The sequence below is a fragment of the Thiomonas sp. DCM-2 genome (genome assembly GCF_056820905.1).
In genome coordinates this window covers 166,695-277,704 of record NZ_CM165962.1, presented here as the reverse complement: position 1 = coordinate 277,704, position 111,010 = coordinate 166,695, and the positions used below count along the sequence as shown (strand labels likewise).

General features: G+C 64.5%; 107 protein-coding genes, 3 tRNA genes, 3 rRNA genes and 2 pseudogenes (2 of these 115 only partly in view). 54 read left to right on the top strand and 61 right to left on the bottom strand.

Annotation, left to right across the window (positions count from 1 at the left end; all coding sequences use genetic code 11):
* Window positions 1–475 carry the 3' portion of a hypothetical protein gene (locus AC1ZQA_RS01360; RefSeq protein WP_482678054.1) on the top strand. 434 nt of this gene lie to the left of the window's left edge, so 475 of the gene's 909 nt are visible here — the last part of the coding sequence; its start codon lies off the left edge, out of view; the stop codon is at window positions 473–475.
* Window positions 476–498: 23 nt separating this feature from the next.
* Here the strand turns inward: AC1ZQA_RS01360 and AC1ZQA_RS01355 are convergent, their stop codons facing one another.
* Window positions 499–1,692 carry a class I SAM-dependent methyltransferase gene (locus tag AC1ZQA_RS01355; RefSeq protein ID WP_482678053.1) on the bottom strand — a complete coding sequence of 398 codons (1,194 nt, stop codon included), beginning with the start codon at window positions 1,690–1,692 and terminating at the stop codon, window positions 499–501.
* A gap of 20 nt (window positions 1,693–1,712) precedes the next feature.
* On the opposite strand from AC1ZQA_RS01355, the gene AC1ZQA_RS01350 reads away from it, so the two are divergent.
* The 3 genes from AC1ZQA_RS01350 (at window position 1,713) to AC1ZQA_RS01340 (ending at window position 3,893) form a co-directional block, all read left to right on the top strand.
* Window positions 1,713–2,102, top strand: a complete 390-nt coding sequence (locus tag AC1ZQA_RS01350) for a hypothetical protein (protein ID WP_482678052.1) — start codon at window positions 1,713–1,715, stop codon at window positions 2,100–2,102.
* A gap of 274 nt (window positions 2,103–2,376) precedes the next feature.
* On the top strand, window positions 2,377–3,102 hold the full coding sequence (locus tag AC1ZQA_RS01345) for a hypothetical protein (protein ID WP_482678051.1): 726 nt from the start codon (window positions 2,377–2,379) through the stop codon (window positions 3,100–3,102).
* A gap of 65 nt (window positions 3,103–3,167) precedes the next feature.
* A complete protein-coding gene (locus AC1ZQA_RS01340; RefSeq protein ID WP_482678050.1) occupies window positions 3,168–3,893 on the top strand; it encodes a hypothetical protein in 726 nt (241 codons plus the stop codon).
* On the opposite strand, the gene AC1ZQA_RS01335 is transcribed toward AC1ZQA_RS01340, so the two are convergent.
* The 7 genes and pseudogenes from AC1ZQA_RS01335 to AC1ZQA_RS01305 form a co-directional block, all read right to left on the bottom strand.
* Complete coding sequence (locus AC1ZQA_RS01335; RefSeq protein ID WP_482678049.1) at window positions 3,825–4,139, bottom strand: GIY-YIG nuclease family protein; 315 nt, start codon at window positions 4,137–4,139, stop codon at window positions 3,825–3,827. The genes AC1ZQA_RS01340 and AC1ZQA_RS01335 overlap by 69 nt on opposite strands.
* A gap of 30 nt (window positions 4,140–4,169) precedes the next feature.
* On the bottom strand, window positions 4,170–5,417 hold the full coding sequence (locus tag AC1ZQA_RS01330) for a WD40 repeat domain-containing protein (protein WP_482678048.1): 1,248 nt from the start codon (window positions 5,415–5,417) through the stop codon (window positions 4,170–4,172).
* Between the two features lie 26 nt (window positions 5,418–5,443).
* Window positions 5,444–7,255, bottom strand: a complete 1,812-nt coding sequence (locus tag AC1ZQA_RS01325) for a hypothetical protein (RefSeq protein ID WP_482678047.1) — start codon at window positions 7,253–7,255, stop codon at window positions 5,444–5,446.
* Window positions 7,256–7,273: 18 nt separating this feature from the next.
* Window positions 7,274–7,660, bottom strand: coding sequence for a helix-turn-helix domain-containing protein (locus tag AC1ZQA_RS01320; protein ID WP_482678046.1), 387 nt, complete (start codon window positions 7,658–7,660; stop codon window positions 7,274–7,276).
* Complete coding sequence (locus tag AC1ZQA_RS01315) at window positions 7,657–8,784, bottom strand: tyrosine-type recombinase/integrase (RefSeq protein WP_482678045.1); 1,128 nt, start codon at window positions 8,782–8,784, stop codon at window positions 7,657–7,659. Before AC1ZQA_RS01315 ends, AC1ZQA_RS01320 begins: the two co-directional genes overlap by 4 nt.
* A 324-nt stretch (window positions 8,785–9,108) precedes the next feature.
* A pseudogene (locus tag AC1ZQA_RS01310) lies at window positions 9,109–10,053 on the bottom strand (YifB family Mg chelatase-like AAA ATPase); the annotation flags it as partial.
* A gap of 20 nt (window positions 10,054–10,073) precedes the next feature.
* Complete coding sequence (locus AC1ZQA_RS01305) at window positions 10,074–10,361, bottom strand: accessory factor UbiK family protein (protein ID WP_482678044.1); 288 nt, start codon at window positions 10,359–10,361, stop codon at window positions 10,074–10,076.
* 297 nt (window positions 10,362–10,658) lie between these two features.
* Here AC1ZQA_RS01305 and AC1ZQA_RS01300 point away from each other — a divergent pair, with 297 nt between their 5' ends.
* From AC1ZQA_RS01300 to clsB, 14 genes are all read left to right on the top strand, one after another.
* Window positions 10,659–11,804, top strand: a complete 1,146-nt coding sequence (locus AC1ZQA_RS01300) for an outer membrane beta-barrel protein (protein ID WP_482678043.1) — start codon at window positions 10,659–10,661, stop codon at window positions 11,802–11,804.
* Window positions 11,805–11,827: 23 nt separating this feature from the next.
* Entirely contained in the window at window positions 11,828–12,166 is a 339-nt protein-coding gene (locus AC1ZQA_RS01295) for a P-II family nitrogen regulator (RefSeq protein ID WP_482678042.1), read from the top strand.
* A gap of 28 nt (window positions 12,167–12,194) precedes the next feature.
* Window positions 12,195–13,595 (top strand): ammonium transporter, encoded by a 1,401-nt coding sequence (locus AC1ZQA_RS01290; protein WP_482678041.1) that lies wholly within the window; start codon window positions 12,195–12,197, stop codon window positions 13,593–13,595.
* A gap of 180 nt (window positions 13,596–13,775) precedes the next feature.
* Window positions 13,776–14,237 (top strand): nuclear transport factor 2 family protein, encoded by a 462-nt coding sequence (locus AC1ZQA_RS01285; protein WP_482678040.1) that lies wholly within the window; start codon window positions 13,776–13,778, stop codon window positions 14,235–14,237.
* Window positions 14,238–14,276: 39 nt separating this feature from the next.
* Window positions 14,277–14,816: a sigma-70 family RNA polymerase sigma factor gene (locus AC1ZQA_RS01280; RefSeq protein WP_482678039.1), complete on the top strand. Its 540-nt coding sequence runs from the start codon at window positions 14,277–14,279 to the stop codon at window positions 14,814–14,816.
* Window positions 14,813–15,667 (top strand): anti-sigma factor family protein, encoded by an 855-nt coding sequence (locus tag AC1ZQA_RS01275; RefSeq protein WP_482678038.1) that lies wholly within the window; start codon window positions 14,813–14,815, stop codon window positions 15,665–15,667. The genes AC1ZQA_RS01280 and AC1ZQA_RS01275 overlap by 4 nt, the downstream gene beginning before the upstream one ends.
* A gap of 169 nt (window positions 15,668–15,836) precedes the next feature.
* Window positions 15,837–16,607, top strand: a complete 771-nt coding sequence (locus AC1ZQA_RS01270) for a substrate-binding domain-containing protein (protein ID WP_482679261.1) — start codon at window positions 15,837–15,839, stop codon at window positions 16,605–16,607.
* Window positions 16,608–16,700: 93 nt separating this feature from the next.
* Window positions 16,701–17,993: a glutamate--cysteine ligase gene (gene gshA, locus AC1ZQA_RS01265; RefSeq protein ID WP_482678037.1), complete on the top strand. Its 1,293-nt coding sequence runs from the start codon at window positions 16,701–16,703 to the stop codon at window positions 17,991–17,993.
* Window positions 17,994–17,997: 4 nt separating this feature from the next.
* Window positions 17,998–18,993, top strand: a complete 996-nt coding sequence (gene gshB / locus AC1ZQA_RS01260) for a glutathione synthase (protein WP_482678036.1) — start codon at window positions 17,998–18,000, stop codon at window positions 18,991–18,993.
* A gap of 36 nt (window positions 18,994–19,029) precedes the next feature.
* A complete protein-coding gene (locus AC1ZQA_RS01255; protein WP_482678035.1) occupies window positions 19,030–21,309 on the top strand; it encodes a sensor histidine kinase in 2,280 nt (759 codons plus the stop codon).
* 182 nt (window positions 21,310–21,491) lie between these two features.
* Window positions 21,492–22,151 carry a peroxiredoxin gene (locus AC1ZQA_RS01250; protein WP_482678034.1) on the top strand — a complete coding sequence of 220 codons (660 nt, stop codon included), beginning with the start codon at window positions 21,492–21,494 and terminating at the stop codon, window positions 22,149–22,151.
* A 97-nt stretch (window positions 22,152–22,248) separates the two neighbouring features.
* The gene (gene nudB, locus AC1ZQA_RS01245; RefSeq protein ID WP_482678033.1) at window positions 22,249–22,749 is read left to right on the top strand and encodes a dihydroneopterin triphosphate diphosphatase; all 501 of its coding nucleotides are present in this window, start codon (window positions 22,249–22,251) and stop codon (window positions 22,747–22,749) included.
* An 11-nt stretch (window positions 22,750–22,760) separates the two neighbouring features.
* On the top strand, window positions 22,761–23,594 hold the full coding sequence (locus AC1ZQA_RS01240) for an endonuclease/exonuclease/phosphatase family protein (protein WP_482678032.1): 834 nt from the start codon (window positions 22,761–22,763) through the stop codon (window positions 23,592–23,594).
* A complete protein-coding gene (gene clsB / locus AC1ZQA_RS01235; RefSeq protein WP_482678031.1) occupies window positions 23,591–25,015 on the top strand; it encodes a cardiolipin synthase ClsB in 1,425 nt (474 codons plus the stop codon). The genes AC1ZQA_RS01240 and clsB overlap by 4 nt, the downstream gene beginning before the upstream one ends.
* A 282-nt stretch (window positions 25,016–25,297) precedes the next feature.
* Here the strand turns inward: clsB and AC1ZQA_RS01230 are convergent, their stop codons facing one another.
* Window positions 25,298–26,539, bottom strand: a complete 1,242-nt coding sequence (locus tag AC1ZQA_RS01230) for a sensor domain-containing diguanylate cyclase (RefSeq protein ID WP_482678030.1) — start codon at window positions 26,537–26,539, stop codon at window positions 25,298–25,300.
* 236 nt (window positions 26,540–26,775) lie between these two features.
* On the opposite strand from AC1ZQA_RS01230, the gene AC1ZQA_RS01225 reads away from it, so the two are divergent.
* From AC1ZQA_RS01225 to AC1ZQA_RS01215, 3 genes are all read left to right on the top strand, one after another.
* Window positions 26,776–27,804 (top strand): sulfurtransferase, encoded by a 1,029-nt coding sequence (locus AC1ZQA_RS01225; protein WP_482678029.1) that lies wholly within the window; start codon window positions 26,776–26,778, stop codon window positions 27,802–27,804.
* Between the two features lie 62 nt (window positions 27,805–27,866).
* A complete protein-coding gene (locus AC1ZQA_RS01220; RefSeq protein ID WP_482679260.1) occupies window positions 27,867–28,940 on the top strand; it encodes a YeeE/YedE thiosulfate transporter family protein in 1,074 nt (357 codons plus the stop codon).
* Window positions 28,941–28,951: 11 nt separating this feature from the next.
* A complete protein-coding gene (locus AC1ZQA_RS01215; RefSeq protein ID WP_482678028.1) occupies window positions 28,952–29,146 on the top strand; it encodes a hypothetical protein in 195 nt (64 codons plus the stop codon).
* Here the strand turns inward: AC1ZQA_RS01215 and rapZ are convergent.
* From rapZ to AC1ZQA_RS01200, 3 genes are read right to left on the bottom strand one after another with little or no spacing between them, the layout of a single operon-like run.
* Complete coding sequence (gene rapZ / locus AC1ZQA_RS01210) at window positions 29,101–30,066, bottom strand: RNase adapter RapZ (protein WP_482678027.1); 966 nt, start codon at window positions 30,064–30,066, stop codon at window positions 29,101–29,103. The two genes, AC1ZQA_RS01215 and rapZ, sit on opposite strands and share 46 nt — an antisense overlap.
* An 18-nt stretch (window positions 30,067–30,084) precedes the next feature.
* Complete coding sequence (gene recN, locus AC1ZQA_RS01205) at window positions 30,085–31,746, bottom strand: DNA repair protein RecN (protein WP_482678026.1); 1,662 nt, start codon at window positions 31,744–31,746, stop codon at window positions 30,085–30,087.
* 22 nt (window positions 31,747–31,768) lie between these two features.
* On the bottom strand, window positions 31,769–32,662 hold the full coding sequence (locus tag AC1ZQA_RS01200) for an NAD kinase (RefSeq protein ID WP_482678025.1): 894 nt from the start codon (window positions 32,660–32,662) through the stop codon (window positions 31,769–31,771).
* 116 nt (window positions 32,663–32,778) lie between these two features.
* Between AC1ZQA_RS01200 and hrcA the strand changes: the two genes are divergently transcribed.
* Window positions 32,779–33,798: a heat-inducible transcriptional repressor HrcA gene (gene hrcA / locus AC1ZQA_RS01195; protein ID WP_482678024.1), complete on the top strand. Its 1,020-nt coding sequence runs from the start codon at window positions 32,779–32,781 to the stop codon at window positions 33,796–33,798.
* A gap of 72 nt (window positions 33,799–33,870) precedes the next feature.
* Here hrcA and AC1ZQA_RS01190 read toward each other — a convergent pair whose 3' ends face one another.
* The 5 genes from AC1ZQA_RS01190 to AC1ZQA_RS01170 all read right to left on the bottom strand — a co-directional run bounded on the left by AC1ZQA_RS01190 (window position 33,871) and on the right by AC1ZQA_RS01170 (window position 38,605).
* Entirely contained in the window at window positions 33,871–34,296 is a 426-nt protein-coding gene (locus AC1ZQA_RS01190) for a universal stress protein (protein WP_482678023.1), read from the bottom strand.
* Window positions 34,297–34,424: 128 nt separating this feature from the next.
* The gene (locus tag AC1ZQA_RS01185; protein ID WP_482678022.1) at window positions 34,425–35,588 is read right to left on the bottom strand and encodes a porin; all 1,164 of its coding nucleotides are present in this window, start codon (window positions 35,586–35,588) and stop codon (window positions 34,425–34,427) included.
* 270 nt (window positions 35,589–35,858) lie between these two features.
* Complete coding sequence (locus AC1ZQA_RS01180) at window positions 35,859–37,040, bottom strand: porin (RefSeq protein WP_482678021.1); 1,182 nt, start codon at window positions 37,038–37,040, stop codon at window positions 35,859–35,861.
* Between the two features lie 151 nt (window positions 37,041–37,191).
* Window positions 37,192–37,644, bottom strand: coding sequence for an OsmC family protein (locus tag AC1ZQA_RS01175; protein ID WP_482678020.1), 453 nt, complete (start codon window positions 37,642–37,644; stop codon window positions 37,192–37,194).
* A gap of 490 nt (window positions 37,645–38,134) precedes the next feature.
* On the bottom strand, window positions 38,135–38,605 hold the full coding sequence (locus AC1ZQA_RS01170; RefSeq protein ID WP_482678019.1) for a YqaA family protein: 471 nt from the start codon (window positions 38,603–38,605) through the stop codon (window positions 38,135–38,137).
* Between the two features lie 70 nt (window positions 38,606–38,675).
* On the opposite strand from AC1ZQA_RS01170, the gene ilvA reads away from it, so the two are divergent.
* Window positions 38,676–40,226, top strand: a complete 1,551-nt coding sequence (ilvA, locus tag AC1ZQA_RS01165) for a threonine ammonia-lyase, biosynthetic (RefSeq protein WP_482678018.1) — start codon at window positions 38,676–38,678, stop codon at window positions 40,224–40,226.
* Window positions 40,227–40,382: 156 nt separating this feature from the next.
* On the opposite strand, the gene AC1ZQA_RS01160 is transcribed toward ilvA, so the two are convergent.
* Genes AC1ZQA_RS01160 through AC1ZQA_RS01145 form a run of 4 tightly spaced genes read right to left on the bottom strand, consistent with a single transcriptional unit; the run spans window position 40,383 to window position 43,155 of the window.
* On the bottom strand, window positions 40,383–41,009 hold the full coding sequence (locus AC1ZQA_RS01160; RefSeq protein WP_482678017.1) for a DUF4136 domain-containing protein: 627 nt from the start codon (window positions 41,007–41,009) through the stop codon (window positions 40,383–40,385).
* A 15-nt stretch (window positions 41,010–41,024) separates the two neighbouring features.
* Entirely contained in the window at window positions 41,025–41,939 is a 915-nt protein-coding gene (gene ttcA, locus AC1ZQA_RS01155) for a tRNA 2-thiocytidine(32) synthetase TtcA (protein ID WP_482678016.1), read from the bottom strand.
* On the bottom strand, window positions 41,936–42,337 hold the full coding sequence (locus AC1ZQA_RS01150; protein ID WP_482678015.1) for a dihydroneopterin aldolase: 402 nt from the start codon (window positions 42,335–42,337) through the stop codon (window positions 41,936–41,938). Before AC1ZQA_RS01150 ends, ttcA begins: the two co-directional genes overlap by 4 nt.
* A gap of 8 nt (window positions 42,338–42,345) precedes the next feature.
* Entirely contained in the window at window positions 42,346–43,155 is an 810-nt protein-coding gene (locus AC1ZQA_RS01145; RefSeq protein ID WP_482678014.1) for an SDR family oxidoreductase, read from the bottom strand.
* Between the two features lie 57 nt (window positions 43,156–43,212).
* On the opposite strand from AC1ZQA_RS01145, the gene AC1ZQA_RS01140 reads away from it, so the two are divergent.
* Complete coding sequence (locus AC1ZQA_RS01140; protein ID WP_482678013.1) at window positions 43,213–44,406, top strand: class I SAM-dependent methyltransferase; 1,194 nt, start codon at window positions 43,213–43,215, stop codon at window positions 44,404–44,406.
* A gap of 12 nt (window positions 44,407–44,418) precedes the next feature.
* On the top strand, window positions 44,419–44,610 hold the full coding sequence (locus tag AC1ZQA_RS01135) for a DUF2905 domain-containing protein (protein WP_482678012.1): 192 nt from the start codon (window positions 44,419–44,421) through the stop codon (window positions 44,608–44,610).
* On the opposite strand, the gene AC1ZQA_RS01130 is transcribed toward AC1ZQA_RS01135, so the two are convergent.
* Window positions 44,591–45,805 (bottom strand): MFS transporter, encoded by a 1,215-nt coding sequence (locus tag AC1ZQA_RS01130; protein WP_482678011.1) that lies wholly within the window; start codon window positions 45,803–45,805, stop codon window positions 44,591–44,593. The genes AC1ZQA_RS01135 and AC1ZQA_RS01130 overlap by 20 nt on opposite strands.
* A gap of 116 nt (window positions 45,806–45,921) precedes the next feature.
* On the opposite strand from AC1ZQA_RS01130, the gene AC1ZQA_RS01125 reads away from it, so the two are divergent.
* Window positions 45,922–46,842 (top strand): LysR substrate-binding domain-containing protein, encoded by a 921-nt coding sequence (locus AC1ZQA_RS01125; RefSeq protein ID WP_482678010.1) that lies wholly within the window; start codon window positions 45,922–45,924, stop codon window positions 46,840–46,842.
* Between the two features lie 151 nt (window positions 46,843–46,993).
* Here AC1ZQA_RS01125 and AC1ZQA_RS01120 read toward each other — a convergent pair whose 3' ends face one another.
* The 6 genes and pseudogenes from AC1ZQA_RS01120 to AC1ZQA_RS01095 all read right to left on the bottom strand — a co-directional run bounded on the left by AC1ZQA_RS01120 (window position 46,994) and on the right by AC1ZQA_RS01095 (window position 53,259).
* On the bottom strand, window positions 46,994–48,307 hold the full coding sequence (locus AC1ZQA_RS01120; RefSeq protein ID WP_482678009.1) for a glycerate kinase type-2 family protein: 1,314 nt from the start codon (window positions 48,305–48,307) through the stop codon (window positions 46,994–46,996).
* A gap of 22 nt (window positions 48,308–48,329) precedes the next feature.
* Window positions 48,330–49,229 (bottom strand): annotated as a pseudogene (locus tag AC1ZQA_RS01115) (2-hydroxy-3-oxopropionate reductase); the annotation flags it as partial.
* 21 nt (window positions 49,230–49,250) lie between these two features.
* Window positions 49,251–50,024, bottom strand: coding sequence for a hydroxypyruvate isomerase (gene hyi / locus AC1ZQA_RS01110; RefSeq protein ID WP_482678008.1), 774 nt, complete (start codon window positions 50,022–50,024; stop codon window positions 49,251–49,253).
* 3 nt (window positions 50,025–50,027) lie between these two features.
* The gene (gene gcl, locus AC1ZQA_RS01105) at window positions 50,028–51,782 is read right to left on the bottom strand and encodes a glyoxylate carboligase (protein WP_482678007.1); all 1,755 of its coding nucleotides are present in this window, start codon (window positions 51,780–51,782) and stop codon (window positions 50,028–50,030) included.
* A gap of 121 nt (window positions 51,783–51,903) precedes the next feature.
* Window positions 51,904–52,095, bottom strand: a complete 192-nt coding sequence (locus AC1ZQA_RS01100; RefSeq protein WP_482678006.1) for a 4-oxalocrotonate tautomerase — start codon at window positions 52,093–52,095, stop codon at window positions 51,904–51,906.
* A gap of 33 nt (window positions 52,096–52,128) precedes the next feature.
* The gene (locus AC1ZQA_RS01095; protein WP_482678005.1) at window positions 52,129–53,259 is read right to left on the bottom strand and encodes a 3-deoxy-7-phosphoheptulonate synthase; all 1,131 of its coding nucleotides are present in this window, start codon (window positions 53,257–53,259) and stop codon (window positions 52,129–52,131) included.
* Between the two features lie 474 nt (window positions 53,260–53,733).
* Here AC1ZQA_RS01095 and AC1ZQA_RS01090 point away from each other — a divergent pair, with 474 nt between their 5' ends.
* From AC1ZQA_RS01090 to rarD, 6 genes are all read left to right on the top strand, one after another.
* Window positions 53,734–54,972 carry an efflux RND transporter periplasmic adaptor subunit gene (locus AC1ZQA_RS01090; RefSeq protein ID WP_482678004.1) on the top strand — a complete coding sequence of 413 codons (1,239 nt, stop codon included), beginning with the start codon at window positions 53,734–53,736 and terminating at the stop codon, window positions 54,970–54,972.
* Window positions 54,973–54,992: 20 nt separating this feature from the next.
* Window positions 54,993–56,195 carry an ABC transporter permease gene (locus AC1ZQA_RS01085; protein WP_482678003.1) on the top strand — a complete coding sequence of 401 codons (1,203 nt, stop codon included), beginning with the start codon at window positions 54,993–54,995 and terminating at the stop codon, window positions 56,193–56,195.
* 9 nt (window positions 56,196–56,204) lie between these two features.
* On the top strand, window positions 56,205–56,933 hold the full coding sequence (locus tag AC1ZQA_RS01080; protein WP_482678002.1) for an ABC transporter ATP-binding protein: 729 nt from the start codon (window positions 56,205–56,207) through the stop codon (window positions 56,931–56,933).
* 91 nt (window positions 56,934–57,024) lie between these two features.
* Window positions 57,025–58,113 carry a carbohydrate porin gene (locus tag AC1ZQA_RS01075; protein WP_482678001.1) on the top strand — a complete coding sequence of 363 codons (1,089 nt, stop codon included), beginning with the start codon at window positions 57,025–57,027 and terminating at the stop codon, window positions 58,111–58,113.
* A 61-nt stretch (window positions 58,114–58,174) separates the two neighbouring features.
* Window positions 58,175–59,266, top strand: coding sequence for a redox-regulated ATPase YchF (ychF, locus tag AC1ZQA_RS01070; protein WP_482678000.1), 1,092 nt, complete (start codon window positions 58,175–58,177; stop codon window positions 59,264–59,266).
* Between the two features lie 99 nt (window positions 59,267–59,365).
* Window positions 59,366–60,292 carry an EamA family transporter RarD gene (gene rarD, locus AC1ZQA_RS01065; protein ID WP_482677999.1) on the top strand — a complete coding sequence of 309 codons (927 nt, stop codon included), beginning with the start codon at window positions 59,366–59,368 and terminating at the stop codon, window positions 60,290–60,292.
* 32 nt (window positions 60,293–60,324) lie between these two features.
* Here the strand turns inward: rarD and AC1ZQA_RS01060 are convergent, their stop codons facing one another.
* The 23 genes from AC1ZQA_RS01060 to AC1ZQA_RS00950 all read right to left on the bottom strand — a co-directional run bounded on the left by AC1ZQA_RS01060 (window position 60,325) and on the right by AC1ZQA_RS00950 (window position 78,725).
* Window positions 60,325–61,638 (bottom strand): Glu/Leu/Phe/Val family dehydrogenase, encoded by a 1,314-nt coding sequence (locus tag AC1ZQA_RS01060; RefSeq protein ID WP_482677998.1) that lies wholly within the window; start codon window positions 61,636–61,638, stop codon window positions 60,325–60,327.
* Window positions 61,639–61,945: 307 nt separating this feature from the next.
* A complete protein-coding gene (gene rpsQ / locus AC1ZQA_RS01055) occupies window positions 61,946–62,212 on the bottom strand; it encodes a 30S ribosomal protein S17 (RefSeq protein WP_482677997.1) in 267 nt (88 codons plus the stop codon).
* Window positions 62,213–62,215: 3 nt separating this feature from the next.
* A complete protein-coding gene (gene rpmC, locus AC1ZQA_RS01050; RefSeq protein ID WP_482677996.1) occupies window positions 62,216–62,422 on the bottom strand; it encodes a 50S ribosomal protein L29 in 207 nt (68 codons plus the stop codon).
* Window positions 62,423–62,432: 10 nt separating this feature from the next.
* A complete protein-coding gene (rplP, locus tag AC1ZQA_RS01045; protein WP_482677995.1) occupies window positions 62,433–62,849 on the bottom strand; it encodes a 50S ribosomal protein L16 in 417 nt (138 codons plus the stop codon).
* A gap of 11 nt (window positions 62,850–62,860) precedes the next feature.
* Window positions 62,861–63,706: a 30S ribosomal protein S3 gene (gene rpsC / locus AC1ZQA_RS01040; protein ID WP_482677994.1), complete on the bottom strand. Its 846-nt coding sequence runs from the start codon at window positions 63,704–63,706 to the stop codon at window positions 62,861–62,863.
* Window positions 63,707–63,713: 7 nt separating this feature from the next.
* Window positions 63,714–64,043 carry a 50S ribosomal protein L22 gene (gene rplV / locus AC1ZQA_RS01035; protein ID WP_482677993.1) on the bottom strand — a complete coding sequence of 110 codons (330 nt, stop codon included), beginning with the start codon at window positions 64,041–64,043 and terminating at the stop codon, window positions 63,714–63,716.
* Window positions 64,044–64,052: 9 nt separating this feature from the next.
* Entirely contained in the window at window positions 64,053–64,328 is a 276-nt protein-coding gene (gene rpsS, locus AC1ZQA_RS01030; RefSeq protein ID WP_055449837.1) for a 30S ribosomal protein S19, read from the bottom strand.
* Between the two features lie 10 nt (window positions 64,329–64,338).
* A complete protein-coding gene (gene rplB / locus AC1ZQA_RS01025; protein WP_482677992.1) occupies window positions 64,339–65,163 on the bottom strand; it encodes a 50S ribosomal protein L2 in 825 nt (274 codons plus the stop codon).
* Window positions 65,164–65,478 carry a 50S ribosomal protein L23 gene (gene rplW / locus AC1ZQA_RS01020; protein WP_482677991.1) on the bottom strand — a complete coding sequence of 105 codons (315 nt, stop codon included), beginning with the start codon at window positions 65,476–65,478 and terminating at the stop codon, window positions 65,164–65,166.
* The gene (rplD, locus tag AC1ZQA_RS01015) at window positions 65,475–66,095 is read right to left on the bottom strand and encodes a 50S ribosomal protein L4 (protein WP_482677990.1); all 621 of its coding nucleotides are present in this window, start codon (window positions 66,093–66,095) and stop codon (window positions 65,475–65,477) included. Before rplD ends, rplW begins: the two co-directional genes overlap by 4 nt.
* A complete protein-coding gene (gene rplC, locus AC1ZQA_RS01010; RefSeq protein WP_482677989.1) occupies window positions 66,095–66,757 on the bottom strand; it encodes a 50S ribosomal protein L3 in 663 nt (220 codons plus the stop codon). The genes rplD and rplC overlap by 1 nt, the downstream gene beginning before the upstream one ends.
* A gap of 180 nt (window positions 66,758–66,937) precedes the next feature.
* The gene (gene rpsJ, locus AC1ZQA_RS01005) at window positions 66,938–67,249 is read right to left on the bottom strand and encodes a 30S ribosomal protein S10 (RefSeq protein WP_055449832.1); all 312 of its coding nucleotides are present in this window, start codon (window positions 67,247–67,249) and stop codon (window positions 66,938–66,940) included.
* 62 nt (window positions 67,250–67,311) lie between these two features.
* Window positions 67,312–68,502: an elongation factor Tu gene (gene tuf, locus AC1ZQA_RS01000; RefSeq protein ID WP_482677737.1), complete on the bottom strand. Its 1,191-nt coding sequence runs from the start codon at window positions 68,500–68,502 to the stop codon at window positions 67,312–67,314.
* Between the two features lie 38 nt (window positions 68,503–68,540).
* Entirely contained in the window at window positions 68,541–70,646 is a 2,106-nt protein-coding gene (fusA, locus tag AC1ZQA_RS00995; protein ID WP_482677988.1) for an elongation factor G, read from the bottom strand.
* Between the two features lie 20 nt (window positions 70,647–70,666).
* Entirely contained in the window at window positions 70,667–71,137 is a 471-nt protein-coding gene (rpsG, locus tag AC1ZQA_RS00990; protein ID WP_013107283.1) for a 30S ribosomal protein S7, read from the bottom strand.
* A 96-nt stretch (window positions 71,138–71,233) separates the two neighbouring features.
* Window positions 71,234–71,608 carry a 30S ribosomal protein S12 gene (gene rpsL, locus AC1ZQA_RS00985; protein ID WP_482677987.1) on the bottom strand — a complete coding sequence of 125 codons (375 nt, stop codon included), beginning with the start codon at window positions 71,606–71,608 and terminating at the stop codon, window positions 71,234–71,236.
* A 93-nt stretch (window positions 71,609–71,701) separates the two neighbouring features.
* Window positions 71,702–71,814 (bottom strand): 5S ribosomal RNA (rrf, locus tag AC1ZQA_RS00980).
* Window positions 71,815–71,882: 68 nt separating this feature from the next.
* Window positions 71,883–74,756 (bottom strand): 23S ribosomal RNA (locus AC1ZQA_RS00975).
* 151 nt (window positions 74,757–74,907) lie between these two features.
* Window positions 74,908–74,983, bottom strand: a tRNA-Ala gene (locus AC1ZQA_RS00970).
* 17 nt (window positions 74,984–75,000) lie between these two features.
* Window positions 75,001–75,077 (bottom strand) — tRNA-Ile (locus tag AC1ZQA_RS00965).
* Between the two features lie 84 nt (window positions 75,078–75,161).
* Window positions 75,162–76,690: ribosomal RNA gene (locus AC1ZQA_RS00960) — 16S ribosomal RNA — on the bottom strand.
* The 16S, 23S and 5S rRNA genes sit together here with 2 tRNA genes alongside, the layout of an rRNA operon.
* Window positions 76,691–77,125: 435 nt before the next feature.
* Window positions 77,126–78,007: a D-amino acid aminotransferase gene (locus tag AC1ZQA_RS00955; RefSeq protein WP_482677986.1), complete on the bottom strand. Its 882-nt coding sequence runs from the start codon at window positions 78,005–78,007 to the stop codon at window positions 77,126–77,128.
* A gap of 49 nt (window positions 78,008–78,056) precedes the next feature.
* Window positions 78,057–78,725, bottom strand: a complete 669-nt coding sequence (locus tag AC1ZQA_RS00950; RefSeq protein ID WP_482677985.1) for a response regulator — start codon at window positions 78,723–78,725, stop codon at window positions 78,057–78,059.
* A gap of 123 nt (window positions 78,726–78,848) precedes the next feature.
* Between AC1ZQA_RS00950 and AC1ZQA_RS00945 the strand changes: the two genes are divergently transcribed.
* Genes AC1ZQA_RS00945 through lnt form a run of 3 tightly spaced genes read left to right on the top strand, consistent with a single transcriptional unit; the run spans window position 78,849 to window position 82,114 of the window.
* Window positions 78,849–79,898 (top strand): PhoH family protein, encoded by a 1,050-nt coding sequence (locus tag AC1ZQA_RS00945; RefSeq protein WP_482677984.1) that lies wholly within the window; start codon window positions 78,849–78,851, stop codon window positions 79,896–79,898.
* Window positions 79,895–80,425, top strand: coding sequence for an rRNA maturation RNase YbeY (ybeY, locus tag AC1ZQA_RS00940; protein WP_482677983.1), 531 nt, complete (start codon window positions 79,895–79,897; stop codon window positions 80,423–80,425). The genes AC1ZQA_RS00945 and ybeY overlap by 4 nt, the downstream gene beginning before the upstream one ends.
* 36 nt (window positions 80,426–80,461) lie before the next feature.
* Window positions 80,462–82,114, top strand: a complete 1,653-nt coding sequence (gene lnt, locus AC1ZQA_RS00935; RefSeq protein WP_482677982.1) for an apolipoprotein N-acyltransferase — start codon at window positions 80,462–80,464, stop codon at window positions 82,112–82,114.
* On the opposite strand, the gene AC1ZQA_RS00930 is transcribed toward lnt, so the two are convergent.
* Window positions 82,006–82,464, bottom strand: a complete 459-nt coding sequence (locus AC1ZQA_RS00930) for a DUF2784 domain-containing protein (protein ID WP_482677981.1) — start codon at window positions 82,462–82,464, stop codon at window positions 82,006–82,008. The two genes, lnt and AC1ZQA_RS00930, sit on opposite strands and share 109 nt — an antisense overlap.
* Before the next feature lie 159 nt (window positions 82,465–82,623).
* Between AC1ZQA_RS00930 and AC1ZQA_RS00925 the strand changes: the two genes are divergently transcribed.
* Window positions 82,624–83,253, top strand: a complete 630-nt coding sequence (locus tag AC1ZQA_RS00925; RefSeq protein WP_482677980.1) for a TlpA family protein disulfide reductase — start codon at window positions 82,624–82,626, stop codon at window positions 83,251–83,253.
* Between the two features lie 9 nt (window positions 83,254–83,262).
* A complete protein-coding gene (locus AC1ZQA_RS00920) occupies window positions 83,263–84,570 on the top strand; it encodes an MFS transporter (RefSeq protein WP_482677979.1) in 1,308 nt (435 codons plus the stop codon).
* A gap of 52 nt (window positions 84,571–84,622) precedes the next feature.
* Here AC1ZQA_RS00920 and AC1ZQA_RS00915 read toward each other — a convergent pair whose 3' ends face one another.
* The 3 genes from AC1ZQA_RS00915 to AC1ZQA_RS00905 form a co-directional block, all read right to left on the bottom strand.
* Window positions 84,623–85,507 (bottom strand): c-type cytochrome, encoded by an 885-nt coding sequence (locus AC1ZQA_RS00915; RefSeq protein WP_482679362.1) that lies wholly within the window; start codon window positions 85,505–85,507, stop codon window positions 84,623–84,625.
* 115 nt (window positions 85,508–85,622) lie between these two features.
* The gene (locus AC1ZQA_RS00910) at window positions 85,623–86,276 is read right to left on the bottom strand and encodes a c-type cytochrome (RefSeq protein ID WP_482677978.1); all 654 of its coding nucleotides are present in this window, start codon (window positions 86,274–86,276) and stop codon (window positions 85,623–85,625) included.
* Between the two features lie 177 nt (window positions 86,277–86,453).
* Window positions 86,454–86,873, bottom strand: coding sequence for a YidB family protein (locus tag AC1ZQA_RS00905; RefSeq protein ID WP_482677977.1), 420 nt, complete (start codon window positions 86,871–86,873; stop codon window positions 86,454–86,456).
* A gap of 324 nt (window positions 86,874–87,197) precedes the next feature.
* Here AC1ZQA_RS00905 and AC1ZQA_RS00900 point away from each other — a divergent pair, with 324 nt between their 5' ends.
* The 12 genes from AC1ZQA_RS00900 to AC1ZQA_RS00845 all read left to right on the top strand — a co-directional run bounded on the left by AC1ZQA_RS00900 (window position 87,198) and on the right by AC1ZQA_RS00845 (window position 98,635).
* A complete protein-coding gene (locus AC1ZQA_RS00900) occupies window positions 87,198–88,490 on the top strand; it encodes a glutamate-5-semialdehyde dehydrogenase (protein WP_482677976.1) in 1,293 nt (430 codons plus the stop codon).
* A 17-nt stretch (window positions 88,491–88,507) separates the two neighbouring features.
* Window positions 88,508–88,807, top strand: a complete 300-nt coding sequence (locus AC1ZQA_RS00895; protein ID WP_482677975.1) for a hypothetical protein — start codon at window positions 88,508–88,510, stop codon at window positions 88,805–88,807.
* A gap of 21 nt (window positions 88,808–88,828) precedes the next feature.
* Window positions 88,829–89,296 (top strand): DsrE family protein, encoded by a 468-nt coding sequence (locus AC1ZQA_RS00890; RefSeq protein WP_482677974.1) that lies wholly within the window; start codon window positions 88,829–88,831, stop codon window positions 89,294–89,296.
* A 245-nt stretch (window positions 89,297–89,541) separates the two neighbouring features.
* The gene (locus AC1ZQA_RS00885; protein WP_482677973.1) at window positions 89,542–89,844 is read left to right on the top strand and encodes a c-type cytochrome; all 303 of its coding nucleotides are present in this window, start codon (window positions 89,542–89,544) and stop codon (window positions 89,842–89,844) included.
* Window positions 89,845–89,857: 13 nt separating this feature from the next.
* Entirely contained in the window at window positions 89,858–91,150 is a 1,293-nt protein-coding gene (locus AC1ZQA_RS00880; RefSeq protein WP_482677972.1) for an FCSD flavin-binding domain-containing protein, read from the top strand.
* Window positions 91,151–91,303: 153 nt separating this feature from the next.
* Complete coding sequence (locus AC1ZQA_RS00875) at window positions 91,304–91,768, top strand: DsrE family protein (protein WP_013107303.1); 465 nt, start codon at window positions 91,304–91,306, stop codon at window positions 91,766–91,768.
* A 92-nt stretch (window positions 91,769–91,860) separates the two neighbouring features.
* Window positions 91,861–93,240 carry a 16S rRNA (cytosine(967)-C(5))-methyltransferase RsmB gene (gene rsmB / locus AC1ZQA_RS00870; RefSeq protein ID WP_482677971.1) on the top strand — a complete coding sequence of 460 codons (1,380 nt, stop codon included), beginning with the start codon at window positions 91,861–91,863 and terminating at the stop codon, window positions 93,238–93,240.
* Entirely contained in the window at window positions 93,237–93,827 is a 591-nt protein-coding gene (locus AC1ZQA_RS00865) for a DUF4390 domain-containing protein (protein WP_482677970.1), read from the top strand. The genes rsmB and AC1ZQA_RS00865 overlap by 4 nt, the downstream gene beginning before the upstream one ends.
* Window positions 93,824–96,127 carry a sensor histidine kinase gene (locus tag AC1ZQA_RS00860; RefSeq protein ID WP_482677969.1) on the top strand — a complete coding sequence of 768 codons (2,304 nt, stop codon included), beginning with the start codon at window positions 93,824–93,826 and terminating at the stop codon, window positions 96,125–96,127. The genes AC1ZQA_RS00865 and AC1ZQA_RS00860 overlap by 4 nt, the downstream gene beginning before the upstream one ends.
* 12 nt (window positions 96,128–96,139) lie before the next feature.
* The gene (locus AC1ZQA_RS00855; RefSeq protein ID WP_482677968.1) at window positions 96,140–96,859 is read left to right on the top strand and encodes a response regulator; all 720 of its coding nucleotides are present in this window, start codon (window positions 96,140–96,142) and stop codon (window positions 96,857–96,859) included.
* Between the two features lie 108 nt (window positions 96,860–96,967).
* Window positions 96,968–97,043: transfer RNA gene (locus AC1ZQA_RS00850), tRNA-Phe, on the top strand.
* Between the two features lie 71 nt (window positions 97,044–97,114).
* Window positions 97,115–98,635, top strand: coding sequence for an amidase (locus AC1ZQA_RS00845; protein WP_482677967.1), 1,521 nt, complete (start codon window positions 97,115–97,117; stop codon window positions 98,633–98,635).
* A 48-nt stretch (window positions 98,636–98,683) separates the two neighbouring features.
* Here the strand turns inward: AC1ZQA_RS00845 and AC1ZQA_RS00840 are convergent, their stop codons facing one another.
* From AC1ZQA_RS00840 to AC1ZQA_RS00825, 4 genes are all read right to left on the bottom strand, one after another.
* Complete coding sequence (locus AC1ZQA_RS00840; RefSeq protein WP_482677966.1) at window positions 98,684–99,886, bottom strand: TsoY family (seleno)protein; 1,203 nt, start codon at window positions 99,884–99,886, stop codon at window positions 98,684–98,686.
* Window positions 99,887–100,085: 199 nt separating this feature from the next.
* On the bottom strand, window positions 100,086–100,649 hold the full coding sequence (locus AC1ZQA_RS00835) for a chorismate--pyruvate lyase family protein (RefSeq protein ID WP_482677965.1): 564 nt from the start codon (window positions 100,647–100,649) through the stop codon (window positions 100,086–100,088).
* A 47-nt stretch (window positions 100,650–100,696) separates the two neighbouring features.
* Window positions 100,697–101,362, bottom strand: coding sequence for a dienelactone hydrolase family protein (locus AC1ZQA_RS00830; protein WP_482677964.1), 666 nt, complete (start codon window positions 101,360–101,362; stop codon window positions 100,697–100,699).
* A 100-nt stretch (window positions 101,363–101,462) separates the two neighbouring features.
* Window positions 101,463–102,374 carry a LysR family transcriptional regulator gene (locus tag AC1ZQA_RS00825; protein WP_482677963.1) on the bottom strand — a complete coding sequence of 304 codons (912 nt, stop codon included), beginning with the start codon at window positions 102,372–102,374 and terminating at the stop codon, window positions 101,463–101,465.
* A gap of 114 nt (window positions 102,375–102,488) precedes the next feature.
* Between AC1ZQA_RS00825 and metE the strand changes: the two genes are divergently transcribed.
* The 5 genes from metE to AC1ZQA_RS00800 all read left to right on the top strand — a co-directional run bounded on the left by metE (window position 102,489) and on the right by AC1ZQA_RS00800 (window position 110,395).
* Window positions 102,489–104,891, top strand: a complete 2,403-nt coding sequence (gene metE, locus AC1ZQA_RS00820; RefSeq protein WP_482677962.1) for a 5-methyltetrahydropteroyltriglutamate--homocysteine S-methyltransferase — start codon at window positions 102,489–102,491, stop codon at window positions 104,889–104,891.
* Between the two features lie 140 nt (window positions 104,892–105,031).
* Complete coding sequence (locus AC1ZQA_RS00815) at window positions 105,032–107,389, top strand: DUF1631 family protein (RefSeq protein WP_482677961.1); 2,358 nt, start codon at window positions 105,032–105,034, stop codon at window positions 107,387–107,389.
* A 170-nt stretch (window positions 107,390–107,559) separates the two neighbouring features.
* The gene (locus AC1ZQA_RS00810) at window positions 107,560–108,501 is read left to right on the top strand and encodes an extracellular solute-binding protein (protein ID WP_482677960.1); all 942 of its coding nucleotides are present in this window, start codon (window positions 107,560–107,562) and stop codon (window positions 108,499–108,501) included.
* Between the two features lie 19 nt (window positions 108,502–108,520).
* On the top strand, window positions 108,521–109,351 hold the full coding sequence (locus AC1ZQA_RS00805; RefSeq protein WP_482677959.1) for an ABC transporter permease subunit: 831 nt from the start codon (window positions 108,521–108,523) through the stop codon (window positions 109,349–109,351).
* 9 nt (window positions 109,352–109,360) lie between these two features.
* The gene (locus tag AC1ZQA_RS00800) at window positions 109,361–110,395 is read left to right on the top strand and encodes an ABC transporter ATP-binding protein (RefSeq protein WP_482677958.1); all 1,035 of its coding nucleotides are present in this window, start codon (window positions 109,361–109,363) and stop codon (window positions 110,393–110,395) included.
* 41 nt (window positions 110,396–110,436) lie between these two features.
* On the opposite strand, the gene AC1ZQA_RS00795 is transcribed toward AC1ZQA_RS00800, so the two are convergent.
* Together AC1ZQA_RS00795 and AC1ZQA_RS00790 are read right to left on the bottom strand one after the other, a co-directional pair.
* On the bottom strand, window positions 110,437–110,820 hold the full coding sequence (locus tag AC1ZQA_RS00795) for a winged helix-turn-helix domain-containing protein (RefSeq protein WP_482677957.1): 384 nt from the start codon (window positions 110,818–110,820) through the stop codon (window positions 110,437–110,439).
* A gap of 33 nt (window positions 110,821–110,853) precedes the next feature.
* Window positions 110,854–111,010: the 3' portion of a hypothetical protein gene (locus AC1ZQA_RS00790; RefSeq protein WP_482677956.1), read on the bottom strand. It continues 752 nt past the right edge of the window; only the last 157 of its 909 coding nucleotides appear in the window; its start codon lies beyond the right edge, outside the window — the gene reads right to left on this strand; its stop codon occupies window positions 110,854–110,856.

Genomic DNA, 111,010 nt, shown 5'->3' with positions numbered 1-111,010 from the left:
CGGATTCACCACGCCGCCTGAGCTATCTAAGCACGACGCGCGCCTGGTTGCATTTCTCGGCTACGAAGCCTCCCGGCTAGCCGGCGCTTGCGAGCAGAACGATGCAATCGTTGGTTGGAAGCGCTACGCAGTCTTCGGCGTACCAGGGTATGCGCCCGGCTGGGAGATGAACGCGATGGCCAACAACATCGACACGCTGGCGCAACGCGAATTCGAGTCGGTCCGCTACTGTGCTGCGTCAAGCGTCAGTGGCGCCTACGACCTGTTGGAGGCCATCCATCAGGAGGGCCGAGCCGATCAGCCGCACACTGTGGTGGCGCCCTTTGGCACCAAGCCGCACGGCATCGCCTGCGCGTTGTTCCTGGTCGGGCATTCGAGCTATCAGGCCTCTTCGTTGATCTACGACCACCCGGAGCGCAGCACAGGCCGCTCGTCCGAAGTCCGGCGATGGCACATGTATCGCGTCCAGTTCTGAGACGCGCGAACCACCTGGCGAATTCAGTTCGAGAAGATCGGCATCTGCAGGAGTTCTCGCTTGGTGATGACGGAAGCGCAGACACCCTTGGTCACGCTCTCCAGCCACATCGGAAACGCGGGGTGCTGGAAAGAGCGGGCGACTCGGTCACGCACGGGCTCGGGGGCACGGATGCGTAGAACGTGATCGGTAATGGGGGCAATGCCGCCGGCCACGATCACGGGCTCCCAGCGCACGCGCGAGCCCGTGCGGCTTAACAGGATGTCTCCGGCCTCCGCGAGGACGTCGTCATGGAAGCTCCGGCCGATCCGATCCGGCAAATGGATCGTCGAGCCCTGGTGCCGGGACAGGTCTGTCGTGTGGAGGACGCGATGCTGTCGGCGATCGGCGTCGGCCTTACAGTACCGGCCCCGCGTCACGTCCACGCCCATCTGTTCGAGCGTGGGCGCTCCAGTTCGATGCAAATCGATGGCGCACCAGAAGCCGGCATCGAGGCGCTGACCGGGTTCAACGGGGCCACGGTAGACGCGGGTTAGTCCATCGGTCGGGCTGAAGCGATCGATCGCGACGTGGCGACCTCCTGCGCGTGAAGCATCGATGGCCAGGAGAACCGTCGAGGCTTCGGTATCGCGGTAGCGCATGTCGTCGATGGTCACGACGCGCTGCACGCGGAAATTGCTCAGAAGACTGCGGCGGTATGGCTCGTAGAGGAGCCCTGCCGCGATCGGCGAGGGCATCAACATCACGACGAGACCTCCGCGCTGACGCGCCTCCACCAGCGCACGCGAGAGAAACGACATCTCCAATCGCCGCACGCCGTGGCGAGACCGCACATCGGAAAACGCGAGCTCCTGCCAGCGCGCATGCTCACCGTTGGGGTCGACTGGCAGGAAGGGCGGATTGCCCAGTATTACAAGCTGACTACGTTGCAGATGCTTCCAACGGGGTAGCGGAAATTCGAGGCCGTCGGCATGCCTCAGCTGGATCGGAACGTCGGCCGCACGGGCTTGTTCGAGGCGATATGAATCGCAGTCGATGCCCAGTAGGGTGACGGGGCTCTTTCGCGCCTGAAGCACGCGAAGCAGTGCGCCGTCACCGACGGCCAAGTCAATCGCCACACGCACGGTCGACGGGACAAATCGTGCCACGAGCTTGGCGATCGTCGCGGGCGTCATGTGCTGCCCAAGCGCATCGTTGAACTTGTCGTTACGGCTCATGTTTTGATAATATCAACAACATGAGCAGAACGCAAAGGCCCGTCGAAGCGGCCCAACAGATTTCGAGTCGACTATTGTCGTTGCTGACCGACGATCTCAACATGACACTGTCGGACGCATCGCGCGCGATGGGCTACGCGACGCCGGCGACGCTGCAGTCCGTTAAGAAAGGCAGGACGCTCCCTGATGCGGCGCGGCTAGGAGCGTTCGCGACAAAGTTCGCCCAGGAGACGGGCCGCGAGATCAACCTCCACTGGCTATTAACCGGAAGGGACGGACCCTTCTTGGGAGAACCGCGACCCAGGCGAACGGCATCCAAGTTAGATATCGATATTATAAATACTGCGATGAAACTTGATGTGGCGGCGAAGCGCGCGCTCTTGGTGCTTCTGACCGCGCGCGAGACGTAAACGCGAAGCCTGCTGGGGCTGCTGCAATCGGCAGCCCGGCATCATTGGGCGCGACCGAACAAGTGTCAACAAGACCATTCAGAGGGTTGGGGTCACGCTGCCCTTGTCGACCCTACCCAATGCCGCCTGCGCGCTTCGACCAGCGAGGCTATGCATTCAACAAGAGTGGTTACTACGAAATCAGCGCCGTCGATCACGATTTGCGCCCAGCCTACCCGCGGTCAAGTCTCCTCGGCGCTGATTCCACGCAGGATGTGCCGATTAGACTTCGCCCATGCCCGAACCGACCTACCGCATCCGTCGCATCTACTCGCGCAAGGTCAAGGGCATCACGCAGGCGGCGCAGGGCACTCTCGACGCCATCCTCAAATTCGATAGCGACGAGTCGCCGCACTGCGTCTACAACGAGATCGTGGCCCTGCGCTTGGCGCAGACGCTCCACATCCCCATCGCGGACGGCGCGCTGACCCTGACGCCGGACGGCCAGACCTACGCCAGCCTGGAATTGGAGGCATCGGGCCTGCAACTACCTGACGTGGCCACGTCCCGGCTTGACGATGCGGCCCGCCTCTACCCGGACGAGGTGGCCGCCCTCATAGCGTTCGACATCTTCATCGGCAACTTCGACCGCGGCCGTAATCTCAAGGCCGTGCTGCAGACCCCGCATGTGCGCCTGTTTCGCGGCTTCGACCACAGCCATGCGCTGCTGTCAGTCAAGGGCACGCCAGAGGATAGCCTGCGCGCCCTGGCGAGCGAGGCGCTGCTCCTGCACTTTCATCCCTTCTTCGGGCGGGTGACGCATGGGCTCCTCAATGCCTGGGCAGCGCGCATCGCCATGTCTCCCGACTTCCTCATCCGCGAATGCTGCGTCCAGGGCAAAGCCTTCCGCGCTGTCACGCCCGAATTGCAGCGGAGCCTGGCCGAATCGCTGATCTGGCGGGCCAAGGCGCTTCCTGCGATCATCACTGCGCACCGCACACCCATCGGAGCCAGGCCATGATGCTGCACTGTCGTACCGTTCAGTTCGTCGCAAATGCTGCCCGCATGGAAGGGCGCAATGTCGCCGTGTTCGCCGCCAGTGCGGACGGCCTGGTGCAGGTGCGCGCGCTTGGTGACGGAGAGCAGGGTTTCGACCCCATGATGCTGCGCAATTTGCCAGGCTTCTCGGACGATGCCGCCTGGGTGTTCCGGGAATGGCACGGCTGGTTCCACGACCTTGCACAGTCCGAATCCTGGCCGTCCCTCAACGCGGAACTGGACCGACTGGAGTTGCGGGGTGTGAGCGTGATCGTCACGCCGGAGCAGGTCTTCGACACGCGAGCCGATCAGGCGGAGCAGGCCGTGGACGAAGTCGCTGAACTCCTGCTCGGCAAGCCGCGCCGCCCCCGGGATCGCAGTTTTGATGAGCAGATCGACGCCGTGCTCCTGCAAAGCGAGATCCGCTTCCGCCCAGGCTTCCTCGAGGATGCGCGGATCGATCTGGAATCCAGCGCCGGGCAGACGCTCACCCTGCGCTTTCCCTACTTCGTCGACACGGCCAAACGCGTGGGCATCATGGTGGTGCGCCCTGACAAAAAGGGCATCGTCCCGCCGCGATCAGCGGGCCACGCCATCTACACCTTCGACAAGGCTGTCCAAGCGGGCGTCCTGACACGCGAGCACTGCGTGTGCCTGACGGGCGCGCTGCACGAAGGTCAGGCTGTCGCTGCCGATCTGGCGCGGTCATGCGTCCTGCTGGACGTGAGCGACCGGGGCACTCCTGACGCCCTCAGTCGTCTCGTCCCCACCTGACAGCGCCCAGGCGTACCGGCGCTTGTCCAGCGGGGAGAGCGCCTTGATCTGGCGTTCGGCCTGCGCCGCGCTGCGATGGTCGGGGTAAGTCTTGACCGCGAGGATGCGCAGCGGACGGTGCAACCGGGTGTAGAGCGCCCCACGACCGGCCAGGTGGTCGGCGTAGCGAGCGTCAACGTCCTTGGCAATGCCGACGTAGATGCCGCCGCCCGTGCAGTCGAGGAGGTAGAGGTGCCAAATTCCCATTCAGCAGCTATCTGTCCCCATTCGCCGCGCTCAGCGCAGACTCCAGATCATCAGATCGCCGTCGTAAGTTGCGACCGCAAACAGGGGAGCCGCCGGGTCGGCGATGATGGTCGTCACAGGGGATTCGACATGCAGCGTATCGACGATCTTGAATGTCGCGGGATCGATCAAGGTGATCCGACCGGTGATTCCCTCGTAACCTACGGCCAGATAGCGATCGTTGAATGTGTATGCCAAGCCGCTGACAAAGCCGGCCTTCTCATCCAACCCATCCAACGGCGAAGCCTCCATTGCTCCGGTTTGCGCGTTCCACAGTCGAACGGAAGCTCTTTGCGGCTGCGCACCGTAGTGATTGACGCTTCCGTTCAGTGTACTTGTTGCGAATTGGGCACCGTGATGACTCATTGCGAATTGCATAAGCATGGTCGATCGGTACGCGAGCCATGATTTCGCAGACACAAGTCGAAAGTTTGAGGGGGACTCGTTTCGCAAATCGATCATGAAAATCTTCCCTGGATCCTGGGCCGTTTGCGCAACGATCCAATCGCTGACCGGTGAATGACTACCGGGAACGAGTGCAAAACGAATGGGGCCGCTGATCTTCGGGAAAGCCTGGTGGATCTTGATGTGTTGAATCGGCTTCCAGGACCCGGCTTGGTAAAAGGCGACCCGGTTATCGACGATGGAACCATTCAGCCCGACCGCCAATACTTTGGAATCTGGAGTAAAAGACAAGTCAGAGCAGGAGAGTGGCGCTCCATCCCCCTTGCTCCAGGGAATCTCTCCAATCATTTTCCAGGTTCGGGTGTCCCAGATCATGGCATTCGCCGTCCATGCATCCGTACATGCGGCAAAAAATCGGCCATCAGGGCTCCAGGCCATGGCAGAGGACTCTTCGTAGGTTCCTTGCGGACTCAAAGTAACCACTTTGTCGCCAGTCGTCACATCCCAGATTTCGATCGGGCCAACCCACTCACTGTTCGTTTGACTGATTGGCTGTCCATTCACGGCCACCGGCCTTGCATTGGATGTGATGGCAATCCATCGTCCATTTGGACTCCACTGCGCGAAATTCCCTGGGATCACGCCGCGAATGGTTCGATAAGGCTTGGCGACATCTCCAGATGGTTGAATGCCGAGTTCGGCTGCGATCACGCTGGGTTCGTAAAAATCAGGCCGAATGCCAAGGATCCCTAGCCAGTCCAGCGGCGAGGCCAGGCAAGCCCGTGCGGCCCATAAAAAAGCAATGATGCCCAGTACGAAGGATTTCTTGTTCATGGATGACTCACCAAGATGTTGGGCGCTCACGCCGCCCGCGCCTCACTCTCCACCTCATCCACCAGCCGCGGGTCGATCAGGCTCAGGTACTTGATCGCCGTGTTCTTGGTGAGGCCGAAAGCGTTCATCAGCACCTTGGGTAGCCGGGCGCCGTTGCGGTAGGCGTTGTAGATGGCCGAAGAATACAGTTGCTCGGCGGTCACGCCGGCCTTGCGCAGCCAGTAGGTCACGGCGGACGTGGTGATGTGCTCCCCGTAGCGCCGCCCTGGAAACAGGAAGGGATTGGTCTGCGCATCGTCGAGCGGCATGATTGCCTTGCGCAGGTATAGCCAGCGGCGCAGCACCGCGCTCACATTCGGGTCCAGCGTGATTTCGGTTTTCGCCAGGGCGATGCGGTAGCGCCCGTCACGGCCTTCGGTCAGGTCGGAGAGGTGCAGCGCCACGGCCTTGTTCGCGGTCTGGGCGTAGAGCATCATCAGCAGGCCGATCAAGGCTTCCCTCAACGTGTCATCAGACGGATTCAACCAGGCTTTGAGCAGGGCAAGGTAGTGTTCCCGGCTCAGGAACACGCCTTCGGGAAGGTCCTGCCGCACGGTGACGACCTTGAGCCGGGTGAACAGCTTTTCCCGGCGATTGAGATGCCGCACGAAGGCCCGGATGTTGTCTTTCGATCCAGGGTGCAGCGCTTGGAACGTATCGAGGTGGTTGGGGGTGATCTGCTGCACCATGCGGACACCTTGCTCGTTGGTCATCTGGCAGAACGTGATAGCCGAACGCAGGTATTGCGTGACCGTGCGGAGTTTCAGGCGTGAATCCTTGCCTTTCCAGCCCCGGTCGCTGTAGCGGGCGTGCAGGGCCAGCAGGTTGTCGTGAAACCGCTGCAGGACCGGCGCATACCACTGGCCCGAGGCTTCGGTCAGCATTTCAGTCTGGCGCATCCGCTCGGCCGTGTCATCCAGCAGAACGCGCGTCATGTCGGGAACGGCATGGCATTTCACGAGGAAGCCGTAGGGCATGGCGAAGCGCCGCAGGCCATCACGCCCACCCACGGTTCTGAGCAGGGCTTCCGGGGTGATCTCCGCCGGGCGACCAAACTCCGCATCCAGCCGCGCGAAGAGCACGAAGTAGCGCTCAAGACGCAGAATCGCACGATCCGGCGGCATGTGCTCAAGCAAATCCTTGCCAAACGCCTGCCAGGCCTCCTTGACCCAGGCCTGCCGCAAGAGGATGGCGCTCAATGCGACCTTCTTGGTCAGACGCTCGCGGTTGTAGCAGTCGATGCACCGTGCGCTGCTGAAACGGTGGCCCTCATGCCCGCATTGCGGGCATACGAAGGGCTTGCCACCCGATTGAAAGCAGCCCTTGCACACCAGCCTGCCGTCGGCGAGTTGTCCCCCCGGGGGGCTGAACTTCCAGCAGACTGCGCAACAAGCATACCCGCGACTCTTCGACCAGCAGCCCGTGCAAACCCGCCTGCTGCCCTCTGGGGTGTCAATGCTGTTGAGGAACAGATCCATCTGACCGCACTGCTCGCACGCCTGAGGCTCCTTGTAGTCCCGATAGCAATGCCGGCAGACGGCTCCGTCACTGGTCATCAGGCTGGCGCGCGGCAGGGGATCGCCGCATTTGGCACACAGTCGACCCTTCGTGCGGCAGGACCGGCAGAAGGGTGCTCCATCGTCGTTGCGCTTGCGCGTGTTGCCGCCGCACTGAATGCAAGGCAGCAGGGGAACCCTGCCGGTGCATGACAGGCACAGGCTCTTGCCGTCCAGCACGAGGGATGCCCTCGGCATGCGACGGCCGCACTGGTCACAAAGTGTCTTGGCAACGCTGGGCATGCCGGTCTTAGCCCCTGGTCATTTCTTGGGAATGGGGAACGGCCGCACGATGGGTCCTCCCATGTCGTCGTCCGAGCCGGCCGCCTGTGCGGCTGGTTTCGCCCGGATGCGCTTTCTGGGCGCTTTGGGTGGGGGCTGCTCCGCCCTGTCCGCCTTGCTCTTCTCCGGGTCGAGCAGGGGCATCAGTTCATCGAGCGTGCAACCAAACACCTCCCCCAGGGCGTCGATCAGGGCGGTTTTGATCTGCACAGGCCGTTCATAGATGATGCGCGACAACTGCGAGCTGGTGATCTCGTAGCCTTGCTCGGCCAGCAGGCGATGCAGTTCCGTGCCTGTGCGGATTTTGTGCTCGCCCATCAGTGCGGCCAGGCGCCAGCCATAGCGCCGGGGTTTGGGGTCAGTCATGATTTCTTCTCCTCATCCTGGTTGAGTGCTTCGGCGATCTCGCGGGCGATGACATCGCTGATTTCCTGATCGACGAACGTGTCCGGGACGTGCATATAGCCCTGCGTGACCGCGGCGTTGCTGTGGCCATGCTTGCGACGCACCGCTTCGGTCGAGAAGCGGAGGGACTCGTGGGTGACGCTGGAGTGCCGCAGGCAGTGGGGCGTCAGGCCCAGCCCGTCCAGCCCGCTGATCTGCAGGCACTTCTGAAAGCGGGCTTCAGCGCTGGAGATGACCAGCCGCCGACCACGCTCGGAGAGAAACAGCGCGGCCTCGTTGGGATCGGCGTAGCGCAGGAACTCGGGCCTGACTTTCTGGATGTACCAGGCCAGCATGGCAGGCAAATCATGGTGCGTGACGGGCACAGCACGGAAGCGCGGCCCGCTCCCCCGGCTGCCCTTGCCCCACACATGGATGTAGCCGAAGTCACCCAACTCCGGGCGGACAGGATTCTTCTCGAAGGACGTGAGGTTCAGCTTCAGCGCCTCTGAGATGCGCAGCCCGCCCGTGTAGATCAGGTAAAAAAAGGCGTTGTCGCGGCGCAGGGGGTTGTAGTCCTTGCCGTGAAAGCGCCCCGCCTCGATCGAGGCCTTGCGGATACCCTCGAACAGACGCGCGATCTCGTCGTGCGTCAGCGCCCGGCGCTCATGCTTGCCGGATCGCTCGTTCTCGACGTTGTGCGGGATGCAGTTCTCGTCGGTGCAGATCTGCCGCAGCTCCAAGTTGTAGAGCCTACGGATGTCGTTGCGGAACTTGACGTTGCCAACCAAGTAGTCGAGAAAGACCCGGATCGCGCCCTGATAATGCCGCTGGCTGGACACCTGCAGCCCGCGGTCGTGGGCCAGATGTCGGCACCAGACATCGAACGCGTCCTCGGTCCACAGCCAGGGCGGCAGGCCGCTGCGCGCGGTGAAATCCCGCACGACACTTACGTCCCGCGTGACCGACCGGACATGGTGGCGCAAGGCGCCTGTGCGCCGCTGGGTCCATGCCGCCACCATGTCGTCGAACAGGCGCTGATCCTCCGGCGCCAGGACAACAGCCTGCGCGGCAGATGGGACGCTACGAATCGAAGGGCGGGCCATGGCAGCGAGAAAGACGGAATCTGGAACTTCCAATGTTGCGAGAGCATAATTTGCAACAAAGTCGCATCATGAGTTCCATTTTTGCAAGTGATTCAATTTTACCGCATCTCTCGCAAAAGACAAGCACCCGATTCATGGCGCCCCCAAGCTGTTGATTAAAAACGGCCAGGCGCCCGCAATGGAAACTTCCGATGATGCGGCGGCGGGCGCACTACACACACAGAACATGCAAGTGATGCAACTTCGCAGAATCCAGAAAGTCTTGTTAGAACAAGGATTTACTCCATGTGAAGCGCATCTTTGATGCCATTAGTGGCAAAAATGGAAGGTCGGGAGTTCGTCGAGGAACAGCACATTCTGGGTGGCCAGACTGATTTCGCCGGGCCGAATGGTGCCCGCGCCGCCGCCCACCAGCGCCACTGCGGATGCCGTGTGATGCGGGCTGCGCATGACGCGCTGTCCCCAACGCGCGGGATCGAAGCGGCCGACGAGGCTGAGCACCGTCGCACTCTCCAGCGCCTGCGCGCGGGTCAGCGGCGGCAGCAGGCTGACGAAGCGCTGCGCCAGCATGGACTTGCCACTGCCCGGCGGCCCGACCATCAGCGCGTGATGCCCGCCGGCTGCGGCGATTTCGAGTGCACGCTTGGCCGCGCCGTGGCCGCGCACCTCGGCCATGTCCGGCCCGGAGGCATGTGTTGGCTCGGCACCCGCTGCAGTCACCCGCTGCGCCGCGCCGTCCTGTTCCAGCAGATAGGCCACAACCTGCTGCAGATCGCGTGCGCCCAGCACGGTTGCCGCCTGCGCCAGCGCCGCCTCTTCCGCGCTGGCCAGCGGCAGCACCAGGCGAGACGCCGCCTGCGCGTCTGTCGGCTGCGGGGCCAGCGCGCAAGCCATTGCCAGCGCGCCGCGCGTGGGGCGCAGTTCGCCGGTCAGAGACAGCTCTCCGGCGAAGGTGTGGTCCTGCAGGCGCTGCGGCGGAATCAGCCCCTGCGCAGCCAGAAGGCCGATGGCAATCGGCAGATCGAAGCGCCCGGACTCCTTGGGCAGATCGGCCGGCGCCAGGTTGACCACGATGCGCTTGTTCGACGGAAAGCCCAGCCCGCTGTTGATCAGAGCGCTGCGCACGCGGTCGCGCGCCTCGCGCACCTCGGCCTCAGGCAGGCCGACGATGGTGAAGCCGGGCAGACCGGGCGAGAGATGCACTTCCACCATGACCGGCGGGGCCTCCATGCCCAGCAGCGCCCGGCTGGCGACTTGCGCCAGCGACATGGGCAACCGAGAGACGCGACTCAGCGCCAGGCGTCTTCGGGCGAAGCGCTGGCGTCCGGGGTGGCACCGTCCAGCCGCGCCTGCAGTTCGCGCACCTGGGCTTCGAGGGTATCGATCTGCTGACGCGCGGCCAGCAGCATGCGCTGGGTGGCGTCGAACTCGTCGCGCGTGACCAGATCGAGCCGTCCCGCAGCGGAATGCGCCAGCGCGCGCAGGTTGCGCTGCGCATCGTGCAGCGGCGAGTTCTCGATCAGGCGGCCGATCTGGTCGAAAAACGCGGTGTTGCGTTGGCGAAAGCTGTCGTTCATGGCAAATCTCCCGAAATTCATCTTGTTGCGCATTGTGACCGATTTCCACCGCCCGACAGGCAGCAGGACATTGCGTTCTTGCGTGCGGCCAAAGATTTGGCCCGCCCTGGTTTGCACCACCATGGTGCCGATGCATGCGGGCGCACAAAACAGGTGCATCAATTCGCCAGCAACAGATCGTCAATCGAGTGACAACGATGTGACAGCCCCCGCACCGCCCTGGCACGAAAGCTGCAGATGTCCCCCGGCATTTCACGGTGGGCATCTTGCCCGGCAGCACTCACAGGAGAAACTTGGATGAACAAAATCGCAATCGCCGCGGCCGTCGCCGCTGTCATGACCGGCACCGCCGGTGTCGCCTCGGCCCAGACCGCACCCGCCCCGGCTGCTCCCGCAGCGCCTGCCGCACCGAGCCTGGGTGCGGTGCTGGCTGCAACGCCGGGCTTGAGCTTGACCGGATACGTGGCGGCCGATTACTCGTATTTCGACACCCAGACGCCGGCGCTGCGTCTGTACTCGGGCAGCCGCAACAGCTTTCAGGTGCCGCAAGCAGCCGTGACCGCGTCGTATCTGCCCAGCAGCGGCTTTGGTGCGCAAGTCACCGCAATTGCTGGGTCTGATGCCAAGGTGTTGCGCCAAGGCGAAACCTGGCCGTTCAACACCACGTCGAGCCAATTCGACCTCAACAACGCGTTCGTGCAATACGCCAGCGGCCCGCTGACGCTGATGGCCGGCAAGTTTTCCACCCTCGCTGGCGCAGAGGTACTCAACCCTGCCAACAATGCCGAAATCTCGCGCTCGCTGCTGTTCTGGAACATGGAGCCGGGCACCCACACCGGCCTGCGCGCCAGCTACGCCGTCGCTCCTGCGCTGACTCTGACCGCCGGGATCAACAACGGCTGGAATTTCACCAGTGCCCCTTCGGGCACGGCCAAGACCATCGAACTCGGCGCATCCGGCTCGCCAGACAAGATGTTCTCTTATTCGGCGGCGTACTACCGTGGCCAGTCGCCGCTTTACGGTGGCAGTCCGACGGGAGTGCTGCAACTGCTCGACCTGGTCGGCACGCTCAACGTCACCGATTCCTTGAGCTTTGGCGCCAACGTGGACCTCCTGCAAAAGGCTGATTACGCCGGAGCTGGAACCGGGGATGGCAAAGCCAACGGCCTGGCGCTGTATGCCAACTACGCAGTGACGGATCAATGGACCGTATCGGCGCGCGGTGAGTACATCGACGACAAGCAGGGCATCGTCTCAGGCACCGCAGGCGCGAACAAACTCAAGGAAGGCACGCTTGCACTCACCTACGCCCCGACGAAAGCAATCAAGCTCATGGCCGAAGTGCGCCAGGACCGCTCGGACCAGAAGATTTTCACCAACACCAGCGGCAACGCGACGGGCAAGCAAACCTCGCTGCAACTGCAGGCGGTCTACACGTTCTGACCCTCACTCACGAAGGAGCCACCATGAAAATGATCACGGCCATCATCAAGCCGTTCAAGCTCGACGAGGTGCGTGAAGCCTTGTCGGGCATCGGGGTGACGGGCATCACCGTCACTGAAGTCAAGGGGTTTGGCCGGCAGAAGGGCCATACCGAGCTGTATCGCGGCGCGGAATATGTGGTCGATTTTCTGCCCAAGGTGAAGATCGAGGCAGCCGTGCCGGAAGCCCTGGTCGAACGCACCATCGAAGCGATTGAAACCGCGGCCCGCACGGGCAAGATTGGCGACGGCAAGATTTTTGTCTCCGCTCTCGAACAGGTCGTGCGCATCCGTACCGGCGAGACCGGCAGCGACGCGCTCTGAACACCGCCCTCCCAGAAAGGTCTTCGACATGAAAAAATTTCTTGCCTCTGTTGCGCTCAGCCTGGTCACACTGACCACGGCAGCGCCCGTCTGGGCACAGGTGGCCAGCGCACCGGCCTCGACTTCGGCCCCAGCCGCAGCGCCCGCCGCCGCTCCAGCGCCTGCGCCTGCAGCTGCTCCGGCCGCTGCGCCTGCTGCCCCCAATCCTGCCGCCTTCATCAACTCCGGCGACAACGCCTGGATGCTGACCTCCACCGCGCTGGTGCTGATGATGACCATCCCCGGTCTGGCGCTGTTCTACGGCGGCATGGTGCGCAAGAAGAACGTGCTCGCCACGCTGATGCAGAGCTTTGCCATCACCTGCCTGGTGACGGTGCTGTGGATGATCGTCGGCTACAGCCTGGCGTTCACTTCGGGCAATGGCTTCATCGGTGGACTCAGTCGGTTCTTCCTGAACGGCATGGGGCTGGACTCGGCCAACTCCCTGGCGCCGACCATTCCGGAAACGACCTACATGACCTTCCAGATGACCTTTGCCATCATCACTCCGGCGCTGATCGTGGGATCGTTTGCCGATCGCATGAAGTTCTCGGCGCTGCTGTGGTTCATGGGCATCTGGTTGCTGGCCGTGTACGCCCCGATCGCGCACATGGTGTGGGGTCCCGGTGGCTTCCTCGGTGGTGACGGCGTGCTCGACTACGCCGGTGGTACCGTGGTGCACATCAACGCCGGTGTCGCCGGTCTGGTGGCTGCGCTGGTGATGGGCAAGCGCGTGGGCTACGGCAAGGAAGCCATGCCGCCGCACAACCTGGTGCTGACCATGATCGGTGCCTCGCTGCTGTGGGTGGGCTGGTTCGGCTTCAACGCCGGTTCGGCCGTGGCTGCAAGCGACCGCGCCGGCATGGCGATGGCCGCAACCCAAATCGCCACTGCCGCCGCCGCGCTGGGCTGGATGTTCGCCGAGTGGATTGCGCGCGGCAAACCCACCATCCTGGGCATCACCTCCGGCGCGGTCGCGGGTCTGGTGGCCATTACCCCGGCGTCCGGCTTCGTCGGCCCTGGCGGCGCGCTGGCCATCGGCCTGATCGCCGGCGTGGTGTGCTTCTGGACGGCGGTCTACATGAAGGAAATGATCGGCTATGACGACTCGCTCGACGCCTTCGGCGTGCACGCCATCGGCGGCATCGTCGGGGCCATGCTGACCGGCGTGTTCGCGGTCAAGGCCATCGGCGGTACTGCAGGCGCCCTGGAAGGCAACATGGCCCAGATCCTGATTCAGGCCAAGGGCGTGGGCTTCACCATCGTCTACGACGCCATCGTGACCTTCGTCATCCTCAAGGTCGTCGACATGGTCATCGGCCTGCGCGTCACCGAAGAACAGGAACGCGAAGGTCTGGACATCAGTCTGCACGGCGAGCAAGTGCTGTAACTGGGTTTTTTCCTCCGGATGGTCTGGCAGCAGGTGTGCTGCCCGATCGGAAGGCGTCTCCACATCCCCTCCCCGGGATGTTCCAACCGCCCCCTCGGGGGCGGCTTTTTTTGGAGCGATGGAATAAGCCGCGGCCGTGGGCGTCTATCCCGTGTCATCCACCCCAACCGGAGTTTCCAAATGACCGCATTGCAACGCTTCACCCCCCGCCTGTCCGCCGCCGCGCTGCTGCTTTCCGCGCTGAGCCTTGGCCCGCTGGCGCTGGCCGCCGAAGGCCCCACGGAAGCCGCCAAGGCACACATCGCCGCGATTGCCGAGGGCAATGTCGATGCCATCACCGCGAGCTACGCGCCGGACGCCGTGCTGGAATGGGTGGGCGGTCCGCTCGATGGACGCTACGCCGCACCGGATGCGATCAAGACCACCTGGACCAAGTTCGCCAAGGCCAACGGCGCACTCAAGGCTGACATCTCCCACTTGCAGGAAGCGGCCAATCCCAAGGGTGCCACCGTCACCGCCGACGTGGTGTTCCAGGGCAAGACAGCGATTCCGGTGCGCTATGTGCTCACCTACCGCGACGGCAAGCTGGTCGCTGAAATCTGGCAGATCGACCCCAAGCTGGCAAACAAGGGCGGATACTGACCGACTCCACCCACGTCCACCCGCACGCCACGCCCCCACATGGCCGACCGCCAGCAATTGCTGACTGAGCAGATCCCGCATCTGCGCCGATATGCCCGCGTGCTCTACGCCGGTCGCATGGCCGACGCCGACGATCTGGTGCAGGACACGCTGGAACGCGCGGTGAGCAAATGGGGGCTGTGGCGCGGGGTGGGCAGTGTGCGACCCTGGCTGTTTTCCATCATGCACAACCTGTTCGTCGATCAATGCGCGCTGCACGGTGCGCAGGCCACGCAGGCGCTGGACGACCTGCCCGATGGTGTGCTGCCGTCGCAGCCGGCCACGCAGGATCTGCGGCTCGAAGCGCTCGAACTGCTGGCCGCGCTGCAACGCCTGAGCGTGCCGCTGCGCGAAGTCCTGCTGCTGGTGGCGGTCGAAGGGCTCAGCTATGCCGACACCGCCAAGGCGCTGGGCGTGCCCACCGGCACGGTGATGTCGCGGCTGTCGCGCGCCCGCAGCCAGCTGTGGCAACTCACCAGTGGTGAAGGCACGCAGCGCCCTGCCCTGCGGGTGATCGATGGACAAAGGAGTGTGGGATGAGCCCGCAACGCCCTGACCGCGACACGCTGATGGCCTATGCCGACGGCCAGCTCGACGCCGCGCGCCGCGCCGAGGTCGAGCGTTATCTGGAGGACGAGGCGCAGCTTGCAGCGGGCAGCGAACCCGCAGGGCCGCATGCCAGCGTACGCGCCGAGCTCGCGGCGCTGCAGGCACAGAACCGCGCGCTGCGCGAGGCGCTCGAACCGCTGCTCGACGAGCCCATTCCCGCGCGCCTGCTGCAGCGCGCCGCCCCGCCATCGCGCCCCTGGGCACGCGCCGCCGCGGTGGCGCTGTGGATCGGCGTCGGCGCAGCAGCCGGCAGCCTGGTCACCCGGCAGGCGCAGCAGGACGACGCGGTGGCGCTGGTGCAGAACGAGGGCATGCAGCATTTCGTGCGCCAGGCCGAACTCGCCTGGGCGGTCTACACCCCGGACCCGCGCCGCCCGGTGGAAGTGCGCGAAGGCAGCGACCTGACCACCTGGCTGTCGCGCCGCCTGCAGCGCCCCATCGTCGCCCCCGACACCTTGCCCGGCGGGCTGGTGCTGATGGGCGGCCGCCTGCTGCCCGGCATGCCGGGCAAGCCCGCAGCGCAGCTCATGTATCAGGACGCGCAGGGCCACCGCGTCACGGTCTACCTGCGCGGCATGGCCAAGCCCACCGCAGAAACCGCGTTCCGCATCGTCACCGGCAAGCAGGCATCCACGTTCTACTGGGTGGATCGCCAATGGGGTTACGCGCTGACCGGCGACCTGCCCCGCGCCCAACTGCTGGCCGCAGCCCGCGCGCTGTACCAGCGCTACAGCGCCGATCCGCCTCAGTCGCCAGCCAAGCCCGCCGCGCCGCTGGCCTGAGCTTCACCCGTGGGGCCCCTTACAAGCCCCACCCTTTCAGCCCGATGCCCCAGCATCGACCTGCGCGATTGACTTCTCACTGCAGAACCCCATGAACCCTTCAATTCACACTCACAAAACCGGCCTATGCCAAACCTCCGACACCCCGGACACAGGCCGACGCGCCCTGCTGCGCACCGGCCTGCTCGGCGCGGGCCTGCTGCTGGCCTCTGCCGCGCCGCTGGCCCTGGCAGAAGGCGCCACGCCCCTGAAGGTCTATGGTCCGGGCGGCCCTGCGCCCGCGATGCATGAAGCGGCCACGGCCTTCGAGAAGGCCACCGGCATCCCGGTCGAAGTGACCGCCGGGCCGACGCCAAAATGGATCGACGCCGCCCGCGCCAACGCCGACCTGATTTTCTCCGGCTCGGAAACCATGATGAGCGACTTTGTCACCGCGATGAACGGCCAGCTCGACAGTGCCGACGTCATCCCGCTCTATCTGCGGCCGCTCTCGATCCTGGTGCGCCCGGGCAACCCCCGGCACATCACCGGCTTCAAGGATCTGCTCAAACCCGGCATCAAGGTGCTGGTGGTCAACGGCGCAGGACAGAACGGGGTGTGGGAAGATGCGGCGGGTCACCTCGGCGACATCCGCACCGTGCGTGCGCTGCGCAAGAACATCGTTGCCTATCCCGGCAACAGCGCGCTGGCCCGCCAGGCCTGGATCGACCAGCCCGACATCGACGCCTGGTTGATCTGGAACATCTGGCAGGTCTCCAATCCCAAGCTGGCCGAACAGGTTGCGGTGGAAGAACCTTATCGCATCTATCGCGACACCGGCATCGCCCCGACCACGCGCGGCAAGCAACGGCCCGCCTCGCAGCAGTTCATCGCCTTTCTGCAGAGCCCGCAGGGCGCGGCGATCTTTCGGCGCTGGGGCTGGATCACGAACGACGCCTGAACGCGTGCAGACGCAGCCACTCGGGCAGCCACTCAGCGCGTTTGCGCTGCGTCTGCAAGAATCGGGGTTGTCCATGCCTTCCCGAACAGAACAATGATCCCGCATCTCATCACGTCTTCTGGCGACCCCGTCCTCGAACTCGAACAGCGCATTCTGGAAGCGCAGCCCTCCATCGAGCGTTGGTTCCGCCTCGAATGGATGGAGCACACACCGCCGTTCTACAGCTCGGTCGATCTGCGCAATGCCGGCTTCAAGCTCGCACCGGTCGACACCAATCTGTATCCCGGCGGATTCAACAACCTCTCGCCGGAGATGATGCCGCTGGCGGTGCAGGCGGCCATGGCAGCGATCGAGAAGATCTGCCCCGAGGCCAAGAACCTGCTGGTCATCCCCGAGAACCACACGCGCAACACCTTCTATCTGGAGAATGTGGCCACGCTGATGCGCATCTTCCGCCAGGCCGGGCTGAACGTGCGGCTGGGTTCGCTCGACGAGGCGGTCACCGAGCCCATGCACCTGAAGCTGCCGTCGGGCGGAGAACTGGTCGTCGAGCCGCTGATCCGCAACAAGCTGCGCCTGGGCCTCAAGGATTTCGACCCCTGCACCATCCTGCTCAACAACGACCTCTCCGGCGGCATTCCGCCCATCCTGCAGGGGCTGCACGAGCAATACCTGCTGCCGCCGCTGCATGCGGGCTGGGCGGTGCGGCGCAAGTCCAACCATTTCCATGCCTATGACGATGTGGCGAAGAAGTTTGCCAAGCTCATCGGCGTGGACCCGTGGATGCTCAACCCCTACTTCGCCAAGTGCGGCAAGATCAACTTCCACGAGCGCCACGGAGAAGACTGCCTGGCCGACGCGGTCGACAGCGTGCTCGCCAAGGTGCGCAAGAAGTACAAGGAATACGGCATCCAGGAAAAGCCCTTTGTCATCGTCAAGGCCGACGCCGGCACCTATGGCATGGGCGTGATGACCGTGCGCGATCCCAGCGACGTCAAAGACCTCAACCGCAAGACGCGCAACAAGATGAGCGTGGTCAAGGAGGGCATGGAAGTCAGCGAGGTGCTGGTGCAGGAAGGTGTGCCCAGTGTCGAGCGGCTGCAGGAGGCGGTGTGCGAGCCGGTGGTCTACATGATGGATCGCTACGTGGTCGGCGGCTTCTACCGCGTCCATGCCGACCGTGGCCCCGACGAGAACCTCAACGCGCCCGGCATGCACTTCGTGCCGCTGGCGTTCGAGGAGCAGTTCAACGTCACCCACCCGGAAGCCGCCCCGGGCACCAGCGGGCCCAACCGCTTCTACATGTACGGGGTCATCGCCCGGCTGGCGATGGTGGCCGCCAGCTACGAGCTCGAACGCACCGACCCGGAAACCGAGCTGGGCTGAGATCATGCAACTGCTGTTCGTCGCCGACCCGATCGCGTCTTTCAAGATCCACAAGGACACCACCTTCGCGATGATGCGCCAGGCGCAGACGCGCGGGCATGCGATCTGGGTGTGCGAGGCGGCCGATCTGCACTGGAGCGGGGGCGGTGGCGCGGCTGCTTCCCCGGTCTGCGCAGTCTGCCGCCGGATCGAGCTCACCGGTGCCCTCCAGGGCAAGGACTGGTACCGGGTGCTCGACCAGCGACCGCTGGCGCTGCGCGATGTCGATGCGGTGCTGATGCGCAAGGACCCGCCGTTCGACAGCGAATACTTCTACGCCACCCATCTGCTGCAGCAGGCCGAGCGCGATGGCGCGGCGGTGTTCAACAGCCCGCGGGCGCTGCGCGACCATCCGGAAAAACTCGCCATCCTGGAGTTTGCGCAGCTCATCGCGCCCACTTTGGTCAGCCGCCGCGCTGCCGAGATCAAGACGTTCTATGCGGAGCATGGTGACATCATCCTCAAGCCGCTCGACGGCATGGGCGGCACGGGCATCTTTCGCCTGCGCCAGCAGGCCGACGGCAGCCCCGATCCCAATCTCAACGTGGTGATCGAAACCCTCACCGCAAACGGCACGACCACCATCATGGCGCAGCGTTTCGTCCCCGCCATTGCGCAGGGCGACAAGCGCGTGCTGATCATCGACGGCGAGCCCGTGCCGTATTGCCTGGCACGCATTCCGCAGGACGGCGAAACCCGCGGCAATCTCGCAGCGGGCGGCCTGGGCGTGGCGCAACCCCTGTCGGAGGCCGACTGGACCATCGCCCGCGCGCTCGGGCCGGTGCTGGCCGCGCGAGGCCTGCTGCTGGTGGGCATCGACATCATTGGTGACCGGCTCACCGAGATCAACGTCACCAGCCCGACCTGCTTTCAGGAAATCACCCAGCAGTCCGGCTGCGACGTGGCGGCACGCTTCATTTTGGCGCTCGAACGGGCCGTGGCGCGCGCACGCGCACACTGACGCCGTCGGCTGGCTTTGGGCGACAATCCGCCCATCATGCACTCGCCGCAAACCCGCTCCGCCCGCACGCTGATGGCGGCCCTGCTGCTGACCCTTGCCGGGGTCACTGCCAGTCTGTCGCTGGCCTTGCATCAACCCTGGCTGGGCCTGACCCTGTCGCCGCAGGGCGATCCGTCCAGCCCCGGCATACTGGTGACAGATGTTGCCCGCAGCGGCCCGGCAGCCGCAGTCCGGCCGGGCTCGCGCCTGCTGTCCATCGGCACGGGCGATCAGCGCGTGACCCTGAACGCCAGCGACCTGATCGAGGAGCCCGACTTCTTCGACACCTATGCGCAGGTCGAGGCCTTCTTCCAGCGCCAGACGCACATCGCCGAGTTGCAGGCCAGACCGCTGCTGCTGCGCTGGCGCGACCCGGCTGGGCAGATCATCGAACAGCACATTCAGCCGTCATCGGGGCGTCCGCTGTCGAGTCTGCCGTTCGTGTTCTGGTTTCAATTGCTGTGCGGCAGCGTGGCGCTGCTGGTCGGTGCCTGGGTCTATGCCCTCAAGCCGCAAAGCGGGTCGGGGCGGCTGCTCGCGCTTTCTGGCCTGCTGTTTCTGCCCAACACCTTCTCCGCCGCGATCTACAGCACCCGCGAACTGGCGCTGCCTGGCCACTTGTTCGAGGTGCTGTCGGCCATCAATCACCTCGGCGGGCTGGGCTTTGGCGGCGCGCTGGCGGCGCTGTTTCTGGTGTACCCGGCACGGCTGGCGGCGCCGAAATTCCTCTGGCCCATTCCCTTGATCATCCTGGCCTGGTGGGCTGCCGATGTGCTGCGCTCCACCCCGGACGTCGGCTGGGGTGTGCGCATTCCGCTGCTGCTCGAAATTCTGCTGGCCGTGGCCCTGGCCGTGGTGCAGTGGCGACGCAGTGCCATGCGCGCCGCCGACCGCGCCGCGCTGCGCTGGTTCATTCTCTCGGCCATGCTCGGAGCATTTACCTTTGTGGTGTTCACCTTCGGCTCCAGCATGTTCGGCATCTTTCCGCCCATGCAGCAGGGCTACGCCTTCGGCTTTTTCCTCGCGATGTATCTCGGCCTGGCGCTGGGCGTGGGACGCTATCACCTGTTCGACCTCGACCGCTGGGCCTACCGCCTGCTGCTGTGGGTGCTGGGGCTGGGCCTGATCGTCGTGCTCGACATGCTGCTGGTGCTGCTGCTGAACTGGCGCCACGACCTCTCGCTCATCCTCACCCTGTTGGTGGCCGGTCTGCTCTACCTGCCGCTGCGGCAATGGCTGTGGAGCCGCATGATGCAGGGCGAGCTGCCACCGATCGACAAGCTGCTGCCGGAGATCATCTCCGTGGCGTTCACCGCGCAATCGCAGGAACGCGAGCGGCGCTGGCTCGGGCTGCTCGACCGCCTGTATCAGCCGCTGCACAACCTGCCGCTTGCGCAGACCCGTGGCGATCAGGCCATCGGTCTGGCGCAGGATGGCATGGAGCTGCGCGTCGCCCCGGCCGGTGGCATGGCTGCGCGCTGCCTGCAGGGGCGCAGCGCCGGTCAGCGGCTGTTCACCGTGACCGATGCCGAACTCGCCACCGCCATCGTCACCCTGTTCAATCAGGCGGCGGCGGGCCGCGACGCGCTGGAGATCGGCGTGCAGCAGGAGCGCGACCGCATCGCCAGCGATCTGCATGACGACATCGGCGCCAAGCTGCTCACCCTGCGCCATCTGGTGCAGGGTGAGCGTGAGCAGGCCATGCTGATGACCACCATCGACCAGTTGCGCGCCATCGTGCGCGGTCTGCGCCAGCACGCGCAGCCGTGGGACGAATTCGCGGCCGACATCCGTTCCGAAACTGCGCAGCGCCTGGCCGCCGCCGGCATGGAACTCGACTGGCCGCCGCCGCTGATCGGCGGCCTCGCCCCCACGCCCCGTCCCTACCAGAGTGCGCCGGCACAACCCCCGCAGGACGCCGCGCAGCAATACCACCTGCGCGCGCTGCTGCAGGAAGCCGTGAGCAATGCCATCCGCCATGCGCATGCCAGCCGTGTGTCCGTGCGCCTCACGGTGCAGGAGGGCACGCAGATGCGCCTGGACGTGATGGACGATGGCGTCGGCATCGCGCCGGTGCATGGGGCGAGCGGCCACGGCCTGACCAGCATGCAGATCCGCGCCCGCGCCCTGGGCGGTCGCATCGCATGGCGCAGCGGCGCCGACCGCCCCCCCACGGCACCGCCTCCCCCTGCCGACGGTACCCCCGCGCGGACGCAGATGCCCGGCATGGGCACCTGGGTGGAACTCATCTTCCCACTGCAGGCCGGGTTGATCTAGGGCCTGTTCACGCCCGTCGGCTGCGCGTCGCACAATGGCTGTGTGCGGGAGCGCTCTCGTTATACATTTTTCCTAACTGTTCGATGAGAACAATCCATTGGATCAATTACAGGGTTATCCCTAAAATTCTTTCTCAACGGCACACCCGCCGCGTTTTTTTCTCAACCAAAAGGACCTCAATCATGGAACAAAACACTGAAACCGTCGGCCTGCCCCGCCTCAACGAACCCGCGCCCCACTTCAACGCCGTCACCACCCACGGCCCGCGTACCCTGGCCGACTACAAGGGCAAGTGGCTGATCCTGTTCTCGCACCCCGCCGACTTCACCCCGGTGTGCACCACCGAGTTCATGGGCTTCGCCCGCAACCACGACAAGTTCAAGGCGATGAACTGCGAGCTGCTGGGTCTGTCGATCGACTCGATCTTCGCCCACCTGGCCTGGGTGCGGTCGATCAAGCAGCACTTCGGCGTGGACATCCCCTTCCCCATCATCGAAGACCTGAAGATGGAAGTCGCCCGCGCCTACGGCATGATCCACCCCGGCGCCGCCGACACCCAGGCCGTGCGTGCCACCTTCTTCATCGACCCCAACGGCGTCCTGCGCGCCATGGTGTACTACCCGATGAGCAATGGCCGCTCGATCGACGAGTTCGTCCGCCTGCTGCAGGCGCTGCAGACCAGCGACAAGTTCGGCGTGGCCACCCCGGAAGCCTGGTGCCCGGGCGACAAGGTCATCGTGCCGCCGCCCAAGACCACGGCCGCGGCCGAGGAGCGCGTCACCGAAGGTCCCAAGCAGGGCATGGAAGTCACCGACTGGTACTTCACCAAGAAGTCGCTTTGATCCTACCGACCTGACCGCCTGCGCGGCCCGGTTCAACGCCTCCACCGCCAGCGCCGTGGAGGCGTTTTTTTGCCCGCATTGCCATACACTGCGACGCATGGATACGACACAGAGCACTTCCAACCCGACTGCGGCTGGGCACAAGATTCCGGTCTCCGTGCTGGTGGTGATTCACACGCCCGCGCTGGAGGTGCTGCTGATCGAGCGTGCCCGGCAGCCCGGCTTCTGGCAAAGCGTCACCGGCAGCATCGATGCGCTCAGCGAGCCTCTTGCGGCCACCGCAGCGCGCGAAGTGGAGGAGGAAACCGGCATCCACGTCGGCAGCATCGCCGTGCCGCAAGGCGCGTTGCGCGACTGGCATCTGGCCAATGTGTACGAGATCTATCCGCTGTGGCGGCACCGCTATCCGCCCGGCGTGTGGAAAAACACCGAGCATGTGTTCAGTCTGGAAGTGCCCGCAGGCACGCCGGTGCAGCTTGCCGAGCGCGAACACCGGGCGCTGCTGTGGCTGCCCTGGCACGAGGCCGCAGAACGCTGTTTTTCCGCCTCGAATGCCGACGCCATCCGCCAGCTTCCCCGGCGGGTTCGGCGCGGCTGAACCGATTCGCCATGGAACTGCGCGTCGCCTCGTACAACATCCACAAGGGCGTGCTCGGCCATGGCCCGGCCAAGCGGGCCAGCATTCTGGAGTTGCAGTCCGCACTGCAGGGGCTGCAGCCCGATCTGGTGTTTCTGCAGGAAGTGCAGTTTCTGCATCTGCGCAACGCCCGCCGCCTGAGCGGCTGGCCCACCCAGCCGCAGCACGACTTTCTGGGAGACGCGCTGGGCCTGCACGCGGCCTACCGCACCAATGCCTGCACCCGGCATGGCGAACACGGCAATGCGCTGCTGTCGCGCTACCCCATCATCGATGTCGCGCATTGCGACGTGTCCGATCACCGCTTCGAGCAGCGCGGCCTGCTGCATGTGCAGGTGGCACTGCCCCGGGGAGGACCGCTGCATTGCATCGTGGTGCATTTCGGCCTGTTTGCGGTCAGCCGCCAGCGCCAGACCGAGAGGCTGCTCGATTACATCGCCGCCAAGGTGCCGCCCCAGGCCGCACTCATCGTCGCGGGCGACTTCAACGACTGGCACGGCCGCATCGGTCCGCAACTGCTGCAACAAGGCCTGGTTGACGTGAGCGAGCCGCCGCTCAAGGCCAACGGCAAGACCGCGTGGCGCAAGCGGGTGCGCACTTACCCCGCCCGCCTGCCGCTGGTGCCGCTCGATCGCATCTATGCCCGCGGCCTGACCGCGGTTGAAATCGGCCTGGGCTGGGGACGCGGCTGGGCCCGACTGTCCGACCATGCGCCACTGCTCGCCGCCCTGCGTTGCACCGCACCGCAGTGCCCGGACGTCACGCCACCCGAGCAGGCCTCTGCCCCTGCGGGACTCGCGGCGTGAACACCTCGCCAGATCCTCCCGCCTCGCCGCCACCACCCGCAGCCGACAGCAACCCGGCGCCGGTGCTGGTGCCGGGCCCGATGCCTGACCCGGCAGGCGACGACCAGCCCCTGGACTGGACCGAGGGCGCCCTGCCGCGCCTGCTGCCTTACGGCGCCGCGTTCTTTCCCGCACTCACGCAAGCCATCTATCAGGCCCGCGCGAGCATCTGGCTGCAGACCTACATCTTTCATACTGACGACGTGGCGCTCGGCATCGCCAGCGCCCTGTGCGACGCTGCGCAGCGCGGCGTGCAGGTGCGCGTGCTGGTCGACGGGCTGGGCTCGGGCGCCAGCATCGACACGCTGTCGTCCCGCTTCGCCGAGGCCGGGGTGGAATTCATGGTGTTCCGCCCCTGGCGCAAATGGCCAGACGTGGTGCAGCGCGGACGCTGGCGGCGGCTGCACCGCAAGCTGTGCGTGGTGGATGCGCACACCGCCTTCATCGGCGGCATCAACCTCATCGACGACCGGCTCGACATCCATCACGGCTGGAGCGCGCAGCCCCGGCTGGACTACGCTGTGCAATACCAGGGCCATCTCGCCCGACAGACGCAGTGGGTCATGCAGCGCCTCTGGCTGCGCACCGTGCTGGCCGGCAGCCTGCAGCGCCGCCTGCGCAAGCTGCCCGGCCCCGGCGTGTTCGACACCTCGCCCAACCAACGCGCCTACTGGCAGGAATTGCTCGACTGGGGCAACGCCAACCCCTCGGCCGACGAAGACGGCGCACCGCTGCGGCCCGACCAGCCCGGGGCCGATGCAGCTGCGCCCGACCGCCCGCGCCGCACGCCAACCACCCTTGCGCAAAGCCTGTCCGCCCTGGTCGTGCGCGACAACTTCGCGCAGCGCCGCGCCATCGAGCACAGCTATATCCGCGCCATCAACCGGGCGCGGCACCGCGTGCTCATCGTCAGCCCGTACTTCTATCCGGGGCGCGACTTTCGCCAGGCGCTGAAACATGCCGCAGCGCGTGGGGTGCAGGTCAAGCTGCTGCTGCAGGGGCGGATCGACTACCGCATGGCCGCCTGGGCCGCGCGGGCGCTGTACGGCGAAATGCTGCGCGCCGGGGTGCTGATCTTCGAGTACACCCCCGCCTACCTGCATGCCAAGGTTGCCGTGGTGGACGAAGACTGGGCCACCGTCGGCAGTTCCAACATCGACCCACTGTCGCTGCTGGTCAACCTCGAAGCCAATCTCGCCGTGCGCGACCGCGCCTTCGCCCGCGAACTGGCCGCACACATCGACAGCCAGATCACCCGCTCTCTGCCGATCAACACCCCGGCCCGGCTGCGTACCCGCGCCCCATGGTGGCTGCGGCCTTTCGTCGCGGTGGCGGCACGTGCCTTCGTTGCTCTGGCGGGCGGGCTGAAAAACGAGTATTGAGCACGCCCACCAGGGCCGGTTCGCCGACCCGCCCCCGTGGGGTCGAGAAAACTCGGGGCGACCCTGCGATGTCTTCTTGAGAGCAGCCAGGCTGCCTGACAACGATCCCCCACCCAACCTCCCCCACGCGTGGGGGGAGGAGGGAACAGTGCTTCGCGCAATCTTCAGATGCCCTCCCAACCTCCCGCGCGCATGGGAGGGAAAGACGGCAGGCAACGTTGCTCCCTCCCCGCTGGCGGGGAGGGTTGGGGTGGGGTGGAGAACAACACCGCAGATGCCACTTCAACCGCAGCACACGCGGTTGCGCCCCTGTTGTTTCGCGCGATACAGCGCGCGGTCGGCGCGCAGCAGCACATCGCTGGCGCTGCCGTCATCGGGGCCAGCCTGCGTCAGACCGATACTCACCGTGAGCGCCACGGCCTGTTCGTTTCGCAGGGCAATGGGCTGCGCGCTCACGCTGGTGCGCAGCCGCTCGGCGATCTGCAGTGCCTCGGCGGCATCGGCGCCGTCGAGAATCAGCAGGAATTCCTCACCGCCGAGCCGCCCGAAAAAGTCGCGGCTGCGTTTTTCGCTGCGGATGATGTGGGCGAAGCGCTGCAGCACACAGTCGCCACCGGCATGGCCGAAACGGTCGTTGACCTGCTTGAAAAAATCGAGGTCGAGCAGCAGCACCGACACCGGCGCCCTGCGCTGCAGGAGTTGTTCCAGAACGGTGAGGATGCTGCGCCGGTTGTGGATGTCGGTCAGGCTGTCGCAGGTGGCCAGGTGTTCAAGCCTGCGCTCCAGCGCCTTGCGCTCGGTGATGTCGCGCCAGATGCCTTCGACCCCGGCATAGTTGCCGCGCTCGTCGCGCAGCGCCTGGGTACTGATGGAAATGTCGATGATCACACCGTCCTTGCGTCGCATGCGGCCCGGAAAGTCGCGCACGGCGCCGTGCCGCTTGATCTCGGCCACCAGGGCGTCACGTTCGCTCAGATCGGGATAGAACGCCGCAGCGGGCAGGCCGATGATCTCCTCGGCCGTGTAGCCCAGCACGTTTTTCACCGCCGGGCAGACATAGCGGGTGATGCCCTGCGCATCGGTGCGATAGAACACGTCCTGCATGGTGTTCATCATGCGCTGAAAGTCCTCGTCGGTCTGGCGCAGGCGCTGCTCCATCGCTGCGCGCTCGGTCATGTCGAGGAAAGTGGCCAGCACCGCCCGCTGGTCGTCCACCACCACGATGGCACTGCTCATGGCCAGCATCAGCGGCGTGCCATCGCAGGCATAGGCGCGGATTTCAGTGACGGGGTTGATGCCGCCGCTTTCGGCGTGACGCAACCGGGCCAGCGACCGGTGCAGATCGAGGGGGTGAATGAACGCCTCGACCGATTTGCCCACCACATCGCCCGCCTGTTGCGCCCGCAGCAGGCGCAGCGCCGCCGCGTTGGCATAGCGCACGGTGTCGCCCATCAGCATGGCCACGGAGGCAGGCAACTGCGCGATCCAGGCCGCACTGGGCGAGAGGGGAGCATCCGGTTCCATCACGGGATTCTCACGACACTGGACATATGGCTTGCGAAACCGGAAGGCACGAAGACAGTAAGGGTAGCACTGGAGTGAGCTGCCGAGTCTGTCCGAAACGTTTGCCTTTCCCGAGCCAGACGCCTGCATGAACGCACGGAGCGGCAGGCCTCGCAGCCGCCCTTATTCCGCGCAGTTGGATGGGCATGACAACTCTGTCGTTCCCTTTTCCGGCCTGCATTTCCAAAATGCAGGGCATGAAACACGCCAAGCAATTCCACACACCAACAGGAGCGGCCCTGCGCGGCCGATGGCAGCATGTGCGGCGCGCCCTCGCCGTGTTCTGGCTGCTCGCCGCCTGGGCGCTGCAGCAGGGGGTGAACGCCGCGCCGCTGGCGCAGCAGCCATCGGCCTTTGGTCCGCTGATTTCGGCATCGGCGCTGGCGGCATGGACCGGCCCTGTGCAGATCGTGGACATTCGCGACGACGCCGCCGCGCCCGACGCCGCGCATCTTCCCGGCGCCATCCCCGCGCCGTACGCCGACTGGCGCGGCCCGGCGAGCAACCCTGGGGCGCTGTTGCCGCTGGCGCAGTTCACTGCCCTGGTGCGGCGCCTCGGCCTGCGTCTTGAAACGCCCGTGGTTCTCGTGGCCACAGGCAACGACCCCAGCGACTTCGGCGCTCCGGCACGGGTGTACTGGACACTGAAGTGGCTGGGGTTCAAGCGGCTCGCCATTCTCAACGGCGGCATGACCGCCTGGCGCGCCGCCGACCTGCCGCTGACGCGCCAGCCCACTGCGGTGACGCCCAGCCGATTCACCCCACAACTCGACAACGCGCTGCTCGCCACCCGCGCTGCGGTCGAGAAGGATCTGAAGTCCTCCGGCGTGCTGCTGCTCGACGCGCGGCCAGCCGTCTTCTATCTGGGCCGCGAAAAGGCGCCCGCCGCCGCCCGACCCGGCACCCTGCCCGGCGCGCTGGATTTCGATCACGCCCGCTGGTTTCCGCACGGCGGCGGCGCGCTGCCGGACGCACAAGTGCTGCAACGCATCGCCCGCACCCTGCCGCAGCCGCCCGGTGTGCAGCGCACGGTGTCGTTCTGCAATACCGGGCATTGGGCTGCGATCAACTGGTTCGTGCTGTCTGAGGTGCTGCATCAGCCGCATGTGGCGCTGTACCCCGGCTCGATGGTCGATTGGTCGCGCGCCGGGGCGCCGATGGCGCATGTCCCCACCCGGCTGCAGCAACTGTGGCAACAACTGGAGAGCACATGGCAATCCCTCTGACCGCGACGCTGCCGCCGCAGACCGCGTCAATCCCCCGGCAGGGCCAGCGCCTGAGCACCGGCATGCTGCTCATCGCCGCGCTCGCCGGGTTTGCGGCGATCACCTGGCTGGTGGGCTGGCGGCAAGGGCTGCTGTGGTTGATCGGCCTGGGCTACGGCGTGCTGCTGGCTGCAGCGGCGTTTGGCTTCACCACCGGCTGGCGGGTGTGGATCACGCGGCGCGATCCCAAAGGGCTGTGGGCGCAGTGCGTGGGCATTGCGGTGGCCATGCTGCTGAGTGTGCCGCTGCTGGCGGCACATCCCGAGCTGGAAGGGGCGGACGGTCCGCTGTCGATCAGCCTGCTGGTCGGCGCGTTCGTCTTCGGCGCGGCGATGCAGGTGGCCGATGGCTGCGGTTCGGGCACGCTGTACAAGGCCGGTCTCGGGCATCCGGTCAGCCTGGCGGTATTGCCCGCCTTCGTGTTCGGCAGCTTTCTCGGCGCCGCGCAGCTGCCGGCCTGGCTGGCACTCGGTGCGCTGCCGCCGGTCAATTTGGTGCATGTGCTCGGTGCGGGGTGGACGCTGACGGCGCAACTCGCGATGCTTGCGCTGCTGGCCGTGCTGCTGTGGCGCTGGCGCCGCCCGCAGCCGTCGCGCTGGAAGGGGTCTGCGGTGTGGTGGGCCGCCATCGGCCTGGGGCTGCTGGCAGCGGCCAATCTGGTGGTCGCCGGCCAGCCCTGGGGCATCGTCTACGGACTGGGTCTGTGGGGGGCGAAGATCGTGCAGGCGCTGGGGATCGACCTCAGCCACAACGCGTTCTGGGGCCTGCCCGCGCAACAGGCGCAGCTGCACGCCACGGTGCTGGCGGACAACACCAGCATCACCGATCTGGGGCTGCTGCTCGGTGCGCTGATCGCGGCGCGCTGGAAGGGCACGGCCTGCCCTGCAGTGAAGCTGCCGACGCGGCAGTGGCTGGCCTCCATCGCCGCCGGACTGCTGCTGGGCTACAGCTCGCGGCTGGCGTTCGGCTGCAATGTGGGGGCGTATTTTTCCGGCATCGCCACCGGCAGTCTGCACGGCTGGGTGTGGTTCGCCTGCGCGTTCGGCGGCAGTCTGCTGGGCGTGCGGCTGCGTCGTCGGCTGGGGATGCAGGATTGAGGGCCCGTCCGATGCACCGTCGATCTTCCTGGCGCATCGCCCTGTTCTGGGCCGCGGTGCTCGCGCTGCTGGTGCTCGACTGGCGGGTGAGCACGCCGCACGACCGCTTCGCCGAGCCGCCACCCCTGGCGCTGGGCAACGGCCCGGCGATGGACGCCGGTCACTGTTCCCTGGTGCCGGCGCCGGAGGCGTCGAGCTCGCGGTGACGCAGCAGCACGGTGTACTGGGCGCCGAAGGCGCGGCTGAGCTGCTCGGACAGAAACACCGAGCGGTGCTGCCCGCCGGTACAGCCGATGGCCACGCCCACATAGCTGCGGTGATCGGCCGCAAGCCGGGGCAGCCAGCGCTGCAGAAAGGCGGTGATGTCGGCCTGCATCTGCAGCACCTCGGGCTGGCGCAGCAGAAAGTCGGCCACCGGGGCGTCGCGCCCGGTCAGCGGGCGCAGCGCGGGGTCGTAATGCGGGTTGGGCAGCATGCGCACATCGAACACATAGTCGGCATCGAGCGGCACGCCGCGCTTGAACGCGAACGACTCGAACAGCACCACCATCTGCGACGCCTGCACCCGCACGGTCTGCTTGATCCAGTCGCGCAGTTGCGCCGCCTTCATCTGGCTGGTGTCGAGATGCAGCCCGATTTCGGCCACCGGACGCAGCAGCTCGCGCTCGAGTTCGATGGCCTCGATCAGCGCATTGGCATAGCCCTCGCCGCGCGCCGCTGCGGGGTTGCCCGCCTGCTGCGCGGTGATGCGGCTGGTCAGTGGATGGCGACGGCGCGTCTCGGAAAACCGCTGCACCAGGGTATCGGTTGCGCAATCGAGATAAAGGGCGTGCACCTCGCAACAGGCACGCAGATCCTTCAGCAGGGTCGGCACGTCGGCCAGCGACTCGGCACTGCGCGCATCCACCGCCACGGCCACGCGCAACTGCCCCGACTGCCGGGTCTGCGCGACCAGCGCGGTAATGAGCTGCGGCGGCAGGTTGTCCACGCAGTAGTAGCCCGAGTCTTCGAGCGCGGCCAGCGCCACCGACTTGCCCGAGCCCGACAGCCCCGAAATCAGCACCAGCTGATGGGTGGAACGCGGATCGACCGATGGTTGCGTTGCAGAGGGTTCAGACGGGTTCATGGCGGAGTCGAGGGCGGATCAGGCGGCGTCGCAGCCGTCGAGCAGTTCGCGCGCGTGTTCGAGCGCGGCGCTGGACTGCGCATTGCCGCTCAGCATACGGGCGATTTCCGTCTGGCGTTGTGACGGCTGCAGAACGTCGAGCAGGCTGGCGGTCTGCCGGCCGCTGCTTTGCTTGCGCACCGCCACATGCTGCTGCGCGCAGGCCGCCACCTGCGCCAGATGCGTGACCGCGAGCACCTGGCGGTCGCGGCCCAATTTGCGCAGCAAGCGCCCGACGGTCTGCGCCACCGCGCCGCCGATGCCCGCGTCCACCTCGTCGAAGATCAGGGTGTCGGTGTCCTGCAGCGCGCTGGTGGTCACGGCCACGGCCAGTGCGATGCGCGAGAGCTCGCCGCCGCTGGCCACCTTGCCCAGCGCGCGCAGCTCGGCGCCGGGGTGCGCGGCCACGCGCAGCTCCACGCTTTCCGCGCCGCGCGCGCCCACTGCGTCCAGCGGGGTGAGCGCCACATCGAACCGCCCGCCGGGCATGCCCAGATCCTGCATCGCCGCCTGCACCGCGCCTGCAAGTTGCTGCGCCGCCTTGCGCCGCAGCGCGGTGAGCCGGGCCGCAGCCTGCTGCAACACGGTCTGCGCGGCGTGTTCCGCCTGCTCCAGGGCCGGCAGATCGGCGCTGCGGTCGAGCTGGGCCAGCCGCTCGCGCAGCGCGGCGTGCGCCTGCGGCAGGTCGGCCGGGGGCACGCGGTGCTTGCGCGCCAGACGCATCCAGTCGGCCAGCCGCGCGTCAAGTTCGGCCAGGCGCTGCGGATCGGCCTCGGTCCGTTCGGCCAGACGATGCAGATCGTGGGCGAGTTCGTGCAGGCTGGTGTGCGCGGACTCGATCTGCAGCACCAGCGGCTGCAGGCCGGTGTCCACCTGCGCGGCGCGTTCCAGCGCCTGTTGCGCCTGCGCCAGCAGCGCCAGCGCGCTGAGTTCCTCGCCGTCGAGCGCAGCCTGCGCGGTGGCGAAGTCTTCGAGCAGACTGCTGACATGCGCCAGCCGCTTGTGCTCGGCTTCCAGCGCATCCCACTCGCCCTGCGCGGGGTGCAGGCGGTCGAGTTCGTCGCACTGCCATTGCAGGCGTTCGCGCTCGTCCGCCAGAGCGCCCGCGTCCTGCTGGGCCTGATGCAGCGCCTGCTGCGCCGCGCGCCATTGCGCCCAGGCCTGCGCCACAGTCTGCGCCTGAGGCTGCGCACCGGCGTAGCCGTCGAGCAGGCTGGTGACCACTTCGCGCCGCACCAGGCCCTGATAGGCGTGCTGGCCGTGGATGTCGACCAGCATCTCGCCAGCACGCTTGAGCTGCGCCGCGGTCGCCGGGCTGCCGTTGATGAAGCCGCGCGACTTGCCCTGCGCGTCGATCACGCGGCGCAGCAGCACGCTGTCGCCCTCGACCGCAAAGCCCTGTTCGTCCAGCCAGGCGGCCAATGGCGTGTTCACGCTGAACTCGGCGCTGATCTCGGCGCGCGCCGCACCGCTGCGTACCACGCCGCTGTCGGCGCGCTCACCCAATGCGAGCTTGAGCGCGTCGATCAGAATGGATTTTCCCGCGCCGGTCTCGCCGGTAAGCACGGTAAAGCCCCGGCCAAAGTCGATGTCGAGCTCGGGGACGATGACAACATCGCGCAGGTGCAGGTGGAGCAGCATGGTTCAGGCAGCGCGCAGCAGATCAGGTCTCATCGGGAATCTCGTGCCAATGCAGCTTCTTGCGCAGGGTGGAAAAGTAGCTCCACCCGGGCGGATGCAGGAACACGCAGCGATACGGCGCCTGGCTGATGCGGATGCGGTCGCCGCCGATCAGCTCGGCGTAGCTCTGCATGTCGAAGTTCACGCTCACGTCGCGCGGCGTGACCACCTCGATCACGATCTCCGCCCCGCCCGGCAGCACGATGGGCCGGTTCGACAGGGTGTGCGGCGCAATCGGCACCAGCACCACGCCGTCCACACTGGGATACAGAATCGGGCCGTAGGCCGACAGCGCATACGCCGTGGAGCCGGTGGGCGTGGCCACGATCAACCCGTCGGCGCGCTGCACATACATGAAGCGGCCGTCCACCTCGACCTTCAACTCCACCAGCCCCGAGGCGCCGTTGCGGTTGACCACCACGTCGTTGACCGCAATGGCGTTGAAAATGGACTGGCCGGCCCGCTCGACCGCGCCGCTGAGCATCGCGCGTTCCTCGCGCTCGAACGCCCCCACCAGCAGCCCGTCGATGGCCTCTTCCCAGGCGCTGTCGGCAATGTCGGTCATGAAGCCCAGCCGTCCGGCATTGATGCCCACCAGCGGCACGTTCAAGGGAGCCAGCCGCCGCGCTGCGCCCAGCATGGTGCCGTCACCGCCGAGCACCACAGCCACCCAGCCGCCCTGCGCGGTGCGCTCGGCCAGCTCGCTGCTGCGCAGCACCGGATACGGCAGCTCGGTGTGCTGCGCGGTGAGCTCGCCCACCCAGACCTCCACCCCGGCGCGGGTCAGCCGCGCGGCAATCTCACCCAGCAGGCGCTGCGCCTGCGGCGCCTGATATTTGCCGATCAGCAGAACTTGCTGGAACACGGTGCGGGACATGGAGTTAGCTGGAAGTGCGCGACACGGAAAACCCGCCGCAGCGGCAAATTACAGCACAGCCGCATGATCCGTTACGGAGCGCTGCGCACAGGCCGTGGCATCCCTAAAATTGCGGCATGGACGAACGCTCTCGCCTGCTGCTCAAAACCCTGATCGAGCACTACATCGCCGATGGTCAGCCGGTGGGTTCGCGCACCCTGTCGCGCGCCTGCGGGCTGGAGCTTTCCGCGGCCACCATCCGCAATGTCATGGCCGATCTGGAAGACCTCGGGCTGATCGCCAGCCCGCACACCTCCGCCGGTCGCATTCCCACACCCCGCGGCTACCGGGTGTTCGTGGACGCCATGCTCACCGCGCACCCGCAGGCCCAGGCCGATCTGCTCCAGCACACTTTGCAGCAGCAGATCGACACCGCACCGCCGCAGCAGGTCATGGCGCGGGCGGCGCAGCTCATGTCCAGCCTGTCGCAGTTCGTCGGCGTGGTGCTCGCGCCGCAGCGCAGTGGCGCGTTTCGGCACATCGAGTTTCTGCGCCTCAGCGAGCACCGCATCCTGCTCATCATCGTGAGCCCGGAAGGCGATGTGCAGAACCGCATGCTGCACTGGCCGCAGCCCTTGAGCCAGAGCGAACTCAACACCGCCACCAACTACCTCAACACCCATTTCTCGGGTCTGAGTTTCGAGCAGGTGGCGCAAAAGCTGGGCAGTGAGGTGGAGCATCTGCGCGCAGAACTCGTCGCCCTGATGCAGGCCGGCGTGCAAGCCGGCAGCCAAGCCCTGTCACAGGCGCAGGACCAGGTGGTCATTGCCGGCCAGCAGCAACTTCTGGGCATGGGCGATCTGGCCGGCAACATCGACAAGCTGCGGCAGCTGTTCGATCTGTTCGAGCAGAAGGCCCAGTTGCTCAAGCTCATGGACGCATCAGCCAAGGCCGACGGCGTGCGCATCTACATCGGCGGCGAAAGCGAGGCCGTGCCCTTCGAGGAACTCTCGGTGATCACCGCGCCCTACGCGGCAGACGGCAAGGTGGTCGGCACCCTGGGCGTGATCGGCCCCACCCGCATGGCCTACGACCGCATGATCCAGATCGTCGACATCACCGCCAAGCTGGTGAGCAACGCGCTGAGCCAAAGGTAGCTGACGGCGACCTCGGCCGCCCACCCGCGGCCGCCCACCTTCGGCTACACATTCGGCCCTGCCGGGAAAGCCTCAACGCACCAACAGCACCGGCACCTGGGTCGCAGCCACCACCTTGCTCGCCACCGAGCCCATGACGAAACCCTTGAGCGCCGAATGACCATGCGTGCCCATGAGGAGCAGATCGGGTTGCAGGCGCTGCACCTCGGCGACGATTTGCTGCGCCGGGTCGCCCACCACATGGTGTGACGCGAACGCCAGCCCGGCCTCGCGCAACAGATTTTCAGCAGGAGCCAACGCCTGCGCGCCGCGATCGCGGTAATAGTCGTCGAGCGTGGCCTTGCTCAACTGCGCCCGCGCCAGTGGCGTGCCGATGGGCAGTGCCACCGTGAACAGAGTGATGCGTGGCGTCTCGCGGTACCACCTCACCTGCTGCACCAACACCTGCGCAGCGCGGGCGGTATAGGGCGATCCGTCAACCGGTAGAACGATGTGCATGGAAAAACCTCCCTGACAGGCATGATGCCTGAGAACGCAGCAACGCAAGCACTCGGCCCGTCAAGTTCAGACGAAAAAAAGCCGCCCGAAGGCGGCTTTCAAAACAGGTTGCAAACAGCTTGCGCTGATTAGAAGCTGTGTTTGATGCCCAATGCAAAACCGCTGGACGATTGTCCACCCATCAGGCCGGAGCCAGCAATGGTGGCGTCGCCAACATACTGGTCAACATTGCTCTGGTTGCTGATATGCGCGTAGGAGGTGTACAAGTTGGTGCGCTTGGAAAGAGCATAGGTGTAGCCGATCGCAGCCTGTTTCACAGTGGAGTTGTTCAGGTTGCTGTCTTTGCGCTGTCCGTAGCTGACCAAAACCGCACCCGGACCGACCGGGATCGTACCACCCAACATCCAGATCTTCAGGTTGGGGTTCTGACCACCATTGGTCATCAGAGCGCCATCGCCGAACTTCTCTTGAGCATAGTAAGCCACAACTTTGGCTACGCCAAAGTCATAACCGCCATAAATATTCCACAGCTTGTTCTTGAAGTAGCCGCCCGAGGGAATGATGCCATTGCCGGTTGCGTCGAGCATCAGCGCTTGCGTACCAACTGCACCTGCAGCTGTAAAGTTGTGCTGCAGATACGTTGCACCCGCAGAAATCGGGCCATTGGCATACGTCAGTGCCAAGTTATAGGCACGGCCGTTGGAGTTGTTGCCAGGCTGGCCGCCGAAGCCATAGGCAGCCGTACCTTGGAAACCTGCGAATGTCGGCGTCATGTAGGCCATGACCTGCGACACCCGAACGTAGTCAAGCGAACCTGGGTCCAAGTTGGTGATGGAACCGGTCAGACCCGCACCGAACGGATCGGCGGTAGATGCTGCATTGAAGAACGGGCTGTACATGCGGCCCAGAGCCACGGTTCCGAAGCCACCAGTCAGGCCTACCATGCTGGTACGGCCCATGAAGGTGGATCCGCTGGTGCAATAGCTGCCACCCGCTTGGTTCTGGGCACCTTGGCCAGCACCGGTGTAGGCAGAAGTGTTGTTACCGTTGGCACAGAAGCCGGTTTCCAACTGGAACATGGCCGACAGACCACCGCCCAGATCTTCCTTGCCTTTCAGGCCGATGCGCGAGCCATTTTGAATGCCGGAGCCCAGACGGTTCACGGTGGTGTTGTCGTAAGACAGGTGCTCGACGCCGAGGTCGACGATGCCGTAGAGCTGAACGCTGTCAGCAGCCATGGCTGCACCGCTGAATGCGCCGAACAATGCCAGCGAGAGGAGGGTTTTTTTCATGAGTACATCTCCAGAGATTTGTTGAACAACCTGCCCGGGAGCCGGGCCTGCTTGACACAAAAACTGCTGTGCTTAAGCCGACTCCTGTGGAGGAGCTATTGCTATTTCAGCAAAGATCGAGGCGGAGCGCAAAGCTGGGGGTTAAGAATGATGCGAATGGGGCCGTTCTGTTGGCGCGGCGCAACAGAACGGAACCATCAAGGTAAACCCGAGGTCGCTTGAGCGAGAAAAAAGCCGCCCGAAGGCGGCCTTGCAATCTGCGCAATGAGGTCAAAACTGATGACGAATGCCGAGGGCGAAGCCGCTCGAGCTCTGGCCACCGAGCGTACCCGCAGCATTGATCCCGTTGTCGCCGACATACTGATCCACAGCCGCTCCATTGCTGATGTGCGCATAGGAGGTGTAAACATTCGTGCGCTTGGACAGAGGATAGGTATAGCCAATGGCGTACTGTTTGACCTTGGTGTCTCCCGCGCTGTTGTTGTCCTTGCGCTGAGCATAGGAAGCGAGCACGTTGCCCGGCCCCACTGGCACTGTGGCGCCGATCAGCCACACGCGCAGGTCGGGAGACTGATTGGTGCCGGTGTAGATCAGGCCGTTGCCGTATTTTTGCTGTGCATACATGGCACTGAGCTTGGCAACGCCAAGGTCGTAGCTGCCGTAGATTTCTGAGATTTTGTTGGTGAAGTAGCCGTCTGCGGGCACTGTCGCGGTCGGACCAAATTCCTTGGCCAGGTTGGTGTAGGGGTTGAACGTGCCTGCAGCCGTGGCTGTGTAGTTGTGACGCAGGTAGTCGGCACCCACCATCAGCGGGCCGTTCTTGTAGTTCAGGTTCAGCTCGTAGGCTTGGCCGTTGGAGGTGCTGCTGGGCTGGGCACCGAAGGCATACGCCAGCCCGGCTGTGAAGCCTGCGAAATTCGGCGTCACATAAGCCAAGCCTTGCGACACACGGGTGTAGTTGTTCGAGGCAGGATCAACGTTCTTCATGGTGCCCGTCATGCCAGTACCAAACGGATCGATCTGCGTGGCGGCAATGTAGTTGAACGAATAGAACCGGCCCATCTGGAACGTACCGAAGCTGCCCTTGAGACCAATGACGCTCAAGCGCCCCATGAAATTACCACCAGAGCAGTAGCTGCCGCCTGCTTGGTTTTGCGCACCTTGGCTGGTTCCCTTGTAGACGGAACTTCCACCCGAATCGTTGCCGTTTGCGCAGAAGCCTGTTTCCGCGGTGAAAAACGCGCTGAGGCCACCGCCAAGGTCTTCCGTGCCTTTGACGCCGATACGCGAAGTCGATTGCGCACCGGAACCCAGACGGTTCACGCTGGTGTTGTCGTAGCTCAGATGTTCAATTCCAAGATCAATGATGCCGTACAGCTGCACATTGTCTGCAGCCATCGCTGCGCTGCTGAACGTGCCAAGCAAAGCCATAGCCAATAGAGTTTTCTTCATTGCATCTCCAGTGTTGCGGTTTGAGAGAAAGCCTGTGTCACGGCATCTTGAGTGCCTCTCTAGCAATTTACCTTCAGACTTGTGACAAATTGAAGCGCCCGATACAGCACACAGTATTAAATGACGACGCGCCGTTTCATAAACACAACAATTAGTCAGCTTCCTCGCTGAGCGCCACGATGTCGACGCTATGGGTGATCTCCGCGGTCTTCACCAACATCGCGCTGGCCGAGCAATACTTGGTGTGCGAGAGTTCAACCGCCCGCTGCACCATGTCAGTGCGAAGGTCTTTGCCCGTGACGGTGAAGTGCATGTGAATGCGGGTGAACACCTTGGGGTCGGTGGTGGCGCGTTCGGCGTCGAGCCGCACGGTGCAGCCGCGCACGTCCTGCCGGGCTTTCTTGAGGATGTAGACCACGTCGTAGGCGGTACACCCTCCCGTGCCCGCGAGGACGGTTTCCATCGGGCGCGGCGCCAGGTTGTGGCCGCCGGGCTCGCCGGGGCTGCTGGCCGGGGCGCCGTCCATGCGCAGGGTGTGGCCGGTTTCTGTCTGCGCGGTGAAGGCCATGCCGCCCTCGCCTTCCCATTGCACGGTGCATTGCATCTGTTGTCCTTTCTTTCTTTGTGATGGCGGGATTGTCCGACAGGCAAGTTCCGCTGGGCTTGCGGCAACTGACCAGAATTTAGTCCATGTCATCCGTCAGTTTCGATACGCACCAATGCTTCTGCAAGCTGCGCGCATCAGGCACGCCCGATGCGCTGACTGCCGTGCTGGACTTGCAGTGAACCCGCTGCAGCCCCGACAGGCACTTGATTTATATCAATTTCTGCGACTTTACCCGGCGCAAGACCGCCGATTCTGGCGCCAAGCGTCTGCAAAAAAGAAGAATGATTTCAATATCTTGGTCGTTGTATCCGTATATGCTTATCTAGCAATTCCATGATGTGCGAGTGGGCTATGCAAAGTCTATAAGCATCCTCTAATATTCAGTCACGCGTCGAGTTTGACGCACCCCTTGTCTCCTCCACCTCCTCCTTTGGTGGATTCTTACCCGGGCCGATGACATCATCCGCCCGGGTATTTTTTTGCCGCATTACATCGCCCACGCCAGCCCGGCCACTGCGATGTAGCGCAGGCTGCGTCCGAGCAGCATCCAGAAGGCGCAGGCCCAGGCGTTGATGCGCAGCCAGCCAGAGGCCACCACCAACGCATCGCCAATGCCCGGCGCCCAGGCCAGGACGGTGATGGGCGCGCCCCAGTGGCGCACTTGTGGCGCCCAGCGCCAGGCGTCTGGGGTCTGCCAGCGCCGCGCCCAGCGGCCAAGGGCGTAGGTGGTCATGCCGCCGAGGGTGTTGGCCGCAGTGGCTACCAGCACCGCGAGCAGGGTGTGCTGCGGCTGCGCGGCGATCACCACGAGGAGCACGGCTTCGGAGCTGAAGGGAATCAACGTCGCGGCAGCGAAGCTCAGCGCCGCCAGAACATAAAGCCCGCCGGGGCCGCTTGCGGCGTGCAAGACGACCTGCCACCACGACGCGACGGTCTGGAGCCAGTCGGGGGCCATCATGCCTGTGTGGACCGCCAGTGGCCGTGTGTCCAGCAACTCATAAAATCAATCTTTTCCCGGGACAAAGCAAATGGCCGCAAAGCATACCGATTATCTGCAGCGCATTTTGAACGCACGGGTGTATGACGTGGCCATTGAGTCCGCGCTGGAACCGGCGCGCAACCTCTCGCGCCGCCTGCACAACAAGGTGCTGTTCAAGCGCGAGGACACGCAGCCGGTGTTCAGCTTCAAGCTGCGCGGGGCATACAACAAGATGTCGCGGCTGAGCGACGCCGAACGCGAGCGCGGGGTGATCTGTGCGTCGGCGGGCAACCATGCGCAGGGCGTGGCGCTGTCGGCGCACCGACTGGGCTGCCGCGCGGTGATCGTGATGCCCGCGACCACGCCCAAGGTGAAGATCGACGCGGTGCGCGCCTTTGGCGGTGCCAGTGTGGACGTGGTGCTGCAGGGCGAGAGTTACAGCGACGCCTACGCCCATGCGCTCACACTCCAGGACAAACAGGGGCTGACTTTCGTTCACCCGTTCGACGACCCGGATGTGATCGCGGGCCAGGGCACCATCGGCATGGAAATCCTGCGCCAGCACCAGGCGCCGATTCACGCAGTGTTCTGCGCCATCGGCGGCGGTGGGTTGATCTCGGGGGTGGCCGCCTACATCAAGGCGGTACGGCCCGAGATCAAGGTCATCGGGGTGCAGACGGTCGATTCCGACGCGATGCTGCGCAGCGTGCAGACCGGACGGCGCGTGACGTTGCCGGAGGTCGGCCTGTTCTGCGACGGCACCGCGGTCAAGCAGGTCGGTCGCGAAACCTTCCGCCTGGTGCGCGAACTGGTCGATGATTTTGTCGTGGTCGACACCGATGCGGTGAGCGCCGCCATCAAGGACGTGTTCGAGGACACCCGCAGTGTGCTGGAGCCCTCCGGCGCGATGTCGGTGGCCGCACTCAAGGCCTATTGCGCGCAGCACAGGCTCAAAGGCGAAACGCTGATTGCCGTGACCTGCGGCGCGAACATGAACTTCGACCGCCTGCGCTTCGTCGCCGAACGCGCCGAGGTGGGCGAGGCGCGCGAGGCGCTGTTTGCCGTGACCATTCCCGAGCAGCCGGGCAGCTTCCGCCGCCTGTGCCGCCTGGTGGGCGCACGCAACGTGACCGAATTCACCTATCGCATCAAGCGCCCGGAAGAGGCGCATGTGTTTGTCGGTCTGACGGTCAACGGCCGCGACGACGCGCAGAAAATGGCCCAGACCTTCGAGCGCGCGGGCTACCGCGTGCTCGACCTCACCGACAACGAACTCGCCAAGGTGCACGTGCGCCACCTGGTCGGCGGCCCGGCGCCGCGCGACGCGCAGGGCCAGAGCATGGCGATCAACGAACGCCTGCTGCGTTTCGACTTTCCCGAACGCCCTGGCGCGCTGCTGCGCTTTCTCGACAGTCTGAATCCAACCTGGAACATCAGCCTGTTCCACTACCGCAACCAGGGCGGCGACAGCGGCCATGTGCTGGTCGGCATCCAGGTGCCGCCAGCGGACCGGAAGGCATTCAGCCAGTTCTTGCAGCAGCTCGGCTATCAATACACCGAAGAAACCGACAACCCGGTGACGCGGCTGTTCCTGAGCTGATTTCCCCCTCCCGGCCTCCCCCACGCGTGGGGGAGGGGAGATCAGCGCGAAACGCTTCCCTGGGATGCCCCTCCCGCCCCCAATTGAGAGAGAGGACAACACGCCCTCCCCACTTGTGGCGAGGGCTGGGGTGGAGAAACGGTTCGCTCTCAGCGCTCAGCGCGGAAACAGCACCTTGTGCTCGCCGTACTCAGACGGAAAGCCGCGCAGTGCCGCCTGGGCGAGCGGCGCGGCAACCGAGGCCAGGTCGCGCTGGTAGCCGCCGGTATTGGCGTGCGACTGCCAGATCAGCGCGCCGGTGGCGGTGTCGCGGATTTCGAGGGTGAGGCTGCGCTCGTAGTAGTTGGGCGGGGGCATCCAGCCGAACAGGCCGCCGCCCCAGCCTCCCCAGCCGCCGGGAAAGTAGACGGCGCCACTCGGCAGCAGCACGGGGGGCGGCCAGACCGAGGGGCCGTAGGTGGCTTCGAGGTCGAGGCGCACGGTGTAGGCGTAACGTGCGGTGTAGGGTGCGGGCTCACCAAGCAGCGGCACCATGCCGGCCTTGGTCATGGCGTCGAGCACAGCGGTCTGCAGGGTGTAGGCGTCGGCACTGTCGGCATTGCCGGGGGCGGCCTGCACCTGCACCTTGGCACCCACGAGGGCCTGCGGCGCGGGGTGCGGCGTGACAACGGTGGTGCGCAGATCGGTCAGGCTGGCGCAGCCGCCGAGCAGCAATGCGGGAACCAGCAGCAGGCCGATGCGGACGGAATTCCATCGACGGATCAGTGGACCGGGTAGGCGCATGGCAGTTCCTCCACATCAAAACCATTGGACGGATTGTGCGCGGGAGAGTTCGCCGGCGCCACCGCAGGGTTCCGGGTCGAAGGCGATGTCGCCCTGCGGATCGGGCAGTCCCGTGGCGCGCAGCCCGACGAAATCGAACAGCTTGCGGTCTGCCAGGTGCGACGGCGTGACCTGCGACAGCGCGTTGAACATGTTCTGCGAGCGGCCCGGATGCTCGCGCTCCCATTGCCGCAGCATGGCCTTGATCTGCTTGCGCTGCGCGTTGTCCTGGCTGCCGCACAGGGTGCAGGGGATGAGCGGAAATTCGCGCACCTGCGCCCAGCGTTCGAGATCGGCCTCGTTCACATAGGCCAGCGGGCGGATGACGACATGCTTGCCATCATCGCTCACCAGCTTGGGCGGCATGGCCTTGAGCTTGCCGGCGAAAAACAGGTTGAGGAAAAAGGTTTCGAGCATGTCGTCGCGGTGATGGCCGAGCGCGATCTTGGTGGCACCCAACTCGCCCGCGACGCGGTAGAGAATGCCGCGACGCAGCCGCGAGCACAGGCCACAGGTGGTCTTGCCCTCGGGGATGATGGACTTGACGATGGAGTAAGTGTCTTGCTCCTCGATGTGAAACGGCACGCCGCGGCTCCTGAGATAGTCGGGCAGCACATGCTCCGGGAAACCCGGCTGCTTCTGGTCGAGGTTGACGGCCACCAGATCGAAGTCGACGGGCGCGCGTTCGCGCAGACTCAGCAGGATGTCGAGCAGCGCATAGCTGTCCTTGCCGCCAGACATGCAGACCATGACGCGATCGCCCTGCTCGATCATGTTGAAGTCCACCACCGCCTGGCCGACGAGGCGGTGCAGGCGCTTGGACAGCTTGTTGTCCTCGAACGCGGCCTTGTGCGCCGCGCGGCTGGTTGCGGCAGCGTCCCGGGCATTCACGGCTGCAGGTCCTTCACATGAAACACCTCCACGCCCACGCTCTGGCAGTCGGGGTAGACGTCGGGCTTTTCGGTGGACACGCGCACGGCCTTCACCCGCGGGTGTTCGAGCATGATGCGCGCCACGTCGTCGCACAGGGTTTCCTGCAGGTGGATGTGGCCGCGGGCGATGCGCGCAGCAATCACACTGCGCATGAAGTCGTAGTCGACCACTTCGTCGAGCTTGTCCTGTTGCGGGGTGGACATGGCCAGCGGAATGAACAGATCGACATTGATGAGCACGCGCTGCTCGCCGCGCTTCTCGAACTCGTGCACACCGATGTTGATGTTGACCTCGTAATTCTGCAGAAACAGGCGGCGACAGGCGCGCAGGGCGGGGTGCGACAGGGCACTGAACATGGGAATTCCTAGCTTGAAATGGGGGGCTGCTCGCGCAGGGCAAACAGCACATCGCGCCCGGTGCCGGCCAGATGCTGGCCGCCGTCGACCAGCAGGGTGGTACCGGTCATCGCGCGGGCCTGCAGCGCGAAAAGCACCGCCTGCGCCACGTCCTGCGGCGTGCTGCCGCGCTGCAGCGGGGTGCGGCTGTGCACGCGGGTAAATTCGTCCTCGGTCATCGGCCCGGACGGCAGCATCAGCCCAGGCGCCACGCCCACCACGCGCAGCACCGGAGCGAGCGCCTGCGCCAGCGCCACGGTGGCCGCCTGCAGCGCGGCCTTGGACAAGGTGTAGGACAGGTAATCGGGGTCGGGATTGCTCAGCTTCTGATCGAGCAGGTTGACCACGCAGCCCTGCGCGCCGCGCGCGCTCAGGTGCGCATGCAGCGCCTGCGCCAGCAGCACCGGGGCGATGGTGTTGACCTGGAAATGCTGCCGCGCCGCGTCCACGCTGAACTGCAGCGCATCGTCGAACGCGAACAGCGCGGCATTGTTCACCACCGCATCCACCCGGCCCAGCGCGGCCACCGACCGCGGCAGCAGCGCCTGCACCGCGGCGGGGTCGGACAGATCGGCATGCACCGCGGCAGCCTGCGCACCTGCGGCCTGCGCCGCGCGGCACACCTCGGCTGCTGCCTGCGCCGAGCGGTGATAGTGCACCGCCACGTCCCAGCCGTGCGCGGCCAGATGCAGCGCGATCTCGCGCCCGAGCCGGTGCGCGCCGCCGGTGACGAGCGCGACGGGTCGCGAACCAGGTGCAGGAGGGGCTGCGGGCGGCATACTTTCTAGAATGCGGGAGTGAACCAAAGACCATCAAGTCTACCGGCCCCCGCCCCTTTGGCGCTCGAGCGCAGCGCGCAACTCCTTGCGCAATTGCGGGCTGCTCTGCACGCAGGCGGCGGCTGGCTGCCGTTCGACGCCTACATGCACCAGGCGCTCTACGCGCCGGGACTGGGCTACTACACCGCGCAATCCGGGCAGTTTGGCGACTTCGGCAGCGACAGCGACTTCGTCACCGCGCCCGAACTCTCGCCGCTGTTTGGCCGCACCGTCGCGGCGCAGGTCGCGCAGGTGTTGCAGCACACCGGGCTGCAGACGGTGGTCGAATTCGGCGCGGGCTCGGGCAAGCTCGCCGCGCAGCTGCTGGGCGAGCTCGACCGCCTGGGCTGCGCGCCGCTGCACTACGCGATCGTCGAAGTCTCGGGCGCGCTCAAGCATCTGCAACTGCAGACCTTGCAGCGCACCGTGCCGCATCTGGCCGGACGGGTGCAGTGGTGGCGCGCGCTGCCCGAGACATTCGAGGCCGTGGTCATCGGCAACGAGGTGCTCGACGCCATGCCGGTCAAGCTGCTCGCGCGGCACGAAACCGGCTGGATGGAGCGCGGCGTGTCGCAGGAGGGCGACGATCTGGTATTTGCCGACCGCCCGACCACGCTGCAGCCGCCCGACCCCGAGGCGCAGGCGCTGCCGGTCGGCAGCGTCACCGAAACCCACCCGCAGGCGCTGGCTTTCATGCGCACCCTGGCCGAGCGGCTCGCGCGCGGCGTGGCGCTGTTCATCGACTACGGCTTTCCGCAGCGCGAGTATTACCACCCCCAGCGCCACATGGGCACGCTGCGCGCACACTACCGCCACCGCGCGCTCGACGACGTACTGCTCTGGCCGGGGCTGGCCGACATCACCGCGCACATCGACTTCACCGCGGTGGCGCTGGCCGCGCAGGACGCCGGGATGGACGTGCTCGGCTACACCAGCCAGGCGAATTTTTTGATGAACTGCGGGCTGCTCGATCTGGTGGCCGAGGAATTTGCCGCCGGGCCACCGCCGGTGGCCCCCAGCAGCGCGGCGGCGCTGTGCGCCGCGACCGCCGCCCCCGGCGGTTCGCACTATCTGCGGCAGACCGCTGCGGTCAACAAGCTGCTGGGAGAGAGCGAAATGGGCGAGCTGTTCAAGGTCATGGCGCTGGGCCGCGGGGTGGACATGCCTGCGCTGCGCGGCTTCGCCCGCGGCGACCGCACCCACACGCTGTGAGGCGGCAAGACCATGCGCTGGCTGATCGTGTTCATCCTGGCGTCGATCGTGTTCTCGGCGCTGCTGCCGCACCTGCGGCGCTTTGGCATCGGCCGCATGCCGCTCGATTTCAGCTTCCGGCTGTTCGGCCGCGAGTGGGTTTTTCCGTTTGGATCCAGCCTGCTGCTGTCCTTCCTCGCCTATGTCATTGCGCGGCTGGTGTAGGCGCTTCCCAGATCCGCCACGCCGCTGCGCCGATCGCCAGTTGCACCAGTAGCACCAGCGCCACGCACCCCGCCCAGCCGGTGTGCGCCCACACCCAGGCTGGGCCGAACGCGCCCACGCTGCCGCCGACGTAGTAGCACAGCACGTAAAGCCCGACCGCCGATGACCGCGCCTGCCCGGCGAGCGCCGGCACCTGCGCGGTGGCCATCGACTGCGCGATGAACACGCCCGCTGAGCTCAACGTCAGCCCGAGCACGACGGCCCACACCGGGGCGAGCAGAGTCAGCAGCATGCCGCCGCTGCCCAGCACGACCGCGGCGACGAACACCTGCCGCTTGCCAAAACGCCACGCCAGCTTGCCCGCCAGCGGCGTCGCCACCATGCCGACCAGATAGACGGTGAACAGCAGGCTCAGGTCCTTGAGGTCGAAGCGGTACGGCGCGCCGGCCAGGTGAAAGCTCACATAGGTGAAGGTGCACACTTGCGAGAACAAAATGCCAAAGCCGATCGCATACGTGCCGAGCAGCTTGCGGTTGCGCAGGTGCGGCGCAAAGCCTGCGAGCGCCGCGCGCAGCCCGCCGCTGCTGGCGTGAAACCGACGCGACTCGGGCAGGCCGCGGGCGATCAGCAGCAGGAACAGCGCATTGACCCCGCCCAGCACCGCGAACGCCGCCTGCCAGTCGGCGTGCGCGGTCACCATGCCGGCGATGAAGCGCCCGGAAAAGCCGCCGGCGACCGAGCCGGAGATGTAGAGCGCGGTCACCGCAGGCACGTCCGACGGCGGCCATTCCTCGCTGATGTACGCCACGGTCGCGGTGAACACTCCGGGGATGCACAGCCCTTCGATCGCGCGCCACACCAGCAGGCCGTGCAGCGTGGTCGCCGTGGCCGCCAGCAGGGTGGACAGCGCCAGCCCGGAGAGCGAGGCCAGCAGCACCCGCTTGCGGCCGAAGCGGTCTGCCGCGATGCCGGAAAACGGCGCCGCCAGCGCCACCGCCAGGGTGGTGACCGTGATCGTCAGGCTCAGCGCCGCGACGCTGGCGTGAAACACCGCCTGCAGGCTGGGCAGCAGCCCCTGCGTGACGTACATGGTGAAAAACGCGCACATGCCCGCGGCGGTGACCGCGGCGCGGCGCAGCCATTCGGGAGGGCGGTCGGAGGCGGGGGCGGAGGCAGGCAGAATCGTTGTCGACATGAAAAAAGCGGGGTGTGCGGGCTGCGCGGCGCGCAGGACACGCTGTTTTTCTGAGCTTAGAGCCCGCAGCTCGATATGTGAAATATCATTTCCCGAAACTTTGAGACGTTTCGGATATGGAACTGCGGCATCTGCGCTATTTCGTCGCCGTCGCCGAGGAGCGCCATTTTTCGCGCGCGGCGCAGCGGCTGCATGTGTCGCAGCCGCCGCTGAGCCAGCAGATCCAGGCGCTCGAGGCCGAACTCGGCGTGCCGCTGTTCATCCGCGGCCGCGGCGGGGTGCAGCGCACCGCCGCGGGCGATGCCTTGCTGCCGCTGGCGCGCGGCATTCTCGACGCGGTGCAGCACGCGATCACGCAGACGCGGCAGGCCGGCCGCGGCGAGACCGGACGGCTGCGCATCGGTTTTGCCGGGTCGATGCCGTTCACCGACGTCATGCCGCGGCTGCTGCGCGACTTTCGCGCCGCCTGGCCGCAGGTCGCGCTCGATTTGCGCGAGCAACCCTCGCAGGCGCAGATCGACGACCTGCTCGCCGACCGGCTCGACCTGGGTTTTTTGCGCCACACCCCGGCCATCGACGACGCGCGGCTTTGCACCCTGGTGGTGCAGCGCGAGCCGCTGCTGGTGGCGATCCACGCCGACCATCCGCTCGCGGCGCGCGCTGCGGTCGCGCTGGCCGAGCTGCGCGACCAGCCCTTCGTGCTCTACAGCGCCAGCCTCGGCTCGGGCCTGCGCGCGCAGACCCTGGCGCTGTGCGCGCAGGCCGGGTTCAGCCCGCGGATCGCGCAGGAGGTGCACGAAATGCCGACTCTCATCGGACTGATTTCCGCCGGGCTGGGCGTGGGCATCGTCGCCGCGTCGATGCAGCGCGCGCAGCTGCCGTTCGTCGCCTACCGACCGCTGGCCGACGTGCACGCCAGCACCGAGGTGCTGCTGGCCTGGCGGCAGGACGATGCGCAGCCGCCGCTGCGCAATTTCCTCGCGCTGGCCAGCGCACAGCCGCTGCGTGAGGGTGAACCCGCGACGGGTCAGCGCTGAGAGTCTGCCGGTTGCCCCCACCCGGCCTGCCCCACGGCTGTGCTGGGAAGAACGGCACGGCGCGTCATGCGCGAAACACCCCCACGCCGCGTCCTCTCCCCGATGGGAAGTCGAGCGAGGGAGGCGCCGCCCTCGCCCGTTGCGTGCCGCATCAACCGGGCCCGATCAGCACCGCGCGGAAATCGTTGACATTGGTGTAGGTCGGGCCGGTGACCAACAGGTCGCCGGTTGCGGCAAACAGGGTGTAGGCGTCGTGGCCATCGAGCATGGCGCGGGGCTTGAGACCGGCGGCGCGGGCGCGGTGCAGGGTGTCCGGGGCGATCCACGCGCCAGCGTTGTCTTCGCTGCCGTCGATGCCGTCGGTGTCGCCAGCCAGGGCGAACACGTTCGGTTCGCCGTCCAGCGCCAGCGCCAGCGCGAGCAGGAATTCGGTGCCGCGGCCGCCCTTGCCCGGGGTGCTGCCCTTGGCCACGGTCACGGTGGTTTCGCCGCCCGACAGCAGCACGCACGGACGCGCAAACGGCGTGCCGTGCCGTCCGATCGAGCGGGCCAGCGCCGCATGCGCCAGCGCGATATCGCGCGACTCGCCCTCCATGTCGTCGGCCAGGATGTGCGCGGGCAGACCCACTTGCGCGCAGGCGTCGGCTGCGGCCTGGAGCATCTGACGCGGGGTGGCGATGCGTGCGACGCGGTTGCGGGCAAAGACCGGATCGCCGGGTTTGGGGGTTTCGAGCGCGCCGCTGTGCAGCGCGGCGCGAACCGCCTCGGGAATGTCGATGCGGTAGCGATCGAGGATGGCCAGCGCATCGGCGCAGGTCGTCGGGTCGGGGACGGTCGGGCCGCTGGCGATCACCGCCGGGTCGTCTCCGGGCACGTCGGAAATCAGCAGCGTGAGCACGGGCGCCGGGGCGCAGGCTGCGGCCAGCCGTCCGCCCTTGATCGCCGACAGATGCTTGCGCACGCAGTTCATCTCGGCGATGGTGGCGCCGCTCATCAGCAGTTCGCGGTTGATGCGCTGCTTGTCGGCGAGCGTCAGCCCCGCAGCAGGCAACGCGAGCAGCGCCGAGCCGCCGCCGGACATCAGCGCGATCACCAGATCGTCTGCCGTGAGGTTCGCGGCGAGCGCGAGCATGCGGCGCGCTGCGGCCTCTCCCGCAGCGTCGGGCACCGGATGCGCGGCTTCGACCAGCTCGATGCGCCGCGGCTGCGCATGCCATTTGGGCGGGGCGTAGCCGTAGCGCGTGACCACCAGCCCGGACAGCGGCGCGTCCGCCGGCCATGCCTGCTCGAGCGCCCGCGCCATCGCCCCGCTGGCTTTGCCCGCGCCGAGCACCAGGGTGCGCCCCTTGGGGGGCGACGGCAGATGCGCGGGCAACACCCGCTCAGGCTGCGCACGGGCCACGGCCAGGTCGAACAGCGCGCGCAAAAAGGCGATCGGCTCGGTCGCGGGGTCGGGCAGGGTCATGGGCGGATCGGCTGCAGCGCCCTCACGCATCCGGCGCGATGGTGTGGTGGCTCATCAATTCCACCGCGCGGCACAGCGCGGAATGGTCGAGCGCGTCCATGCCGTTGGCGGCACAGGCCGACATGAGCTGCTGCGCCGCCGCAGTATTGGGCAGCGCCACGCCGAGCTGCCGCGCGCCGGACAGCGCAAGGTTCAGGTCTTTCTGGTGGAGATTGATGCGAAAGCCGGGCTGGAAGGTGCGCTTGATCATGCGCTCGCCGTGCACCTCGAGAATGCGCGACGCGGCAAATCCGCCCATCAGCGCCTGCCGCACCTTGGCCGGGTCGGCACCGGCCTTGCTGGCAAACAGCAGCGCCTCGGCCACGGCCTGGATGTTGAGCGCGACGATGATCTGGTTGGCGACCTTGCAGGTCTGGCCATCGCCATTGCCGCCGACCAGGGTGATGTTCTTGCCCATCAACTGAAACAGCGGCAGCACCTTGTCGAACACCTCCTGCTTGCCGCCGACCATGATGGTGAGTGTGGCCGCCTTGGCGCCAACTTCTCCGCCCGACACCGGGGCGTCGAGGTACTCGCACCCCAGCGCGTTGATGCGGCGGGCGAAGTCCTTGGTTTCCATCGGCCCGATCGAGCTCATGTCGACCACGATCTTGCCCGGGCTCAGCCCCTGCGCCACGCCGCCTTCGCCAAACAGCACCTGCTGCACATCGGGCGTGTCGGGCACCATGGTGAAAATGACCTCGGCCTGCCGCGCGACTTCCGCGCCGCTGGCGCAGGGTCTGGCCCCGGCGTCGAGCAGCGCCTGCGGCACTTTGCTGCGGGTGTGGACGTAGAGGGTGTGCCCGCCTGCGAGCAGGTGGCCCGCCATCGGCGCTCCCATGATGCCCAGGCCGATGAATCCAAGAGTTGCCATGCGAATCTCCGTTTGGGTCTGTGTTTGTGTTTACACCGCGGCCAGCCAGCCCAGACCCGCGGTGGTGGTGGTTTTGGGTTTGTACTCGCAGCCGATCCAGCCGCCGTAGCCGATGCGGTCGAGATGCGCGAACAGGAAGCGGTAGTTGATCTCGCCGGTTCCCGGCTCGTGGCGGCCGGGGTTGTCGGCCAGCTGCACGTGCGCGATGCGCGGCAGGTGCTTTTGCAGCGTCGCAGCGAGCTCGCCTTCCATGCGCTGCATGTGGTAGATGTCGTACTGCAGGAACAGGTTGTCGCTGCCGACGGCGTCGATGAGGTCGATCGCCTGCTGCGTGTGGTTGAGGTAGAAGCCCGGAATGTCGAAGGTGTTGATCGGCTCGATCAGCAGGCGGATGCCATGCCTGCCGAGCTGCCCGGCGGCGTAGCGCAGGTTGTCGATCAGGGTGGCGCGCAGCACGGCGGGGTCGGCGCCGGCAGGCGCCTTGCCCGCCAGGCAGTTGAGCTGGGTCACGCCCAGCGTCTTGGCGTAGTCGATCGCCAGCGCCACGCCGTCGCGGAATTCGGCCACGCGCTCGGGCAGACAGGCGATGCCGCGCTCGCCCGCGTCCCAGTCGCCCGCGGGCAGGTTGTGCAGCACGATCTGCACCCCGGCTTCCAGCGCGGCGTTGCGCACCTGCTGGGCGGTGTGAGCGTAGGGAAAGAGAAACTCCACCGCCTTGAAGCCGGCGCGGGCGGCGGCGCCGAAGCGGTCGATGAACGGCGCTTCGGTGAAAAGCATCGTGAGGTTGGCGGCGAATTTGGGCATGGTTCAGACTTGGGCGGGTTGCAGGTCGATGACGGGGTCGAACTCGGTGATGGCGTCGATTTCGGCGCCCATCGCGATATTGGTCACGCGCTCCAGAATGATCTCGACCACCACGGGAACGGCGTATTCCTTGATCAGCCTGCGCGCCTGCGCCAGCGCAGGCTGGATCTGGTTCGGGTCGAACACGCGGATGGCCTTGCAGCCCAACCCTTCGGTGACCTTGACGAAGTCGACGCCGTAGCCGTTCACCTCAGGGGAGTTGACGTTCTCGAACGACAGTTGCACGCAGTAGTCCATGTCGAACTGGCGCTGCCCCTGGCGGATCAGGCCGAGGTAGGAATTGTTGACCACGATGTGGATGTAAGGCAGCTTGAACTGCGCGCCCACGGCCAACTCCTCGATCAGAAACTGGAAGTCGTAGTCGCCCGAAATCGCCACCACATCGGCGGTCGGGTCGGCCACCACGACGCCCAGCGCTGCCGGCATGGTCCAGCCCAGCGGCCCGGCCTGACCGGCGTTGATCCAGTGCCGCGGCTTTTCCACCTTGAGCAGTTGCGCCGCGGCGATTTGCGACAGGCCGATGGTCGTGACATAGCGGGTGTCGGCGTCGAAAAACTCGACCATCTCCTTGTACACCCGGTGCGGCTTGATCGGAATCTGGTCGTAGTCCCATTTGCGCAGCAGGGTCTGCACGCGCTGCCGGCAGGCGCGCGCCCAGGCGCTGCGATCCTTGAGCCGCCCTGCGGCCTTGCGTTCGCGCGCCACCGCGATGAAGAGTTCCAGCGCGGCTTTGGCGTCGGAGACGATGCCGTAGTCGGGCATGAACACCCGGCCGATCTGCGTCGGCTCGATGTCCACATGGATGATCTTGCGCCCCTTGGTGTAGACCTCGGGCGAGCCGGTGTGGCGGTTGGCCCAGCGGTTGCCGATGCCCAGCACCAGATCGGAGGCGAGCAGGTTGGCGTTGCCGCCGCGGTGCGAGGTCTGCAGCCCGACCATGCCGGCCATGAGCGGGTGGCTGTCGCCGATCGCGCCCCAGCCCATCAGCGTCGGGATCACCGGCACGCCGGTGAGTTCGGCAAACTGCACCAGCAGATCGCTGGCGTCGGCGTTGATGACGCCGCCACCGGCGACAATCAGCGGGCGCTCGGCGGCGTCGAGCATGTCGAGCGCCTTTTCGATCTGCGCGCGGGTCGCCACGGGCTTGTACACCGCAAGCGGCGCGTAGGTGTCGGGGTCGAACTCGATTTGTGCGAGCTGCACGTCGAGCGGCAGGTCGATCAGCACCGGCCCGGGGCGGCCCGAGCGCATGAGGTGAAACGCCTGCTGGAACACCTGTGGCACCTGCGCGGGTTCGCGCACGGTCACCGCCCATTTGCACACCGGCTTGGCGATGGCTTCGATGTCCACCGCCTGGAAGTCTTCCTTGTACAGCCGCGCGCGTGGGGCCTGGCCGGTGATGCACAGAATGGGAATGGAATCGGCAATCGCCGAATATAGCCCGGTGATCATGTCGGTTCCCGCCGGGCCGGAGGTGCCGATGCACACGCCGATATTGCCGGGTGCCGCGCGGGTATAGCCCTCGGCCATGTGCGATGCGGCCTCGACATGGCGCGCCAGCACATGCGCGATGTGGCCGTTGCTGCGCAGCGCGGAATACAGCGGGTTGATCGCCGCGCCGGGCACACCGAAGGCCTGATGCACGCCTTCCTTTTCCAGCACCAGCACCGCGGCATCGACCGCACGCATTTTCGCCATGACTTGCACTCCTGAGAATTGCTTCGCTCGCGCGGTGCACGAGCCGTTCAGGGCAGTCTATTGGCGCGATATTTCTTTGTTAATACCACTCAATAGTGAATGATTAAATCCTTTTAACCGACTAATCGCGTGGCTCGCTCCACAGCTTGCCGCCCGTGGCCCAGTGCGACTTGGGCACCTCGAAGAGGATGATGTCCACCGCGTCGGGCGAACACTTGAGCGTGTCGACCACGGCCTGGGTGATGTTCTCGACCAGTTGCTTCTTGACCTCGGGGCTGCGACCCTCGAACAGGTCGATGCGGATGGCGGGCATGGGTTCTCCTGCGGATCAATCAAGGGACACAGCTTACTTCGCCGACTTGTGCTTGCGTCGCGCCTTCACGCCGTCGGCCAGCACCTGCATCAGTTCGACCGAATCGTCCCACGGCAGGCAGGCGTCGGTGATGCTCTGGCCGTAGGTCAGCTTGGCCGGGTCGTCCTTGCCGGGGGTGAACTTCTGCGCTCCGCCATGCAGGTGGCTCTCGGCCATCACGCCGAAGATGCAGCGCTCGCCCGCAGCGAGCTGCGCGGCGATGTCGCGGGCCACGTCGAGCTGGCGCATGTGCTGCTTGGCGCTGTTGGCATGCGAGCAGTCGATCATCAGCCGGCAGTCGAGCTTGGCGTCTTCGAGCGCAGCGCAGGCGGCGCGCACACTGGCGGCGTCGTAGTTCGGCGTCTTGCCGCCGCGCAGAATCACATGGGTGTCCTTGTTGCCCCGGGTCTGCACAATGGCCACCTGGCCGTTCTTGTGGACCGACAGAAAAGAGTGCGGGCGACGCGCAGCATGAATGGCATCGGTGGCGATGCGCAGGCTGCCGTCGGTGCCGTTCTTGAAGCCGATCGGCGCGGACAGTCCCGAAGCCAGCTCGCGGTGCACCTGGCTTTCCGTCGTGCGGGCACCGATCGCGCCCCAGGAGATGAGATCGGCGATGTACTGCGGCGAGATCACATCGAGGAATTCGCTGCCTGCCGGCACGCCCAGGCGGTTGATGTCGATGAGCAGCTCGCGTGCGATGCGCAGCCCTTCGTCGATGCGGAAACTCTCGTCGAGATACGGGTCGTTGATCAGCCCTTTCCAGCCCACCGTGGTGCGGGGCTTTTCGAAATACACCCGCATGACGATTTCCAGCTCGCCCGCGTGCTGCCTGCGCAGCGCGGCCAGGCGCTGCGCGTACTCCAGCGCGGCCTTGGGGTCGTGGATCGAGCAGGGGCCGATGATCAGCAGCAGCCGGTCGTCCTCGCCGTGGATGATGCGGTGCAGCGCCTGGCGTGTGTCGGCCACCAGGGTTTCGACCGGCGTGTCGGCAATCGGAAAGAAGCGGATCAGGTGATCTGGCGGCGGCAGCGGCACGATGTGCTTGATGCGCGCGTTGTCGGTGCGGGAGGTCTTGTCTTCCTGCGGCTTGTGCAAGGCGTCTGCGGCGGATTTGGACTGCATCGGGGGCTCTCCGGCTGGCGTTGGATTCAGGCGTGCCGACTGTGCGGCGGCAACATGGAGGTCTGGGGCTGTGATGGAATCGAACATGATGGTTTGCACCGCGTGTTGCCCATCGCCCGACCAAAAAAAACCGCCGGGCTGGGCCGGCGGTTTTTGAGGATTTGTGGGCTGCGCGTCAGCCTCTCCCTCCGCCGGTGCGGTGCGAGAAAAACCAGAAACCAAAAAAATAGAAGCGGTTTGCGGTCATGGCTGTCTGCGTCTGTAAAGCTCGATTGAAGCAGAACGGCCGCCGCATGGCAAGCAAACCGCCGATTTGCGCGCAAAACGCGTGACGAATTGTCGCAACGCAACGGCAGCCGTGGGTTCCTGCGAACCGCGCAGCGAAAGACACAGATCGGCTGTTTATGATGCATGGCCTGATCCTGGGCCACCAACCCTGCTCCCCGCGTGTGGGAAGCCTCCACGACGCCGCCGATGTCTGCACCACCCAAATCTTCCCGAACGTTCTGGACCCGCTTGTCGTGGGTTCTGCTCGCGCTCGCCGTCGTCGCAGCCGTTCTGTGGTGGCGCAGCCGCCCGCCCATCGTGCCCGGCTACAGGATCGAGACCCGCAATCTGGTGCAGAACGTGGTGGCCACGGGCTATGTCATCACGCCATCGCGGGTGCAGGTGGCGAGTGAAATCACCGGTACTGTGGTCAAGCGACTGGTCGATCGCGGCGCGCATGTCAAGGCCGGGCAGGTGTTGCTGGAATTGCGGGCCGATCAGACTTCTGCCCAGCTCGATCAGGCCCGCGCGGCGCTGCGTCAACTGGTTGAACAATCGCGCCCGCAGGCTGCCGCCGGCCTGGCGCAGGCCAGGGTGCAGCTCGAGCAGGCCGAGCGTGATTTCAAGCGCGCTCAGGGCGTGTTCGACGCCGGTGGCGGCTCGGCGCAACAGCTCGAGCAGGCACAGACCGCCTTGCGCAACGCCCGCCAGCAGCGCGACAGCGCGCAGGCTGCGTATGCCGCAGTGGCGCCCGGCGGCGCGCAGCAGCGCGCGCTGGAGGCGGCACTCAACGCCGCCAGTGCGGTGAATGCGCGCAATGTGGTGCGCGCCGGGGTTTCCGGCGTGGTGCTGGCGCGCAATGTCGAGGTCGGAGACACGGTCACACCTGGCCAGTCGCTGTTCACCCTGGCGATGGACGGGGCCACGGAAATCCTGCTGCCGGTCAACGAACAGAGCATCGGCAATCTGCAGATCGGACAGCAGGCGCGTTGCGTGGCGGACGCCTATCCCGACCGCAGCTTTGCGGCGCAGGTGAGCTTTCTGGCGCCGCAGGTCGATCGCACCACGGGCACGCTGGAGGTGCGCCTGCGCGTGCCCGAGCCGCCGTCCTGGCTCAAGCAGGACATGACGGTGTCGGCCGACATCGTCACCGCGCAACGGAGCAACACGCTGGTCGTGCCCAACGACGCGCTGCGCAAGGTCAATGGCGACCGGGCTTCGGTGCTGGTCCTGCGCAACGGTCGGGCGCAGGATCAGCAGGTCAAGCTGGGGCTGCAGGGGCTGACGCTGACGCAGGTGGTCTCGGGCCTGACCTCCGGAGAGTCGGTGCTGGCGAGCAGTGGCGTGACGCCGGGCGCCCGGGTGCGGCTGCAGGTCCTGCCGCTGCCCAGCGCTGCGGCCAGTGCTGCGGCGTCAGGCAACGATCTGCCCATGCCGGGCCGCTGAGCCTGCGAGCAGCTGCGCCCATGCGTCTGTCCTGGAATATCGCCCTGCAGTTCCTGCGGGATGGCCGCGCGCAGTCGCTGCTCATCCTCATCGGCATCGCCGTGGGCTCGGCGGTCATCGTGTTCATCACCGCGCTGGTCACGGGCTTGCAGGGCAATATCGTCAACCGCACGCTGGGCAGTCAGCCGCAGATCGTGGTCAAGGCGCCGGATCTGGTGCCGCTGACCCCGCCTCCCGCATCCCACACGATGTACCTGTCGCAGATCGACCCCCGGCCGCAGCGGCTGCGCGGCATCGACAATGCCGCTGCGGTGCTCCATGCCATCCGCAACATGCCGGACGTGAGGGCCGCCACGCCCGTGGTCTCCGGCCCGGCATTTGCGCAGCGCGGCAATGCGGTGCGGGCAGTGGCCATCCTCGGCATCGAGCCGTCGAGCTATGTGCGCATCATTCCGATCAACACCGACATCGTCGCCGGGCAGTTTGCCGTGGGCGCGGAAAAAATCCTCATCGGCTCGCGGCTGGCCTCCGATCTCGGGCTGAGCGTTGGCGACACCCTGCGTCTGACCGGCCCCGCTGGCCAGGCGCAGGCGTTTCGCGTCGCGGGCATTTTCACCATCGGCGTGCGGGACGTGGACGAACGCCAGGTCTACCTCGGCCTGCAGCAGGCGCAGACCCTGCTGGGGCTGCCCGGCTCGACCACGGAAATCGATCTGAGCGTGAACGATCTGTTCAGCGCGCAGGCCATTGCCGCGCGCATTGCCCACACCTTCGACGTCAAGGCCGAGAGCTGGATGACGACCAACAGCCAGCTGCTCAACGCGCTGCGCTCGCAATCGCTTTCGACCAACATCATCCGCCTGTCGATTGCGCTGTCGGTGGCGCTGGGCATCGCCAGTGTGCTGGCGGTCAGCGTGGTGCAGCGCACCCGCGAAATCGGCATCCTGCGCGCCATGGGTGCCACACGGCTGCGCATGATGTCGGTGTTTCTCATCCAGGGCGGCGTGCTGGGGCTGATCGGCTCCACCATCGGTGCTCTGCTGGGGGTCAGTCTGGTCTATGTGTTCAACACCTCGGGGCCGCGATTGTTCCCGGTGACCATCAGCCCGTGGCTGGTGCCGCAGGCCATGCTGATCGCCACGCTGGCGGGCATTGTTGCCGCATTCGCTCCGGCGCGGCGCGCATCACACCTCGATCCGGTCGAAGCCATCCGCACCGTCTGATTGCCGCCGATGCCCAACGCCGCAACCCCGTCCACGCCCCCCGTGCTGCACCTGGAAGGCCTGCGCAAGGCCTATGGCGCGGGCACGCCGCTCGAAGTCGAAGTGCTGCACGGCATCGATCTGACGCTGCATGGCGGCGAATTCGCCGCGCTCATCGGCCCATCGGGCTCGGGCAAGAGCACGCTGCTCAACCTCATCGGTCTGCTCGATACGCCCAGCGGCGGCGAAATCCATGTGCAAGGTCGGCCCACAGTCGCCTTGAACGACGCCGAGCTCACCGCGCTGCGCGGCCGCACCCTGGGCTTCGTGTTTCAGTTCCATCACCTCATCAACGCCTTCAGCGTGCTCGATAACGTGATGATGCCCGCGTTGCTCGGCGGGGCGCCGCGCGATGGGGCCACGCGCGACCGCGCCCTCGAACTGCTCGACGCCGTGGGTCTGGCGATGCACGCCCACAAGCGCCCGACAGAGCTCTCCGGCGGACAGCAGCAGCGGGTGGCCATCGCCCGCGCGCTGATGATCCGCCCGCCCATCCTGCTGGCGGACGAGCCGACCGGCAATCTTGATTCACGCTCGGCCGACGAGGTGTTCGCGCTGTTTCGCCGCTTCAACCAGACCTTCGGCTGCGCCGTGCTGCTGGTGACGCACGACCCACGCATCGCCGCGCGTTGCGACCGCGTGCTCGAACTGCTCGATGGCCGCTTGGTTGCGGATCGCAGCAACCCGGCTCAGGCATAATCACAAATAAGAGTCATTCTTATTGGTGGCTGCCGCGATGCGCCTTTTTTTTCGTGCTCTCCCTCTTGCTCTCCTGATCCACACGGCCCTGATGTCGCCCGCCCGGTCACAGACCACGGATCCGGACCTGCAGCTGGCCCCATTTGCCGCCCCCATCACGCCACCGAGCCAGACCTGGAGCAAGGGCCTGAGCACCGCACTGCACCTCGATGCGGAGACGCTTGGCGTCGTTGGCGGCAGTGGTGCGCGCCAGGCCGTGTCCATTGCGGCATTCCAGGCTGCAGCCACGCTGGACACCGCGCAGGCCGGCTGGTGGAGCGGTGGCCAGTTCGACATCATGCTCATGGGTCTGCGCAGCAACGGCAATCTGCAGACGCTCACCAACACGGTGCAGTTGCCGAGCAATCTCTGGGCACCCAATTTTCTGCGGCTGTACCAGCTGAGCTACCGTCAGCAGCTTGGCCCGGGGTTTGTGCAGGGCGGCATCATGGACATGAACAACACCTTCGACACCACCGGGGTGGCCGGCCATCTGCACAACGCGTCGTTCGGCATCGCCCCCACACTGACCTCGAATGCCAACATCGCCACCTTCCCCAATCCCGGTCTGGGGCTGATGGGCGGGCTCAACCTGGGCGCCGACTGGTCTGCGCAGGCTGGCGTCTGGCAGGGCGACCCGCCCGGCATGACAGGCGTGCTGCGCCGCGGCATGTTGTGGGTCGCCGAGGCCGACCATACCTGGAGTGGCGCCGAAGACCCCGCCGGCACCCTGAAACTCGGGGCCTGGCATCTGCGGCAGAGCAACCCCGCGTATGGCGCCGACAGTGGCGGGCTGTATGTCGTGAACGAGTGGCGCTGGAAGGATCCGGCCCGGCGCAATTGGGCCGCCTTCCTGCAGGGCGGCTGGAGCCCGGCGGCATCCAACCCGGTGCAGGCTTATGTCGGCGCGGGTGTTCGTGTTGTTGGCATCCACTCCGCGCGACCAGCGGACGTGCTGACCCTGGGCATCGCACAGGCGCGCCTGCGGGCGCTGCCCAGCGAGACCGTGGCGGAAGCGGTGTATTCGCTGCAACTCGCGTCGCACATCTATCTGCAGCCCGACATCCAGCACATTCAGCATCCAGGCGGCGGCCCCGGCCAGCAATGGGTGGCGGGGCTGCGGGTGCACATCGAACAGTAGCGTCGGCAACCTACAATGGCGGGTTCCGCGCCCGGTGCGCGCGCCCCTATCTCCACACACCATGAGCCTCAAATGCGGCATCGTCGGACTGCCCAACGTGGGCAAGTCCACCCTTTTCAATGCGCTGACCCAGAGCGCCATACCGGCGGAAAACTATCCCTTCTGCACCATCGAACCCAACACCGGCATCGTGGAACTACCGGACCCGCGGCTCGATCAGCTCGCCGCCATCGTCAAGCCACAACGCACGGTGCCCGCCGTGGTGGAGTTTGTCGATATTGCCGGCCTGGTCGCGGGTGCCAGCCAGGGCGAAGGGCTGGGCAACCAGTTTCTTGCACACATCCGTGAAACCGACGCCATCATCAACGTGGTGCGCTGTTTCGAAGATCCCAATGTGATTCACGTCGCCGGGCGGGTCGATCCGATTTCCGACATTGCCGTCATCCAGACCGAGCTTTGCCTGGCCGATCTGGGCACGGCGGAAAAGAGCCTGCACCGCATGAACAAGCAGGGCCGCTCGGGCGACAAGGACGCCAAGCGAGTGGCCGACCTGCTTGAGCGCATCATCCCTGCGCTCAACGAAGCCCGCCCGGTGCGCGCGCTGGGCTTGAGTGCCGAGGAACTCGCCCTGATCGCGCCGCTTTGCCTCATCACTGCCAAGCCCGCCATGTTCGTCGGCAATGTGATGGAAGACGGCTTCGAGAACAACCCGCACCTCGATCGCCTGCGCGAGTATGCAGCGCAGGAAAACGCGCCGGTGGTGGCCATCTGCGCCAAGCTGGAGAGCGAACTCGCCGGGCTGGATCCCGAGGAAAAGCAGGCCTTCCTGACCGATCTCGGCCTGGAAGAACCGGGGCTGAACCGCCTGATCCGCGCCGCGTTCAAGCTGCTCGGCCTGCAGACCTATTTCACCGCAGGAGTGAAGGAGGTGCGCGCCTGGACGGTGCGCATCGGCGCCACCGCACCGCAGGCGGCCGCAGTCATCCACACGGATTTCGAGCGCGGCTTCATCCGCGCGCAGACCATCGCCTTCGACGATTTCATCCGCTACGGCGGCGAGCAGGGTGCGAAGGATGCGGGGAAAATGCGCGCAGAAGGCAAGGACTACGTCGTGAAGGATGGCGACGTGCTGCACTTCCTGTTCAACGTCTGATCGCTGCAGACAAACGCATTCGCGGATACAGTGAACGACTTTCGCGCCGCTTCGTGAGAGGCCGCGCGAGCATCATTCATCCATAAGAAAACCGTTCACATGAATTCCGGCGTTGTCTACGCTTTTGCGGCCTATGTCATCTGGGGCCTGTTTCCGCTCTACTTCAAGGCACTTGAGCAAATCCCGTCATTGCAGATTCTCGCGCACCGCATGGTGTGGTCGCTTCTCTTGGTGGTCCTGCTGCTGGCGGCGCTCAAGCGCTGGAGCTGGCTGAAAATCCTGCGAGAACAACCTGCAGTGCTTGCGCGTTTCGCCCTGAGTGCCCTGCTGCTGTCGAGCAACTGGGGCATCTATATCTGGGCGGTCAACAGCGATCATGTCGTGGATGCGAGTCTGGGCTACTACATCAATCCGCTGGTGAATGTGGCGCTGGGTTCGGTGTTGCTGCATGAACGCTTGCGCGCTCTGCAATGGGTGGCACTGGGAATCGCGGCGATGGGTGTCACGGTGATGGCGCTTGAGGTCGGTCATGTTCCCTGGATCAGCCTGAGCCTTGCGCTCACCTTCGGCGGTTATGCCCTGCTGCGCAAGACGGCGCCACTGGGCGCGCTCGAAGGCCTTGCGGTGGAAACCGCGGTGCTGTTCCCGCTGGCTCTGCTGTATCTGTATTGGCTCGGCGCGCAGGGTCAGAACGCGTTTGCCACGGCAGGGGTGTCCACACGCTGGCTCCTGGTGGCGGCAGGACCGATCACCACGGTTCCGCTGCTGCTGTTCGCGGCAGGTGCGCGCCGCATGTCCATGACGTTGCTTGGGGTGCTGCAGTACATCACGCCGTCTCTGCAACTGGCCTTGGGTGTCTGGCTGTATCACGAACCGTTCGCCCTCGCGAAGATCGTCGGTTTCGGGCTGGTTTGGGCCGGAATTGCAGTGTTTCTGCTGGACGGCCTGCGAACCGCCTGGAACAAGCCGCGGGCGGGCACCCAGCCGCCGCTGAAGGCTGAAGACGCCATCGCCTCCAGGCTCTGACAGGAGGCCTGCCCGCCGCAGAACCCGATCGATCAGGGATACAGGCCCCGCTCTTCCCGCGCCTGCAGCACCCGCTCGCAAGCCACCACAAAGGCCGCGGTTCTCAGGCTGACGTGCAGTTGATCGGCTGTATCCCAGACGCGGGCCAGCGCATTGCCCAGAATCTTGTCCAGCCGCGCGTTGATATCGTCCTCGTCCCAGAAGAAGCTGGAAAAATCCTGCACCCACTCGAAGTAGGACACCGTGACGCCACCCGCATTGCAGATGACATCGGGCACCACGAGGATGCCCCGGCTGGCCAGAACATCGTCCGCTGCGGGCAGGGTCGGGCCATTGGCGCCTTCCAGAATGAGCTTTGCCGTGGTGCTGCGCGCCCGCTCCGCAGTGATCTGTCCTTCAAGGGCAGCCGGAATCAGCACATCGCAGGGCGCCGCCCAGAAATCCGCGTTGGACGCGGCTTGTGCGCCGGGAAAGCCGCTCACGCCCCCCTTCTCTGCAACATGCCGCTGCAGCGCGCTGACATCCATCCCCTTGTCGTTCAGAATGGTGCCAGTGTGATCCTGCACGGCGACGATCAGCGATCCGCTCTGGGCAAAGAGCTCCGCTGCGGTTCCTCCCACATTGCCGAAGCCCTGCACGGCGATGCGCAGCCCTTTCCTGTCGAGCTTCAATCGTCTCAGTGCCTCGCTGCCGGTCACGAACACGCCACGTCCGGTCGCCTTCACCCGCCCCAGCGAGCCGCCCAGTGGGATCGGCTTTCCGGTGACCACACCCGTTGCCGTCGCTCCGACATTCATCGAGTACGTGTCCATCATCCAGGCCATGATCTGGCTGTTGGTATTGACATCGGGCGCCGGAATGTCCTGCTGCGGGCCGATGATGATGCCGATTTCACTGGTGTAGCGCCGTGTCAGTCGCTCCAGTTCCTTGCGTGACAGCTTCGAAGGCGATACCCGGATGCCACCCTTGGCGCCTCCATAAGGCAAGCCGACCGCCGCATTCTTGATGGTCATCCACGCCGACAGCGCCATGACTTCTTCGAGCGTGACGTCGGGGTGATAGCGCACGCCGCCCTTGCCCGGCCCGCGCGAGAGATTGTGCTGCACGCGATAGCCCTCGAAATGCTGCACGGAGCCGTCGTCCATTTCGATGGGCACGTCCACGATCAGCGAACGTTTTGGCCGCTTGAGGGTCTCGCCCCAGCGCGCCAGGGGGCCAAGATGCGGCAAGACCCGATCGACTTGTGCCAGATAGGTGAGCCAGGGGCTATCGGCCTTCGGGTGGATGTAGGACAGTGTGCAGACCGGATCGCGGCCCGCTGCATCGGACAAGGTGGTTGTCGTCATGTCGTCTCCTGTGAACTTGGTGGTGATTCGGCTTGGCGTGACCCTCCCACATGGTCTGAAACACCGCACCGAAGCGCATGTCGCCGCGCCTCATCACTGTAGTCCACTCAAACCACCCTGCCCGCACCGAGACCGTATGGACAAGCAAGACATGCAAGCAATCTTGACCACGCCGCCCCAGCGCAAAGAAAAACCCGCCCCTGCCGACCCGCAAATGCGGAATCAACAGGCGGCGGGTTGTTGCGCCCTGCCTGCACCCGCGCATTCACGCGAGTCGGCAAGACCTGCGGTTCAGACCACTGGAACCTTAGATCACCTGACCCTTGGTGATCAGGCGACTGACCACCCAGGACTTGGTCTTGGAGATCGGGCGGGATTCCGCAATTTCAACCACATCGTTCATGTGGTACTGGCCACTCTCGTCATGCGCGCTGTACTTCTTGGAACGCGCAATGAACTTGCCATAGATGGGATGTTGCATGCGACGTTCGACCAACACGGTCACGGTTTTCTGACGCTTGTCGCTGACCACGCGGCCAACCAGCGTGCGCTGGACTTTCTTCTGTTCCGTCATGGCTTAACCCTTGGCCTTCTTTTCTTGAATCAAGGTGCGCACCCGAGCGATCGCCCGCTTGGTGTTGCCCAGTTGAGACGTGTTCTGCAGCTGCTGAGTCCCTTTCTGCATGCGCAGATTGAAATGGGCCTTCAACAGACTGTCGAGTTCGGTCTGCAGCGCAGGAATATCCTTGGCGCGCAGTTCGGTGAGTTGAGCGGAGGTTTTCAATTCGCTCTCCTTATGCGCCGATCAGGCGCGAAACAAAAATGGTGCGGAACGGCAGCTTGGCAGCGGCAAGCTCGAATGCCTCCCGCGCCACGGCCTCTGGCACACCTTCGATTTCATAGAGCACGCGGCCCGGCTGGACTTCCGAGACGTAATACTCGGGGTTGCCCTTGCCGTTCCCCATGCGCACTTCGGCAGGCTTGATCGAAATCGGCTTGTCCGGAAAGACACGGATCCAGATGCGTCCGCCACGCTTGACGTGACGTGAAATGGCGCGGCGCGCAGATTCGATCTGACGCGCAGTGATGCGGCCACGAGTCGTGGCCTTCAGGCCGAATTCGCCAAATGCAACGGTGGCTCCGCGAGTGGCGAGGCCGGTATTGCGGCCCTTCTGCTCTTTGCGGTATTTGCGACGAGCGGGTTGTAGCATGAATTCTCTCCTTAAGCGCCTGCGCCCGGCGTACCGCTGGGTCCGGCCGGTTTACGCACACGCTTCACAGCAACTGATTTTTCGCCATCGGCAGAAGGCGCCGCGGCCGCTTCGTCACGACGGGGGGCAGCACGACGCGCTCCAGAGGGGCGAGCGGCACCAGGGCGACGATTGCGGCGATCCTCTTCCTGGGCAGCTGGCTCTGACTTGGCCGGAACCAGTGCGCCCTTCGCAGGCGTATCACCCTTGTACACCCAGACCTTGACCCCGATCACCCCGTATGTGGTCTTGGCTTCCGAGGTGGCGTAATCGATGTTCGCACGCAGAGTCTGCAGCGGCACACGGCCTTCACGGTACCACTCACGTCGTGCAATTTCGATGCCGTTCAGACGACCAGAAGACATGATCTTGATGCCCTGAGCGCCCATGCGCATGGCGTTCTGCATGGCGCGCTTCATGGCGCGGCGGAACTGGATGCGCTTTTCGAGCTGCTGGGTGATGGAGTCGGCGATCAATTGGGCATCGATTTCGGGCTTGCGCACCTCTTCGATGTCGACAGCAACTGGCACACCCAGGCGCTTGGCCAACTCGGCCTTCAGGTTTTCGATGTCTTCGCCCTTCTTGCCGATCACAACGCCCGGACGTGCGCTGTAGATCGTGATGCGAGCATTCTTGGCAGGGCGCTCGATGAGCACGCGCGACACCGAGGCGTTCTTCAGACGCTTGCTCAGGTACTCGCGCACCATGATGTCTTCGCTGAGCATCTTGGCATACTGCGTGCTCGGCGCATACCAGCGCGAAGCCCAGCCACGGGTGACGGCCAGACGGAAACCGGTCGGATGAATTTTCTGTCCCATAGCGTTCTCAGTTTCCGACTTGAATGTAGATATGGCAGGTGGGCTTGCTGATGCGATTGCCACGACCCTTGGCGCGCGCACTGAAGCGCTTGAGGGTCGAGCCCTCTTCGACCATGATCTTGGTGACCATCAGTTCGTCCACATCGGCGCCATCGTTGTGCTCGGCGTTGGCAATCGCCGACTCCAGCACTTTCTTGATGATGCCCGATGCCTTCTTGGGCGAGAACTCCAGGATGTTCAGAGCGGAGTCCACTTTTTTGCCGCGGATCAGGTCCGCCACCAGTCGACCTTTTTGGGCCGAGAGGCGAACGCCGCGTAGGGTTGCACGAGTTTCCATGTGTCTGCCTTACTTCTTCGCCTTTTTATCGGCGGGGTGTCCTTTGAATGTCCGCGTCAGCGCGAATTCGCCAAGCTTGTGTCCGACCATCTGATCGGACACATAGACCGGGACATGCTGTTTGCCGTTGTGCACGGCAATCGTCAGACCGATGAATTCGGGCAGGATGGTGGAACGACGCGACCAGGTTTTCACCGGGCGCTTGTCCTTGGTGCTGACCGCAGCTTCAACCTTCTTCAGCAGATGCTGGTCGCAGAACGGACCTTTTTTGAGTGAGCGAGCCATGTGCTATCCCTTACTTCTTACGACGCGACACGATCATGCTCTGCGTGCGCTTGTTGTTGCGGGTGCGGTAACCCTTGGTCGGCGTGCCCCACGGGCTGACCGCCACGCGGCCTTCACCCGTCTTGCCTTCACCACCGCCGTGGGGGTGATCGACCGGGTTCATGGCCACACCACGAACCGTCGGACGAATGCCTTGCCAGCGGATTGCACCGGCCTTGCCGTACTGGCGCAGATTGTGCTCTTCGTTGCTGACCTCGCCCAGCGTGGCGCGGCAGTCGATGTGAATGCGACGCACTTCACCGGAGCGCATGCGCACCTGAGCATGAATGCCTTCGCGGGCCAGCAGCACGGCCGAAGCACCCGCGGAACGCGCGATCTGCGCACCCTTGCCCGGCTGCATTTCGATGCAATGGATGGTCGAGCCCACCGGAATGTTGCGGATCGGCAGGGTGTTGCCAGCACGAATCGGCGCCTCGGCACCGCTCATCAGCGTGGCGCCCACTTCCAGATTGCGCGGCGCGATGATGTAGCGACGCTCGCCATCCGCGTAGCAAACCAGGGCGATGTGCGCCGTACGGTTCGGGTCGTATTCGATCCGCTCGACCTTGGCTGGAATGCCATCCTTGTCGCGGCGGAAATCGACCACGCGATAGTGGTGCTTGTGACCACCACCGCGATGGCGGGTGGTGATGTGACCGTTGTTGTTGCGACCCGCCTTCTGGAACTGGGGCTCGAGCAAGGAACGCTCAGGCTCACCCTTGTACAGATGCGGATGCGTGACCTTGACGACCGCACGGCGGCCTGCCGAGGTCGGCTTGACTTTGACGACGGGCATTTAGACACCCTCCTGCGCGAAGTTCAGCTCTTGTCCAGCCTTCAGGCAGACATAGGCCTTTTTGACATGATTGCGGCGGCCGGCCCCGCGCGCGGTGCGCTTGACCTTGCCTTTGAGGTTGCTGATCTGCACCGACTCGACGTCCACCTTGAACATCAGCTCGACAGCGGCCTTGATTTCGGGCTTGGTGGCATCACGCATCACGCGGAAAACGACCTGATTGCGCTTTTCCGCAACCATGGTGGCCTTTTCGGAAATGACCGGCGCACTCAAGACCTGCATCAGACGCTGGGGATTGATCACAGCTTGCTTCATGACAGCATCTCCTGCAGTTGGCTGACCGCGCCTTTGGTCATCACGACCTTCTTGTAGAACAGGAGGGACAGCGGATCGGCATAACGCGGCTCGACAACGAGCACATTGGGCAGATTGCGCGCGGCGAGAAACAGATTTTCATCTGCGCCGTCCGCAATGATCATCACCGACTCAAAGCCCATGGCCTTGCACTTCTCGGCCACCAATTTGGTCTTTGGCGCCTCAACGGTGAACGAGTCGACCACCACCAGACGGCCTTCACGTGCCAGCTGCGAGAACAGCGAACGCATGCCAGCTCGGTAGGCCTTCTTGTTGACCTTGTGCGTGAAGTTTTCGTCAGGCGAATTCGGGAAAATCTTTCCGCCCCCACGCCACAGAGGGGAAGACGTCATCCCCGCACGCGCACGGCCCGTTCCTTTTTGCTTCCAGGGCTTGCGCGTGGAGTGCTTGACCACAGCACGATCCTTTTGCGCACGATTGCCCAGACGCGCATTGGCCTGATAGGCAATGACGATCTGGTGAACCAGATCTTCGTTGAAATCGCGCCCGAATACCTCCGGGCTGACTTCAAATTTTTCGGCAGGCTGGCCCTGCGCATTGATGAAATCGAGCTGCATCACTGACCTCCTGCCGCAGCCTTGACCGCGGGACGCAGAAACACAAAGCCGGAGCGCGAACCAGGCACAGCCCCCTTGACCAGAATGAGTTGGCGCGCCTCATCGATGCGCACAACTTCCAGGTTTTGCACAGTGACCGTCTCGTTGCCCATCTGGCCCGCCATGCGCTTGCCAGGGAAAACGCGACCCGGATCCTGCGCCATGCCGATGGAACCCGGCGCACGCGTCGTGACCGAGTTGCCGTGCGATGCACGGTTGGAAGAGAAGTTGTGACGCTTGATCGAACCGGCAAAGCCCTTGCCGATCGACACCCCTTGCGCATCCACCATCTGCCCAACCTGGAAAAGGGTGGCAGGAACAACAGCACCCGGAGCGAAGTTGGCCGCCTTGTCTGCAGGCAGATCAAATTCCTTGAGGATTTCAGCCGGCTCCACACCCGCCTTGGCCAGGTGACCTGCCTGACCCTTGGTCAGGCGTGACGGCTTGCGCGAACCAAAAGCGATCTGGACGGCGCTGTAGCCATCCACATCGTGTGTGCGCACCTGCGACACCCGGTTGCCGGACGCATCCAGCACGGTGACGGCGATGGATTCCCCATCATCGGTGAACACACGCGTCATTCCGACCTTGCGCGTGACAAGGCCCATTGAATGTGAGCTCATTGTTTTCTCCTGCCTGGCTACGATTGGCCAAGCCCGTAAGTTAGTCAGTGCAACTGCAAGATTCTGCAGCGCGCTTTTGCCGCTCGATTTGCCGCCTTATCGCAGCATTCTCGCATGCCCTCCGAAGAGGGAAATCTTTAAATCATACACCAAGCGTCTTGCCGCAGCAAGACGCTTGAATCATTGCAGCTTGATTTCCACATCAACCCCAGCGGGCAGATCGAGCTTCATCAGCGCATCGACCGTTTTGTCGGTCGGGTCGACGATATCCATCAGACGCAGGTGGGTACGAATTTCGAGCTGGTCACGCGATGTCTTGTTGACGTGCGGGGAACGCAGGATGTCGAAACGCTGCAGGCGTGTCGGCATGGGCACCGGGCCCTTGACGATTGCGCCCGTGCGCTTGGCGGTATCGACGATTTCCATCGCAGACTGGTCGATCAGCTTGTAGTCAAACGCCTTCAGACGAATACGAATTTTTTGGTTTTGCATGATGTTCTCTTCAAAGAGCGAAAGTCGGCGCACCAGGCGCCGACCGGTTCCGTTGGACGAATTTATTCGATGATCTTCGCCACCACACCGGCGCCGACGGTGCGACCGCCTTCACGGATGGCGAAGCGCAGACCTTCTTCCATCGCGATCGGGGCGATGAGCTTGACGGTGATGCTGACGTTGTCGCCGGGCATGACCATTTCCTTGTCCTTGGGCAGTTCCACTGCGCCGGTGACGTCGGTGGTGCGGAAGTAGAACTGGGGACGGTAGTTGTTGAAGAAGGGGGTGTGGCGGCCGCCTTCGTCCTTCGAGAGGACGTAGATCTCGGCGGTGAAGTGGGTGTGGGGCTTGACGCTGCCGGGCTTGCACAGCACCTGGCCGCGCTCGACGTCTTCGCGCTTGGTGCCACGCAGCAGAATGCCGACGTTGTCGCCGGCCTGGCCTTGGTCGAGCAGCTTGCGGAACATCTCGACGCCGGTGCAGGTGGTCTTCTGGGTGGGACGGATGCCGACAATTTCGATTTCTTCGCCGACCTTGATGATGCCGCGCTCGATGCGCCCGGTCACCACGGTGCCACGGCCGGAGATGGAGAAGACGTCTTCAACGGGCATGAGGAAGGCGCCGTCCACGGCACGCTCGGGCGTGGGGATGTAGCTGTCGAGGGCGTCGGCCAGGCGGAAGATGGCTTGTTCGCCGAGGTCGCCCTTGTCGCCTTCGAGGGCGAGCTTGGCCGAGCCTTTGATGATGGGGGTGTCGTCGCCGGGGAAGTCGTACTTGGAGAGGAGTTCGCGCACTTCCATTTCAACGAGTTCGAGCAGCTCGGCGTCGTCGACCATGTCGCACTTGTTGAGGAAGACGATGATGTAGGGCACGCCGACCTGACGGGCGAGCAGGATGTGCTCGCGGGTCTGGGGCATGGGGCCGTCGGCGGCGGAGACGACGAGGATGGCACCGTCCATCTGGGCCGCACCGGTGATCATGTTCTTGACGTAGTCGGCGTGGCCGGGGCAGTCGACGTGGGCGTAGTGCCGGGTGGCGGTCTCGTATTCGACGTGGGCGGTGTTGATGGTGATGCCGCGGGCCTTTTCTTCGGGTGCTGCGTCGATCTCGTCGTACTTCTTGGCCGAACCGCCATACTTGGCCGACAGCACGGTGGTGATGGCCGCCGTCAGCGTGGTCTTGCCGTGATCGACGTGACCAATCGTGCCCACGTTGACGTGCGGCTTGGTCCGCTCAAACTTTTCCTTCGCCATGATGGTTTCCTTCTTTGAATTCGGTTGATGTGGATTGATTACTTGCTTGCTCGCGCGCTGATGATGGCATCCGCCACATTCTTCGGCGCTTCTGCGTAGTGCTTGAATTCCATCGAGTAGGTTGCACGCCCTTGGGACATGGAACGCAGCGTCGTGGAGTAGCCGAACATTTCCGAAAGAGGCACTTCGGCCTTGATCGCCTTGCCGCCACCCGGCATGTCTTCCATGCCCTGCACCATGCCACGGCGAGAGGACAAGTCGCCCATCACGTTGCCTGCATAGTCTTCGGGGGTTTCAACCTCAACAGCCATCATCGGCTCGAGAATCACAGGATTCGCCTTGCGACACCCTTCCTTGAAGCCCATCGAGGCGGCGATCTTGAATGCCTGCTCGGACGAATCCACATCGTGATAGGAACCGAAGTGCAGCGTGACCTTGACATCCACAACGGGATAACCCGCGAGCACGCCCGCATTCAAGGACTCTTCAATGCCCTTCTGGACGGCAGGAATGTATTCGCGAGGGACCACGCCGCCCTTGATGGCGTCCACAAACTCAAAACCCTTGCCGACTTCGTTTGGCTCCACCTTGAGAACAACGTGGCCGTACTGGCCCTTGCCGCCCGATTGACGCACGAACTTGCCTTCGGCATTGTCCACTGCCTTGCGAATCGTCTCACGATAGGCAACCTGCGGCTTGCCGACATTGGCCTCCACGCCGAACTCGCGCTTCATGCGGTCGACAATGATTTCAAGGTGCAACTCGCCCATGCCGGAAATGATGGTCTGACCAGACTCCTCATCCGTCTTGACGCGGAAGGAGGGATCCTCCTGCGCGAGACGCTGCAAAGCCAGCCCCATCTTCTCTTGGTCGGCCTTCGTCTTGGGCTCCACAGCCTGCGCAATCACGGGCTCGGGGAACACCATCTTTTCCAGAGTCACTATCGCATCCGGGCTGCACAGGGTTTCGCCGGTCGTGACCTCTTTCAGGCCAACCGCCGCGGCAATATCGCCCGCGCGCACTTCCTTGATTTCTTCCCGGTTGTTCGCGTGCATCTGCAGCAGTCGGCCAATCCGTTCCTTCTTTCCCTTGATCGGGTTGTACACCGTGTCACCGGACGCGAGCACTCCCGAATACACACGAATGAAGGTCAGCTGACCGACATAGGGGTCCGTCATCAACTTGAATGCGAGGGCGGAGAACTTTTCGTTGTCATCTGCCTTGCGGACGACTTCCTTTTCATCCTCGTCGTGCCCCATGACTGGCGGAATATCCACGGGTGAGGGCATGAACTCGATCACGGCGTCCAGCATGCGCTGCACACCCTTGTTCTTGAATGCAGTCCCGCAAAGCATGGGCTGAATTTCGCTCGCGATCGTCCTTGCGCGCAACCCCTGCTTGATTTCCGCCTCGCTCAGCTCACCCGTCTCCAGGTACTGATTCATCAGTTCCTCGCTGGACTCGGCCGCTGCCTCGACCATCTTCTCGCGCCATTCCTTGCAGGTTTCCACCAAGTCGGCAGGGATGTCTTCGTAGCTGAACTTCATCCCCTGAGAGGCTTCATCCCAAATGATGGCCTTCATCTTGATCAGGTCGACCACCCCTTTGAAGTTTTCTTCAGCCCCGATGGGCACAACGATGGGCACAGGATTCGCCTTCAGGCGCGTGCGCATCTGCTCATAGACCTTGAAAAAATTGGCGCCGGTACGGTCCATCTTGTTGACGAAGGCCAGCCGAGGAACCTTGTATTTGTTGGCCTGGCGCCAAACGGTTTCCGACTGCGGCTGCACGCCACCCACGGCGCAATACACCATGCAGGCACCGTCGAGCACCCGCATGGAACGCTCGACTTCAATGGTGAAGTCAACGTGACCGGGGGTATCGATGATGTTGATGCGGTGATCAGGCAGAGACCGGTCCATGCCCTTCCAGAAGCACGTTGTCGCAGCCGAAGTGATGGTAATTCCGCGCTCCTGCTCCTGCTCCATCCAGTCCATCGTGGCCGCGCCGTCATGCACCTCGCCAATTTTGTGATTGACGCCGGTGTAGAACAGGATGCGCTCAGTCGTCGTGGTCTTGCCAGCGTCGATGTGCGCAGAGATACCGATGTTTCTATAACGCTCAATCGGAGTGATTCGTGCCATGATGAAATCCAAAGTTGTTTTTAGAAGCGGAAATGCGAGAAGGCCTTGTTGGCCTCAGCCATACGGTGCACCTCGTCGCGCTTCTTCATTGCAGAGCCGCGGCCCTCAGCGGCTTCCAGCAATTCATTTGCAAGCCGTTGCTGCATCGATTTCTCGTTGCGCTTCTTTGCCGCCTCGCGAATCCAACGCATGGCCAGTGCCATGCGGCGCGAAGGCCGCACTTCCACGGGCACCTGATAGTTGGCACCGCCGACGCGGCGGGACTTGACCTCGACCATGGGACGCACATTACCCATCGCAGCAGAAAAGACTTCAAGTGGGTCCTTGCCCGACTTTTCTTGAATCGTGTCGAAGGCGCCATAAACAATACGCTCTGCGACGGCTTTTTTGCCGGAGAGCATGACGACGTTCATGAACTTCGCAACATCAACACTGCCGAATTTCGGATCCGGCAAAATTTCTCGCTTCTCTACTTCGCGACGACGAGGCATGATTTCTCCAATTCAGTTGGGCTAAACCCAAGCCCTATTCGGGCTGCTTACTCCGCAGTTGCGGACGGAAATCGATTGAATACTGCTGTAATCGAATTATTTCTTGGGGCGCTTTGCGCCGTACTTCGAGCGTGATTGCTTGCGGTCCTTGACAGCCTGCAGGTCAAGAGAACCGCGCACAATGTGATAACGCACACCAGGCAAATCCTTGACGCGGCCTCCACGGACGAGAACCACCGAGTGCTCTTGCAGGTTATGGCCTTCGCCGCCGATATAGGAAATGACCTCGAAGCCATTCGTCAGACGGATTTTTGCAACCTTTCGCAAAGCTGAATTAGGCTTCTTTGGCGTCGTCGTATACACACGCGTGCACACACCACGGCGCTGCGGGCAGTTTTCCATCGCAGGGCTTTTGGATTTGACTCGCTCGCTCACACGCGGAGAGCGAACCAATTGATTGATCGTTGGCATAGATCTTCCTCACTCCTGCCGGAGCACGGTAATTGGAACAAAACAACATGACAAAAGCCCGACCATCAAGGGATGGCCGGGCTCGTTAGGGTAGCCTGACGATGTCCTACTTTCACACGCGAATGCGCACTATCATCGGCGCTGAACTGTTTCACGGCCCTGTTCGGGATGGGAAGGGGTGGTTCCAGTTCGCCATGGTCATCAGGCATAACTTGTTGACGAAAACTCGTCCAATTCAAAAGCTGATTGATTGCATCTATATGGTCAAAATTATAGGATCAAGCCGCACGGGCAATTAGTACTGGTTAGCTCAACACATTACTGCGCTTCCACACCCAGCCTATCAACGTTGTCGTCTTCAACGACCCTTTAGGGAGATCGAGTCTCCAGGGAGGCCTTATCTTGAGGCAAGTTTCCCGCTTATATGCTTTCAGCGGTTATCTCTTCCGAACTTAGCTACCCGGCGATGCCACTGGCGTGACAACCGGTACACCAGAGGTTCGTCCACTCCGGTCCTCTCGTACTAGGAGCAGCCCCTCTCAAGCCTCCAACGCCCACGGAAGATAGGGACCAAACTGTCTCACGACGTTTTAAACCCAGCTCACGTACCTCTTTAAATGGCGAACAGCCATACCCTTGGGACCGGCTACAGCCCCAGGATGAGATGAGCCGACATCGAGGTGCCAAACACCGCCGTCGATATGAACTCTTGGGCGGTATCAGCCTGTTATCCCCAGAGTACCTTTTATCCGTTGAGCGATGGCCCTTCCATACAGAACCACCGGATCACTATGTCCTGCTTTCGCATCTGCTCGACTTGTCAGTCTCGCAGTTAAGCACGCTTATGCCATTGCACTATCAGCACGATTTCCGACCGTGCCTAGCGTACCTTCGAACTCCTCCGTTACGCTTTGGGAGGAGACCGCCCCAGTCAAACTGCCCACCATGCACTGTCTCCGAACCGGATTCACGGTCCAGGGTTAGAACCTCAAACACATCAGGGTGGTATTTCAAGGTTGGCTCCACGACACCTGGCGGCACCGCTTCAAAGCCTCCCACCTATCCTACACAGATCTGTTCAAAATCCAATGCAAAGCTACAGTAAAGGTTCATGGGGTCTTTCCGTCTTTCCGCGGGGAGATTGCATCATCACAAACATTTCAACTTCGCTGAGTCTCGGGAGGAGACAGTGTGGCCATCGTTACGCCATTCGTGCAGGTCGGAACTTACCCGACAAGGAATTTCGCTACCTTAGGACCGTTATAGTTACGGCCGCCGTTTACCGGGGCTTCGATCAAGAGCTTGCACCCCATCACTTAACCTTCCGGCACCGGGCAGGCGTCACACCCTATACGTCCACTTTCGTGTTTGCAGAGTGCTGTGTTTTTAATAAACAGTCGCAGCCACCTTTTCACTGCGGCCCTTTTCTGCTCAGCCTGTACGGCGTCACATACCGAGGGCGTACCTTATCCCGAAGTTACGGTACAAATTTGCCGAGTTCCTTCTCCCGAGTTCTCTCAAGCGCCTTAGAATACTCATCTCGCGCACCAGTGTCGGTTTGCGGTACGGTCGTGTCTAGCTGAAGCTTAGTGGCTTTTCTTGGAAGCAGGGTATCAATCACTTCAGCAGCAAGCTGCCTCGTTATCATGCCTCAGCTAAGCCCCCCGGATTTGCCTAAGGGGCACGCCTACACACTTGAACCGGGACATCCAACACCCGGCTGATTTAACCTTCTCCGTCCCCACATCGCACTAGACATCGGTACAGGAATATTGACCTGTTTCCCATCGACTACGCATCTCTGCCTCGCCTTAGGGGCCGACTCACCCTACGCCGATGAACGTTGCGTAGGAAACCTTGCGCTTTCGGCGAAGGGGCTTTTCACCCCTTTTAACGCTACTCATGTCAGCATTCGCACTTCTGATACCTCCAGCATGCTTCTCAACACACCTTCACAGGCTTACAGAACGCTCCTCTACCATGTGCTTACGCACATCCGCAGCTTCGGTATATAGCTTAGCCCCGTTACATCTTCCGCGCAGGACGACTCGATCAGTGAGCTATTACGCTTTCTTTAAAGGGTGGCTGCTTCTAAGCCAACCTCCTGACTGTCAATGCCTTCCCACTTCGTTTCCCACTTAGCTATATTTAGGGACCTTAGCTGGCGGTCTGGGTTGTTTCCCTCTTGTGTCCGGACGTTAGCACCCGGTGCACTGTCTCCCGCGCTGCACTCACCAGTATTCGGAGTTTGCATTGGTTTGGTAAGTCGTCATGACCCCCTAGCCAAAACAGTGCTCTACCCCTGGCGGTGATACGCGAGGCACTACCTAAATAGTTTTCGAGGAGAACCAGCTATTTCCGGATTTGTTTAGCCTTTCACCCCTATCCACAGCTCATCCGCTAGTTTTGCAACACTAGTCGGTTCGGACCTCCAGTACGTGTTACCGCACCTTCATCCTGGCCATGGATAGATCATCCGGTTTCGGGTCTACACCCAGCGACTAGTCGCCCTGTTCGGACTCGGTTTCCCTGCGCCTTCCCTATTCGGTTAAGCTTGCCACTGAATGTAAGTCGCTGACCCATTATACAAAAGGTACGCCGTCACCCCGTAGGGCTCCGACTTTTTGTATGCATACGGTTTCAGGATCTATTTCACTCCCCTCCCGGGGTTCTTTTCACCTTTCCCTCACGGTACTTGTTCACTATCGGTCGACTACGAGTATTTAGCCTTGGAGGATGGTCCCCCCATGTTCAGACAGGATTACACGTGTCCCGCCCTACTTTTCGCATACCTAGTTCTACAAAAGATATTTTACATACAGGGCTATCACCTTCTATGGCCGACCTTTCCATGTCGTTTTGCTATATCAAATGCTAAATTATGCAGGCTGTTCCGATTTCGCTCGCCACTACTATCGGAATCTCGGTTGATTTCTTTTCCTCGAGTTACTGAGATGTTTCAGTTCACCCGGTTCGCTTCAATGACCTATGTATTCAGTCAAAGATACCCTTGCGGGTGGGTTTCCCCATTCGGAAATCTGCGGGTCAAAGCTTGTTTGCCAGCTCACCGCAGCTTATCGCAGGCTACAACGTCCTTCATCGCCTGTAGTCGCCAAGGCATCCACCGTATGCACTTAGTCGCTTGATCCTATAATTTTGACCACTAGTCAAATAGGATTGAACTCATATTTGCGATGCAATCGCAATGTATGGCTATTGCCATACAAATATCAGCTTTTGAATTGTTAAAGAACACAACGATGGTTTCATCAAAAGAAAGACTGCTTTCTTTTGGAGACTGGTGGAGGTGAACGGGATCGAACCGATGACCCCCTGCTTGCAAAGCAGGTGCTCTCCCAGCTGAGCTACACCCCCAGGGTAAACTCCAGTACTGGTGGGTCTGGTTGGATTCGAACCAACGACCCCCGCCTTATCAAGACGGTGCTCTAACCGACTGAGCTACAGACCCGCTTGGGCCACGAAGTTCGGTATCGCAACCACCATCAACGTTGACAACCGATAAGTGTGAGCGCTTGACTAAATGCGTCTCTAGAAAGGAGGTGATCCAGCCGCACCTTCCGATACGGCTACCTTGTTACGACTTCACCCCAGTCATGAAGCCTACCGTGGTAATCGCCCCCCTTGCGGTTAAGCTAACTACTTCTGGTAAACCCCACTTCCATGGTGTGACGGGCGGTGTGTACAAGACCCGGGAACGTATTCACCGCGGCAAGCTGATCCGCGATTACTAGCGATTCCGACTTCATGCAGTCGAGTTGCAGACTACAATCCGGACTACGAGCGGTTTTAAGGGATTAGCTCCCCCTCGCGGGTTGGCAACCCTCTGTACCGCCCATTGTATGACGTGTGTAGCCCTACCCATAAGGGCCATGAGGACTTGACGTCATCCCCACCTTCCTCCGGTTTGTCACCGGCGGTCTCATTAGAGTGCTCTTGCGTAGCAACTAATGACAAGGGTTGCGCTCGTTGCGGGACTTAACCCAACATCTCACGACACGAGCTGACGACAGCCATGCAGCACCTGTGTCCAGGCTCTCTTTCGAGCACCAAACCATCTCTGGTAAGTTCCTGGCATGTCAAGGGTAGGTAAGGTTTTTCGCGTTGCATCGAATTAAACCACATCATCCACCGCTTGTGCGGGTCCCCGTCAATTCCTTTGAGTTTTAACCTTGCGGCCGTACTCCCCAGGCGGTCGACTTCACGCGTTAGCTACGTTACTGAACAGTATCCCGTCCAACAACTAGTCGACATCGTTTAGGGCGTGGACTACCAGGGTATCTAATCCTGTTTGCTCCCCACGCTTTCGTGCATGAGCGTCAGTGCAGGCCCAGGGAGTTGCCTTCGCCATCGGTGTTCCTCCGCATATCTACGCATTTCACTGCTACACGCGGAATTCCACTCCCCTCTGCCGCACTCTAGTTAGGCAGTCACAAATGCAGTTCCCAGGTTGAGCCCGGGAATTTCACATCTGTCTTACCAAACCGCCTGCGCACGCTTTACGCCCAGTAATTCCGATTAACGCTTGCACCCTACGTATTACCGCGGCTGCTGGCACGTAGTTAGCCGGTGCTTATTCTGCGGGTACCGTCATCACCGAATGGTATTAGCACTCGATATTTCGCCCCCGCCAAAAGTGGTTTACAACCCGAAGGCCTTCATCCCACACGCGGCATTGCTGGATCAGGGTTGCCCCCATTGTCCAAGATTCCCCACTGCTGCCTCCCGTAGGAGTCTGGGCCGTGTCTCAGTCCCAGTGTGGCTGGTCGTCCTCTCAGACCAGCTACGGATCGTCGCCTTGGTGAGCCTTTACCTCACCAACTAGCTAATCCGCCATCGGCCGCTCCTATGACGTGAGGTCTTGCGATCCCCCACTTTCACCCTTGGGTCGTATGCGGTATTAGTCACGCTTTCGCGTGGTTATCCCCCATCACAGGGTACGTTCCGATGTATTACTCACCCGTTCGCCACTCGCCGCCAGGTTGCCCCGCGCTGCCGTTCGACTTGCATGTGTAAAGCATGCCGCTAGCGTTCAATCTGAGCCAGGATCAAACTCTATAGTTCGATCTTTTTTGCATTGCGAACAATGCACACTCAAGGAATTACGGAAAATTTCCGTATTCATATGAGCGTTTGGTATATTTGCATTCAGCCAAACGCCCACGCTTATCGGTTGATTTCTTAATGAACTCGCCTATCGGCGTTTGCTGCATTTGCAGCGAAGACATCAATTATTGCACTAATTTTAATTCCGAGTCAAGCGAAAGGTTTTTTGTTTTCTTTTTTTTGACTTGCTTCGCATGCATTTAGCGAAGACATCAATTATTGCACTAATTTTAATTCCGAGTCAAGCGAAAGGTTTTTATTCTCTTGCCACTTTTTCTTACTGCTTCAAGGCGTGGTTAGCGCCGAGAGATGAAATTGTGCTTGTTACAGCCAGCCGTGTCAAGCGTTTTTTGGTCGATACCGTTTCTTGGGCGGATCTGCATGCTGCCTTGCTCAGTTGTCCGGCCCAATTCGTTTCTTGGCGACCTGGTAGGCCGCGTAGAGCGATTGACTCACAGGGCCAGGACGGCCCTCGCTCACGTTCTTGCCATCGAGTGTGGTTACTGAGATCACCTCTTTTGTCGCAGACGTCAACATGATTTCTTCTGCGCAACGCAATTCCCATTCTGCGATCGGACGGAATTCCAGCTTGATACCAACCTCCGAGGCGAGCTCTTCCAGCAGGCTGACCCGTATTCCTTCCAGCTTGTCATGGTCACGCAGGGGCGCGCAGAGGCGGCCGTTGCGCACGACCCAGACGTTGGAGGCCGAGGCTTCGGTGAGCCAGCCATCTCGTATCAGGATGGTTTCCGCGGCACCGATCTCAGCGGAGAGTTGACGGGCCAGAACATTTCCAAGCAATGAGGTGGACTTGATGTGCCCGTTTCTCCAGCGCAGATCCGGGGCAGTGATGCATGCAACTCCGCTTGCCCGCTTGTCGGCCGGAATGTGCGGGAAGGGAAAGCTCATCATAAAAACAGTGGGCTCGACGCCGCGAGGAAACGCATGATCACGTCGGGCCACGCCGCGAGTCACCTGGATATAGATGCACTGATCATCTTCGGCGTTGCGCGCAAGGAGCTCGCGCACGAGTGCAAGCCAATCTTCCTTGCTGCAGGGATTGGTCATTTCGACTGCGTTCAGGCTGCGCGCCAACCTGGACAGATGCGCATCCACTTGGAAGACGCGGCGCCCATAGGCCGGGATGACCTCATACACCCCATCGCCAAAGATGAAACCGCGGTCGAGCACGGAAACCCGGCATTGCGACAGAGGCTGGAATGTTCCGTTGAGGTAGCAAACGGACTCTGCAGATAAGTCGGCGGGGTATGACATGGCTGGTGACGTGGACAAGCGTGGAGCTGGAGCATCAAGTCCGGGCAGGTTACCTGACGAGTCCGCGCCGTACCGCTTCGAGAGCCGCCTCGGCGCGGGACGAGATGTTGAGTTTGCGGTAGATCTGCTTGACGTAGTCTGCAACCGTGTGACGGGACAGGCCCAGTTGCACGGCGATTTCCGGCAGGGTGTAACCCTTGCCAACCAGTTGCAACACCTCGCTTTCACGCTCGGTCAGTGCGACGTGGTCTTCCGGCGCATGGGACGAAGGAGCAGGAATGGCGCTGCGCAGGTGGGTGAAATGCTGCACCATCCGTCTGGCAATGCTGGGAGACAGCGGCGGTTCGCCATCCTGGATGCGGCGCAGCTGCGCACGCAATTCGATCTTGGGCCGATCCTTGAGCAGATAGCCGAACGCTCCGGCCTGCAGCGCCGGGAAGAGATGGTCGTCGTCGTCAAAGATGGTGACCACGACAGAGCGTGCCTGGGGACGAATTTCCGCCAGCGTGCGAATCAACTCAAGCCCGCTGGCGTCGGGCAGGCCAAGGTCGACCAGAAGGAGATCGACAGGCTCGCGCTGCAGGATCTGCATGGCGTCACTCATGCGGCCCGCCTCAAAAATGCGCACACCGGGATCGTTCTCCCGCAACAGTTCGACAAACCCGGCGCGCACAGCAGGGAGGTCGTCCACAACCAGCGTGCATTGCATGGTACTCATATGCATCCGTTTCTTTTCATCGGGCCGCACAGACAATGGCAGCGTCAGACCGATACTATCAACTCAGACCCCTGATCGCGGGGAATCAACGGGCGCGTTTCTCTGCCCTTCGCAATATTTCCCATGGCCACCTCGACCGTGCAGCTCCGACATACCTTTTCCCCACCCGACAATGCGCGGCTGGCCCAGCTTTGCGGCCCGCTGGACGAAAACCTGCGGCAAATCGAGGTCGCATTCGATGTGCGCCTGACGCGCCGCGACGACACCATCCGCATTGACGGGGAAAGCGGTCCTGCGCGAAAGACGCTGGACCTGCTGCAGACACTCTGGTCGCGCGCCGACGCCCGGTTCAATCTGGAGGATATCCAGCTCGAACTGGCCCAGGCGGCGCAGGGGCAGCGTCCGAAGCCTTCTGCGGCCGAGGATGAGCCTGTGCTTTACACGCGACGGGAAAGCCTTCACGGCCGCACACCGAATCAGGTGCAGTACATCCGCAACATCCAGCAGCATGACATCACTTTCGGCATCGGCCCGGCGGGCACGGGGAAGACGTTTCTCGCCGTGGCCTGCGCGGTCGATGCGCTCGAGCGCCACGCCATCACCCGTCTGGTCCTCACCCGCCCTGCGGTGGAGGCGGGGGAGCGCCTGGGCTTTCTGCCGGGCGATCTGACGCAAAAGATCGATCCGTATCTGCGCCCGCTTTATGACGCGCTCTACGACCTGCTGGGCATGGAGAAGACGCAGAAGTTGTTCGAGCGAGGCGCCATCGAGATCGCCCCGCTGGCCTTCATGCGCGGGCGCACGCTGAATCAATCGTTCATCATTCTGGATGAGGCACAGAACACCACGCCCGAGCAGATGAAAATGTTCCTCACCCGCATCGGCTTTGGCTCGCGGGCGGTGATCACCGGCGATACCAGCCAGGTCGACTTGCCGCGCGGCGCGCAAAGCGGGCTGTCCCAAGCGCAGAAGGTCTTGGCGGACGTGCGCGGCATCGCATTCAACCTGTTCACCAGTCAGGACGTGGTCCGGCACCCATTGGTTGCGCGGATTGTCGATGCGTATGAAGCGCACACCGTGCAGACCCCGCCAGAAAAGAACGACCCACCCGCGAGCAGTGCGCCGGAAAGCGCAACAGCCGCTTCACGCCGCCGTGCGCCGAGAAAAGCATGAGTGCGCCTGCGCGAAAGACCTCCCAACCCGCGCTGCGACTCTCGGTGCAATTTGCCGACGCAAGCCATCGCGCGCTGCTGCCGCGCGCACTGCTGCTGCGCTGGGTCCGTGCGGCGTTGCGCGTCGGGCCCGATCCTGCAGAGCCCGGTGTGGCCCATCGGTGCTCGGTTGAACCACACCAGATCACGCTGCGCTTTGTCGACGCGCAAGAGGGACGCACGCTCAACCAGGCCTATCGCGGCAAGGACAAGGCCACCAATGTGCTGACCTTCGACTACAGCCACTGGCCGGCGCAGGCCGATGTGGTGCTGTGCAGCCCGGTCGTCGAGAGCGAGGCGCTGGCGCAGCACAAGCCGCTGCGCGCGCATTACGCACACCTGGTCATCCACGGCGTGCTGCATGCACAGGGTTGGGATCATCAGACCGAGCATGAAGCCCAGGAGATGGAACGCCAGGAGGTCGCAGTGCTGCAGCGCCTGGGTATTTCCGACCCTTACACGCACGGCGGCGACATGCCCGCAGGGTAAAGTGCGCCCGCCGTCGTCCATCCGCCGCTGACCTGTATGTCTGACCTTCCTGCAAACCGCCCCGGCGCGGTATCGTCCACCACTGCCCCGCGCCGAGGGTTGTCGCGTTTGCTGGCCGCGCCCCGGTTCGCTCCCTTTCTGTCCACTCTGCTTGGCGCCCTGCTGGCGCAGACCTTCGGTCGGCCGCAGATCGGCGCCTGGTCTGTCGTCATTCTGGCCGCTTGGATCAGCCTGCTGTGGGCGGATGCGCAAACGGCAACGGCGATGCGGGCCAAACGCGGGGCGTTGCTCGGATTCAGCCTTGGGCTGGGGTGGTTCACCGGCGGGCTGTGGTGGCTCTACATCAGCATGGCGGTGTATGGCGGCATGGCGCCCCCGGTTGCCGGTGGTGCCTTGTTGCTGTTCAGCGCCTATCTCGCCGTTTATCCGGCACTGGCTGGCGCGCTGGCTGCCGCTTGGGCGCCGCCAGCCGAGCGGCACGCCTGGACGTTCGGCCCGGCGCTCGGAGCCGCGCTGGTCCTTGCAGGCGGCTGGACTGCGGCGGAATGGCTGCGTGGCACGGTATTGACCGGATTTCCCTGGCTGGCCCTGGGCTACGCGCAGGTGGGCAACCCCCTGTCCGGCTACGCGCCGGTCATCGGGCAGTACGGGGTGAATTTCGCCGCTGCCCTGACCGCTGCGCTGCTGGCGCTGCTCACACAGGTCAGCCTGCGCGGTGCCCTGGCGAGTCTGGGCCTGCTGATCGCCCTGACGGTGGGGGGATGGCAATTGCAGCACCTGCGCTGGACGCAGCCGGTTGGGCCGGCGCTGAGGGTGGCCTTGCTGCAGGGAAACATTGCGCAGTCCGAAAAATTCCGTCCCGATGCTCTGGGACCCACGCTGCAGCTCTACGGCGACTGGCTGCGTTCGCTCAAGGCCAATCTCATCGTGACACCGGAAACCGCAGTGCCCGTGCTGCCGGAAGATCTCGACCCCGGCTATCTGCGGACAATCGAGCGCGCGCTGCGCGAACATCACACTGCAGCGCTGCTTGGCATTCCACTCACCCGCGGCGCAGCGCAATACACCAACAGCGTGCTCGGGCTGGGTGGCTCCGCGCCCTACCGCTACGACAAGGCACACCTCGTGCCCTTTGGCGAGTTTGTGCCTGCCGGTTTTGCGTGGTTCGTCAAGTTGATGGACATGCCGCTGGGCAGCTTTGCGCGCGGCGGCCTGGATCAGCCGCCCTTCGTGGTGCAGGGCGTGAAGGTGGCGCCCAATATCTGCTACGAAGATTTGTTCGGCGCGCAGATGGCACAACGGTTTCGCACGCCGGCCAATGCACCCAACGTCTTCGCCAACCTCACCAATCTGGGCTGGTTCGGCAACACCATTGTCATTCCGCAGCACCTCGAAATTGCCCGCATGCGTTCGCTGGAATTCCAGATTCCCGGCATCCGCGCCACCAACACCGGCGCCACGGCCATCATCAACGCCCACGGCCAGGTCACTGCAGAACTGGCGCCATCCACCGTGGGCGTGCTGACCGGCACCGTGCAAGGGCACGCCGGGCTGACCCCGTTTGCCTGGATGGCTGCGCGCTATGGCGACTGGCCAGATGTCTTGCTGGCCGCGCTGGCCGTCTTGTTCGGCTGGGCCTTGCGACGGCCGCAACGCGGCGGTGCCCACCACCACAGGCCCACGGTGTAAGCACCGACAGCCATGTAGAGCAGCGTGAACACGCTCGGCGGCAGGTTCCAGAAAATCAGGTGATCGATCCAGGTCTGGATCAGTCCGGCTTGAAACCCTTGCCGTCCGGCACGCACCATCAGCTCGCCTTGCCACAGAGTGAGAAAGCAGGCGCGCCCCAACGCGGCCTGCGCCGCCACCACGGCCATCGACAGCAGATGCGCCGTGCGCCACCGACAACTGCGCACCCAGCGCCAGCGCCGCCAGACGCCGATTGGAATCACGATCAGCCCGGTGACGTTGAACGCAATGATGAGCAGATGCACTCCCAGCACGAGGTGGGCAAGTTCGAGGGCTTGAGCGGCGTGCATGGCATGGGCTTCCGAAGGTGCAAAACACCTTACGGCAAATTGCATCTACATGCGGTTACAACGCAATTCACCTGCAAACGCTATGTTTTGAGCCATTTCGATCCGGTTCCTGCCCGCAGGTCATCCAGGTCGGCAAGTCTGATCCTCTGGAGTTGTTCCATGTCGTCCCTGACTTTTTCCCTGCGCCGTGCCGCCATGGCATTGGCGCTGTCCGTCCTGAGCGTCCCTGTCACATGGGCCGCAGGCTTCACGTTCACCCCCTACCCAAGCGCGCACAGCCTGCCGTTGTCGCAGGTCACGTTTGAAAACGGACAGGGCAAGCCCATGACCCTGGCTGACTTCAAGGGCAAGGTGGTGCTGCTCAATATCTGGGCCACCTGGTGCCCGCCTTGCGTGCGTGAAATGCCCACGCTCGACAAGCTGCAGAAACTATTGGGCGGAAAGAATTTTGCCGTCGTGCCCTTGTCGGTGGACAAGGGCGGCATCTTCACCGTGAAGAGTTTTTACGACGACAACTTCATCGGCCATCTGCCCATCTACGTCGACCCGACCACGCATGCACTCGACACGCTGAACATTCTCGGCACGCCGACCACCATCCTGATCGACAAGCAGGGCAAGGAAATCGCCCGCACCATGGGCCCGGAAGATTGGGACCAGCCGGCGGTGATCGCGCAGATCAAGCGCTACATGGCGGCGCCCGCGCCCAAGCCGTCCCGGCAGGCGCGCACGCTGGGCACGCGTGACTCCCGGGTGGCAAGCGTCGGCGCGCCAGTCAAGCCGGAGTAGGCCAGCGCCATGCACACCGCTGCACCGCCCTGGCGTCCAGACGATGCCTCGGTGCGCGGACGCAGCGCCTGGTCGCAGATTTCACCCGCGGCGCGGCGCATCATTCTGGCGCGCGTCGCCCGCAGCATCGGCCAGGGCGCGCTGGTGGCGGCGTTCACCCTCTACCTGCACACCCTGCAGTGGAGCGCGCCACAAATCGGCGCGGTGCTCGGCGGCGGACTGTTCATCGGGGCGGCGCTGACCCTGTGGATCGGGCCATTGAGTGACCGGATCGGTCGGCGCCAGTTTTTGCTCGGCTACGAACTGGTGCTGGTCGCCTGCGCAGCGGCGGCCTTCATCTCCGCAACGCCGTGGTTGCTGGTTCCCGCGGCGTTGCTGGGCGGCTTCGGACGCGGTGCCAATGGCGCAGCAGGGCCATTCGGCCCGCTGGAGCAGTCCTGGCTGGCGCATGGCACGCCGCCTGCGCTGCGCGCGCAAATTTTCAGCCTCAACTCCACCCTGGGCATGCTCGGCATGGCGCTGGGCGCGGTGCTTGGCGCCGCACCGCACTGGCTGAGCGCACGGATGCCAGTGGACTGGGCGTATCGCAGCCTGTTCCTGCTGCCTCTGCTGGGTTCAGCGGCCGGATTCTTCCTGCTGTTGCAGGCGCAGGACGCGCCCACTGCGGCAACGGCCAGCCTGCAGCCGCAGATCGCGCCGTCGTCAAGTTCGGCCGTGGTCGAAAGCGATCACAGCCGCCATGTGCGCGAGAACGCCCTGCTCTGGCGTCTTGGTCTGGTCAACGCGCTCAATGGGCTGGGCATCGGCATGGTGGCGCCGCTGATGGCGTACTGGTATGCAGTGCGCTACGGACATGGGCCCGCGAGCATCGGCCCGGCCATGGCGGCGAGCTTCGTGTTCGCCGCATTCGGCGCGCAGATCGCCAGCCGTCTGGCCCAGCGCTTCGGCGCGGTGCGCGCGGTTGTCGGCATGCGCGCTGTGGGGCTGATCCTGCTGTTGCTCACTCCGCTGTCGCCGGTGTTCTGGATTGCAGTCGGCTTGTACGCCCTGCGTGCCACCGCGAACCAGGGCACCATGGGCGTCCGCCAGGCGCTGACCGTCAGCCTCACCGGGGCAGACCGCCGCGGCCTGGCAGCCACGGTGAACAATGTGTCCATCCAGATTCCGCGCGCCATCGGCCCTCTGATTGCCGGGATGTTGCTGCACCTGGGCTGGCTGATCGCCCCCTTTGTCGTGGCGGCCACGTTTCAGGCGGCCTATCTGGTGCTCTATCAGCGGTTTTTCCGCGACATCGAGCCAGGACATTCAGCCGGCTGACATGCGAACGCCCCGCTGTGGCAGGGCGTTCATCGGGGTTGCAGCGGGCTGTTCAGCGTGCCTTGGGGGCGCCAATGTCGCCCAGCAGCTTGCCATTGACCTTGGTGCCGTACAGGCTGAACTTGCTGTCGTGGAACTTGGCGCGGGTGGCCGCCACAGTGCCTTGCCAGCGCGGGTCTTGCGGCCGTTCGTGCGCGTCCATGAAATACGCCACGTCCCAGGCTTCCTGCGGGGTGAGGCTGTAGCTCATGCCATAGGGCATATTGGCGTAGATGAACTTGGCGGCGTTCTTGTAGCTGCCCATGCCAGCACCCCAGTTGAACGACTTGCTGCCCCACAGTGGTGGAAACACGGTTTCGCCGTTGACATACTGCCCCTCGCCGTTGGCGGCGTGACAGACGATGCACTTGGCCTCGTAGACCTTCTGGCCGCGCACATAGTCGGGCGCCTGGGCAGGCTCAGGCAGATTGGGATAGCCGCGGCCAGCCGCCTTTTCATCCACCGGCAGGCCCTTCGCCATCCAGTAGGAGTAAGACTGCAGCGCGATGAGGGTCTCGCTGCCCAGCGGCGGCGCCTTGCCGTTCTGGCTGTACATGAAGCAGCCCTGCAGCCGCTCCTCATAGGTGTTGACCTTCTTGTTCTTGCTGCGATAGGCGGGATAGCTCACGTAAGCCGCCCACAGCGGAGCGGAACCGGCCATGCGCCCGGCGTCGGTGTGGCAGTTCACGCAGCTCAGGGTGTTGCCGACATAGGCCTTGGCATATTTTGGGGTGTCGAGCATGATGTCGCGCCCGAGCCGCACCATCTTGCCGAATTCATCGTCGGGAATGCTCGATTCCGGCGGCGGGGTGAACTTGGCACCCGTGCCGACAGCGGCGTTGATCTCCGATTTGGGTGGCGCGGAAGGCGCATCAGCGGCGTGGGCGGCAGTGGCCATCAGGCCAAGAGCCGACAGACCACAGGCCAGCAGAGACAGTGTGCGGCGAAGCGCAGCCTCGTCTGTGACAGCCCGCGCGGCGAGAGAGAAAGAAGTCGTCATGTCGCGCTCCGGATCAAGGTTTGGCAGGGGTGGACTTGCTCGGGCTCAGCGGTTGCGCTGCCAGCCATTGCGCCACGGCCTGCGTCTGCGCTTCGCTCATGCGCAGCGCCACGGTGTGCATCATGCCCAGCGGGTCGCCACGCCGGCTGCCATCCTTCCAGGCCTTGATCTGCGCCACGATGTAGGCCGCAGACTGTCCGACCAGCGGCGGAAAGTGCTCTCCAACGCCGACCGCACCCGGACCATGGCAGCGAATGCACGCCGGGATGCCCTTGTCCCAGTCGCCGCGCAGCGCCAGGCGCTCGCCCTCGGCTGCCGCCGCGCCCGTGGGCATGGGCGCCGGTGTTGCGCTGGGCTTGAGCTTGGAGTAGTAGCTTGCCAGCGCCGTGACCTGCGTCGCGGTCAGCGGCTTGGCCATGCCCGACATGATGGCGTTGTTGCGCGTGCCGTCGGCAAAGTAATGCAGCTGATCAGCCAGATATTGGGCTGGCAGACCCGCCAGCCGGGGGTAGCCGGCTGCGGCATTGCCCATGCCGTCTGCGCCATGGCACGCGATGCACGACGCCGCCTCGGGCGGCGCAGCCGCCCAGCTCACTGGCGCTGCAAGCAGAAAGCCGCCCACGATGGCCCACGTCGGTGGGCGGCGCTTGGTTAGACATTGACGCATGAAAAGCTCCCGTTGGATGGCAACCTTTCGATATATTCCGTTTGAATTATCGAAGGAGGGAAAACCCTCTCAGGGTTGCGGAGCAGTCTATGCGCGAAACACACCAAAAATCCAACAGATTCTGTCGATCAGCCTCAGAAACGGCGTGAATATTCCGACAAAATGTTTCAGACAGGATCAACCCAGAAACTTGCCCAGCAATTGCTGCGCCGTGGCCATCAAGTCGCCTTCGGCAGGCAGTTGGCCGTTGGGGGTGAGTTTGTCCACCACATTGGGCAGCGCCTGCGACAGTTCGCTGGCCGCCTGCTCGGGCTGCATGCCGAGTTTGCTCGCAATGTCGCCCAGCGCACCGCTGCCCAGCACCTGCTGAATCTGTTCAGCAGAGATGGGCAGGTTGGCCCCCGTACCCACCCAGGACTGGGCGAGATTGCCCAGTCCGCCCTGCTGGAATTTCTCCAGCAGACCACCCAGCCCGCCGCTGTTGCCCAGCAGCCCCATCACGGCCTGCACCATGGGATTGTCTGCCGCGCCCGCCTGCGCCTGCTGTCCCCCCAGCATCTGCCCCAAACCACCCGCCACGCTATCGAACAGTCCCATGATGATCTCCCAGAGTCAAAAATTTGTGCAGCAATTCCAGGGCCCTTGACGCACAATTGCGCTTTAGGGCAACACTGAACAAGTCTCTTGCGCGCTGCGCATCCAGTCTGCGGGCGGTCTGCGACGTTGCACATCCTCGCCATAGCTTGGGCTGTGGCTGTGGTGTGCGCCTTGCATCCCATCCCGCAGCCCGGCGCGCATCATCACAAGGACTTATTCAGTGTTGCCTTAGTCGGCCTCACCAGTGCAGCTTAAAAGGTTTGCATGACTTTGCGTGCAGCTTGATGGCCGAGACCCCTGTTTCTCTGCTTTTTTTACAGTTCCATGGATGTCTCTTCTGAACAGATCCACACCCTGATGGCCGACCTGGGCGCCCGCGCCCGCGCGGCCTCGCGCGGCATGGCACGGGCGAGCACTGCGGCGAAGAATCTGGCGCTGGCGGAACTGGCCGCCACCATTCGCGCCCACAGGCCCGCTTTGCAGGACGCCAACCTGCGCGATCTGCATGCCGCCCGCGAGGCCGGTCTGGAACCCGCATTCATCGACCGCCTGACGCTGAGTGACAAGGTGGTGGAGCAAATGGCGCTGAGCTGCGAACAGGTGGCCGCACTGCCCGACCCGGTGGGCGAGATCGCGCATGTGCGCCGCCGGCCCTCGGGCATCAGCGTGGGCCAGATGCGCGTGCCGCTGGGCGTGTTCGGCATGATCTATGAAAGCCGCCCGAACGTCACCATCGAGGCGGCGTCGCTGGCCATCAAATCGGGCAACGCGGTCATCCTGCGCGGCGGCTCGGAGGCCATCCACAGCAACCGCGCGCTGGCGGGTCTGGTGGCGCAGGCGCTGCAATCTGCCGGGCTGCCTGCCGACGCAGTGCAGTTGATCCCAACCACCGACCGCGCCGCAGTGGGGGCGTTGATCACCATGCCGCAGTTCGTCGATGTGATCATCCCCCGCGGTGGCAAGGGGCTGATCGAGCGCATCAGCGCCGAAGCGCGGGTGCCGGTGATCAAGCACCTCGACGGCAACTGCCACGTGTATGTGGACAGCGGCGCCGACCTGGACATGGCGGTGCGCGTGACCGACAACGCCAAGACCCAGCGCTACAGCCCATGCAATGCCGCCGAATCGCTGCTGGTCGCCGCCGACATCGCGCCGCAGTTCCTGCCGCGCATCGGCGCAGTGTTCGTGCAAAAAGGCGTGGAAATGCGCTGCTGCCCGGCCAGCCGCGCCATCCTGGCCGCAGTTCCGGGAGCAGCGCCGCTGCTGCGCGACGCCACAGAGGCCGACTGGTCGACCGAATACCTCGCGCCCATCATGTCGATCAAGCTGGTCGACGATGCGAATGCCGCGATTGCGCACATCAACCGCTACGGCTCGGGGCATACCGACACCATTCTCACCCGCGACCATCCCCGCGCGATGCAATTTCTGCGCGAAGTCGATTCCGCCAGTGTGATGGTCAACGCCTCCACCCGGTTTGCCGATGGATTCGAGTACGGGCTGGGCGCCGAAATCGGCATCTCCACCGACAAGTTTCACGCCCGCGGGCCGGTCGGCCTGGAAGGGCTGACCAGCATGAAGTGGGTGGTGCTGGGCGATGGCGAAGTGCGCAATTGATGAGGATCCCCTCGCCCATGACATCCCCCCAGATCGAAACCGCCGTCCTCACCCTGCCCACACTGCTGCGCATCAACGCCGCGATCGGCGCGGGCTTTGGCCTGCTCAGCGCCCTGCTCACTGCGATAGTGAAGTGGCGCGATTTCAATGGATTCGAACTGCTTGCCATCCTGCCAGGCGCCATTTTTTTCAACACCCTGGCGCTGCTGTTCGTGACCCTGGTGGGGTATTGGCTGTACCGCTGGCTGGCCGAGCGCCAGCACTGGAGCCTGCATCATCTGCACACCCGGCGCACCCATCCACACAAGCCAACCTGACCACAACACGAGGAGCCCCCCATGAACCCACGCGACCGCATCCGATTGCTTGGTGCTGGACTGATCGGCCTGGGCGGCGCTCAGCTCGCGCAGGCGCAGACCCAGGGGCCCGTTCCCGCACAGCAGATCTCGAGCGAACCGTGGAAAGTGGCCTTTCAGATCAGCGACAGCCTGGAGCAGGCCTACGAAGGGCTGATCAATATCCAGAACGTGCTGGAGCTGGACCCCAAGATGCAGTTCGTCGTGGTGGGCTACGGCAAGGCCATCCACTTCCTGCTCAATGGAGCCAAAACCCCGCAGGGCGCGCTGTTCTCGGGGATGATTGGTGATCTGGCCAATCAGGGCGTGCAGTTCAAGGCTTGCAACAACACCCTGACCTTTCTCAAGATTCCCCAGAGCGAACTGGTGCTCGAGGCCTCCGTCGTGCCCGCCGGGGTGTATGAGTTGGTGAAGCTCCAGTCCGAGGGCTGGTACTACATCAAGCCCTGAATCCGGCCGAGCGGCCAGTCGGGAGCTTCCCCCGGCGCGCCAGCCCATAAGAGGCCGGGCGCTGTGTGACTGCGGTCACACCACCGATTTCATACTGCCCAGCGCATTGATGGCGCGCAAGCGTGCGGGATGACCTGCTGGTTCTCCCGGATGTTTCCATTTGCTACATTCCGATACCTTTTGTCTTAGATCAAAGACTTTAGATGTCTTTCGATCCTCAGGCCATCCCACCCAGGAGATATTGGATGTTGCGCAAACTGTTGTTGACTTCCCTGCTGTGTGCCGCGGGCGCGGTACAGGCGGCCACACCCATGGTCACCCCAGGCCAGTCGCTGGCTGCCACTTGCTACAACTGCCACGGCCCGCAAGGCGTGTCGACCGCGGCCATCCCGTCGCTGGCCGGGCGGTCGGCGGCGTCGATCGTCGAAACCATGACCGAATACAAGTCGGGCAAGCGCACCGGCACCATCATGCCGCAGATCGCCAAGGGCTATACCGACGCCCAGATCGCGTCGATCGCCACCTATTTTTCCCAGCAAAAACCCTGAGGACGCCTCCACCATGCAATCACGTCGCAAATTCCTGGCAGGCGCCGCCACTGTGAGCGCCATCGGTCTCGCACCCGCCTTGTCGGGCTGCGCCAGCACCACGCGCAGCGCAGCGGGCAAGGGCAAGGTCGTCATCGTCGGCGCCGGTTACGGCGGCACCACGGCAGCCAAGTACATCCGCGAATGGTCGGACAACACCATCGAGGTCACGGTGGTCGAGCCCGGCGACGCCTTCATCTCCTGCCCAGTCTCCAATCTGGTGATCGCCGGTGCGAAATCGATGCAAGACATCACCACGTCGTACGACGACCTGCGCAAGCGCCATGGGGTGAAGTGGATCAAGACCACGGTCGAAGTCATCGACCCGGCTGCGCGCACAGTCAAGCTCGCCAATGGCGACACGCTGAAATACGACAAGCTCGTGGTCTCACCCGGCATTGATCTGATGTTCGACACGGTCACGGGGCTCAAGGCGGCCAATGCATCCGGCAAGCTGCCGATCTCCATGAAGGCCGGGCCCGAGACCATGGCACTGCGCCAGCAGATCGAGGCCATGCCCGACGGCGGCGTGTTCGCCATTTCCGTGCCGCCGGTGCCCTACCGCTGCCCCCCTGGGCCCTACGAGCGCGCCTCGCTGGTGGCCGCCTACTTCAAGAAAAACAAGCCCAAGTCCAAGGTCCTCATTTTCGATGCCAACGACAAGGTGCAATCCAAGGAGCCGCTGTTCAAGAAGGCCTGGGCCGAACTCTACCCCGGCATGGTCGAATACGTGCCGAACCACAAGGTAGTCGGCGTGAATGCACAAACCATGGAGGTGGAATTCGAGGTCGACGCGCCGGTGAAGGCCGATGTGCTCAACATCATTCCGATGCAGCGCGCCGGCGTGATCGCGCAGAAAACGGGTCTGGCCAATATGAACGGCCGCTGGTGCGCGGTGGACTATCGCACCTTCGAGTCGGCGGTGCACAAGGATATTCATGTTCTGGGCGATTCCATCCAGATCTCGCCCCTCATGCCCAAGTCGGGCCATATGGCCAACCAGCAGGCCAAGGTCGCCGCAGCAGCCATCGTGTCGATGCTGTATGACCAGCCGGTCAACCCCAGCCCGGTGGTGATGAACACCTGCTACAGCATGGTGAGCTTCGACCGGGCGATCCACGTGGCAACCGTGCATCAATACAACGAAAAGGAGAAGACCTTCCTGACCGTGCCGGGCTCAGGCGGCATCTCGGCGGGTCTGTCCGACGTCGAGGCACATTACGCCGAAGCCTGGGCGACCAATATCTGGCGCGACAGCCTGTCCTGATAGACCGACACGCCGCAAGGTCTGGTTGATGTCCGGATTGTGCGGTGTGTCGTTCACAGGCATCATGCAAGGGCCGATCGTGAGTCGGCCTTTTTCTATTTCGTCACTGCGCCAGCAGAGCGCAGGGCGGCAACCATCCCAAGGAGGAGACCTATGGAGAACACACCGAATCGCCGCAAGGCGCTGGCCGCTGCGACCGTGGGCGCTGCGGCGCTGATGGTCAGCACCACTGCACGCGCGCAGGGTCGGGCAGACAAGGAAGGGCCCGTGAAAGTCGTCTATCACGTCACCCAGGGGGATGCGCAAGGCTCGCGCTGCCTGGGCAATGTGCGCAATCACCTGGCTGCAGACCCCACGGCGAAGATCGTGGTGGTCGGCAATGGTGCCGGCATTGACTTCATGCTCAACGGCGCGGTGGACGGCAAGGGCGCGGAATTCGCCGGGCTGATCGGTGGTCTGGCCGCGCAAGGCGTGTCGTTCCGGGTCTGCAACAACACGCTGACCAGCCGCAAGATTCCGAAAGACCGCGTGCTGCTCGATGCCACCATCGTGCCCTCGGGCGTGGCCGAGGCGGCCAATCTGCAGTATCGCGAGGGCTACGCCTACATCTGCCCGTAATGTTCTGACCGTGATCGAACGCCACTCTGTGGTTTTGCAGCCGCGTTCGGCGCCTGTCACCGACGCGGCTTTTTCATGCGTGCATCGATAATGTGCGGGTGACTTCTCCCTCGCTGCACAACCCGCCCACCCCCGCCCTGCGCCCGTTGTGGCGCGACCTGATGGCCTGCGCGCAATTGGTCGGCGCGGTTCAGGATGGCGCGTCGCTCGCCACCGCGCTGCCGCAATCTGCCACGCGCGGCCAGTGGGACGCCGCGCAACGCGGAGCAGCGCAGGCGCTGAGTTTCACTGTGCTGCGCCATCTCGGCACGGCGCGCGCGGCCTTGTCGGCGCTGCACCCCAAGGCCATCCACCCGCCCTTGCTGCGCGATGTGCTGCACACTGCGCTTGTCCTGCTGATGCCGCAAGCGTCTGGGCATTACGCAGCGCACACCGTGGTCAATCAGGCGGTGGAAGCCTGCAAGCGCACCCCTGCATTGCGCCACGCAGCAGGCTTTGTCAACGCCGTGCTGCGGCGCTTCATCGCCCACCCGGATTTGCTGGGCACGGTCTGCGCCACATCGATCGAGGCGCGCTGGAACCATCCGCCGTGGTGGGTCGAGACACTGCAGCCCGCCTATCCGCAACACTGGGAGGAGATGCTCGCCGTGGCCCAGCGCCCACCGGCCATGACCCTGCGGGTGAACACCCGGCGCATCTCCCGTGCGGACTATCAGGCGGCTCTTGCCGAGCGCGGACTGCACAGCGTGGCGCCGGACGATGCCCTGCTCGATCAGGCCCTCATCCTGCTGCAGCCCGTCGCGGTCGAGCGGCTGCCCGGGTTCGAGTCGGGTTGGGTCAGCGTGCAGGACGCCGCCGCGCAATACGCCGCCGCGCTGCTGGATGTGCAGGCAGGCCAGCGCGTGCTCGACGCCTGCGCCGCGCCGGGTGGCAAGACTGCGCACCTGCTCGAACGGGCCGATTGCGCCGTGCTCGCGCTGGACAAGGACGCGCAGCGCCTGCGCCGTGTGGACGACACCCTGCGCCGCCTCGGGCTGCGCGCAAGCACCCAGGCCGCCGATGCCGCGCAGCCGGATGGCTGGTGGAACGGCCAGCGCTTCGACCGCATCCTGCTCGATGCGCCGTGCAGCGCCTCGGGGATCTCCCGCCGCCATCCCGACATCCGCTGGCTGCGCCGCGCCGCAGACATTCGGGCACTGGCCGCCACCCAGACCGCGCTGCTCGATGCACTCTGGCCGCTGCTGCAACCAGGCGGCAAGCTGCTCTACGCCACCTGCTCGGTGTTTCCACAGGAGGGCGCGGAGCAGGCCACAGCCTTCCTCGCCCGCCATGCCGATGCGATAGCATCGCCCGCGCCGGGGCAGTTGCTGCCGCAGGAGCCTCAACACCGGGGGACGGGCGACAGTGCGCCCCCTCGAGCACCCCATTCGCAAGACGGTTTTTTCTACGCCCTGTTCACCAAGTCCTCGTGAAGACCGCCCGCCCAAGTCCCGACCTCCAGCGCCGCAAGCTGTTGCGCGCCGGCCTGGCTTTGGCAGTGGGCGCCAGTGCAGTGCAGCGCGCGCATGCCATCACTGTGGACACGGAACCGCTGATGCTGACCATGAGCCCCGATGGTCTGTTCGTCACCACCGCGGCGGTGTTCGCGCTGCCTCGCAGCCTGGAGGATGTGCTCAACCGCGGCATCGCGCTGTATTTCGAGACGGTGGCCACCGTGGTGCGGCCGCGCTGGTACTGGTTCAACGACGAGGTGGCGCAGACCCGACGGGAAGTGCGGCTGGCCTATCAGCCCCTGCTGCAGCGCTACCGCGTTTCGGTGGGCGGCCTGCAGCAGAACTACGACAACCTCGACGAGGCGCTGGGTGTGGTGCAGCGCACGCGGCACTTGCGGGTCGCCGAAGCCGCGCAGCTCGTGCCGGGGCAGAGCTATCAGCTCGACGCCCGCTTCCGCCTCGATCTGTCGCAACTGCCACGGCCATTCCAGATCAACATCTCGTCGCAGTCCGACTGGAAGATCGAAGCCACCTTCCCTCCCCAAGCCTTCGTCTGGACGCCGTGAACACGCCCGTCGGCAACCACTGGGACAGTCGCACCTCGCGCTGGGCCATGCGCATGGCCCTGGCGCTCGGGCTGCCGCTGGCGGTGTTTCTGGTGTTTCTGCTGGCGGTCTCCACCGACAACACCGCACAGCCCAGCCCGTTTTTCGCCTGGCTGTACTGGATCAATTTCGTCGTTGCAGGTGCCCTGATGCTGGTGGTGCTGGCGCTGGGCCTGCGCCTGGGCTGGAGGCTGCACAAGCGGCGCTTCGGCAGCCGCCTGCTGTTCAAGCTCGCCGCCGTGTTCGCGCTGGTGGGCGTGCTGCCCGGCGTGGTGATCTACACCGTGTCGTATCAGTTCGTTGCACGCAGCATCGAGACCTGGTTCGACGTCAAGGTGGAAGGCGCGCTGACCGCCGGGCTCAACCTCGGTCGCACCACCCTCAACGTCCTGCAGACCGATCTGCAGGCCAAGGCGCGCAATCTGTCGGTGCAGATCGCGGAAGACCCCACCACACTGTCACCCCTCACCATGGAACAGTTGCGGCAACAACTCGGCCTGCAGCAGATCACCGTGTTCGACGGCAACGGCACCGTCCTGGTGACCGCGGGCGGCAATCCGTTCTCGCTCATTCCCGACATTCCCGGCCCAAACAGCATGCGGCAGTTGCGCACCATGGGTTCCATCTCCGACATCGAAGGCGGTGATGACGGCTCCGGGCAGACGCCGCAGACCCTGAAGCTGCGGGTCGTGGTCAGCCTGCCCTCGCGTCATTTTGTCCTGCCCGGGCATGGCCGCTATCTGCAACTCATCCAGGACGTGCCGCAAGCCATCTCCAGCAGCGCGCTGGAAGTGCAGCGGGCCTATGGCGAATATCAGGAGCGCGCGCTGGGCCGCGAGGGGCTCAAGCGCATGTACATCTCCACCCTCACCCTCACCCTGTTCCTCGCGATTTTCCTGGCCGTGCTGCTGGCCGTGATGCTGGGCAACCAGCTTGCCAAGCCCTTGCTGCTGCTGGCCGACGGCATGAAGGCCGTGGCCGAAGGCGACCTGCGGCAGAAACCGCACCTCGAGCGCAACGATGAACTCGGCGTGCTGGTGCGCTCGTTCAACACCATGACCAATCAGCTTGCCGAAGCGCGGGCGCAAGTGCAGTTCAATCACGATGCGCTCGAGGCCTCGCGTGCCTACCTGCAAAGCGTGCTCGACAATCTCAGCACCGGCGTCCTGGTGCTGGGCGGCGATCAGCGCCTGGCCCTGGCCAACCCCAGCGCCACACGCCTGCTGCGCGCGCCGCTGCAAGGCCTCATCGGTCAGCCCCTGCACCAACACGCCAGCCTGGCGGGGTTCGCCCAGACACTGTCCGACGCCTTTGCTGCGCTCGATGAACAAGATCCTGCCGGCGCCAGCCCGCACTGGCTGCAACAGATCGACTACCAGCTCCCGGGCAGCGATGCCAGCATCACCCTGCTGGTCCGCGGCGCGCGGCTGGCGCTGCCGGGTCAGCCCGCGTCCGTGGTGGTGTTCGACGACATCACCGAGGTCATCTCCGCGCAGCGCTCCATCGCCTGGGCCGAGGTCGCGCGGCGTCTGGCGCACGAAATCAAGAATCCGCTCACTCCCATCCAGCTCTCGGCCGAGCGCCTGCAGATGAAGCTCGCCCCCAAGCTCGAAGGCGCCGACCGCGACATGCTCCAGCGCAGCACCACCACCATCGTCAACCAGGTGCAGGCCATGCAGCACATGGTCAACGACTTCCGCGACTATGCCCGCCTGCCCGCAGGCAAGCCCGAGGCGATGAACCTCAACGCCCTCATCCGCGACGTGCTCAATCTCTACGCCAGTCTGCCCGCGCGCGATGGCGCCAGCCCTGATGAAGACCCCGAGGTCAAGGCCGATCTGGCCACAGCGCTGCCCGACATCCTGGGCAACCCCACCCAGCTCCGCCAGGTCATCCACAACCTGCTGCAAAACGCCATCGACGCCGTCGCCGCACAGCCCGAGCGCAAGGTGCGCATCCGCACCGAGGCCCTGCCCGCGCAGGCCGGCAGCCCCATGCGCGTGCGCCTGAGTGTGAGCGACAACGGCCCGGGCTTCAGCGACAAGATCCTCCACCGTGCCTTCGAGCCCTACGTCACCAGCAAGCCCCGCGGCACCGGCCTGGGTCTGGCCGTGGTGAAAAAAATCGTCGAGGAACATCATGCCCGCATCGAAATCCAGAACCTTCAGGCAGAAGGGTCGGTTTGTGGCGCGCGCGTTTCCCTTATATTCCCTGGGCTGGCACAACAAGCTGTTGTGGAGGCACCCCTGCATCAGGCATGAGAGCGAGTTGGTATGGCAAGCATTTTGGTGGTCGATGACGAAATGGGAATCCGGGAACTGCTTTCCGAGATTCTGAACGACGAGGGGCATAGCGTGTCACTGGCCGAGAACGCCGCACAGGCCAGGCAGCTTCGCGCCCAGGCCCGGCCCGACCTGGTGTTGCTCGACATCTGGATGCCCGACACCGACGGCGTCACCCTGCTCAAGGAATGGGCCAGCAGCGGCCAGCTCACCATGCCGGTCATCATGATGTCGGGCCACGGCACCATCGACCACGCCGTGGAAGCCACCCGCATTGGCGCGATGGCCTTTCTCGAAAAGCCCATCGCGCTGCAGAAGCTGCTGCAATCCGTCTCGCAGGCACTGACCAAGCCGGCCGCGCGCGCCACAGCGGGCAGTCAGACTGGCAACACGCAGTCCGCCAGCGCAGGCCACGCAACGCCGGAGGTGCCGCAACCCATCGCCCTTCCATCCGAACGCGCCTTTCTGCTCGACCGCCCGCTGCGGGAAGCCCGCGACGAATTCGAGCGGGCCTACTTCGAGTTCCACCTGGCACGCGAAAACGGCAGCATGACCCGCGTCGCAGAAAAGACCGGCCTGGAACGCACCCATCTCTATCGCAAGATCAAGCAGCTCGGCGTCGACCTGGGTCGCGGAGGCCGCAACAAGAGCGAGCAAGCCCTCTGCGTCGAAGAATCTCCCGCCACCAACGCGGACCCGACAGCCAACTGACCTCCCCCCGAACGGCGAGACAGCGCCTCTCGCGAAATTTGTTAGTATTTCCTTTTTTCTGGGAAACGGTGCGCATGAATTGCTCGCGCACAGCCTGAAAAAATCTGTGGCCAGGTAGCTCAGTTGGTAGAGCAGCGGACTGAAAATCCGCGTGTCGGCAGTTCGATTCTGCCCCTGGCCACCATGGATAGCCAAAGGCCCCGCTCCACGAGTCGGGGTCTTTTTGTTTGGCTGGGATGTGTTTACATTGCGCGGATGGCTGCCCACACCTCGCCTCCTTCCCTGCCTGGGTCTGTCGCATCAGTTGCGCCAGACGGGCTGGAGCTCGCCGCGCGCATTCGGCGCGGTGACATCAGCGCTGCGCAAGCGCTGCATGACGCGATCGGGCGTTGTGATGCGGTCAATCCCCAGATCAATGCCGTCATCAACGACCTGCGGGTGCGTGCCGATGCGCAACTGCGCCATACGCAGGCTTTGCAGGGCATCTTTGCTGGCGTGCCGTTTTTGCTCAAGGATCTGGGCATGGATCTGTCCGGCGTGCCCACCAGTCAGGGAAATGCCCGCGTGGCGAAGATCACGGCTGGGCAGACCGACGCCATCGTGCGGCGCTGGGAGCAGGCGGGGCTGGTGATTTTCGGCAAGACCAATACGCCTGAGCTGGGTCTGAAAGCCATCACCGAACCGACGGCCTTCGGGCCCACGCGCAATCCGTGGAATCTCGATCACACTCCAGGCGGCTCGTCGGGCGGGGCGGCTGCGGCGGTGGCTGCAGGCATCGTGCCCGTGGCCGCAGCAGCGGATGGCGGCGGCTCGATCCGCATTCCTGCGGCCTATTGCGGCCTGTTCGGACTGAAGCCCTCGCGCGGACGGGTGAGCTGTGCGCCGCAGTTCGACGAGATGTGGGAAGGTGCGGTCAGTGCGAACGTCATTTCGCGCTCGGTGCGCGACAGTGCGGCCATGCTCGATGTGCTGGCCGGGGCCGAGCCCGGCGATCCGTTCATCGTCCGCCCACCGGCCGGCCCCTATGCCCAGGAGGTGGGACAGGCGCCGGGCCATTTGCGCATTGCCCTGAGCACGGCCTCGCCGATCGGCGGCGCGGTGGATGCGGCCTGGTCGCAGGCTGCAACCGATTGTGCCTTGCTGCTGCAATCACTCGGGCACAGCGTGGAGCGGGTCGATCCGGTTGGCGACGGCATGCAACTGGCCCGCGACTATCTCACCATGTATTTCGGCCAGGTGGCTGCGCAGCTGCGGTGGTGGCAGCAGCGCGGTGTTCCGGCTTCGGCCTTCGAGACCGACACCCAGGCACTCGGCCTGATCGGGCGCAGCCTCGCTGCAGGCGATTACGCCCTGGCGCGTGCGCGGTGGAATGCGCCGATGCGCGCGCTGGGCAGCCTGTTCTCGCGCTTCGATCTCTACATCACGCCAACCTGCGCGCAGCCCCCTGCCCGCATCGGGCAATTGGCTGCGCCTGCCTGGCAACAATCCGTCCTGCGCCTGATTCTGCAATTCGGCCTGGGTGGACTGCTGCGCCGCAGCGGCCTTGTGGAGCAGTTGGCCTTCGACAATCTGCATCGCACCCCGTTCACCCAGCTCGCCAATCTGGCCGGTACGCCAGCGATGTCGGTTCCCTGGAGTCTGGATGCCATGGGCCTGCCCGTTGGCGTGCAGTGCATTGCCGCGTGGGGACGGGAAGATCTGCTGCTGCGCGTGGCGAGCCAGTTGGAGCAGGCTCGCCCTTGGGCGCACTGGAGGCCGCCGGTGTTTGCGCAATGAAGAAAGGGGACGCCGCAGCGTCCCCTGTTCATGTTGCAGACTCGGGCTTCAGGCCGATGCCAGTTGCATGCGCGGCTTGATCAGCAGCCTGGCGAACAGGCGGACATACACCTGAACGGTCTTGGCCTGCACGGCGACAAAGGGTGCCATCAGCAGGAAATACACCCAGGAGCCGGACCCCACCAGCTTGGGCATCACCAGGCCGAAGCCGATGAAGAACATGCCGAAAACAAAGAACGCCACGCCAGGGCAGATCAGCGCAAACGCACCGGCATTGCTTTTCGGTCCGCCGACATAGTCGGCGAAGTAATTGAGCTTTTTCATCACCGCATAGCCAATCAGGCCGAACAGCACCTGCAGCGACAGGATCAACGTGGTGAACAGCAGCAGATCGGTCGGGTGGCCGGTGTTGCCGAAGCTGTGCGACAGCCCCATGGACCAGCGGATCCAGGTAATGCCCAGCAGGGTGAGGATGGGGATGAGAATCCACAGGCTGCCCGCCGCCTGCGGCTGGATGCCGTGGCGCAGGATGGAATCGAAGCCCAGTACCACCTTGATGAGCATCAGCAAGAGGGCTGCGCTGGCAAAGAAGATCGACAGCACCATGGCAATCGCATTGATTTCGCGGTGGTGGCTCATGGCACCGGGCGCGGCCAGACCGACGGCAACCATGGCCAGCGCGAAGATCGACACCATCGGCGCCAGCGAGTTGTTCTCGGCGAAGTCGAACTGCGCGTGAACGAACAGCCGGGTGAAATACTGCCCCAGAATGCGCAGGGCGTAGATGCCCACCGCGAGGAAGGCGGCAATCGCACCCGGGTACATCCACTCCACCACGCTCCACAGATTGGGCACGAACACCGCGCCCAGCACGAATGCCACGTTGATGGTCATCGCCAGGGTCAGCGGGACGGCCATGAGGCCGATTTCGGCGTTGGAGGTCAGCAGCTTCTGATAGGCCGCTGTCTGGCGGAACAATTTGAATTCGCGCAGGTTCCACGCCAGCAGCCAGAAGTGCAGCGCCGCGAACGCGATGATGGCCAGCAGGTCGAGCCCGATCAGCGCGGAGATCAGCGGATTGCGGCCGTCGGTCAGCACCGGCCACAGGTGGTTGAAGGTCACCATCGGCGTGTCCGGATGCGGCAGCAAAAACATGGGGTAGATGAAAAACGACACAGCCAGACCGCCGGCGCCAAGCGCGGCGAGGAAGTACATGGGCGAGTAGCGTTCTCGAAGGTTGTTGACCAGCATGGTGGCACTCCAGGGAGAGAATTTGCGGGGACTGCGCAACGACCGAACTGGACGACAGCCGGTGTTGCAAGTGGTTACAAATACGGGGTGGAGTGTATGAACTGACGCCTTGAAAGGCTTGATGAAGCGCAATTCCACCAAATGTCTCGCCGAGAATCCGGGAAGAATCCCGCTTTTCAGGAACGGTATGTGACTTGGGTCACACCGATCGGAAAAAGACCTCGCTGACCCAGAGCCCCTGGCCGCCGAACACAAAGGACGAGCGCCGCGCCCAGAGCGCCGCGTCTGGGGTGCCTTGCAGCGCATGGGCTTGCCGCGCCAGTCGCAACAGCGGCGAGGACGTCGACAGGCGTCTGACCCGCAGCGCACTGCGGCGGGTTTGCGGGCGGGTGAACACCGCGTCGCCCACGGGGCGCGCGCCCAGATGCCGCAGCAGCCGCCACGGCCCGCGCAGCGCGGAAAGTCGGCACACGCTGTGGCCGAGCACACGCGGCATGCCGTCGGCGATCAGCAGCACATCGCGCCGCCAGACCTTGCGCCCCGGTGGCAGACCGAGCAGCGGGTATTCGTCGCGCAGCGCGCGCGCAGGCCCCTGCCGCAGCAGGCGCAATTCAAACCGGGTGCTGCCCTGCCGCAGCCGTCGGGTGAGCGAGCCCGGGTGCGTCAGCCAGCTTTCGATGCCGCTGCGCCGCCCGCAAGGCAGCGCCGGCGGCCAGGATTCAGCGAGCGGGGCAGGGATGCGGCGGATACGGTGCAGGGCCATGAGCGAATCGGTGCAAACGCACAGTATCGCGCATCGCCGCGCCGCATTCACCCCACATGCTTGGCGAAAAACGCCAGGGAGCGCTCGCGGGCGAGTTGCGCCGCCTTGGCGTCGTAGCTGGCGCGGGCGTCGCAGTTGAAGCCGTGGTCGGCGTCGTACACGTAGAACTCGGCCGTGGGATTGGCCGCGCGTACCGCCTCGCGGTCGGCTTCGGTGATGTGCGCATCGCGCAGCCCGTAGTGAAACAGCAGCGGCCCCTTGGCCGGTTCGCCCACGAGCTGCACATTGCGCCCGCCGTAATAGCTCACCGCGGGCAGGCCGTCGCGGATCGCGGCGAGGTAGGCGATGCTGCCGCCCCAGCAGAATCCGACCACACCGACCTTGCCGGCATGCGCCACCGCCTGCGCTGCGGCCCGCACCGACGCGAGCGCACGGTCGAATCCCAGCTCGGTGACCAGGGCGATGCCCTTCTGCATGCCGTGCTGGTCGTAGCCCAGCTCGACGCCCTGCTCGATGCTGTCGAACACCGCAGGCGCGATCGCGGCATAACCGGCTGCGGCATAGCTGTCGGCCACGCTGCGGATGTGCGCGTTGACACCGAAGATTTCCTGCACCACGACGATGCCGCCCTTGGGCTTGCCCGCTGGTTCGGCGACATAGGCGCCGATGGTCTGGCCGTCGGCCGTACTGAGGGTGATGGTTTTGTGTGGCATTTGATCCTCCTTCAGGGGTTGGGAGAAGGGCATTGTGCGGCGCAATGGCCGCGCCTGCACCCAGCGACGGCTTGCCCCGCGGGCGCGGCAGACCATCCGCTCACAGCAGTTGCACGCCGTCCAGTCGTGTGGCAATGCTCTGACGGGAGATGTCCACCAGATCATGCACATAGGGCCGCTGCGCCAGATCGCGCGGCACGGTGGCATACAGCTCGCTCCACAGCCCGCGCGCGCCGATGCGCCGCGCCTGCACATAGCCGCTGTCCACCGAGGGCTTGAGCGCCCAGTTCGGCAGCGCCGCAACACCGCGGCGGCTGGCGACCAGTTGCAGGATCGCAATGGTCAGTTCGGCGGTGCGCCGCGGCAGACTGATCCCGGCGGGCTGCAGCACCTCGCGGATGATGTCGATGCGCGCATCGGGCGCGGGATAGGTGATCAGCGTCTGCCCCTGCAGATCGGTGGCGCGCACCACACGCTTGGCGCACAGCGCATGCCCCGGCGGCAGCGCCAGCAGGATCTCAAACCGAAACAGCGGCAGCGACACCCACTGCCGGCCCGCGGGACGCAGCGCGCCGATCACCAGATCGGCCTTGCCCTGGCTGAGCAGCGCTTCGGGGTCGCTGTGAAAACCCGACACCAGATCCACCTCCACATCCGGCCAGCGCTGGCGGAACACATCCATCACCGGCATCAGCCACTCGAAGCAGGTGTGGCATTCGAGCACCAGCCGCAGGGTGCCGCGGGTGTCGCCCTGGATGCGCTGCAGGTCCAGCTCGGCCGCCTGCACTGCCTCGCGCATCTGCCGCGCCAGCGCGAGCAGCCGCTCGCCCGCCGGAGTGAAGCGCAGGCCGCGGGCATCGCGCAGCAGCAGCGGCATGCCGTAGTGCGTCTCCAGGGCGCGCAACTGGTGCGACAGCGCAGATGGCGTGAGGTGCACCGCGTCGGCTGCGGCGTTGATGCGCCCGGTTTCGGCAATGGCCAGCAGCGAGCGCAGGTGGCGGAGTTCGAGCATGGCGTCCCCAATGTTGAATGAATTTCAGCATACCCTAAAAAATCATCGCTTGATTCAATGGCTTCTACTCCTCAAACTGCCGCCCTGTTTCGCATTTCATCCTGGAGAATTGGCATGACCACCACCCACGTCCTGGGCTATCCCCGCATCGGCGCGCAACGCGAACTCAAATTCGCGCTCGAGAGTTTCTGGCAAGGCAAGACCGACGCCGCTGCGCTGCAGTCCACTGCGGCACAGCTGCGCGCCGCCAACTGGGACGCGCAGCGCGCCGCCGGGCTGGGCTTTGCCACGGTCGGCGACTTTGCGCTCTACGACCACATGCTCGACACCGCCGCGCTGCTCGGCGCGCTGCCCGCGCGCTTTGGCTTCGACCCCAAGGCGCTGGACCTGTCGCAATACTTCGCGCTGGCGCGCGGCAATGCGGCGCAGCCGGCGATGGAAATGACCAAATGGTTCGACACCAACTACCACTACCTGGTGCCCGAGCTGGACGCCGCCACGCGCTTCGACGGCGGGGCGGACTGGCTGTTCGACCGGGTGCGCGACGCGCAGGCCGCAGGCCACAACCCCAAACCCGTGCTGGTCGGGCCGCTGACCTTTTTGTGGCTGTCCAAGTCGCACCAGCCGGGCTTCGACCGGCTGAGCCTGGCGCCCGCGCTGTCCAGGGCCTATGCCCGCATCCTGGCGCGGCTGGCCGAGCTGAGGGTGGAGTGGGTGCAGCTCGACGAACCCGCGCTGACCCTCGCCCTCGACACCCCGTGGCGCGACGCGCTGCCCGCGCTGTATTCCGCGCTGCCCGCTGCCGCGTCGACGTCCGCCGGGGCGCTGCGGCCGAAGATTTTGCTCACCACGTATTTCGAGTCGGTCAGCGTGTCGCCAGCGACTCTGGCGGCGTTGCCGGTCGATGGCATCCACCTCGATCTGGTGCGCGCGCCGCAGCAGCTGGACGCCTGGCGCGACGCGCTGCCGCCGCGCTGGGTGCTCTCCGCCGGGGTGATCGATGGGCGCAATGTCTGGCGCAGCGATCTGGCGGCAGCGCTGTCCACGCTGCGGCCGCTGCACGCCGTGCTGGGCGAGCGGTTGTGGATCGCGCCGTCGTGCTCGCTGCTGCACGTGCCGGTGAGCTTGCGTGGCGAGGACGGCGGACGGCTCAACCCCGAGGTGCGCCCCTGGCTGGCGTTCGCCGCGGAAAAACTGGATGAGCTGCGCGTGCTCGCCACCGCGCTCGATCACGGCGAGGACGCGGTGCGCGACGCGCTGCAGGCCCATGCGGATGCGCTGCGGTCGCGCCGCGACTGCCCGCGCATCACCCTGCCGCAAGTGCGCCGCCGCGTGGACGCGCTCACCGATACCGACGCGCGCCGCGCCGCGCCCTACGCCGAGCGCATCGCCGCGCAGCGCGCGCGGCTGCGCCTGCCGGTGCTGCCCACGACCACCATCGGCTCGTTCCCGCAAACCGCCGACATCCGCGCCGCGCGCGCCGCGTGGCGTCGCGGCGAGCTGCGCCCGACCGACTACCTGCAACGCATGCGCGCGGAAATCGCCCTGGCCGTGCGCAAGCAGGAAGACATCGGCCTGGACGTGCTGGTGCACGGCGAGGCAGAACGCAACGACATGGTCGAGTTCTTCGGCGAGCAGCTCTGGGGCTATACCTTCAGCAGCAACGGCTGGGTGCAGAGCTATGGCTCGCGCTGCGTCAAGCCGCCCATCCTCTGGGGCGACGTCTGGCGTCCCGAGCCGATGACGGTCGATACCGCCAAGTATGCGCAGTCGCTGACCGAAAAACCGGTCAAGGGCATGCTCACCGGGCCGATCACCTTGCTGCAATGGAGCTTCGTGCGCGACGACCTGCCGCGCGATCAGGTCGCGCTGCAGCTGGCGCTGGCGGTGCGCGACGAGGTGGACGATCTGCAAAACGCGGGAATCGCGATCGTCCAGATCGACGAGCCCGCGTTCCGCGAGGGCCTGCCGCTCAAGCGCGTCGACTGGGATGCGTATCTGGCCTGGGCAGTGCGCGCGTTCGGCGTGGCCGCGGGGGTGGCGCGCAACGACACGCAGATCCACACCCATATGTGCTATTCGGAATTCAACGACATCCTGCCGTCGATCGCCGCGCTCGACGCCGACGTCATCACCATCGAGACCTCGCGCTCGAACATGGAACTGCTCGATGCGTTCAGCGACTTCGCCTACCCCAACGACATCGGCCCGGGCGTCTACGACATCCACTCCCCGCGCGTGCCGACCGTCGGGGCGATGGTGCAGTTGCTGCGGCGCGCGGCGCAGCGCATTCCGGTCGAGCGGCTGTGGGTCAACCCCGACTGCGGGCTGAAAACCCGCGGCTGGCCCGAAACCGAGGCCGCCCTGCGCCACATGGTGCTGGCCGCGCAGGAACTGCGGGTGGAACTGCAGCACACCGGCCACATCGCGCCGCCTGCGACCAGCGCCGGGGCTGCCGCCGATCGGCCCGCGGCGCCGACCACGCACGGCGCGTGCTGCGCAAGCGAGCAGAGTTGACATCCATCACAGCAGGACGGTGCCAGAAGGTGCGTCCATCGCACGGATTCTGCGGAAAAAGGGGAAATTGCAGCGGAAAACGGTTTACATTGTGAGATATGCCCGATTTCGGTCCACGGGCATCGTTCTCACATCACGCCATGCTGCCTTCCGAAATTTTCCAGTCCTGCATCGACGACGCCATCCAGCGCTCGGACGACCTGATGCGCTCGGTGGTGCGCCAGGTCATCGAGGCCCTGGAGCAGCAGGCCGAAGCGGCTGGCACGGGCCGCGACCGCCAGCAGTTTTCCGACATGAGCCACGCCCTGCGACAGAACGAGGGCAAGCTGATCCAGGCCTTCGTCGAACGCTTTCGTGCCGTACTGGACGAGGAGCTGCACGAAAAGAAGCCGGTGTCGCCCAAGGATCTGCAGCTTGACGTGCTCTCGCTGGTTGACGAGTCCGATCTGGAGGAGGGCGTGGAGGTGTCCCGTCTCACGCACCTGCTCGAGTCCGAGGCGCAGTGGGAAGTGCGCGACCTCGGCGCCCGCCTGGACAGCCTGCGCGCCGGACAGCACGCCGCGCCCCAGCCCAATCCGTTGCGTCCGGAGGTGTTCAGCAAGTCGTTGCACCACGCACTGGGCATGGTCGATCTCGACGCCGAGGAGCGTCTTGGCCTGCTGCGCGCCTTCGGCAAGGGCATGTCGGCCGCGCTGAAAGACACCTACGCGCTGTACAACAAGCGCCTGGCCGAGCTGCAGGTGGAACCGGCGCAGTATCGTCAGCAGCGCCGCGCCACGGCGCGCCCGGCAGCCGGGACGGTGGACGCACAGGCGCAGCTGAGCGCGGCGCAAAGCGGCTCCGAACTGCATCTGGAGGCGCTGCAGCAGTTGCTTTCCGGGCGTCTGGGCGCGAACCGGCCTGCGGACGCCGAGCCGCCATCCAACTCCGGCCCGGGCTTTGCCCCATCCGGGTTTGGATCATCCGGTTTCGCCGCGTCGAGCTTTGGCCCCTCCGTCTTCGGACAGGCGCTGGGCCTGAACCCGCAACTGCGCGACACCCTCGACCGTCTGCTGCTGAGCGACCGCCTGGGCTTGCGTGACGTGAACTGGCGTGACGAGCCCGCCGCCACTGCGGCCGCGGTCAATCTCATCGAACAGCACCGGCAAAGCCTGTACGACGTCGCCAACCGGCCACTGGAGCGGTTGACCATCGACGTGGTGTCGCTGCTGTTCGATCACATCCTGGCCGACCCCAAGCTGCTGCCCGCGGTCAAGGCGCAGCTGGCGCGGTTGCAGATTCCGGTGCTGCGTCTGGGCCTGCGCGACGCCAGCCTGTTTTCCTCGCGCAACCACCCCACGCGCAAGCTGCTCAACCGCGTGGCTGAATACAGCGCCGGCTTCACCAGTGTGGACGAGGCGGCGGCGCAGCGTTTTCTGCCCTTTCTCTCGCGCATGGTCGAGGCCATTGTCAACGCCGAGGAAGACGATGCCACCGTCTTCGAGCAACAGCTCGCCGACCTGCAGCGCCACATCGCCGAAGGCGCCGCCGCGGTGGAACAGCAACAGGCCGACGCGGTGGACGCGCTCAAGCGCGCCGAATTCCGCAGCCTGCTGCATGGCGCGCTCTACCGCCATCTGCAGGAGGTGTTCTCCCGGCTGCACACCCACACCCAGCTGCGCGACTTCATGCTGGAGCATTGGTCCACCGTGCTCGCCGAGTCGGTGCTGCGCTTTGGCGAGGAAGCCGAGGCCACCCAAACCTACAAGCAGACCGCCAGCGATCTGATCTGGAGCGTGCAGCCCAAGATGCAGGAGGCCGACCGCAAGGCGCTGCTCAAGCTGCTGCCCACGCTGGTGCAGCGGCTCGGCCAGGGTCTCGATCTGATCTCGCTGCCTGCCGACAAACGCCAGGAGTTCATGAGCTGGCTGATGGACGCGCAGGCGCAGGCCATTCGCGGCCAGGGCGACGCGCAGCAGGCCACCTCGCGCGACGACGCCCTGCTGCTGCAGCGCGAATGGTCGCGGCTGCTGCACCCGCAGCCCAGCAGCGCAGTGGTCAGCGCCATGCCCGAAGCCCTGGTGCGCAACGAAGAAAAAGTCACCAGTGGCCTGATCGAGGTCAGCGATGTGCCGGCAGAGACGCAGCCGCCCGGGGTCGACGCCACGCAGGCCGCAGCCGAGGGCCCTGCGAGCGCACCATCGGCCGAAAGCGGCGCGCTGCTGTCGCCCGCCGAGGTCGCAGGCCTGATCGCCTCGCTCGACATCGGCACCTGGGTGCAACTGCAGATCCAGGGACGCAGCGCCCGCGCGCAACTCACCTGGCGCAGCCCGCAGGGCCTGTTCTACATGTTCTCCAGCAAGGTTGGCGGCCGCGCCCACTCCATGACCCGGCGCGCACTGGAGCGCATGGCCGCGCAGGGGCTGATCCTGCCGCTCGAAGCCCAGGGGCTGATGGACCGGGCGATGCAGGGCGTGGCCGAGCAGTTGCGCGAACGCCAGGCGAGCGAATCGACCTGAATGCGGCCATGCTGCCCCTTGCGTGCAGCACGAACGCCGCATTCGGGCATCGTTTTTACACCTGAAAACACCTCGGCAAGCCCTTGCCCGATATATTTTCATGGACACGACGCAAAAGAGGCGCACGGCTTCTTTTGTCATCATCCATGAAAAAGGACAAGGAGTTCCTGATGCGCCGCCGTATTCTGCTGAATCTTTCCGTCGCCGCCGCGCTTGGCGCATGTGGCGTCTTTGCGGCCACAGCCGACGCCGCCGAACCGGTGCTCTCCGTCGCCTATGCCGGGTCGATGGGCGCGTTGATGGACAAGGCGCTGGGCCCGACCATCGCCAGGCAGGATCATGTGCAATATCAGGGTCAGGGCGCGGGCGCGTTCGGGCTCGCGCATCTGATCGCGGCCAAGCAGATCAACCCGGATGTCTTCGTCTCGATCACCCCGGGCCCGATCGAAGTGCTGCAAAAGGCCGGGCTGATCGACACGGCCGTGCCCGTGGCCAGCACGCAGATGGTCATCGCCTACAGCGACAAGAGCAAGTACGCCGCCGACTTCAAGGCTGCGGCCGAGGGCAAGATGCCGTGGTACGCGGTGCTGGAAAAACCCGGCATCCGCTTTGGCCGCACCGACCCGAAGACCGACCCGCAGGGACGCAACATCGTGTTCACCATGCTGCTGGCCGAGCAGTTCTACAAAAAGCCGGGGCTGGCGGACAAGATCCTGGGCAGCACGCAGAACCCTCAGCAGATCTTCACCGAGCCGTCGCTGCTCTCGCGTCTGGAGTCGGGCCAGCTCGACGCCACCTCCGGCTACCTCAGCGCGGTGATCTCGCACAAGCTGCCCTACATCAAGCTGCCTGAGCAGATCAACCTCAGCGACCCCGGCATGATCCAGGACTGGTACAGCAAGGTGCATTTCAGCATCACGCTGCCGAATGGCAAGACCGACACCCTCTCCACCCAGCCACTGGTGTTTTACGCCGCAGTGCTGAAAAACGCGCCCAATCCCAAGGCGGGGGAAGCGTTCGTCAAGCTGATGACCAGCGCCCACGGGCAGTCCATGTTCAAGGAATATGGCTACAGCGCGCCCAAGGGCGGCGACCTCAAGGCGGCCAAGTGACTCGCACGACAATGTGCGCATGCCGCTGACCCCGCTCGATACCGCCACAGCCCCGTTCTTCGCGCCCCACGCCCTGCAGGGGCAGACGCGGCGCGCCTGGGTGGTGGCAGCGTTCGGTCTGGCAGGACTGCTGTTTCTGAGCCTGCCGTTTGCCGGGCTGGTCATCAGTACGCCGTGGGACGCGCTGCAGCTGCAGCAGGGCGACCTCGGATCGCTGCGGGTCTCGGTGCTCTACACCCTGATCGCGGTTTCTCTGGTGACGATGTTCGGCACACCGGTGGCCTGGTGGCTGGCGCGGCATGAATTTCGCGGCAAGTGGGCCGTCGAGCTGCTGGTGCTGTTGCCCTTGCTGACACCGCCGTTGGCGATGGGGCTGCTGCTTTCCATGAGTTACGGGCCGTACAGCTGGATCGGCCAGCCGCTGGGACGCCTGGGTCTGAGCCTGACCAATACCCCCTCTGCCTTTTTGCTGGCGCAGGTGTACGGCAGCGCACCGTATTTCATCGTCGCGGCACGTTCCGCCTTCGAGGGCGTGCCGCGCGAACTGGAGCAGATGTCGCTGACCCTGGGACAGTCGCCCTGGCGCACCTTCTGGCGCATCAGCGTGCCGCTGGCCGGGCTGGGACTTGCCGCGGGTGTGGCGCTGGCCTGGGTGCGGGCGCTGGGCGAGTTCGGCATCGTGCTCATCGTGGCGTATTACCCGCAGGGCATTCCGGTGAAACTGTGGGTGAACCTGCAGGACACCGGCCTGTCAGCGGTCTATCCGCTGCTCTGGCTGTTCTTTCTCATCGGCTTGCCGCTGCCGCTGGTGCTTGGCGCGCTGTCGCGGCGCGGCCAGTCCGGGCGCTGAACCCACACCATGCGCGTTCATTTGCAAATCCGCCAGCCCATCTCGCTCGATGTGGACTTCGAGGTGCATGGCTTCACCGCCCTGCTGGGCGCCAGTGGCGAGGGCAAATCCACCGTGCTCAAGGCGCTGGCCGGACTGACCCCCAGCCGAGGCGAACCCTTTGCCGCGTTGCCGCCACAGCGCCGCCCGGTGGGCTATCTGCCGCAGGGCTATGCGCTGTTTCCGCACCTGTGCGCCTGGGAAAACGTGGCCTACGCGTTTGGGGGACGGCTGCGCGGGCACCGGCAGGCGGCGCTCGATTTGCTGCAGTCGGTGGGGCTCGAGCTGCAGGTCGAACTGCGACCTGCGCAGCTCTCCGGCGGACAGCAGCAGCGGGTGGCGCTGGCGCGTGCGCTGGCACGCGCACCGCAGTTGCTGCTGCTCGACGAGCCCACATCGGCGCTCGACGTGAGCACGCGAGACGACATCATGGCCGAACTGGTGTCGCGCATGCACCAGCTCTCCATCCCCGCGCTGGCTGCCACGCATGACGCCAGCCTGGCAGCCATGTCGGACTGGGTGGTGCTGCTCTCGAACCGTCGGGTGATTCAACAGGGACCGCCCGCCGAGGTGTTTGCTCACCCAGCCAGCGTGGCGGCCGCGGCGCTGCTGGGTGTGCGCAACCGGTTTGTTGCGCGGGTGTTGCGCCATGAGCCCGAGCGCGGGCGCACCCTGCTGCAATGGGACGACGCCAATTTGCCGCTGTATGCGCCGCTGATGTCGTCCCAGGCCGTCGGTGCCAGCGTGGACTGGGCCATCTCTCCAGACGATGTCCGCCTGCCTCCACTGAAACCAGGACAGGTCAGCGAGACGAACAACCTGCTGCGCGGTCAGATCGAGCATCTGGTGGTGCAAGGGGCCAGTGTGACTGCGGCCCTGCGCTGCGGACAAGCGCGGGTGTGGCTGCGCGCGCCCTTGCGGTTGATTGCGCATCACGGCTTGCGCGTGGGCGCCACGGCCTCGGCGCATGCGCGCCCGGAAAATTTGATCTGCTGGCCGCGCTGAGGGACTTGCACCGCACCGCGCTGTGGCAGTGCCCGCAAGACTCAATCGTGCAGCAGCTTTTGCAGCTCTTCGAGATCGGGCTGGATGGCGCGCAGCGCCTTGCGTTCCATGCGGCGGTAGATGGACAGCACCTCGCGGCCCAGCGGGGTGAGCAGCGCGCCGCCGCCGCCCGCGCCGCCCTTGGTGGCTTCGACCAGGGGCTGCTTGTACGCCTGATTGACGCTGTGAATCAGCAGCCAGGCGCGGCGATAGCTCATGTTGAGTTCGCGCCCGGCGGCGGAGATTGAGCCGGTGCGCTCCAGCGCCTCGAGCAGGGCGGCCTTGCCAGGGCCGAGCGCCGTGCCCTGCTTGATCTGCAGGCGCACGCGCGGCGGGGAAGCCACCGTCGGTGGAGACGCGCTATCGTGGGTGCTGTTCTCGTCCATACGCAATAGCGTAACGCGTTCGCGCTGCGCGGCTCAATGGGCCGGGTCTGCGCGGCGCGCCGCCAGCACGGACTGCAATCCATCGGGTACGCCGGCCAGGGTCTGCACCACGTCGAGGCCGTAGCGGTCCCCCATGCCCAGTTCGACCTGCAGGGGCAGCCCGTCACTTTGTCGCAGCCAGATGCGCAGC

Bases quoted from the DNA above. Each gene is read 5' to 3' on its own strand.
- AC1ZQA_RS01355 (WP_482678053.1), bottom strand. From the start codon at position 1,692: ATGAGCCGTAACGACAAGTTCAACGATGCGCTTGGGCAGCACATGACG.
- AC1ZQA_RS01350 (WP_482678052.1), top strand. From the start codon at position 1,713: ATGAGCAGAACGCAAAGGCCCGTCGAAGCGGCCCAACAGATTTCGAGT.
- AC1ZQA_RS01345 (WP_482678051.1), top strand. From the start codon at position 2,377: ATGCCCGAACCGACCTACCGCATCCGTCGCATCTACTCGCGCAAGGTC.
- AC1ZQA_RS01335 (WP_482678049.1), bottom strand. From the start codon at position 4,139: ATGGGAATTTGGCACCTCTACCTCCTCGACTGCACGGGCGGCGGCATC.
- AC1ZQA_RS01330 (WP_482678048.1), bottom strand. From the start codon at position 5,417: ATGAACAAGAAATCCTTCGTACTGGGCATCATTGCTTTTTTATGGGCC.
- AC1ZQA_RS01325 (WP_482678047.1), bottom strand. From the start codon at position 7,255: ATGCCCAGCGTTGCCAAGACACTTTGTGACCAGTGCGGCCGTCGCATG.
- AC1ZQA_RS01320 (WP_482678046.1), bottom strand. From the start codon at position 7,660: ATGACTGACCCCAAACCCCGGCGCTATGGCTGGCGCCTGGCCGCACTG.
- AC1ZQA_RS01315 (WP_482678045.1), bottom strand. From the start codon at position 8,784: ATGGCCCGCCCTTCGATTCGTAGCGTCCCATCTGCCGCGCAGGCTGTT.
- AC1ZQA_RS01305 (WP_482678044.1), bottom strand. From the start codon at position 10,361: ATGAACGACAGCTTTCGCCAACGCAACACCGCGTTTTTCGACCAGATC.
- AC1ZQA_RS01300 (WP_482678043.1), top strand. From the start codon at position 10,659: ATGAACAAAATCGCAATCGCCGCGGCCGTCGCCGCTGTCATGACCGGC.
- AC1ZQA_RS01295 (WP_482678042.1), top strand. From the start codon at position 11,828: ATGAAAATGATCACGGCCATCATCAAGCCGTTCAAGCTCGACGAGGTG.
- AC1ZQA_RS01290 (WP_482678041.1), top strand. From the start codon at position 12,195: ATGAAAAAATTTCTTGCCTCTGTTGCGCTCAGCCTGGTCACACTGACC.
- AC1ZQA_RS01285 (WP_482678040.1), top strand. From the start codon at position 13,776: ATGACCGCATTGCAACGCTTCACCCCCCGCCTGTCCGCCGCCGCGCTG.
- AC1ZQA_RS01280 (WP_482678039.1), top strand. From the start codon at position 14,277: ATGGCCGACCGCCAGCAATTGCTGACTGAGCAGATCCCGCATCTGCGC.
- AC1ZQA_RS01275 (WP_482678038.1), top strand. From the start codon at position 14,813: ATGAGCCCGCAACGCCCTGACCGCGACACGCTGATGGCCTATGCCGAC.
- gshA (WP_482678037.1), top strand. From the start codon at position 16,701: ATGATCCCGCATCTCATCACGTCTTCTGGCGACCCCGTCCTCGAACTC.
- gshB (WP_482678036.1), top strand. From the start codon at position 17,998: ATGCAACTGCTGTTCGTCGCCGACCCGATCGCGTCTTTCAAGATCCAC.
- AC1ZQA_RS01255 (WP_482678035.1), top strand. From the start codon at position 19,030: ATGCACTCGCCGCAAACCCGCTCCGCCCGCACGCTGATGGCGGCCCTG.
- AC1ZQA_RS01250 (WP_482678034.1), top strand. From the start codon at position 21,492: ATGGAACAAAACACTGAAACCGTCGGCCTGCCCCGCCTCAACGAACCC.
- nudB (WP_482678033.1), top strand. From the start codon at position 22,249: ATGGATACGACACAGAGCACTTCCAACCCGACTGCGGCTGGGCACAAG.
- AC1ZQA_RS01240 (WP_482678032.1), top strand. From the start codon at position 22,761: ATGGAACTGCGCGTCGCCTCGTACAACATCCACAAGGGCGTGCTCGGC.
- AC1ZQA_RS01230 (WP_482678030.1), bottom strand. From the start codon at position 26,539: ATGGAACCGGATGCTCCCCTCTCGCCCAGTGCGGCCTGGATCGCGCAG.
- AC1ZQA_RS01225 (WP_482678029.1), top strand. From the start codon at position 26,776: ATGAAACACGCCAAGCAATTCCACACACCAACAGGAGCGGCCCTGCGC.
- AC1ZQA_RS01220 (WP_482679260.1), top strand. From the start codon at position 27,867: ATGCTGCTCATCGCCGCGCTCGCCGGGTTTGCGGCGATCACCTGGCTG.
- AC1ZQA_RS01215 (WP_482678028.1), top strand. From the start codon at position 28,952: ATGCACCGTCGATCTTCCTGGCGCATCGCCCTGTTCTGGGCCGCGGTG.
- rapZ (WP_482678027.1), bottom strand. From the start codon at position 30,066: ATGAACCCGTCTGAACCCTCTGCAACGCAACCATCGGTCGATCCGCGT.
- recN (WP_482678026.1), bottom strand. From the start codon at position 31,746: ATGCTGCTCCACCTGCACCTGCGCGATGTTGTCATCGTCCCCGAGCTC.
- AC1ZQA_RS01200 (WP_482678025.1), bottom strand. From the start codon at position 32,662: ATGTCCCGCACCGTGTTCCAGCAAGTTCTGCTGATCGGCAAATATCAG.
- hrcA (WP_482678024.1), top strand. From the start codon at position 32,779: ATGGACGAACGCTCTCGCCTGCTGCTCAAAACCCTGATCGAGCACTAC.
- AC1ZQA_RS01190 (WP_482678023.1), bottom strand. From the start codon at position 34,296: ATGCACATCGTTCTACCGGTTGACGGATCGCCCTATACCGCCCGCGCT.
- AC1ZQA_RS01185 (WP_482678022.1), bottom strand. From the start codon at position 35,588: ATGAAAAAAACCCTCCTCTCGCTGGCATTGTTCGGCGCATTCAGCGGT.
- AC1ZQA_RS01180 (WP_482678021.1), bottom strand. From the start codon at position 37,040: ATGAAGAAAACTCTATTGGCTATGGCTTTGCTTGGCACGTTCAGCAGC.
- AC1ZQA_RS01175 (WP_482678020.1), bottom strand. From the start codon at position 37,644: ATGCAATGCACCGTGCAATGGGAAGGCGAGGGCGGCATGGCCTTCACC.
- AC1ZQA_RS01170 (WP_482678019.1), bottom strand. From the start codon at position 38,605: ATGATGGCCCCCGACTGGCTCCAGACCGTCGCGTCGTGGTGGCAGGTC.
- ilvA (WP_482678018.1), top strand. From the start codon at position 38,676: ATGGCCGCAAAGCATACCGATTATCTGCAGCGCATTTTGAACGCACGG.
- AC1ZQA_RS01160 (WP_482678017.1), bottom strand. From the start codon at position 41,009: ATGCGCCTACCCGGTCCACTGATCCGTCGATGGAATTCCGTCCGCATC.
- AC1ZQA_RS01150 (WP_482678015.1), bottom strand. From the start codon at position 42,337: ATGTTCAGTGCCCTGTCGCACCCCGCCCTGCGCGCCTGTCGCCGCCTG.
- AC1ZQA_RS01145 (WP_482678014.1), bottom strand. From the start codon at position 43,155: ATGCCGCCCGCAGCCCCTCCTGCACCTGGTTCGCGACCCGTCGCGCTC.
- AC1ZQA_RS01135 (WP_482678012.1), top strand. From the start codon at position 44,419: ATGCGCTGGCTGATCGTGTTCATCCTGGCGTCGATCGTGTTCTCGGCG.
- AC1ZQA_RS01130 (WP_482678011.1), bottom strand. From the start codon at position 45,805: ATGTCGACAACGATTCTGCCTGCCTCCGCCCCCGCCTCCGACCGCCCT.
- AC1ZQA_RS01125 (WP_482678010.1), top strand. From the start codon at position 45,922: ATGGAACTGCGGCATCTGCGCTATTTCGTCGCCGTCGCCGAGGAGCGC.
- AC1ZQA_RS01120 (WP_482678009.1), bottom strand. From the start codon at position 48,307: ATGACCCTGCCCGACCCCGCGACCGAGCCGATCGCCTTTTTGCGCGCG.
- hyi (WP_482678008.1), bottom strand. From the start codon at position 50,024: ATGCCCAAATTCGCCGCCAACCTCACGATGCTTTTCACCGAAGCGCCG.
- gcl (WP_482678007.1), bottom strand. From the start codon at position 51,782: ATGGCGAAAATGCGTGCGGTCGATGCCGCGGTGCTGGTGCTGGAAAAG.
- AC1ZQA_RS01100 (WP_482678006.1), bottom strand. From the start codon at position 52,095: ATGCCCGCCATCCGCATCGACCTGTTCGAGGGTCGCAGCCCCGAGGTC.
- AC1ZQA_RS01095 (WP_482678005.1), bottom strand. From the start codon at position 53,259: ATGCAGTCCAAATCCGCCGCAGACGCCTTGCACAAGCCGCAGGAAGAC.
- AC1ZQA_RS01090 (WP_482678004.1), top strand. From the start codon at position 53,734: ATGTCTGCACCACCCAAATCTTCCCGAACGTTCTGGACCCGCTTGTCG.
- AC1ZQA_RS01085 (WP_482678003.1), top strand. From the start codon at position 54,993: ATGCGTCTGTCCTGGAATATCGCCCTGCAGTTCCTGCGGGATGGCCGC.
- AC1ZQA_RS01080 (WP_482678002.1), top strand. From the start codon at position 56,205: ATGCCCAACGCCGCAACCCCGTCCACGCCCCCCGTGCTGCACCTGGAA.
- AC1ZQA_RS01075 (WP_482678001.1), top strand. From the start codon at position 57,025: ATGTCGCCCGCCCGGTCACAGACCACGGATCCGGACCTGCAGCTGGCC.
- ychF (WP_482678000.1), top strand. From the start codon at position 58,175: ATGAGCCTCAAATGCGGCATCGTCGGACTGCCCAACGTGGGCAAGTCC.
- rarD (WP_482677999.1), top strand. From the start codon at position 59,366: ATGAATTCCGGCGTTGTCTACGCTTTTGCGGCCTATGTCATCTGGGGC.
- AC1ZQA_RS01060 (WP_482677998.1), bottom strand. From the start codon at position 61,638: ATGACGACAACCACCTTGTCCGATGCAGCGGGCCGCGATCCGGTCTGC.
- rpsQ (WP_482677997.1), bottom strand. From the start codon at position 62,212: ATGACGGAACAGAAGAAAGTCCAGCGCACGCTGGTTGGCCGCGTGGTC.
- rplP (WP_482677995.1), bottom strand. From the start codon at position 62,849: ATGCTACAACCCGCTCGTCGCAAATACCGCAAAGAGCAGAAGGGCCGC.
- rpsC (WP_482677994.1), bottom strand. From the start codon at position 63,706: ATGGGACAGAAAATTCATCCGACCGGTTTCCGTCTGGCCGTCACCCGT.
- rplV (WP_482677993.1), bottom strand. From the start codon at position 64,043: ATGGAAACTCGTGCAACCCTACGCGGCGTTCGCCTCTCGGCCCAAAAA.
- rpsS (WP_055449837.1), bottom strand. From the start codon at position 64,328: ATGGCTCGCTCACTCAAAAAAGGTCCGTTCTGCGACCAGCATCTGCTG.
- rplB (WP_482677992.1), bottom strand. From the start codon at position 65,163: ATGCCCGTCGTCAAAGTCAAGCCGACCTCGGCAGGCCGCCGTGCGGTC.
- rplW (WP_482677991.1), bottom strand. From the start codon at position 65,478: ATGAAGCAAGCTGTGATCAATCCCCAGCGTCTGATGCAGGTCTTGAGT.
- rplD (WP_482677990.1), bottom strand. From the start codon at position 66,095: ATGCAGCTCGATTTCATCAATGCGCAGGGCCAGCCTGCCGAAAAATTT.
- rplC (WP_482677989.1), bottom strand. From the start codon at position 66,757: ATGAGCTCACATTCAATGGGCCTTGTCACGCGCAAGGTCGGAATGACG.
- rpsJ (WP_055449832.1), bottom strand. From the start codon at position 67,249: ATGCAAAACCAAAAAATTCGTATTCGTCTGAAGGCGTTTGACTACAAG.
- tuf (WP_482677737.1), bottom strand. From the start codon at position 68,502: ATGGCGAAGGAAAAGTTTGAGCGGACCAAGCCGCACGTCAACGTGGGC.
- fusA (WP_482677988.1), bottom strand. From the start codon at position 70,646: ATGGCACGAATCACTCCGATTGAGCGTTATAGAAACATCGGTATCTCT.
- rpsG (WP_013107283.1), bottom strand. From the start codon at position 71,137: ATGCCTCGTCGTCGCGAAGTAGAGAAGCGAGAAATTTTGCCGGATCCG.
- rpsL (WP_482677987.1), bottom strand. From the start codon at position 71,608: ATGCCAACGATCAATCAATTGGTTCGCTCTCCGCGTGTGAGCGAGCGA.
- AC1ZQA_RS00955 (WP_482677986.1), bottom strand. From the start codon at position 78,007: ATGTCATACCCCGCCGACTTATCTGCAGAGTCCGTTTGCTACCTCAAC.
- AC1ZQA_RS00950 (WP_482677985.1), bottom strand. From the start codon at position 78,725: ATGAGTACCATGCAATGCACGCTGGTTGTGGACGACCTCCCTGCTGTG.
- AC1ZQA_RS00945 (WP_482677984.1), top strand. From the start codon at position 78,849: ATGGCCACCTCGACCGTGCAGCTCCGACATACCTTTTCCCCACCCGAC.
- ybeY (WP_482677983.1), top strand. From the start codon at position 79,895: ATGAGTGCGCCTGCGCGAAAGACCTCCCAACCCGCGCTGCGACTCTCG.
- lnt (WP_482677982.1), top strand. From the start codon at position 80,462: ATGTCTGACCTTCCTGCAAACCGCCCCGGCGCGGTATCGTCCACCACT.
- AC1ZQA_RS00930 (WP_482677981.1), bottom strand. From the start codon at position 82,464: ATGCACGCCGCTCAAGCCCTCGAACTTGCCCACCTCGTGCTGGGAGTG.
- AC1ZQA_RS00925 (WP_482677980.1), top strand. From the start codon at position 82,624: ATGTCGTCCCTGACTTTTTCCCTGCGCCGTGCCGCCATGGCATTGGCG.
- AC1ZQA_RS00920 (WP_482677979.1), top strand. From the start codon at position 83,263: ATGCACACCGCTGCACCGCCCTGGCGTCCAGACGATGCCTCGGTGCGC.
- AC1ZQA_RS00915 (WP_482679362.1), bottom strand. From the start codon at position 85,507: ATGGCCACTGCCGCCCACGCCGCTGATGCGCCTTCCGCGCCACCCAAA.
- AC1ZQA_RS00910 (WP_482677978.1), bottom strand. From the start codon at position 86,276: ATGCGTCAATGTCTAACCAAGCGCCGCCCACCGACGTGGGCCATCGTG.
- AC1ZQA_RS00905 (WP_482677977.1), bottom strand. From the start codon at position 86,873: ATGGGACTGTTCGATAGCGTGGCGGGTGGTTTGGGGCAGATGCTGGGG.
- AC1ZQA_RS00900 (WP_482677976.1), top strand. From the start codon at position 87,198: ATGGATGTCTCTTCTGAACAGATCCACACCCTGATGGCCGACCTGGGC.
- AC1ZQA_RS00895 (WP_482677975.1), top strand. From the start codon at position 88,508: ATGACATCCCCCCAGATCGAAACCGCCGTCCTCACCCTGCCCACACTG.
- AC1ZQA_RS00890 (WP_482677974.1), top strand. From the start codon at position 88,829: ATGAACCCACGCGACCGCATCCGATTGCTTGGTGCTGGACTGATCGGC.
- AC1ZQA_RS00885 (WP_482677973.1), top strand. From the start codon at position 89,542: ATGTTGCGCAAACTGTTGTTGACTTCCCTGCTGTGTGCCGCGGGCGCG.
- AC1ZQA_RS00880 (WP_482677972.1), top strand. From the start codon at position 89,858: ATGCAATCACGTCGCAAATTCCTGGCAGGCGCCGCCACTGTGAGCGCC.
- AC1ZQA_RS00875 (WP_013107303.1), top strand. From the start codon at position 91,304: ATGGAGAACACACCGAATCGCCGCAAGGCGCTGGCCGCTGCGACCGTG.
- AC1ZQA_RS00855 (WP_482677968.1), top strand. From the start codon at position 96,140: ATGGCAAGCATTTTGGTGGTCGATGACGAAATGGGAATCCGGGAACTG.
- AC1ZQA_RS00845 (WP_482677967.1), top strand. From the start codon at position 97,115: ATGGCTGCCCACACCTCGCCTCCTTCCCTGCCTGGGTCTGTCGCATCA.
- AC1ZQA_RS00840 (WP_482677966.1), bottom strand. From the start codon at position 99,886: ATGCTGGTCAACAACCTTCGAGAACGCTACTCGCCCATGTACTTCCTC.
- AC1ZQA_RS00835 (WP_482677965.1), bottom strand. From the start codon at position 100,649: ATGGCCCTGCACCGTATCCGCCGCATCCCTGCCCCGCTCGCTGAATCC.
- AC1ZQA_RS00830 (WP_482677964.1), bottom strand. From the start codon at position 101,362: ATGCCACACAAAACCATCACCCTCAGTACGGCCGACGGCCAGACCATC.
- AC1ZQA_RS00825 (WP_482677963.1), bottom strand. From the start codon at position 102,374: ATGCTCGAACTCCGCCACCTGCGCTCGCTGCTGGCCATTGCCGAAACC.
- metE (WP_482677962.1), top strand. From the start codon at position 102,489: ATGACCACCACCCACGTCCTGGGCTATCCCCGCATCGGCGCGCAACGC.
- AC1ZQA_RS00815 (WP_482677961.1), top strand. From the start codon at position 105,032: ATGCTGCCTTCCGAAATTTTCCAGTCCTGCATCGACGACGCCATCCAG.
- AC1ZQA_RS00810 (WP_482677960.1), top strand. From the start codon at position 107,560: ATGCGCCGCCGTATTCTGCTGAATCTTTCCGTCGCCGCCGCGCTTGGC.
- AC1ZQA_RS00805 (WP_482677959.1), top strand. From the start codon at position 108,521: ATGCCGCTGACCCCGCTCGATACCGCCACAGCCCCGTTCTTCGCGCCC.
- AC1ZQA_RS00800 (WP_482677958.1), top strand. From the start codon at position 109,361: ATGCGCGTTCATTTGCAAATCCGCCAGCCCATCTCGCTCGATGTGGAC.
- AC1ZQA_RS00795 (WP_482677957.1), bottom strand. From the start codon at position 110,820: ATGGACGAGAACAGCACCCACGATAGCGCGTCTCCACCGACGGTGGCT.